Here is a 92,264-nt window from a genome sequence, read left to right as displayed (position 1 = left end):
GGGGGGGGGGGGGGGGGGGGGGGGGGGGGGGGGGGGGGGGGCGCCGGGGGGGGGGGGGGGGGGGGGGCCGCGCGGGGGGGTGTCCGTCCTCGGAACGGCGCGATGGGGTTGCGTACCGACTCACTGTTCGTCGACGCGCCAACCGCTGCGGGCGGACACCCCCCGGCACGGCCCCTTCCGTGCGTCGGCGGGTGCGGGTCGTGTCTGCTGCCGCCCGGCAACCCTGCACGGCGTCGTGGCCCGCAGTGGGGGCGGGCCACAACACCCCGTGCGGGTCAGGAGCAGCGGGGGCGGATGTATCCGTCGCTGCCCGTGTTCACATAGGCGTCCGAGACGTACTGGCCGCTGGCGATGTTGTCCCAGATGTTGGTCGTGCCGTACGGGCCCGTCACCCACGTGCCGGGTGTCTGGCAGTTGATGGCGACCCTGGATCCCGCGGGCAGGACCTTGACGATCGGGTAGCCCGTGCCCGGGCCGCTGCGGACGTTGAGGCTGACGCCGGGTGCGGTCGGATACGTCGTGACCGCCGCGGCCAGCGTGCTGACCTGCGGCATGGCCGCTCCGGCCCCCTCCTCGGGCTGCTCGGTGCGCTCGATCTCGACAGGCTCCACTGACATTGCTGTACCTCCCCCGTTGACCCCATGTCTGCCATGGGGTCCCGTTGATTCCCTTGAATCAAGGCCTCAAACACCTGTGCGCAAATTGCCGGTGGAGGCTAGCAAGCCTCCTCTGTCCCGTACGAGTCATCGACTAGGCTCCGTGCGTCGCGCGGGCGGACGAACAGCACGGGGGTGGTCCCATGGCGCCACAGCGGAACGCCGGAGCGGGCCCGGAAGCGGAACTTCCTGAATACGCCGGTCACTACCGTCTGGAGTCCTGTCTGGGCTCGGGCGGCATGGGTGTGGTGCATCTGGCCCGCAGCACCTCCGGGATGAAGCTCGCCGTGAAGGTCGTGCACGCGGAGTTCGCCAAGGACCCCGAGTTCAGAGGACGTTTCCGGCAGGAGGTGGGGGCCGCCCGGCGGGTCAGCGGGGCCTTCACCGCGCCGGTCGTCGATGCCGATCCCGAGGCCGGGCGGCCCTGGATGGCCACGCTGTTCATCCCGGGTCCGACGCTGGCCCAGGAGGTGAAGCGGAACGGGCCGCTGGCGCCTGCGCAGTTGCGCCGGCTGATGGCCGGGCTCGCCGAGGCCCTGCGGGACATCCACCGTGTCGGGGTCGTGCACCGGGATCTGAAGCCGAGCAACGTGCTGCTCGCCGAGGACGGGCCGAAGGTCATCGACTTCGGCATCTCGCGGCCCGCGGACAGTGAGTTGCGGACCGAGACCGGCAAGCTCATCGGTACGCCGCCCTTCATGGCGCCCGAGCAGTTCCGGCGGCCGAGGGAAGTCGGGCCCGCCGCCGACGTGTTCGCCCTGGGGTCCGTCATGGTGCACGCGGCGACCGGGCGGGGGCCGTTCGACTCCGACAGCCCGTACGTGGTCGCCTACCAGGTGGTGCACGACGAGCCCGAGCTGACCGGCGTGCCGGAGGAGCTGGCGCCGCTCGTGCTGCGGTGTCTGGCCAAGGAGCCCGAGGACCGGCCCTCGCCTGACGAGTTGATGCGCGAACTGCGCTCGGTGGCCGCCTCGTACGACACGCAGGCCTTCATACCGCAGCAGCGTGGGGAGGGAGGGGTGGAGCGGTCCGAGCCGGGGGTCTCCGGGCCGGGGGTGTCCGGTGCGGTGGTCCGCGGCGACGAGTGCGGTTCCGGCGGGGCGCCGGAGGCGTCCGGGGCGTCGGCCGAGCGGCGGTTCGGCCGGCGGGCCGGTGTGCTCACCGGTGCGTTCGGGCTGGTCGCCGTCGCGGCGCTGGTGTCGGTGTCCCTGCTCGGAGGCGGGAGCCCGACGCCCGGGGGCGATGCGCCGCGGACCACGGCCGCCGCGTTCTCGTCGTGGGAGGCCGAAGCCTCGGACCGGGACGGCACGCCGCAATGCTCCTGGGCGGAGGCCGGGTTGCTGTGTGCGCAGAACGGGCTGGTGTTCGCCCTCGACCCCGCCGACGGGCGGGCGCTGTGGCGGTACCCGCTGGAGGGGTCTGCCGCGAGCGGGCCGCCGAGCGGGGCTCCGGTGATGTCGGGGGGCCTGGTGCTGGCCGGGCTCGGGCAGCAACGGCGGGTGGCCGCGCTGGATCCCGCGTCGGGCAAGGTGGTCCGGCACGAGGACCTGCCCGCGACCGGGGGGTTGCGGGCCGTGGGCGGCATGGTGCTGCTCACCGCCTCCGACGGCACGGTCAGCGGTGTGGAGAGCGCCTCGGGCGAGGTGCGGTGGAGCCACCGGATCCCGGGTCAGGAGGTGCCGTACTTCGTCTCGTTCCCCGGTGATCCGCTGGCGTACGCGGCGACCGTGTCCGGCGACGGCGCCGCCACGCGGGTCACGGCGGTGGATCCGCGCACCGGCGACGTGCGGTGGGACGCCGAGCTGGAGGGGGCGTTGCAGCCTCTCGGCTCGATGGACGGGTCGGTCGTCTTCGCCGCCGGCGACCCCGTACGGCAGGACACGCGGGCCGTGGTGCGCTACCGCCCCGGGAGCCGTACGACCACGCGCGTGCCGCTGCCCGTCCCCCTGCAGCAGGTCCAGGGCAGTGTGCGCGGGGACGTCGTCCACCTGATGGCGGCGGGCGGGTCACTGGTCGCCGTCGGTCTGGAGGAGCGGAAGCAGCTCTGGCGGCTGGAGACGGGGGTCGTGCGGGGGTCCACGCCGGTCGCCGGTGAGCGGTATGTGTACGTCACCGCTCCGGACGGCCGGCTGCTCGCCGTGGACGCCCGGCGCGGGAAGCTGGCCGGGCAGACGTCCCCCCGGCTGGGCGACCGGTCGGACCGGGTCCCGGCCGCGCTGCCCGAGCCGGTGCTCGTCGGCGACCGGGTCTACGCCGGTGCCCCGGACGGCACGGTCTTCGCCGTGGACGGGAACGATCCCGCGGCCTGGTAGGGGGTCGTGGGTGAGGGCCGCGCACGGTTGCGGGTGGCCCTCCCTTCGTGGGTGTTGTCGTGGCTGAGCGCCGCTTCCGACTGCGGGTCCCTCGGCCCTCCGGGGGGTGGTTGTGGGTGAGCGTCCCCGCCCGGCTGCGGGGGGCGGTGCGGCCCCGACGACTGCGGGAGGCGGCGGCCCCAGGTGGCGAAGCCGCCCCGACCCGACTGCGGGAAGCCGCCCCCGGGCGACGACCAGCCCCGGCTCCGGCAGCCGCCCTCGTGCGGCGGAAGCCCCTACCGATAGCCCTCACCGACAGCGAAAGCCGCCCCCGATTTCCGGAGGCGGCCCTCGGTGTGGAGCAGGGGGTCAGCCGAGCTTGGAGACGTCCCGCACGGCGCCCTTGTCCGCGCTCGTCGCCATCGCCGCGTAGGCGCGCAGCGCGGCCGAGACCTTGCGGTCGCGGTTCTTCGGGGCGTACCGGCCGCCGAGGGCCTGCTCGCGGCGGGCCAGCTCGGCGTCGTCGACCAGGAGGTCGATCGAGCGGTTCGGGATGTCGATGCGGATGCGGTCGCCGTCCTCGACCAGGGCGATGGTGCCGCCCGCCGCCGCCTCGGGCGAGGCATGGCCGATGGACAGGCCCGAGGTGCCGCCGGAGAAGCGGCCGTCGGTGACCAGCGCGCAGGTCTTCCCCAGGCCGCGGCCCTTCAGGTACGAGGTCGGGTAGAGCATCTCCTGCATGCCGGGGCCGCCCTTGGGGCCCTCGTAGCGGATGACGACGACGTCGCCGTCCTTCACCTGCTGGGTGAGGATCTTCTGGACGGCCTCCTCCTGCGACTCGCAGACGACCGCCGGGCCCTCGAAGGTCCAGATGGACTCGTCGACGCCGGCCGTCTTCACGACGCAGCCGTCCACGGCCAGGTTGCCCTTGAGGACGGCGAGGCCGCCGTCCTTGGAGTAGGCGTGCTCGGCGGAGCGGATGCAGCCGCCCTCGGCGTCCTCGTCCAGGGCCTCCCAGCGCTCGGACTGGGAGAAGGCCTCGGCGGAGCGGACGCAGCCGGGGGCCGCGTGCCACAGCTCGACGGCCTCGGCGGACGGGGAGCCGCCGCGCACGTCCCAGGTCTTCAGCCAGTCGGCGAGGGAGGGACTGTGGACGGAGTGCACGTCCTCGTTGAGCAGGCCCGCGCGGTGCAGCTCGCCGAGCAGGGCGGGGATGCCGCCGGCGCGGTGCACGTCCTCCATGTAGTACGTGCGGTCCTTGGCGACGTTCGGGGCGACCTTGGCCAGGCAGGGCACGCGGCGTGAGACCGCGTTGATCTCGTCGAGGCCGAAGGGGACGCCCGCCTCCTGGGCGGCGGCCAGCAGGTGCAGGATCGTGTTGGTGGAGCCGCCCATGGCGATGTCGAGGGCCATGGCGTTCTCGAAGGCGGCGAAGGACGCCACGCTGCGGGGCAGGACCGTGTCGTCGTCCTGCTCGTAGTAGCGGCGGGTGATGTCCATGACGGTCTTCGCCGCGTTGACGTACAGCTGTTTGCGGGCCGTGTGCGTGGCGAGGACCGAGCCGTTGCCCGGCAGGGACAGGCCGATGGCCTCGGTCAGGCAGTTCATCGAGTTGGCGGTGAACATGCCAGAACAGGAGCCGCAGGTCGGGCAGGCGTTCTCCTCGATGCGGAGGATGTCCTCGTCCGAGATCTTGTCGTTCACGGCGTCGGAGATCGCGTCGACCAGGTCGAGCGTGCGGACCGTGCCGTCGACGAGGGTGGCGCGGCCGGACTCCATGGGGCCGCCGGAGACGAACACCGTGGGGATGTTCAGCCGCAGGGCCGCGTTGAGCATGCCCGGGGTGATCTTGTCGCAGTTGGAGATGCAGATCAGGGCGTCGGCGCAGTGGGCCTCGACCATGTACTCCACGCTGTCCGCGATCAGGTCGCGGGAGGGCAGGGAGTAGAGCATGCCGCCGTGGCCCATGGCGATGCCGTCGTCCACGGCGATGGTGTTGAACTCGCGCGGGATGCCGCCGGCCTCCCTCACGGCCTCGCTGACGATCCGGCCGACCGGCGCCAGGTGCGTGTGGCCGGGGACGAACTCGGTGAAGCTGTTGGCGACCGCGATGATCGGCTTGCGGCCGATGTCCGCACCCGGTACACCGGAGGCGCGCATCAGGGCGCGGGCGCCCGCCATGTTGCGGCCGTGGGTGACTGTGCGGGACCTCAGCTCGGGCATCGTCGCTCGCTCCTTCAGAGACTGCGTCAGAGGATTCGGAGATTTCTGACTGCTACCGAGCGTACGCCGGTCATCCAGTGGGCGGGACGGAGTGTCCGGAATACGGGATACCTGTCTCGCCCGGCCGCCTCCTGAAGGGTCACGGGCCGGTCAGGTGTCCCTGTACGACCGGGGCCAGCCGGGCGATGATCTGCTCCGGGTCCGCCGAGGCCAGCGGCTCGACCTTGATGACGTACCGCAGGACCGCCGTGCCCACGAGCTGCGCGGCGGCCAGCTCGGCCCGCAGTTCCGCGTCGGGCAGGTCCAGCCGGCCGGCGATGCGGCGCAGCACCTGGGTGGCGACGATCCGGCGGAAGACGGCGGCCGCGGTCTCGTTGGTGACGGCGGAGCGGACGATGGCGAGCAGGGGCGCGCGGGTCGCCGGGTTCTCCCAGACGCCGAAGAAGAAGCGGGCCAGCCGCTCCCCCACACCGTCGAGCGGGCCCTCCTCGATGGCCTTCGGGGCCTGCAGGGCCGGTCCGAACGACTGGGTGATCGCCGCCTCGAAGACCTGTTCCTTGGTGCCGAAGTAGTGGTGCACCAGGGCCGAGTCGACACCGGCGGTCTTGGCGATGCCGCGCACGGACGTCTTCTCGTAGCCGCGCTCGGAGAACTCGTCGCGGGCGGCGGTGAGGATGCGGTCGCGGGTGTCGGCCGACTCCGTGCGCGGGGGGCGGCCGCGGCGGCGGGCGGCGGGGCCGGTGCCGGCCGGGGGCCGGTCGGTCATCGGCGCGGCACCTTCGCCGCCGAGGCCAGGTGGAGGCGGGTGAAGGCCAGGGCCTCGGCCAGGTCGGCCTCGCGCTCCGCGCCGGACATGGCGCGGCGGGTGTTGACCTCGATGACGACATGGCCGTCGAAGCCGGTCAGGGCGAGCCGCTCCAGCACCTCGGCGCAGGGCTGGGTGCCGCGGCCGGGCACCAGGTGCTCGTCCTTGGCGGAGCCGCGGCCGTCGGCGAGGTGGACGTGGCCGAGGCGGTCGCCCATGCGGTCGACCATGGCCAGGGCGTCGGAGCGGGCCGTCGCGGTGTGGCTGAGGTCGATCGTGAAGTGGCGGTAGTCGTCCTTGGTGACGTCCCAGTCGGGGGCGTAGGCGAGCATCTCGCGGTCGCGGTAGCGCCAGGGGTACATGTTCTCGACGGCGAAGCGCACGTCCGTCTCGTTCGCCATGCGCCAGATGCCGGCGACGAAGTCCCTCGCGTACTGGCGCTGCCAGCGGAACGGGGGGTGCACCACGACCGTGCTCGCGTCCAGCTTCTCGGCCGCCGCCCGGGCCCGCTGCAGCTTGGTCCAGGGGTCGGTGGACCACACGCGCTGCGTGATGAGCAGGCAGGGGGCGTGCACGGCCAGGATCGGGATGCGGTGGTAGTCGCTGAGTCTGCGCAGGGCCTCGATGTCCTGGCTGACCGGGTCGGTCCAGACCATGACCTCGACTCCGTCGTAGCCGAGGCGCGCGGCGATCTCGAAGGCCGTGGCCGTCGACTCCGGGTAGACCGAGGCCGTCGAGAGGGCGACCTTCGCGTCCGGGATCTTTACGGCTGGCTCTGCCATGCAGGACAGATTACGGGGTGTGGCGGGCAGGTCGTGGGGTGCCTATTCGCCGTTGTGGCGATCGCCACGTGGTGGGCCCGCGCGGCGCGGACCGGCTAGGCGGACTCCATGTGGTCGAGCCGGCGCAGGATCACGCCCTCCCTGAGCGCCCACGGGCAGATCTCCACGCGCTCCACGCCGAACAGGTCCATCGCGGCCTCGGCCACCAGGGCACCGGCCAGCAGCTGGCCCGCCCTGCCCTCCGAGACCCCGGGCAGTTCGGCCCGTTCCCGCTCGGTCATGCCGGACAGCTTCGGGACCCAGCTCTCCACGGACTCCCGCTTGAGTTCGCGCTGGACGTACGGGCCGTCGGCGGAGCGGGCGGCGCCGGCCATGCGGGCCAGCTGCTTGAAGGTCTTGGAGGTGGCGACGACGTGGTCGGGGGCGCCGAGGCGGCTGAACTCGCCGACCGTGCGGGCGATCTCGGTGCGCACGTGGCGGCGCAGGGCGCGGACGTCGTCCGGGGCGGGCGGGTCGCCGGGCAGCCAGCCGGCGGTGAGGCGCCCGGCGCCCAGGGGCAGGGAGGCGGCCGCGTCGGGCTCCTCGTCCATGCCGTAGGCGATCTCCAGGGAGCCGCCGCCGATGTCGAGGACCAGCAGTTTCCCGGCCGACCAGCCGAACCAGCGGCGGGCCGCGAGGAAGGTCAGGCGCGCCTCCTCCTCGCCGGTGAGGACCTGGAGCTCGACGCCGGTCTCGGCGCGCACGCGCGCGAGGACCTCGTCGGCGTTGCGGGCCTCGCGCACGGCGGAGGTGGCGAACGGGAGCATCTCCTCGACGCCCTTGTCCTCGGCGGCCTGGAGCGCCCCGTGGACGACCGAGACCAGCCGGTCCACGCCGGCCGGGCCGATCGCGCCGTCGTCGTCGAGGAGCTGGGCCAGGCGCAGTTCCGCCTTGTGCGAGTGCGCGGGCAGCGGGCACGCGCCGGGGTGCGCGTCCACCACCAGCAGATGCACCGTGTTCGAACCCACGTCCAGGACACCGAGTCTCATGTAGGGCACGCTACTGCCCGCCCGGCCCTCCGCGGTCCTCGGTGCGGGGACCCGGCCCGTACCCTGGAGGCGTGCCAAAGACGAAAAAGGCCAAGCGCGACAAATCACCGGGCGTCGCGGTATCCGACGAGCAGGGCCTCGACTTCGCCCGCGCGTGGGTGGAGTTCCCTGATCCGGCGGACGACGAGCAGGTGTTCCGCTGCGATCTGACATGGCTGACCTCTCGCTGGAACTGCATCTTCGGCAGCGGCTGCCAGGGCATCCAGGCCGGCCGCGCGGACGACGGGTGCTGCACGTTGGGTGCCCACTTCTCCGACGAGGACGACGAGAAGCGCGTCGCCGGGCATGTGGCCAGGCTCACGCCGGACATCTGGCAGCACCACGCCGAGGGCACACGGAACGGCTGGGTCTCCGAGGACGAGGACGGCGACCGGCAGACCCGGCCCTTCCAGGGCTCCTGCATCTTCCAGAACCGGCCGGGCTTCCCCGGCGGCATGGGCTGCTCGCTGCACATCCTCGCCCTCAAGGAGGGCCGCGAGCCGCTGGAGACCAAGCCGGACGTGTGCTGGCAGCTTCCGGTGCGCCGGACGTACGAGTGGATCGACCGGCCCGACGACACCCGTGTGCTGCAGGTGTCGATCGGTGAGTACGACCGCCGCGGCTGGGGCCCGGGCGGGCACGACCTGCACTGGTGGTGCACCTCGGCGACCTCGGCGCACGGCGCGGGCGAGCCCGTCTACGTCTCCTACCGGCCCGAGCTGATCGAGCTGATGGGCAAGGCCGGCTACGACCGGCTGGTCGAGCTGTGCGAGGAGCGCCTGGCCTCGCAACTGCCGCTCCTCGCCCCGCACCCGGCCGACCCGGCGGTCTGAGCGGCCGGTTCCTACGACACGACCGGGCTCGGGTCCCCGCTGTCCGAGGGCGGGGGCGTCGAGCCCGTCGGGTCGGTCGGCTCCGGGTCGCTCGGGGTGGGCGTGGGGTCCGGGTCGGGCGACGGGGGCGGGGTGGTCGGCGTCGGGTCCGGGTCCGGGGCGGAGGTCGTGGGCGTCGGATCGGGCCGGGGCGGCTCGGCCGGGGTGCTGGGGCGCGGGCCGGGGCCGGAGGGGCCGGGCACGCTGCCGTGGCCCTCGATGTGGACGACCGCCCCGACGGGGGCGACCGCGACCTGCGCGTGCCAGGGGCCGGCGGGCTCCCGCAGGTGGTCGACGTACACCTTGATCGTCAACGACTCGCCGGGGCCGAGCGTTCCCGAGGACCGGCTGAGGTAGAGCCAGGCGGCTCCTGTGGTGGCGGACCAGCGGACCGGGGCCGGACCGGTGGCGGTGAGGGTGATCAGGGTGGTGTCGCCGCTGTTGTCCGCCGTGACGTCCAGGGCGGCCTCACGGCCGGCGCCGGCGACGCCGATGACCTCGACGGAGACGTCGGCCTTGCCGTCCTTGCCGAACCGGGGGCCGGGGCGGGTGCCGGCGTTGCCGGTGTTCTCGTAGCCGCCGCCCGTCATCTCGCCGTCCAGGGCGAAGGGGTCGTCCGCCTCGCGCGCGGAGGCCGAGCGGCCGTCCTGTCCCTCGCCGATCGGGGTGCCCCGGTAGGCGGCCCACAGCGCGAGCACGGGGGCGGCGACGACGGTGGCGACGACGGTCGTGGTCACGGCACGCGCGCGCAGCCGGTCCCGGCGGGCGGCGTGGTCCTTGGGATCCATCGGGAAGCCGCGCCGGTCGAAGCGGGGCGCGGCGCTTCGCGCGCGCGGGTGGTGGGCCATCGCGACGTGCAGGGCCGCGCGGGGCGCCGGCAGGACGGGCAGTTCGTCCGGGGTGACGCTGGTGCCGGGCCAGCGGCCCGGGATGGCGCGCTCGGCGGCGCGGCGGCAGCGCGGACAGTCGTCGACGTGCCGGACGAGTTCGCGGCGCAGGGCCGTGCCGAGCACCAGCCGGTCGTCGCCGACGAGGTGGGCCACGCTCGGGCACGCCCCGGTCTCGACGACGGCGAGGGCCGCACGCGTGCGTTCCACCTCGCAGGCGGCGGAGGCGAGCAGGTCCCGGGCGGCGGTGGCCTCCATGCCGAGGACGGCGGCGACCTCGTGGACGGCCAGGTGGTGGCGCACGGCCAGTTCGAGCGCCTCGCGCTGCTCCGGTGTGGTGCCGGCCGCCTCCGGCCAGGCCAGCAGGGCCAGTTCGCGGCGGCGCCGCTCGCGCTCCTCCTCGGAGGGGCCCGGGGCGTCCGGCCGGTCGGTGCGCTGCCGTACGGCGCGGCCCGCCGCGTGGCTGCTCTGACGTTTCTGCTTGGCCTCGGCCAGCTTGCGCAGGCACGCCCAACGGGCCAGCGCGTAGAGCCAGGCCCTGCGGTCGGCGGGCGCGTCGGGCACGTACCGGCCGCGCCGTTCGGCGAGGGCGAGGACGTCGCCCAGGGCGGCGGTCGCGGCGTCGTGGTCGCACAGCACGGACAGGCAGTAGGTGAACAGGCCGTCCAGGTACGGCTCGTAGCGCGCGGGCGGCCGCTGCGCCAGCGTGCGCGCCGCCGCGCGGTCACGCGCTTCCCGGTGCGCCCGATGCGCGCCGGCCGTGCGGGTCGAGCGGGTCGAGATCTCCGGAGAACTGCTCATCATTCGGCGACCGTAGGCGGCCGGAAGGGGCACCTTCCGACGGCTTGAGCACATTTAATCCGTACGGGTGAAACGATCCCTCAATCGGGGACCCCTCCCGCCGGGCCGGGCCCCGGGCGGGGGGTGGCGCACGGGTGGCGCGGCCGACCGGTGCCCGCGTTGTCAGTGGCGGCGGTTACGGTTCGGTCCATGGCTGCCCGTACGAAATCCACCAAGGACCGCCCGTCCTACCGCTGCACGGAGTGCGGCTGGCAGACGGCGAAGTGGCTCGGCCGCTGCCCCGAGTGCCAGGCCTGGGGGACGATCGAGGAGTACGGCACGCCCGCGGTCCGTACGACGGCGCCCGGCCGGGTCACCACCTCCGCGCTGCCCATCGGCCAGGTGGACGGCCGTCAGGCCGCCGCCCGCACCACGGGCGTGCCCGAGCTGGACCGCGTGCTCGGCGGCGGGCTGGTCCCGGGCGCGGTGGTGCTGGTCGCGGGCGAGCCCGGCGTCGGCAAGTCGACGCTGCTGCTGGACGTGGCGGCCAAGTCGGCGAGCGACGAGCACCGCACGCTGTACGTGACGGGCGAGGAGTCGGCGAGCCAGGTCCGGCTGCGCGCCGACCGCATCGGCGCCATCGAGGACCACCTGTACCTGGCGGCGGAGACGGATCTGGCGGCGGTGCTGGGCCATTTGGACGCCGTGAAGCCGTCGCTGCTGATCCTGGACTCGGTGCAGACGGTGGCCTCCCCGGAGATCGACGGCGCCCCCGGCGGCATGGCCCAGGTCCGCGAGGTCGCCGGGGCCCTGATCCGGGCCTCCAAGGAACGCGGCATGTCCACGCTCCTGGTGGGCCACGTCACGAAGGACGGCGCGATCGCGGGCCCGCGCCTGCTGGAGCACCTGGTGGACGTCGTCCTGTCCTTCGAGGGCGACCGGCACGCCCGCCTGCGGCTCGTACGCGGCGTCAAGAACCGCTACGGCACCACCGACGAGGTCGGCTGCTTCGAACTGCACGACGAGGGCATCACGGGCCTCGCCGACCCGAGCGGACTTTTCCTGACACGTCGGGCCGAACCGGTCCCGGGCACCTGCCTGACCGTCACCCTGGAGGGCCGCCGCCCCCTGGTCGCCGAGGTCCAGGCGCTCACGGTCGACTCCCAGATCCCCTCCCCGCGCCGCACCACCTCGGGCCTGGAGACCTCCCGCGTCTCGATGATGCTCGCGGTGCTGGAACAGCGGGGCCGGATCAGCGCCTTGGGCAAAAGGGACATCTACTCCGCGACGGTCGGCGGGGTGAAGCTCTCGGAGCCCGCGGCGGATCTGGCGGTCGCCCTCGCCCTGGCGAGCGCGGCGAGTGACACACCTCTCCCCAAGAACCTGGTCGCGATCGGCGAAGTGGGCCTCGCGGGCGAGGTGAGACGGGTCACGGGCGTGCAGCGCCGCCTGGCCGAAGCCCACCGCCTGGGCTTCACGCACGCCCTGGTACCGGGCGATCCGGGGAAGATCCCGGCGGGCATGAAGGTCCTGGAAGTCGCGGACATAGGGGACGCCCTGCGGGTCCTCCCCCGCTCCCGTCGCAGAGAGGCCCCACGGGACGAGGAGGGTCGCCGGTAGACTTTGCCCTGGTCTCGCCCGTCCGTGCGAACCGAGCGCGCGACACGGGGGCGCCCAGAACCTGCGACCGGAGGAGTGCAGTGGCAGCCAACGACCGGGCATCAGCTCCCGGAAAGTCCGGCGGGAGTGCCGGTACCGATGGCCTGATGCGCGCCTCTTTGAGCGCCGTGGCACCCGGAACCGCCCTCCGCGACGGCCTGGAGCGGGTGCTCCGCGGCAACACCGGCGGTCTCATCGTGCTCGGCTCCGACAAGACGGTCGAGGCGCTGTGCAGCGGCGGCTTCGTGCTGGACGTGGAGTTCACCGCGACCCGGCTGCGCGAGCTGTGCAAGCTGGACGGCGGCATCGTGCTGTCCTCCGACCTGTCGAAGATCCTGCGCGCGGGCGTGCAGCTGGTCCCGGACCCGACGATCCCCACGGAGGAGACGGGCACCCGGCACCGCACGGCGGACCGCGTCAGCAAGCAGGTCGGCTTCCCGGTCGTGTCGGTCTCGCAGTCCATGCGCCTGATCGCCCTGTACGTGGACGGCCAGCGCCGCGTCCTGGAGGACTCGGCGGCGATCCTGTCCCGCGCCAACCAGGCCCTCGCGACCCTGGAGCGCTACAAGCTCCGTCTCGACGAGGTCGCGGGCACGCTGTCGGCGCTGGAGATCGAGGACCTGGTGACCGTCCGGGACGTCTCGGCGGTCGCGCAGCGCCTGGAGATGGTCCGCCGCATCGCCACGGAGATCGCCGAGTACGTGGTGGAGCTCGGCACGGACGGCCGGCTGCTCGCCCTCCAGCTGGACGAGCTGATCGCGGGTGTCGAGCCGGAGCGCGAGCTGGTCGTGCGGGACTACGTCCCCGAGCCCACGGCCAAGCGGTCCCGCACGGTCGACGAGGCCCTCGCCGAACTCGACGCGCTCAGCCACGCCGAGCTGCTCGAACTTCCCACGGTGGCCCGCGCGTTGGGCTACACGGGATCGCCCGAGACGCTGGACTCGGCGGTGTCCCCGCGCGGCTTCCGGCTCCTCGCCAAGGTGCCGCGGCTGCCCGGCGCGATCATCGACCGCCTGGTGGAGCACTTCGGCGGCCTGCAGAAGCTGCTCGCCGCGAGCGTGGACGACCTGCAGACGGTGGACGGCGTGGGCGAGGCCCGGGCGCGCAGCGTGCGGGAAGGGCTGTCGCGGCTGGCGGAGTCGTCGATCCTGGAGCGGTACGTCTGATCGCTTCCACCGGCCGTGAGCGGCTGAGGGCGGTACCCGGTGCCGGGTACCGCCCTCAGCCGCTCACGGCCGTCGCGCTTCAGTCGGCGGACAGCACGAACGACGTCTGCACCTTGGCGAAGCCCGGGGCCTTGGCCTCCACCAGGTAGGTGCCCGTCCCGGCCGAGCCCGCCGGGGGCGTGGCGCACTCGGGCGCGCTGGGCTTGCGGTCCCACTTCACCATGTAGGTGATGTCGCTGCCGGCCGGTACCCGGTACACCTGGCGGGCGGCCGCCTTGGGGCAGTCCTTCGAGGACCAGTAGTCGTCGTCGCTGCTCGCCGGGGTCACGGTGAACACCGCGTTCTTCGGCCCGAGGTCGATCTTGCAGTCGCTGCCGGAGATGTTCCGCGCGGTCAGCAGGAACGTGGGTGTCTGCTCGGGGTCGTAGGAGTTGTGCCGGCTGCGCAGGCTGAACTTGACCACGCTCGCGGTGCAGTTGGGCAGGGTGGAACCGGCCGGGAGCGTGTCGCCCGCGCCGACGCCGCCCACCGTGCTGCCGCCCCCGGAGCCGCCGGCACCGCCCGGCCCGGCGGATCCGCCGGAGCCGCCGTCGCCGGACCCGTCGCCCGAGCCGCCGCCCGCGCCGTCACCGGAACCGCCGCCCGAACCGTCGCCGGAGCCGTCCCCGGACCCGGACGACGAGCCGCCCGAGCCGCTCCCGCCCGACTCGTCGCGGCCACCGGGGGCTTGGCTGATGGCCGGACCCGAACTCGACGGGCCGGGCGTGATGGAGGGCGCGGGATTCTTGCCGTTGGCGCCGTTGCCGCCGTCCTTGCCGCCCCCGCCGCCCATGGTCACGATCCAGGTGATCAGCAGCGCCAACAGGGCGACCACGGACACGAGTACGACCCTCCGACGCCAGTAGATGGAGGAGGGAAGCGGCCCGACCGGATTGCGCAGAGATCCCACGGCGCAAACCTTACGAGAGAACGGCGCGTTCGCTTGTCCCACCCGCCGCTCGGGGCACAACTTTTCCGGATCATCATCCCGGAAAAACGTCACCTCACCCCTGTCTTTCGTCAGGTGCGGGACCCGACGATCGCAGGGTGTGACGGTTTCGGGCCACCGCCTACCGTCCGTGACCATGACCTTCGCCGACACCGCGCTCTACCGCGACATCACCGACTTCGCCCGCGACACCCCGATGTGGGTACGGCAGGGGGCCGGACTGTGGACGGAGGCCGGACTGCTGGTCTTCGTCGCGCTGTTCGCCGCCCTGTGGTGGCGCGCCCGCCGTGACGACCCACGGGCGTTCGCGATCGCGGTCCTTGCACCTCTGGCCACGGCCGCCGCGTACGGGTGCAGTGAGGTGCTCAAGTCCGTTGTGGCCCAGGAGCGTCCGTGCCGCGCGGTCGCCGGTGCCGCCGCGTCCCTGGTGGCGTGCCCGCCGCACGGCGACTGGTCGTTCCCCTCCAACCACGCGACGATCGCAGGCGGATCGGCCGCCGCCCTGGCCCTGGTGCGGCGCGCGCTGCTGTGGCTGACCGCCCCGCTCGCCCTGCTGATGGCCTTCTCCCGGGTCTTCGTCGGCGTGCACTATCCGCACGACGTCCTCGCGGGGCTGGCGCTGGGCGCACTCGTCGCCGTGGCCGCCGTCCGGCTGGGCGCGGGCCCCATGACACGGCTCAGCGGCGCGCTGCGCGGCTCGCCGGCTCCCTGGGTGCGCTGGGTCGTGGGCCCGGGCCGCCCGGTGGCCGCACGGTCGTACGGAACGCCCGCCGGCCGGTGAGCCGGGGCCTACGGCTCCACCAGGCCCGCCTCGTACGCCACGACGGCCGCCTGCACGCGGTTGCGGACCTCCAGCCGGTCGAGGACCGCGCTCACGTAGGCCTTGACGGTGCCCTCGACGAGGTGGAGCCGGGCGGCGATCTCCGGGTTGGACAGGCCCGCGCCGAGCAGGCCGAGCACCTCGCGTTCGCGGGGGCTCAAGCCCGCCACCCGCGCGCGGGCCCCGGCGGCACGGGTGAGCCGGCCACCGCCGAGGCCCTCGTCGATGACGTACCGGGCCACCTTCGGCGACAGGAACGCCGCACCCGCCGCCACCGCCCGTACCCCCGCGATGAGTTCGTACGGGTCACCGGACTTCAGCAGGAACCCGGTGGCGCCGCCGCCCAGGGCGCGCGAGACGTAGGCGCCCTCGGAGAAGGTGGTGAGCATGGCGACGGCCGTGCCGGGCACGGTCCGTACGATCTCCTCCGCCGCTCCGAGGCCGTCCAGGCGCGGCATGCGGATGTCGAGCAGCGCCACGTCCGGGCGGTGGGCGCGGGCCAGTTCGACCGCCTCGCGTCCGTCGCCCGCCTCGGCGACGACCTCCGTGCCGTCGTCGCTGCCCAGGATGGCGCGCACCCCGGCCCGCACCATCGCCTCGTCGTCGGCCAGCAGTACGCGGATCACCGTGCGAACTCCTCGATCTCCTCGCGTCCTTCGCCGGCCGGGCCGACGCGCGGGACGACGTCCTTGGCGACCAGCCGGCCGCCCTCGAAGCACAGTCTGAAGTGGTCGACGGAGACGAAGAGTTCGCCGCTGGCGCGGTAGTAGCGGCAGTCGGCTCCGGCGGGCGGCGCGGGGGCCCGTTCCGAGGGCGGGTCGTGCACCTCGCGCCCGGGCAGCACCCGCGCGACGTCGGCCGCCGGGGCGCCCGTCCGCAGGCGCGCGTACGCGGCGGGGTCCAGGACCGAGTGGGTCTCGGCGTAGGCGTACCAGCCGAAGGCCGCGCCGACCACGACGGCGCCCGCGCCGGCGGCGGTGCCCAGGCCGACGGCGAAGCGGTGGCGGGCGTGCGCGAACGGGGCGGTGGCGGGACGCGGGGCCGTGGCGGGGCCCGGGGGCACGGCGGCGGGCTGCTGCCGGGGGACGTACGCCCGGACCCGGAAGCCGTCCTCGTGCGGGCCCGCCTCGAACTCCCCGCCCGCCGCCCCGACGGCGGCGCGCAGCCCGAGCAGTCCCGTACCGCCCCCGGACGGACGGCAACCGGCCTCGGTGGCGGGGCCGTTGGTGACGGTGACGGAGGTGCCCGCGGCCCGCCCCGACGCCGACACGACCACGGGTGCGCCCGGCGCGTGCCGTGCCGCGTTGGTCAGGGCCTCCCGGACCACGCGGTGCAGCAGCCGCTCGGCGACCGAACCGGGCTCCGGGCCCGGCTCAGGGCCGGCGGGCTCCCAGCGCACGTCCAGCCCCGACTCCTCGGCGCGCGCGACGAGTTGCTCGATGCTCTCGCCGGCCGGGGCGAGCGGCACGGGCTCGTCGTCCTCGCGCAGGACGCCGATGATGCGGTGCAGCCGGTCCGTGGCGTCGGCGGCGGCCGCGCGCAGGTCGGCCGCCGCGCCGCGGTGCGCCGCGCCGAGGCCGGGCGCGACCTGGAGGGCGCCCGCGCGCAGGGCGATCAGGCTCAGCTCGTGGCCGAGGGAGTCGTGCATGTCCTGGGCGATGCGGGCCCGTTCGCGCAGCCGGGCGCGTTCCTCGGCGTGGCGCTGCTCGTCCTCCAGCCGGGCGGCCCGCAGCCAGCCCGCCTCGGCCAGCTCCCGGCTCTGGCGCCAGTAGCGCCCGCCGAGCCAGGGGAAGACGCAGCCGAAGAGCAGCGTGCCCGTCATGACGAGCCACTCGGGGACCGGGTCGGCACCGAGGAGCGCGATACGCGCGGTGCCGGCGCAGCCGAGGGCCGTGAAGCACAGCACGGCGGGACGCGCCCGGGCCGCCCGCAGCCCGAGCAGCAGCGCGAACACGCCGAGGGCGGGGCCGTAGGAGACGGTGAACAGGGCGGGGGCGGCGGCCAGGCTCACACCGGCCGCGAGCGCGAAGGCGGCCAGGGGCGCACGGCGTGCCGACGCGGTCGCGACGGCCAGCGCGGCCACGCCGGCGGCCTGCTGCCACGGCGGCCGCGGCTCGTTCAGCCCGAGCCGGTCCGCGCCGAGCGCGGGCAGGGCGAGGGCGGCCCAGAGCAGGGCGCCCCGGGCGACGGAGGCCGGGCGAGGACGTTCCATGCCGCCGACGCTACAAGCGGCGGACCGGGCGGCACTGCTGCCGATCGTCAGGTACCGGGCTGCCCCGGCGGTGGCGGTGTGCCCGCGACGGCACCTGTGCGTGGCACCATCGGAAGGTCATGACTGCTCCCACGAAGCCCTCGCACCCCGCCCCCGCCGAGACCCCCGCCGCCCCCGCTTCCGGTTCGCCCGGCCGGGACCTGCACTCCCCCGTCATCGACTGGTTCGACGAGAACGCCCGCGACCTGCCCTGGCGGCGCCCCGAGGCCGGGGCGTGGGGCGTGATGGTCAGTGAGTTCATGCTCCAGCAGACGCCGGTGAGCCGCGTGCTGCCCGTCTACGAGCAGTGGCTGGCCCGCTGGCCGCGCCCGGCCGACCTGGCCCGGGAGGCGCCCGGTGAGGCCGTCCGCGCCTGGGGCCGGCTCGGCTACCCGCGCCGCGCGCTGCGGCTGCACGGCGCCGCCGTCGCGATAACGGAACGGCACGGCGGCGACGTACCGGCCGACCACGCCCAGCTGCTGGCGCTGCCCGGTATCGGCGAGTACACGGCCGCGGCCGTCGCCTCCTTCGCCTACGGGCAGCGGCACCCGGTGCTGGACACCAACGTGCGCCGGGTCCTCGCCCGGGCGGTCACCGGCGTGCAGTACCCGCCGAACGCCACCACCGCCGCCGAGCGCAGGCTGGCCCGCGCGCTGCTGCCCGACGACGAGCCGACCGCGGCCCGCTGGGCCGCCGCCTCCATGGAGCTGGGCGCGCTGGTGTGCACGGCGAAGAGCGAGTCGTGCCACCGCTGCCCGATCGCCGCGCAGTGCGCGTGGCGGCTGGCGGGCAAGCCGGCGCACGACGGCCCGCCGCGGCGCGGCCAGACCTACGCGGGCACCGACCGGCAGGTGCGCGGCCGGCTGCTGGCCGTGCTGCGGGACGCGCACGGACCGGTGCCGCAGGCGGCCCTGGACCGGGTGTGGCACGAGCCGGTGCAGCGGGCCCGCGCCCTGGACGGGCTCGTCGCCGACGGTCTGGTGGAGCCGATGGCGGGCGGGCTGTACCGGCTGCCGCTGGCCTGACGCACAGGGACGTCACAGACGCCGTCCTGCCGCCACCGCGCTTCCCTGGTGGACAAATCGCCCCATAACCCTCCCAACTGGCCCAGCGTTTTACCCCGTTCCGACATCCGTTACACAACCGACGGACAGCCGAGCGCTGGCCGCAGGCTGCTTCGGACAGCGCCGTGACAACGCCTCCGTAGGTTCGGATGCGTTCCCGGAAGGACCCGGGACGGCTGAGGACCACAGGCAGTGCACGGGCGGCGGGGAGCCGGCCCGGAACGGGGAAACGGGAGGCGGTTCACCATGGCGCAGGGCGAGGTGCTCGAGTTCGAGGAGTACGTCCGCACCCGGCAGGACGCGTTGCTGCGCAGCGCCCGCCGCCTGGTCCCGGACCCGACGGACGCTCAGGACCTGCTGCAGACGGCGCTGGTGCGCACCTACGGCCGCTGGGAGACCATCGAGGACAAGCGGCTGGCCGACGCCTACCTGCGCCGGGTGATGATCAACACGCGGACGGAGTGGTGGCGGGCCCGCAAGCTGGAGGAGGTCCCCACCGAGCAGCTCCCGGACTGCTCGGTCGACGACTCCACCGAGCAGCACGCGGACCGCGCCCTGCTGATGGACGTGCTGAAGGTGCTCGCCCCCAAGCAGCGCAGTGTCGTGGTGCTGCGACACTGGGAGCAGATGTCCACGGAGGAGACGGCCGCCGCCCTCGGCATGTCGGCCGGAACGGTCAAGAGCACGCTGCACCGGGCGCTCGCCCGGCTCCGCGAGGAGCTGGAGTCCCGCGATCTCGACGCACGCGCGCTGGAGCGTGAGGAGCGGGAGCGGTGCGCGGCCTGACCGGCGAGGGTTCCGCGGGGAACCGGGGCGGTGTCCAGGCGGTGATCACGGCACTGGCCGTGTTCGCCGCCCTCGCCCTTTTCGCGTCCTCGTGCGCCGCGGGCGGCACCGGCGCCCGCGACGAGGGCCCGGCGCACGCCGACTCGGTGGCCGGGGCGGCGGCCGCCACGCCGACCGCGGCGCCGTCGAAGACGCCCGAGGCCGTGAACGCGGTCGCTCTCGTCAAGGACGACCCGGAGGTCGCGCCGGAGGTCAAACGGGAGCTGAAGCCGTGCGTGGCCGACGAGTACCCCGTGGACGTCTCCTACGGCAACCTCACCGGCGGCTCGGCCGACGACGTCGTCGTCAATGTGCTGACCTGCGGTGACGCGGTGGGTGTGGGCAGTTACGTCTACCGCGAGCGGGACGGCTCGTACCAGAATGTGTTCAAGGCCGAGGAGCCCCCGGTCTACGCCGAGATCGACCGCGGCGACCTCGTGGTGACCAAGCAGGTGTACGAGAAGGGCGACCCGGTGTCGAGTCCCTCCGGGGAGAACGTGATCACGTACCGGTGGTCGTCCGGCCGGTTCGACGAGGAGTACCGCACGCACAACGACTACGGGAAGGTCGTCGGCGACAGCGCGTCGCCGGTGCCCGCGAGCTGACGCCGCCGGAAGGCCGCGTGAACCGTTCGGGCGTCTCGGACCGATCACTCGGTGAACGCGGCGCCCGTTCCTCGCGTCCCAGCGAAGAGAACGCACCCCACGGACCACAAAGGACAGAGAGCACCGGGATGGCAGACCAGACCCACGTCCTGTTCGTCGAGGACGACGACGTCATCCGCGAGGCCACGCAGCTCGCCCTGGAACGGGACGGCTTCGTGGTCACCGCCATGCCCGACGGGCTGTCGGGCCTGGAGGCGTTCCGGGCGGACCGCCCCGACATCGCGTTGCTGGACGTGATGGTCCCCGGTCTGGACGGGGTCAGCCTGTGCCGCCGCATCCGGGACGAGTCCACCGTGCCGGTGATCATGCTGTCGGCCCGGGCCGACTCCATCGACGTGGTGCTGGGCCTGGAGGCGGGCGCCGACGACTACGTCACCAAGCCCTTCGACGGTGCCGTGCTGGTCGCCCGGATCCGCGCGGTCCTGCGGCGGTTCGGGCACGCGGGCGGGGGCCGGGGCGAGGAGCCGGCCGCCCCGGCCGACGGCGGGGTGCTGGCCTTCGGGGACCTGGAGGTCGACACCGAGGGCATGGAGGTCCGCCGGGCCGGGCAGCCGGTGGCGCTGACCCCGACCGAGATGCGGCTGCTGCTGGAGTTCTCCTCGGCGCCGGGCACGGTGCTCTCCCGCGACAAGCTGCTGGAGCGGGTGTGGGACTACGGCTGGGGCGGGGACACCCGGGTCGTCGACGTGCACGTGCAGCGGCTGCGGCAGAAGATCGGCCAGGACCGGATCGAGACGGTCCGGGGTTTCGGCTACAAGTTGAAGGCCTGAGCGGGGTATGAGGGGGCATTTCCGGCGCCTGGTCGCCAGGGGTCTGGAGCGCGCGGGGATCCGCACCGGACTGAGATGGAAGCTGAGCGCGGCCATCGCGCTGGTCGGGGCGCTGGTGGCGATCGCGCTGAGCCTGGTCGTGCACAACGCCGCGCGGGTGTCGATGCTGGACAACGCGCGCGACCTCGCCGACGAGCGGATCATGATCGCCCAGCGCAACTTCGAGCTGTCCGGGCGGATGAACTTCCCCAACACCAAGATCGACGACCCGGACCTCCCGGAGGAGCTGCGCGACCGGGTCGAGGCGGGCCAGCGGGCCACCTACGTCGCCGACCGGCCCGGTGACGCGCCGGACATATGGGCCGCGGTGCCGCTGAAGAACGGGCATGTGATGTCCCTGCACTCGGGCTTCACCGACCGCAGCTCGGACATCCTCAAGGATCTCGACCAGGCGCTGGTGATCGGCTCCATCGCCGTCGTCCTCGGCGGCAGCGCGCTCGGGGTGCTCATCGGCGGGCACCTGTCGCGGCGGCTGCGCAAGGCGGCCGTCGCGGCGGGCCAGCTCGCGGGCGGCGAGACGGACGTGCGGGTGCGGGACGCCATGGGCGGGGTCGTGCGGGACGAGACCGACGACCTGGCGAGCGCGGTGGACGCCATGGCGGACGCCCTGCGCCAGCGCATCGAGGCCGAGCGGCGGGTCACCGCCGACATCGCGCACGAGCTGCGCACGCCGGTGACCGGGCTGCTGACCGCCGCCGAGCTGCTGCCGCCGGGCCGCCCGACCGAGCTGGTGCTGGACCGGGCCAAGGCCATGCGCACCCTCGTCGAGGACGTGCTGGAGGTGGCCCGCCTGGACGGCGCCTCGGAACGGGCGGAGCTGCAGGACCTCATGCTGGGCGAGTTCGTCGCCCGGCGGGTGGCGGCCAAGGACCCGGACGTCGAGGTGCGGATCGTGCACGAGTCGGAGGTCACCACCGACCCGCGGCGGCTGGAGCGCGTGCTGTTCAACCTGCTGGCCAACGCGGCCCGGCACGGCAAGCCGCCCGTCGAGGTCACCGTCGAGGGCCGGGTCATCCGGGTCCGCGACCACGGCCCGGGCTTCCCGGAGGACCTGCTCGCCGAGGGCCCGAGCCGCTTCCGCACCGGCAGCAGGGACCGCGCCGGGCACGGCCACGGCCTCGGCCTGACGATCGCGGCCGGGCAGGCCCGGGTGCTGGGCGCCCGGCTGACCTTCCGCAACGTCCGCACGCCGGGTGCGCCCGAGGGCGTACCGGCCGAGGGCGCGGTGGCGGTGCTGTGGCTGCCGGAGCACGCGCCGACGAACACGGGGAGCTACCCGATGCTGCCGGCCTCGTAGACCGCCGCGGTCAGCAGGACCAGTCCTGATCCAGGTCGAGGCCGCCCTCGCGGGGCTGGGTGAACGAGAACCAGTTGCCGGAGTCGTCGCGGAACAGCGCCTCCGTGCCGTACGGGCGCTCCTGCGGCTCCTGGAGGAACTCCACGCCCCGGTCCTTGAGCTTGCGGTAGTCGCCGTGGATGTCGTCGGTGGTCAACACGCCCGCGCCGAGCGCGCCCTTCGTCACCAGCTTCCTGAGCATCTCGGCGGACTCGGGGTCCATCGCGGGGCCGCCGGGCACCATCAGGGTGAACTCGACGTCGGGCTGGTGCGGGGAGCCGACCGTGAGCCAGCGCATGCCGCCCTCGCCCATGGTGATGTCCGTACGGACCTCCAGGCCCAGTTTCTCCGTGTAGAACTCCTTGGCCCGGTCCTGGTCGAGGACCCAGACGGTCGAGATGGCGAGACCCTTGATCATGGCGTGCTCCTGCTGCGTCGCGGCCGGTCGGTGCTTGCCCTGCCACGGTAGGCAGCGGGGGCACCGGCGCGCTTCTCCGGAATTGCGCTGCCGGGCCGAGGCGGGGCCGGGGCGGAGCGGAAGCCGCCGGCCCAGAGCATGGCGTAGCAGCCCGGTATGAGGGCGGCTCCGCGGCCGACGTGCGCGGCGCGGTACTCGGTGGGCGTCAGGCCCGTCCACGCCTTGAAGCGCGTCGTGAACGTGCCGACGCTGCTGAAGCCGACCAGGTGGCAGATCTCCGTCACCGTGAGGTTCGCCGTGCGCAGCAGGTCCTCGGCCCGCTCGATCCTGCGGTGCGTGAGGTACTGGCCGGGGGTCTCGCCGTACGCCTCCTTGAAGGCGCGGAGGAAGTGGTACCGCGAGTACCCGGCGTGCGCGGCGACGGTGTCCAGGTCGAGCCCGGGGTCGGCCCAGTCCCGGTCCATGGCGTCCTTGGCGAGCCGGACCTGCCGCATCTTGTCCATGCGCCCGATGGTGGCACGGGGGTCTGACAACGGCTCGGGGCCGCGGCGGCACCGGCCCCGGGCCGCGGAGGCGGGCAGGGAGCCGGTGCGCGGAGGCGGGCAGGGGCCCCGGGTGCGCGGCGGCGGGCAGGCGCGGAGGCGAGCAGGGGCCTCGGGCCCGCGGAGGCGGGCAGGCGCGGAGGCGAGCACGGGGGCCGGTGCGCGGAGGCGAGCACGGGGGCCGGGTGCGCGGAGGCGGGCAGGGGGCCGGTGCGCGGAGGCGAGCACGGGGGCCGGGTGCGCGGCGGCGGGCAGGCGCGTGGAGGCGAGCAGGGGCCTCGGGCCCGCGAAGGCGGACAGGGACCCCTGGTGCGCGGTGGCATGAGCGGCCGGGGACGGCGAAGCCCCCGGGGCGGAACCCCGGGGGCCTGTGGGCCGGCCGGCACAGCGGCCTGCGGGCCGGCCGCTGTGCCGGCCGGCCGGCGGTCGTCGCACCCGGTGGGCGCCGGTCAGACCGCCTCCACCACCGGCGCCGGGGCCGCCGGGCCGCCGGCCTTGCCGTCCTCCGCCGCCGTGGGGCCCGCGCCCTTGAGCGGCACCTCCTTCACGAAGACCGCCGCCGCCAGGGCGAGGACGGCCACCGCGGCGCCGAGCAGGAACGCCGAGTGCGTGCCGGCGGAGACCGCGTGCTGGTAGGCCTCCCGGGCCGCCTCCGGCAGCTTGGCCAGGCCCGCTTGGTCGAGCTGGGCGGACTGCTCGGTCACCTTGGACCCGAGCGCCCCGGCCCGCTCGGCCATGACGTCCTGGACGCGGTGGTTGAACAGCGCGCCCATGATCGCGACGCCGAAGGAGGAACCGAGCGTGCGGAAGAGCGTCGTGGACGAGGACGCGACGCCCATGTCCTTCATCTCCACGCTGTTCTGCGCGACCAGCATGGTGATCTGCATCAGGCAGCCCATGCCGAGGCCGACCACGGCCATGAAGACGCCGGAGGTGAACCGCGAGGTGCCCGTGTCCATCGTGGACAGCAGGTACAGGCCGACGATCATCAGCGCGCTGCCGAGCACCGGGAAGACCTTGTACCTGCCGGTGTTCGTGGTCACCCGCCCGGCCACCATCGACGTCACGAGCATCGCGCCGAGCATCGGCAGGAGCAGCAGCCCGGAGTTGGTCGCGGACGCGCCCTGAACGGCCTGCTGGTAGAACGGCAGGAACAGCGTGGCGCCGAACATCACGAAGCCCGTGATGAAGCCGATGACCGACATCAGCGTGAAGTTGCGGCTGCGGAAGATGTGCAGCGGCAGGACCGGCTCGGCGGCCCGCGTCTGCCAGAACACGAACCCGACCAGCGCGGCGACGCCGATGCCGATCAGCTCCATGATCCGCGCGGAGGTCCAGGCGTACTCGGTGCCGCCCCACGTGGTCACCAGCACGATCGCGGTGATGCCGACGGTCAGCAGCACGGCGCCCAGGTAGTCGATCCGCGCCTGCGCCCGCTTCTTCGGCAGGTGCAGCACGGCACTGACGGCCACCAGCGCGACGACGCCGAGCGGCAGGTTGATGTAGAAGGCCCAGCGCCAGCCCCAGTTGTCGGTGATCGTGCCGCCGACCAGCGGGCCGCCGATCATCGCCAGCGCCATGACGCCGGCCATCATGCCCTGGTACTTGCCGCGCTCCCGGGGCGGGATCAGGTCGCCGATGATCGCCATGACGCCGACCATCAGACCGCCGGCGCCCAGGCCCTGGACCGCGCGGAAGCCGATGAGCTGGCCCATGTCCTGGGCCATGCCGCTGAGCGCCGAGCCGATCAGGAACAGCACGATCGACGACAGGAACGTGCCCTTGCGGCCGTACATGTCGCCGAGCTTGCCCCACAGCGGGGTGGAGGCGGCGGTGGCGAGCGTGTACGAGGTGACCACCCACGAGAGGTGTTCGAGCCCGCCCAGCTCACCGACGATCGTCGGCATCGCCGTACCGATGATCATGTTGTCGAGCATCGCGAGCATCATCGCGATCATCAGCGCGAGGAGCACGACCCGCACGCTCCTGGGCTGTTTCCCCCCGGTGGCGGCGTCGGCCGCCGCTGTTTCATCCGTTGTGTCCGCCATCGCTTCCCACTCCCCCGGCAACCGCTACTTACTTGCCGACCGGCTAGTTACTACACTCGGGAAGCTAGCGGCGAAACTAGCCGGGCGTCAAGTAAGTTTTATGGAAAGCGGGCGGCGTAGGAGGATGGGCGGCACCATGGACGGCACCAGGCAGCGGCGCCGCGGGGACACCCGCCGGCGCATCCAGGACGTGGCCCTCGAACTCTTCGCGGAGCAGGGCTACGAGAAGACGTCCCTGCGGGAGATCGCCGAGCGCCTGGACGTCACCAAGGCGGCGCTCTACTACCACTTCAAGACGAAGGAAGAGATCCTCGTCAGCATCTTCGAGGACCTCACGCAGCCGATCGAGGACCTCATCGACTGGGGCCGGAGCCGGCCGCACACGCTGGAGACGAAGCAGGAGATCATCCGCCGCTACGCCGACGCGCTCGCCCAGGCGGCACCGCTGTTCCGCTTCATGCACGACAACCAGGCGTCGGTGCGGGACCTGCGGATCGGCGAGTCGTTCAAGGCACGCGTCCACAGCCTGCGCGACATCATCGTCGACCCGGACGCGGACCTGGTCGACCAGGTCCGCTGCGCCAGCGCGATCTTCACGCTGCACGCCGGGATGTTCCTGCTCCAGGACGTGGGAGACGACCCCGAGGAACGGCACAGGGCCGTCCTCGAGGTCGCCACGGACCTGGTGACCCAGGCCCACCGAGGAGCCGGGGGCTCCTGAGGGTCCCGGGGAGCGCGGGGCCGGATCAGACCTTGACGCCCTTGGCGCGCAGGAACTTCACCGGGTCGACCGCCGAGCCGTAGTTCGGGGTCGTACGGATCTCGAAGTGCAGGTGCGGACCGCTGGAGTTGCCGGTGTTGCCGGACCGGGCGATCTCCTGGCCGGTCTTGACGACCTGGCCGACGCTGACCTTGACCTTCGACAGGTGGGCGTACTGGGAGTACGTGCCGTTGCCGTGCTTGATCACGACGGCGTTGCCGTACGCGGGGCCGTCACCGGCGCCGTTGCCGCCGGCCTTGACGACGGTGCCGCCGTGGGCGGCGACGACCCGGGTGCCGCTCGGGACGGCGTAGTCCTGACCGCTGTGGGTGGACTGCCACATGCCGCCGTTCTGGGCGAAGCTCGCGGAGAGCTTGTACTTCTTCACCGGGTCGACCCAGGACGGCTTGGCCTTCTTGGCCGCCTTCTGCACGGCCGCCTTCTTCGCAGCGGCCGCCTTGGCGGCCTTCTCTGCCTTCACGGCCTCGGCCTTGGCGGCCTTGGCCTGGGCGGCGGCCTGCGCCTGGACGGCACTGGCGACACCGGATGCGGCCGTGGTGTCGGCGGCGGACGCGACCCCGGCTCCCAGTGCGACCGAGACACCGAGGCCGGCGGCCAGCACGGTCGCACGGGTGCGGAGCTGGGACGTACGGGGGGAACGGGACGTGACGCGCTGGGACATCGAAACCTCATGGGGAAGGGGACGGAGAAAACCACCCGGCGGGCAGTCGCTCGCCGTATGGCCATCCCTTGGTAACCCGCGGTCCGACAAACCCCCAAAAGCGTGATCTACGACAGAAGTTAGTAATTTAGTTCAGTGTTCTACGTCTCTTGACACACCCGCCATTCGGGATGAATCAGGTCATGAGCCTGCACTTCCGCCCCTTTCGCGGGACCGATGTCCGCTTCCTCCCGGCCCGCTCAGCACTATTCCAGGTAGTAACGGACATATCGCCTGTGCGGCATGTCACCGGCGCCCCTCTCCGGTTCTCCCGGAAATGTGGCGCAGGCCTCTAGGCACCTACCGTCCGGTAACCCTACGGTTCCCCTCGCGCCACCCTCGCCCACGAACATGCACACGACATGTTGGCAGCGTCATTGACGTGAGAGGACCCCCACGACATGCAGACCCGACGCCCCTGGCTGCGCCGCGCATCCGTCACCGCCGTCTCGGCGGCCGCCCTGATGGCGATGGCCGCACCGGCCGACGCCGCGACCCCCACCCGCGCCTCCACGGCCGTCGCCGCCACCACGGCCGCCGCCGCGGACGTCGACTACGCCACCTGGCAGAAGGACTGCCAGGCGGTGATGGACCAGGCGCTGCCGTACCTGAAGCAGCGGATCGCGGCCCCGAAGCCGGGCGAGAAGCAGGCCATCGTCCTCGACATCGACAACACGGCGCTGGAGACCGACTTCGGCTTCAGCTACCCGCAGCCGGCCAACAAGCCGGTCCTGGAGGCCGCCAGATACGCCCAGGACCGCGGCGTCGCCGTGTTCTTCGTGACCGCCCGCCCGGGGATCATCTACTCGTTCACCGACTACAACCTGAAGCAGAGCGGCTACCGGGTCTCCGGGCTCTACGTCCGCGGCTTCGTGGACCTCTTCAAGAACGTCGCCGACTACAAGACGGCCCAGCGCGCGGACATCGAGAAGAAGGGCTACACGATCATCGCGAACATCGGCAACAGCGCCACCGACCTCTCCGGCGGCCACGCCGAGCGCACCTACAAGCTGCCGGACTACGACGGGCAGCTGTCCTGACCCACCCGGATCGAGGTCACGCTTTGGGCGGACCGCCGACGCGCACGTCGTGGGGCCGGTACCTTCGAGTGCCGGCCCCACGACGCAGTGCGGGCCGTACGGCCGCGCGGCGGCCGGGACGCGGCTGAAGGGGGCCCCATGAATGCTGCCGACGAGTCACGCATCGACCTCTCGGACGCCGTGCAGAGCGTCCGTGACGAACTGCTGACCGCTGCCCGACGTTCGGCCGGGCACGACATCGTCTTCGAACTCGGCGACATCCAGATGGAGTTCACCGTCGAGATCCGCAAGGAGCGCAAGGCCGGCGCCAAGGTGAGAGCCTGGGTCGTCGACGCGGGGGCGGACGGTACGAGGACCGACAGCCGTACCCACAAGGTCTCCTTCACGTTGCGCGCGCGGGAAGTCCGAACCGGTGCGCCCCTGAAGGTCGGCAACGAGACGGAGGGAAGCGTCGGCGCGTTCGGCAACGGCACCCCCTCAGCCCGGTGATGCTGCGCTCGGCCGTCGAGCGGTCCGTGGTGGTGCTGGCCGGATCGCAGGGCAGCGGAGTCATGCTGTCGCCCCGGCTGGTCCTGACGAGCGCCCATGTGTTGCGTAACAGGGAATGGATCCGCACGGTCCATCCGGAGAGCGAGCAGCCCCTGCCGAGCCGGGCGGTGTGGCAGGACGAGAAGAGCGACGTGGCTCTTCTGCTCACAGGCGAGGAGTTGGTCGATCCGGAGCGGTGGGCGCTCGCCAGGCTGCGCTGGGGAGTCGTCGGCTCGCCCGATCCGCTCCCCGGCTGCCAGGTCGTCGGGTTTCCCGCCGTCCAGCGCTTCGGTCCGGACGACCAGCTGGAGTACGACCAGCTCACCGGCACGGTCCTGCCGATGGCGGGACGGATCAGGACGATGCTGGTGTGCGAGTTCGACCGGGCTCCGGTCACCGCCCCCCAGCCTGGTGAGTCTCCCTTCGCGGGACTGTCCGGCGCCCCGGTGTTCGCCGGTTCGGTGCTGATCGGCGTGGTCACCCAGGTCCCGCAGGGGCGAGATCACCGACGGGTCGAGGCGGTCCCGGTGCAGCGCATTCTGGAAGCCCCGGGATTCCCGCGCCACGTGATGGGCGCGGATCAGGGCCATGTGCCACCGGTGCTGGAGACCGTCGTGCCCGGACATCACCTGGAGGACGAACGGTTCGAGCAGCACTACGCGCGCGCCCTGAAGACCCGGTACCGCAAGATCGAGATCTTCGGGATCGACGAACTGGGCACCACCGAGACGAACTGGGACCTCGACACCGCCTACCTGAGCCTGGAGGCCATCTCCGTCCCGGCAGGTCGGGAGGACGTGCCGGTGTCCAGAGCCGTCTCCGTTCCCCGCAGGATCAACGAGCTGCTGGCCGACCGGCCCCGAACGGTGCTGCGGGGCGAGGCCGGCGCGGGCAAGACCACACTGGTGTGGTGGCTCGCGTCACACGCGGCATGCGGCGCTCTCGATCACGAACTCGCAGAGCTGAACGACCTGGTTCCCTTCGTCATCCCCATGCGCAGCCTGCTGTCCCGGGCCATGTCCTTCCCGCGACCGCAGGAGTTGGCCACCGTCGCCGAGCTCCAGATCGACGAGGCACCGCAGGGCTGGGCCCGCCGTGTCATGGAGGCCGGACGGGCCTTGTTCCTGGTCGACGGCATGGACGAGGTACCGCCCGCAGACCGGGAGGACGCCCGGCGCCGCCTGGCCGATCTGCTGGCGATGTATCCGCACAACCGCTGCCTGGTCACCGTACGGCCCCTTGCCGTGGCCGCCGACTGGCTCAGCTCCGAGAACTTCGAGGAACTCCGGCTCCTGCCCATGCGGGACGAGGACATCCTGGCCTTTTCCAGGGCGTGGCACGCAGCCGCCCGCCTGGAGTGCGCGGGATTCCGCGATGCGCACCGGGCCGCCGCCGAGGACAAGAACCTCCGTGTGCTGGAGGCTGCTCTGGGAGAGGAGCTCGGGCGCAATCCCACCCTGCTCAATCTCTCCCGCACCCCGCTGCTGGCGGCGGTGGTCTGTGCACTGCACCGGCGCCGCAGGGGCTTCCTCCCGGAAACCCGCTGGTCGCTGTACAACGCGGCCCTCACCATGCTGCTGGGCAGCAGGGACACCCTGCGCCGGGTCGGCACGCCGGAGGGGATCGCCCTCGGTGTCGAGGAGCACCAGCAACTGCTTCAGCGGATCGCGGCCTGGCTGGCCCGCGGCGGGTACGCCGAGTTCAACCACCAGCAGGCGCAGCATCAGATCGACCTCGCCATGCGGGGCATGCCCCAGGTACGGCAGCAGGGTTCGGCCGCTGCTGTCCTGACTCATCTGCTCAACCGCAGCGGCCTGCTGCAGGAACGCAACGAGACCACCATCCAGTTCATCCACCGCACCTTCCAGGACTACCTCGCGGCAAAGGAGCTCCAGGAGAGCGACGGCTTGGGCGAGTTGCTGAGCCATGCGGCCGACGAGGAATGGCAGGACATCGTCCTGCTGGCCGTGGGGCACTGCCACCGGGGCGAGGTCCGCCGACTCGTCGAAGGGCTGATCAAGAAGGGCGACGAAACGCAGGATCCCCAGGTCCGCGGCGACATCCATCTGCTGGCCGCCCGGTGCGCGCTCAGCGCCGTGGTACTGAACGAGGAAGTTCGCGAACGGATCGCGGACCGCATCCGCGCCCTGATCCCGCCGCGAGACGCCACCAGCACAGCCAAACTGACCTCCCTCGGCTCCTATGTGCTGCCGCTGGTGCCCGACCCCCGGGACCTCGACGCCGACGAGGCCCAGTCGGTCATCCACATGATCCGTGACATCGGGGGCCCGGCTTCACTGCCCCTGCTCCGGCGGTTCGCCGGGCACCCTTCACCCGAGGTGCGCGGGGCGCTGATCGCGACCTGGCCGCGTTACCCGGCGGAAGACTACGCCCGCCAGGTCCTCGCCCATGTGCCGCTGGAGGATGCCGAGGTCACCGTCATCAACGCCGCCATGGTCTCCGCCCTGCGCTTCTGCGGCCCTGTCGGACGCGTCTTCATCGACATGCCGATCACCGGAGCGGACCTTGCCGTGGCGCTACCGGACGACGGCATCCGCAGGCTCGACATCCGTGAGAACCCACTGCTGAACGATCTCTCGTTCGTGCGCAAGCTGTCCGGGCTGACATCCCTGTCGCTCAGCGGCTGTCCACGGGCGAGGAAGCTGTCCGCCCTCGGAGGACTGCCGCTCGACTCCCTGTGCCTGGAGCTCCACGAGATGCAGAAATCGGACCTCGCCCCCCTGCGGGACCTCGCACAGCTGACCCGCTTGTCGCTGGTCGGGACGTTGCTCGACAGCAAGATCCCGCTGCCGGCGGGTCATCCGACGGTGCAGAGGCTCCACGTCAGCAGTCAGACCACCATGATGATCAACGACCTCACACAGTGGCCGGCCCTCAGGAGCCTCGTCGTACGGGGCGACTGCCACGCGTACGCCCTCCTCCTGGCGGCCTCCCGTGCCCCGGCGCTCACCGAGCTGGACTTCTCGATCAACTCGCTGAAGCTGCCGCGCCAGGTCGCCCCGCCGCCCCTGAACGATGAGGAGGCGGGCCGGCGGCGTCGCCCCCGGGAGCTGGAGCCGCTGCCGGCCATCCGCACCCTCACGGTCAGAGGCGTCACTCACGGCGGGTCGGCCGGGGATCTGGCGCGAGTGTTCCCGTCCCTCACCCGGCTCCGCATCGAGTGCGACGAGAACGCCCCCCTCGACCTGACCCCGCTGCACGGTCACCCCGGACTGGTGATCCGCGTCAACAGACGGGTGATGCCGTCGGCCGGCCGGGCCTGATCTCCGAGCGGGGCACGGGCCGCCCGGCCCGAGGGCACGCGAAAAGGACCGGCGCTCCGGAGAGCACCGGTCCTTCGTGGCCTGGTGGCCGTGACGCTTACGCGTCCTTGCTCAGGTTCGGACCCGTGCCGCCGGCCGCCTGCTCGATCGGCGGGACGTCCGGCAGGGCCGACTTCTCCTCGCCGCGGAAGGTGAAGGTCTTGGCCTCGCCCTCGCCCTCCGTGTCCACGACCACGATGTGGCCGGGGCGGAGCTCGCCGAAGAGGATCTTCTCCGACAGCGAGTCCTCGATCTCGCGCTGGATGGTGCGGCGCAGCGGACGCGCACCCAGCACGGGGTCGTAGCCCTTCTTGGACAGCAGCTCCTTGGCGGACTGGGAGAGCTCGATGCCCATGTCCCGGTCCTTCAGGCGCTCGTCCACCTTGCCGATCATCAGGTCGACGATCTGGAGGATGTCGTCCTGGCTGAGCTGCGGGAAGACGACCACGTCGTCGACGCGGTTGAGGAACTCGGGCCGGAAGTGCTGCTTGAGCTCGTCCTGGACCTTGTTCTTCATGCGCTCGTAGTTGGTCTTCGTGTCGCCCGAGGCCGCGAAGCCCAGGTTGAAGCCCTTGGAGATGTCCCGGGTGCCGAGGTTGGTCGTCATGATGATGACCGTGTTCTTGAAGTCCACGACCCGGCCCTGGGAGTCGGTCAGGCGACCGTCCTCCAGGATCTGCAGCAGCGAGTTGAAGATGTCCGGGTGGGCCTTCTCGACCTCGTCGAAGAGGACGACCGAGAACGGCTTGCGGCGGACCTTCTCCGTCAGCTGGCCGCCCTCCTCGTAGCCCACGTAGCCGGGGGGCGAACCGAAGAGGCGCGAGACCGTGTGCTTCTCGCTGAACTCCGACATGTCGAGGGAGATCAGCGCGTCCTCGTCGCCGAACAGGAACTCGGCGAGCGCCTTGGACAGCTCGGTCTTACCGACACCGGACGGGCCGGCGAAGATGAACGAGCCACCGGGGCGCTTGGGGTCCTTCAGACCGGCACGCGTACGGCGGATCGCCTTCGACAGCGCCTTGACGGCGTCGTTCTGGCCGATGACCCGCTTGTGGAGCTCCTCCTCCATGCGCAGCAGGCGGGAGGACTCCTCCTCGGTCAGCTTGAAGACCGGGATACCGGTGGCGGTCGCGAGGACCTCGGCGATCAGCTCGCCGTCGACCTCGGCGACGACGTCCATGTCGCCGGCCTTCCACTCCTTCTCCCGCTTGGCCTTGGCGGCGAGGAGCTGCTTCTCCTTGTCGCGCAGGGAGGCGGCCTTCTCGAAGTCCTGCGAGTCGATCGCGGACTCCTTGTCCCGGCGGACACCGGCGATCTTCTCGTCGAACTCGCGCAGGTCCGGCGGCGCGGTCATCCGGCGGATGCGCATCCGGGAACCGGCCTCGTCGATCAGGTCGATCGCCTTGTCCGGCAGGAAGCGGTCCGAGATGTACCGGTCGGCCAGGGTGGCGGCCTGGACCAGCGCCTCGTCGGTGATGGAGACGCGGTGGTGGGCCTCGTAGCGGTCACGCAGACCCTTGAGGATCTCGATCGTGTGCGGCAGGGACGGCTCCGCGACCTGGATGGGCTGGAAGCGGCGCTCCAGGGCCGCGTCCTTCTCCAGGTGCTTGCGGTACTCGTCGAGCGTGGTCGCACCGATGGTCTGCAGCTCACCGCGGGCCAGCATCGGCTTCAGGATCGAGGCCGCGTCGATGGCGCCCTCGGCGGCACCCGCACCGACCAGCGTGTGGAGCTCGTCGATGAACAGGATGATGTCGCCGCGGGTGCGGATCTCCTTGAGCACCTTCTTCAGGCGCTCCTCGAAGTCACCGCGGTAGCGGGAGCCGGCGACCAGCGCGCCGAGGTCCAGGGTGTAGAGGTGCTTGTCCTTGAGGGTCTCGGGCACCTCGCCCTTGACGATGGCCTGGGCGAGGCCCTCGACGACGGCGGTCTTGCCGACGCCGGGCTCACCGATCAGCACCGGGTTGTTCTTGGTACGGCGGGACAGCACCTGCATGACCCGCTCGATCTCCTTCTCGCGCCCGATGACCGGGTCGAGCTTGGACTCACGAGCGGCCTGGGTGAGGTTCCGGCCGAACTGGTCGAGGACCAGGGACGTGGAGGGCGTGCCCTCCGCAGGACCACCGGCGGTGGCGGTCTCCTTGCCCTGGTAACCGGAGAGCAGCTGGATGACCTGCTGCCGCACACGGTTCAGATCTGCGCCCAGCTTGACCAGGACCTGGGCGGCGACGCCCTCGCCCTCGCGGATCAGGCCGAGCAGGATGTGCTCCGTGCCGATGTAGTTGTGGCCCAGCTGAAGGGCCTCGCGGAGCGACAGCTCCAGGACCTTCTTGGCACGGGGGGTGAAGGGGATGTGCCCGGACGGGGCCTGCTGGCCCTGGCCGATGATCTCCTCCACCTGCTGGCGGACCGCCTCGAGCGAAATCCCGAGGCTCTCAAGGGCCTTGGCGGCGACACCTTCACCCTCGTGGATCAGGCCCAGGAGGATGTGTTCAGTGCCGATGTAGTTGTGGTTGAGCATCCGGGCTTCTTCCTGAGCCAGGACGACAACCCGCCGCGCGCGGTCGGTGAACCTCTCGAACATCGTTAATCGCTCCTCAGAGCGGTCAGGCAGTGGGGGGAACTTCCCCTCCCTGTCCTTCCGCAGCTTAGTCCCGCAAGCGGGGACCGCTCATTCCAACTGCCGACACCGTCCTTGGCCTCCTGACCCCGAACGCCGACATCTGCTCCAACCCGATGGTGCGAGACGATGTTCCCGCAGGCCAGGCAGATACCCCACTCGCCAGTACGCCGATGGCGAACGTGAGACGGCCTTTCCTGCGTGTCGCCCCCTCCCACTAGGGATGTCTTACCCGTGGGGACCGACAGTCCATGCCGAGCGCCCCCGTTCCCTCCGCTACGGGCGAACAACCTTGCGCCTCCCCGCACCCCCCGCACGCCCCCGTTTCGCCACGCAGTGCGCTCACATCAGCACACAAAGTCAACCCAGCGTAACCCGCACGCCCCCTCGGCGGTTGCACGTGGCATGTCCGGCGCCCACCCCTCCGTGACCGCCCGTACACCCGCCGTGGTCCCGCCCCCCGGCCGCTGCCCGGTCCGGCGGTGGTACGAGGACGAGCTGGGCTGGCCGACGGCGCCCGGGGCCCCCGTGTCGCTGGTGCTCGGGGTGCGTTTCGACGTCCTGGAGGTACCGGCGGAGGCGGGACCGGCCGCGCTGCGGCGCCTGGGGCCGCGCACTCCGGTGGCCACCCGGGGCGACCGCCTGCAGTTGCTGGTGGCCGCGGGCAGCGCGGAGGAACTGCCGGGGCTGCTGGAGTGGCTGGACTGGGGCGCGCTGCCGCTGGGACTGAGGGCACTCGGCTCGGGCGCGGTCATGGAGGCGCCGCCGCAGCCCGCGTCCGCTTCGGCGTCACCGGCTGTCGAGGAGACGGGCGCACGGTCACCCGCCGGCGCGTCTCCGGCGCGTTCCCCGGATACGGGTCCGCCGCAGCCCGTGCGGGCGCATGCCCCGTCGTCCCCCGCCCCTACGGGCGTGCCGTCGCCGCGACTGCCCGGCCCGGGTGCCGGCCGGCCGCTTCCCCTGGGCCGGCCCGGTTCCCAGGGGGCCGCCGTGTGGCTGCGGCCCCCCGAGCCGGGATGCGAGGTCGAGGCCTCGCTGCCGACGCTGTCGGCGTTGGGGGGCGGTGGAGACGCCCCCGATCTCGTGCGGCTGGTGGACACGGTGGCCACGCAGTGCCTCCGGGCCCGGCTGGGGCGCGCGTGCGCCCGGCCGCCGGCCTTGCGTGCGCAGGGTCGGTAGTGCCGCCGTTCAGCCGTTGGCCTTCTCGTAGGCCTCGCGGATGGTCGCCGGAACGCGGCCGCGGTCGTTGACCTCGTAACCGTTCTCCTTCGCCCAGGCGCGGATCGCCGCGGTGTCCTGGCTGCCGCCCGAAGCTGCGCGCGTCTTTCCACGCCCGCCCGAAGCACGGCCTCCGGTACGACGACCGCCCTTCACGTAAGGCTCGAGAAGGCCGCGGAGCTTGTCCGCATTGGCGGTGGTGAGATCGATCTCGTACGTCTTGCCGTCCAGCGCGAACGTCACGGTCTCGTCCGCCTCGCCGCCGTCGAGGTCGTCGACAAGAAGGACCTGAACCTTCTGTGCCACCGGATTTCCTTTCATCGATATCTTCAGGGCCGGGGTGTGCCGGCGTCCGCCGTATCGCCGTCCCCTGTTATATGCAGTACTGCAGTACCTCGGAAAGCAAACCGCTTTTGCCGGAAAAACACAAACCCTCGGCAGAGACCGGTAGCCCCGGTCCCGACCGGAAACGTGCGCGTTTCGGACATAGGGCACCGGGGCAGGGGCGGCGGCGCTGAATATGCCTTGCCGAACGGGGCGGGCCCAGTTGTGGCCGGTCTGTTGTCGGCCTCGGCGATCACAGATGCAGAAGCATCCGGCTGTTGCCCAAGGTGTTCGGTTTCACTCGTTCGAGACCGAGGAACTCCGCGACGCCCTCGTCATAGGAACGCAGCAGCTCCGCGTAGACATCCGTGTCGACCGGGGTCTCGCCGATCTCCACGAAGCCGTGCTTGGCGAAGAAGTCGACTTCGAAGGTCAGACAGAAAACCCGGCGAACGCCGAGCCAGCGGGCGGTCTGCAGCAACTTCTCCAGCACCCGGTGCCCGACGCCCGCGCCCTTCAGGCCCGGCTTCACCGCGAGAGTGCGCACTTCCGCGAGGTCTTCCCACATCACGTGCAGGGCGCCGCAGCCGACGACCTCGGCGTTGTCGTCGCGTTCCGCGACCCAGAACTCCTGGATGTCCTCGTAAAGGGTCACCGTTGCTTTGTCGAGGAGGATGCCCCCGCGGACGTAGGCGTCAAGCAGACGGCGCACGGCCGGGACATCGCTGGTGCGGGCCCGTCGGACGGTGATGGCTTTTGCGGGGACATCGGGGCTCTTCGCGGACATGAACGGACGCTATCGCCCGCCGGGCCCCTGAGCGGAGGCGGGGTTCTCCGGGGAGCCTTGCACGGGGTCCGCCTGTTCCGGCTGTTCCGCCTGTTCCGTCTCGGTCGCGGGTTCCCGGGCCGGCGCGGATTCCGACGGTTCGGTCGGTTCCTGGGTTTCCGGACCCTGGACGATCCGTACGGCATCGCTGAGAGACTGCCGCTGTTCCTCGCTCATCATGCCGAAGAAGGCGACGAGAGCGGCGGCGGGGTTGTCGCTCTGCGACCAGGCGTCGTTCATCAGGGCGGCGGCGTAGGCGGCGCGGGTGGAGACCGCCTCATATCGATAGGCGCGGCCTTCCGCCTCGCGGCGCACCCAGCCCTTCTGGTGGAGATTGTCCAAAACGGTCATCACCGTGGTGTAGGCGATGGACCGCTCCTTCTGAAGATCTTCCAGGACTTCTCGAACGGTCACCGGGCGGTTCCACTTCCACACCCGCGACATGACCGCGTCTTCGAGTTCTCCCAATGGGCGAGGCACACCTCAGAACAATAGTGGGAGATCCCCGTAATGGCGTGCGGACGTGCGCTTCACCGGCGAACGGGAACAAAAAGGGCGTACGACTCGAATGTGCGGGCGCCGTGCGGCGGCCCCGCGGAGTCGTACGCCGGGGGGAGGGGTGGGGTCAGGCGTCGGCGGCCGGGCCGGGCGCGGAGGGCTGCCGGGCACCCTCCACACGCGAGAGGGCGGCGTCGACGGCCGCGTCCTCCTTGGCCTTGTTGGCGCCGCCCTGTGTCTTCACGATCACCCGGATCACGCCGATGAAGAAGACGGCCATGACGACCGGGGGCAGGAGCGCGGAGACGTAGTCCATGGATCCAGGGTAGCCACGTCAGCCCGCGGCGAGCTGCTGGGGGTTCGACGGGGGTGGCGGGGCGGGCTTGCGGCGCGGGAAGACCTCGCCCGGGGTGGGGATGGGGCGGGAGGGCTTCGGCGCGCCGGGGGCCGGGGCCGGGGCGGGCCGGGGGGCGGGCTTGGGCTCCGGCGGCTTCCGGGCGGGTTTCTTCTCGGGCTGCCCGGCGGCCCCGCCCGGCAGGGCCAGGAGCCGGGTGCGGGCGGCGGGGACGGTGCGGTGGGCGTCCGGGTGCGCGGGGCCGCTCGTGGTGACGAGGGTGACCGTGCAGCGGTCCAGCAGGGCCGCTGCGGCGGGGTTGCCGCGCAGGGCGCGCAGAGCGGTGAGGTCGTCGGGGCGGGGGCGGTAGCCGGCGGCCAGGGCCTCGTCCAGGAGCGTGAGGTAACCGGCGGCGGTGCCGGGGAGGGCGGCGCGGTACCGGCCCAGGTCGGCCACCAGGAAGGCGCGCAGCCTCGCTCCCTCCCGCATCGCCTCGTCGAGCGACTCTGCGAGGCGGAGGCAGTCCTGGACGTCGTCGGACGAGGCGGACGTGGGGTGGAGGGCGAGGGCGAGAGCGCGTCGGAGCACACGCAGCTCCTCCACGCCGAACGCCATGCCGCCGCGGGATCCGTAGGGCGTGGGCATGCGGCGACGATACGCGCTAATCAGACAATTTCGACATAGGGGGCGGGTGTGGCGCGGGGGACCACTCGGGTGGGCGGGGTGCCCCGCGAGGGGCCGGGGCGGACGGGCCGCCCCGGCGGCTCACATGCGCGACACGTTCCGCTCGTACACCAGACGCAGCCCGATCAGGGTCAGCCACGGCTCGTGTTCGTCGATGACGGACGACTCGCCGAGGACCATCGGCGCGAGCCCGCCCGTGGCGATGACGGTGACGTCGTCGGGGTCATCCGCCAGCTCGCGGGCCACCCGGTTGACGACCCCGTCGACCTGGCCGGCGAAGCCGTAGATGATGCCGGACTGCATCGCCTCCACCGTGTTCTTGCCGATCACGCTGCGGGGGCGGGCCACCTCGATCTTGCGGAGCTGGGCGCCGCGGACGCCGAGGGCCTCGACGGAGATCTCGATGCCGGGGGCGATGACGCCGCCGACGTACTCGCCGCGCGCGCTGACCGCGTCGAACGTCGTCGCCGTGCCGAAGTCGACGACGATCGCGGGGCCGCCGTAGAGCTCGACGGCCGCGACCGCGTTGATGATGCGGTCCGCGCCGACCTCCTTGGGGTTGTCCATGAGGATCGGCACGCCGGTCTTGACGCCCGGTTCGACGAGGATGGCGGGCACGTCGCCGTAGTAGCGGCGCGTGACCTCGCGGAGTTCGTGCAGCACCGAGGGGACGGTCGCGCAGATGGCGATGCCGTCGATGCCGTCGCCCAGCTCGTCGCCGAGCAGCGGGTGCATGCCCATCAGGCCCTGGAGCAGGACCGCCAGCTCGTCGGCGGTGCGGCGCGCGTCCGTGGAGATGCGCCAGTGCTCGACGATCTCCTCACCGTCGAACAGGCCGAGGACCGTGTGGGTGTTTCCTACGTCGATGGTCAGCAGCATGGCCCGTACCCGCTCCCCTACTCCGCCGGCCGCAGGTCCAGGCCGATGTCCAGGATCGGCGAGGAGTGGGTGAGGGCCCCGACGGCCAGGTAGTCGACGCCGGTGTCGGCGTAGGCCTTGGCGTTGTCGAGGGTGAGGCGGCCGGAGGCCTCCAGGGCGGCGCGGCCCCGGACGATCGCGACGGCCTCCGCGCACTCGGCGGGCGTGAAGTTGTCCAGCAGGATCAGGTCGGCTCCGGCGTCCAGGACCTCGCGGAGCTGGTGCAGGGTGTCGACCTCGACCTCGACGGGGACGTCGGGGAAGCGCTCGCGGACCGCCTGGAAGGCCTGGGCGACGCCGCCCGCCGCGACCACGTGGTTGTCCTTGACCAGCGCCGCGTCCGAGAGGGACATGCGGTGGTTGACGCCGCCGCCGCAGCGGACCGCGTACTTCTCCAGGCTGCGCAGGCCGGGGGTGGTCTTGCGGGTGTCGCGGACCTTGGCCTTGGTGCCCTCCAGGACGTCCGCCCACGCGCGCGTGGCCGTGGCGATGCCCGACAGGCGGCACAGGATGTTCAGCGCGCTGCGCTCGGCGGTGAGCAGGTCGCGGGTGCGGGTGGTGACCGACAGGAGCTTCTGGCCGGCCTCGACGCGGTCGCCGTCCTCGGCGTGGCGCTCGATCTCCAGCTCCTCCTCGCAGACGACCGAGATGACGGCCTCGGCGATGCGCAGTCCGGCCACGACGCCCGCCTCGCGGGCGGTGAAGTCGGCCGTGGCGACCGCGTCCTCGGGGATGGTCGCGACCGTGGTCACGTCCACGCCGTGCGCCAGGTCCTCCTGGACGGCCACGTTGGCGATGTCCTCGACCTCGACGGGGTCGAGGCCGGCGTCGGCCAGGAGCTGGGCGAGCGCGGGGTCGAGGCCGCACTCCAGGTACGTCTCCTCGCCGGCGCCGCAGGCACAGCCGTCGCCGCAGCCTCCGGACGGGACGAGGGGAAGGTCGGGGGTGGTCACGTCGGTCACTGCTCCTGGAGGGCGGGGGGCGGGAAGGTCGCGGGGAAGTCTGTCGTGTCCGTGGTGTGCACGGCCAGGCTCCGGTCGGGGTTCAGGCGTACGACGATGTGGCGGCGCCAGGCCGCGTCGTCGCGTTCGGGGTGGTCCTCACGCCAGTGGCAGCCCCGGGTCTCCTCGCGCAGCCGGGCGGCGGCGACCAGGACGCGGGCCACGCACAGCAGGTTGGTGGCCTCCCAGGTGTCGACGCCGGGCTCGGCCGTCTTGCCGTGCTCGGCGAGGGCCTCCCGCGCGTCGGTGTGCAGGCGCTGCAGCTGGTCGGCGGCCTTGGTGAGGGACTCCGCCGAGCGCAGGACGCCGGCCCCGCCGGTCATGATCCGCTGGATGGTGAAGCGGGCCTCGGCGGTCTGCAGGGGGTGCTCGGGGATCACGGGGTGGGGCAGCGGCTGCGGCACGCGCGCGTGCAGGCCCCTCGCCGCGATGTCGGCCGCGATCCGCTCGGCGTAGACGAGCCCTTCGAGGAGCGAGTTGGAGGCCAGGCGGTTGGCGCCGTGCACACCGGTGCAGGCGACCTCGCCGCACGCGTACAGGCCGGGGACGGTCGTACGGCCGCGGGAGTCGGTGCGGACGCCGCCGGAGGCGTAGTGGGCGGCCGGGGCGACCGGGACGGGCTCGGTGACCGGGTCGATGCCGTGGGCGCGGCAGGCGGCCAGGATCGTCGGGAAGCGGTGCTCCCACATCTCGGCGCCGAAGTGGCGGGCGTCCAGGTACATGTGCTCGGCGCCCTGTTCCTGCATGCGGCGCATGATGCCCTTGGCGACGATGTCCCGGGGGGCGAGTTCGGCGAGTTCGTGCTGTCCGGCCATGAAGCGCACGCCGTCGGCGTCCACCAGGTGGGCGCCCTCGCCGCGTACCGCCTCGGAGACCAGGGGCTGCTGGCCCTCGGCGTCCGGGCCGAGGAACAGGACGGTCGGGTGGAACTGGACGAACTCCAGGTCGCTGACCTCGGCGCCCGCGCGCAGGGCCAGGGCCACGCCGTCGCCGGTCGACACCGAGGGGTTGGTCGTGGCGGAGAAGACCTGGCCCATGCCGCCGGTGGCGAGGACCACGGCGGGGGCGTGGACCGCCCCGACCCCGTCGTGCTGGCCCTCGCCCATGACGTGCAGGGTGACGCCGGCCGTGCGGCCCTCGGCGTCCGTGAGGAGGTCCAGCACGAGCGCGTTCTCGACGGTGCGCACACCGCGGTCGCGGACCGCCTCGACCAGGGCGCGGGAGATCTCGGCGCCGGTGGCGTCGCCGCCGGCGTGGGCGATGCGGCGGCGGTGGTGACCGCCCTCGCGGGTGAGTTCGAGTCCGCCCGCGGAGGTCTCGTCGAACCGGGCGCCGGTGCCGATGAGACGGCGAACGGCGTCGGGCCCCTCGGTGACGAGGATGCGGACCGCCTCCTCGTCGCACAGGCCCGCTCCGGCGACCAGGGTGTCGTCGAGGTGCTGCTCGGGGGTGTCGCCCTCGCCGAGGGCCGCGGCGATGCCGCCCTGGGCCCAGCGGGTGGAGCCGTCGTCGAGCCGGGCCTTGGTGACGACCACGGTGCTCAGGCCCGCGGCCTCGCAGCGCAGGGCCGCGGTCAGCCCGGCGACGCCGGAGCCGACGACGACCACGTCCGCGGCGATGGACCACCCGGGGGCGGGCGCGTGCAGTCGTATGCCTGTGGTGGTCACGAGGCGGCTCCGAAGGATCCGAAGGTGAGGGGGATGTTGTCGATCAGCCGGGTCGTCCCGACCCGGGCGGCGACGGCCAGGACCGCCTCGCCGGTGAAGTCGTCGCCGATCTCGGTGAAGTCGGACGGGTCGACCAGGGCGAGGTAGTCCAGCTTGAGCGGCGGTTCCAGGCGGGCGGCCTCGTCGAGGACCTGGCGGGCCGCCGCGCGGACGGCGGCGGGGCCGCCCGGGACGGCCGTGGCCACGGCGTGCGCGTCGGCCGCCGCGCGGGACTCGCCGATGGCGCTGAGGGCCTCGGCACGCGCGCGCGTGGCGGGCACTTCGCGGGCCCGGGCCCGCAGCGCCTCCTGCGCGGCGTGCCGGTCCTGGCCGGCGAACAGCGCCCGGGACAGGGCGAGGGCGGTGCGCCGCTCGGGGGCCGAGAGGTAGCGGTTGCGGCTGGACAGGGCCAGGCCGTCCTCCTCGCGGACGGTGGGGACGCCGACGATCTCCACGCCGAAGTTCAGGTCCCGCACCATGCGGCGGATCAGCGCGAGCTGCTGGGCGTCCTTCTGCCCGTACAGGGCGACGTCGGGGCGGGTGAGGTGCAGCAGCTTGGCGACGACCGTGAGCATGCCGTCGAAGTGCCCGGGGCGGGAGGCGCCCTCCAGGCGCTCGCCCATGGGGCCGGCGGTCACGCGGACCTGGGGTTCGCCGCCGGGGTAGACCTCGTCCACGGAGGGGGCGAACACGACGTCGGCGCCCGCCTGCCCGGCGAGCTCGACGTCGGCGTCCAGGGTGCGCGGGTAGCGGTCGAGGTCCTCACCCGCGCCGAACTGCAGCGGGTTGACGAAGACGGTGACGACGACCTCGCCCTCGGGGCCGGCGATGCCGCGGGCCGTGCGCACCAGCGTGGCGTGGCCCTCGTGCAGGGCGCCCATGGTCATCACCACGGCGCGGCGGCCCGTACGCGCGCGTGCGTGCAGTTCACCGGCGGTGCGCAGCAGGGTGGTGGTCATCGGGCGTCCCCTCCGGTGCCTCGGGTCCCGTCGGTCCCGTCGGCGAGTACCCCGAGGAGGTCCTCGGCGAGCTCGGGCTTCAGCAGGCCGTGCGCCAGGGCCCGGTCGGCGGTGGCGCGGGCCATGGCCAGGTACCCGGCGACGGTCTGCGGGGCGTGCCGGCGCAGCTCGGTGACGTGCGCGGCGACCGTGCCCGCGTCGCCGCGCGCCACCGGGCCGGTCAGGGCCGCGTCGCCGGAGCGCAGGGCGTTGTCCAGGGCCGCGCCGAGCAGCGGGCCCAGCATCCGGTCGGGGGCGGCCACCCCGGCCGCGCTCAGCAGCTCCATCGACTGCGCGACCAGCGTGACCAGGTGGTTGGCGCCCAGGGCGAGGGCGGCGTGGTAGAGCGGCCGGTTCTCCTCGGCGACCCACTCCGGCTCGCCGCCCATCTCGATGACCAGGGCCTCGGCGGCCAGGCGCAGCTCCTCGGGCGCGGTGACGCCGAAGGAGCAGCCGGCCAGGCGCTGGACGTCCACGGGTGTGCCCGTGAAGGTCATCGCCGGGTGCAGGGCCAGCGGCAGCGCGCCCGCGCGCAGGGCGGGGTCGAGCACGCCCACGCCGTACCGGCCGGAGGTGTGGACGAGCAGTTGCCCCGGCCGTACGGAACCGGTGTCGGCGAGGCCCGCGACCAGCTTCGGCAGGGCGTCGTCCGGGACGGTCAGCAGGACCAGGTCGGCCCGGTCGAGGACCTCCTCGGATGGCATCACCGGCACGTCGGGCAGCAGCTGCGCGGCCCGGCGCCGGGAGGCGTCGGAGACCGCCGACACGGCGACCGGGCGGTGCCCGGCGAGCTGCAGGGACGCGGCCAGTGCGGGTCCCACGCGGCCGGCGCCGACGACGCCGACGGCGAGCCGCGCGGGGCGGTCCCTGGGGTCTGGCTGTGGGGTTGTGTTCACTCGACGGCGGCCTTCCCGTTCCAGTCCGCTCCGGGTACCGGACGATTTCTCGTCATGTTAACGCGATCGGTTCCGGGGGCGTCCGGCCGTCCACAGCCAGTGCGTTCCGGTGGACGGGGCGCGGGCGGACGTGCGGGCCCGGCTCCCGCACCGAAATGCGGGTGCCGGGCCGCCCGCGCGCGGGGGAGGATCCGGGGCATGACTGACACGGCGGAACAGGACGAGCGGGTGCGGGACGAGGATGCCGGGGCACAGCTGCGGCAGCGGCGGCTGGCCGCCCACCGGCGCGCCCACCGGGTGCTGGCGCGCTTCGGCTTCCACCAGACGCTCCGCGAGCGGCTGGCCCGGCTGGACGGCGCGCAGGACGTGTACGACCTCGACGAGCTGTCCGACGTGTACGGGGACGGCGTCGTCGAGGCCCTGGAGCGGAAGGTCGCCGGGCTGCTCGGCACGGAGGCCGCCGCCTTCTTCCCGACCGGCACGATGGCCCAGCAGGTGGCGCTGCGCTGCTGGGCGGGCCGCACCGGCGACCGGACCGTCGCCCTGCACGCCCTCGGCCACCCCGAGGTGCACGAGCGGAACGCGTTCAGCGAGGTCGCCGGCCTGCGCCCGGTGCGGGTGACGAGCGAGCCGCGGCTGCCGACCGCCGCCGAGGTCCGCGACTTCGAGGAGCCGTTCGGCGCGCTGATGCTGGAACTGCCGCTGCGGGACGCCGGTTTCGTGCTGCCCTCCTGGGAGGAGCTCACCGAGGTCGTCGCGGCCGCGCGGGAGCGGGACGCGGTGGTGCACTTCGACGGGGCCCGGCTGTGGGAGTCCACCGTGCACCTCGGCCGGTCCCTGGAGGAGATCGCCGGCCTGGCCGACAGCGTCTACGTGTCGTTCTACAAGTCCCTGGAGGCGTTCGGCGGGGCGGCCCTCGCCGGCCCGGCGGAGTTCGTCGCCGAGGCGAAGGCCTGGCGGCACCGGTACGGCGGCCTGGTCTTCCAGCAGTTCCCCACCGCCCTGTCGGCGCTGATCGGCCTGGAGCGGGAACTGCCCCGGCTGCCGGAGTACGTGGCGCACGCGCGCGTGGTGGCCGTGGCCCTGCGGGAGGGGTTCGCCGCGGCCGGGACGCCGTGGGCACGCGTGTACCCGCGGGTGCCGCACACCCACGACTTCCAGGTCTGGCTGCCGTACGACTCCGGCGTCCTCGCCGAGGCGGCGGTCCGCACGGCCGAGGAGACGGGCGTCGTCCTGTTCGGCGGCTCCTGGGACCGGCGCGGCCCGGACCTGGCGCTCACGGAGGTGCACGTGCGCTCGGCCGCACTGGAGTGGACGGCCGAGGACGTGAAGGCCGCGGTCGGGGAGTTCGTGGCCCGGCTGCCGGAGCAGGTCAGGTAGGGCGCCGCCGCCAGCGGCCGAGGGCCGCCCGGAACCGGTGGCGGACGGGACGGTCGGCCGGGACCGGGCGGCCCGCAAGGACGGCCCGGAACCGCCGTCCGTCGCGCCGTGCCCGCACGACCCGCCACGCGTGGGTGCCCGGCTCGGGCGGTGGGGCCTCGCCCAGGGACCGGGCGCGGTGGGTGTCGAGGAGGTACTGCTGCGTGATGCTCATGGTGGATGGCCTCCGCGGGACGGGAGAGGGAGGCCGCAGGGGGAGGTCCGAAGGCTCCGCGGCGGCCCCGGTCGTTCCACCGTGCGCCCGTGCCGTGCGGGACGTCGCGCCGATTGACGGCCCCCGTCAATCGACGGGGCGTTGTCGGTGGCCGGGTGCACCATGAGGTCATGAGCGTGCGCATCGACATCACGGGGCTGCGGCAGGAGAGGATCGCCGTCGTCCCCTCCCCCCTGGCCGAGCTCGGCATGGCGCTGCACGCGCTGTCCGAGCCGGCGCACCATCCGGGCCTGCAGGGCTGGGTGACGGGCGTGACGGCCCGCCTCGACCCGCATCTGGCCGACCGGATGTGCGAGGCGGACTTCCTGTGGCGCACGACGTTCTCCGACCTGTTCCTGCCCTGCGCGGGCCTGCCGGACCGCAGGACGCTGCCGGGCGGCACGCTCGCCGAGGAGCTGGACCTGCTCGACAAGCTGTCGGACGAGCAGTTCGTCGACGCCGCGCTGGAGTTCACCTGCGCCACCGGGTACGGCGAGTGCGCGCCCACGGCCCTGACCGACCCGGAGGTGCGCCGCCGCGCCCTGGAGCTGGCCGCCGCGCGCGGGCCCCGGCAGCTGCGGTTCAGCGAGCGGCTGCTGGCCGACCCGCCCCGGATCCGGGGCTGGCTGCGGCAGTTCCTCCGGGACTGCGACGAGGCGTTCTTCGCGGAGGCCTGGTCCCGGCTGCGCCACCAGCTCGCGGCGGACACCCGGCACAAGACGGACCTGCTGCGCCGCAAGGGCCTGGCCGAGGCGCTGGCCGCGGTGTCCCCGGCGGTGACGCTCGACGAACCGGCCGCGGTGATCTCGGTCGACAAGCTGGGCGACGGCCGGACGGCCACCGGCGACGGCGGCCTGCTGCTCGTCCCGACGAGCCTGGGCTGGCCGCACCTGATGGTCCTGCACCGCCACGGCTGGCAGCCCGTGCTGCACTACCCGGTCGGCTCCCCCGAGCTCGCCGCCCCGCCCACGCTGGAGCAGCTGGCGCTGCGCATGACCGCGCTGGCCCACCCCGTCCGCATGCGCATGTGCCGCCATCTGGCCCGCACCGCCTACAGCACCGGCGAGCTGGCGCAGGTGCACGGCATGACGGCCCCGGAGATCTCCCGGCACCTGGCCGTGCTGAAGAAGGCGGGCCTGGTCACCACCCGCCGCCGCGGGCGCTACGTCCTGCACCAGCTGGACGTGACGGTGGTGGCCCGGCTGGGCAGCGAGTTCCTGGAGGGGATCCTGCGCTAGGTCGCGTCCGGGCCGGGCGTCCGGGTCAGCCGTGGCCGCCGGCCCTCACCAGTCCGGTCTCGTAGGCCAGCACCACGACCTGCACCCGGTCCCGCAGCCCCAGCTTGGTCAGGATGCGGCCCACGTGGGTCTTCACGGTCGCCTCCGACAGCACCAGCCGGGCCGCGATCTCGCCGTTGGACAGGCCCTGCGCGACCAGCACCATGACCTCGCGCTCGCGCTCGGTGAGCCGCTCCAGCTCCTTGTGCTGGGGCTGCTGCGTGCCCGGCAGCATCGGCGCGAAGCGGTCCAGCAGGCGCCGGGTGGTGGAGGGCGCGACGACCGCGTCCCCGCTGTGCACGGCCCGGATGGCGGCGAGCAGCTCACCGGGCGGCACGTCCTTGAGCATGAAACCGGAGGCACCCGCCTTCAGCCCGGAGAAGGCGTACTCGTCGAGGTCGAAGGTGGTCAGGATGAGCACCTTCGGCGGGTCGGTGTCCGCGCAGATCCGGCGGGTCGCCTCCACCCCGTCGAGCTTGGGCATGCGGACGTCCATCAGCACGACGTCGACCTCGGTCGCGCGCAGCGCCTGGATGGCCTCGACGCCGTCGCCCGCCTCGGCCACGACCTCCATGTCCGGCTGGGCGGCGAGCACCATCCGGAACCCGGTGCGCAGCAGCACCTGGTCGTCGACGAGCATCACGCGGATCGTCATCGGGGCCTCTTCCATGGGTCTGTTACAGGTGTCAGCGAGGGGGCGTGTCGACGTCAGTGCGCGGGTTTGAGCGGCAGCAGGGCGCTGATGCGGAATCCTCCGCCCGGGCGCGGTCCGGCGTCCAGCGTGCCGCCGACCATACCGACCCGTTCCCGCATGCCGATCAGGCCGTGGCCCTGTCCGTCGAACCCGCCCTCCTCGTACAGCTCGTGCGGGGCGCCCTTGCCGTCGTCCTCGACGAGCAGGCCGAGGCCGTCGTCGAAGTAGACCAGGCGCACGCTGGCGCCCGCGTTGGGGCCGCCGTGCTTGCGGGTGTTGGTGAGCGCCTCCTGCACGATGCGGTAGGCGGTGAGTTCGACGCCGCTGGGCAGCGGGCGCGGGGTGCCCTCGACCTTGAAGTCGACGGGCAGTCCGGAGCCCCGGCACTGCTCGACGAGGTCCTCGATCTGCTGCACGTCGGGCTGCGGCACGTACTCGCCGGCCTCCTGGTGCTCCCCGGTGCGCAGCACGCCGAGCAGGCGGCGCATCTCGGCGAGGGCCTGGCGGCCGGTGGAGGAGATGGTCTCCAGGGCCTTCTTCGCCTGGTCGGGCGCGGCGTCCAGCACGTAGGCGGCGCCGTCGGCCTGCACCACCATCACCGACACGTTGTGGGCGACGACGTCGTGCAACTCACGGGCGATGCGGGCGCGTTCGGCGGCGACCGCGACCTTGGACTGCGCCTCGCGCTCCCGCTCCAGACGGGCGGCCCGCTCCTCCAGTTGCGCGAAGTAGGCGCGGCGGGTGCGGATCGAGTCGCCCAGCACCCAGGCGAGCGCGAAGGGCACCGTCATGAAGACGGTCAGGGCGATGTTGCCCGCGAGGTTCGTCTCGTCGCTCGGCCAGCGCACATGGGCCACGGGCGCGGCGCACAGACCGGCCCCCAGCGCGAAGCGGGAGGCCCAGCGGGCGCCCTCCGCCGCGACCGTGTAGACGATCACCAGCATGGCGAAGTCGGCCGGGCCGATCTCCACGTCGGTGATCAGCTGGGCCACGCCGGCGGCCGTCGCGAGCAGCAGCATCTGCTCCGGCATCCGGCGGCGCAGCGCGACGACCAGGCAGAGCATCAGCGTGATCGGCACGGCGGCGGCCGGGGAGCCGTAGCCGCCCGCCACTCCGCCCACCAGCGAGATCCCGAGGAGGACGACGGCCCAGGCGGTGTCGACCCACGTCGGGTGCCTGCGGAGGAAGTCATAGAGGCGCTGCACGTAACCCAGCGTAGGGAAGCGGATAGGTGCATGGGTCAACCGGAGGACCGATCCGCGTCCGGCGCGCGTACTCCGCAAGGTGGAGTTGCGTTCGTTGTGTGCGCATAGCCTGGCGCCGTGACTGCGGGTGCGAGGGACGAGTGGCGTGGGTGGCTGAGCGCGGCGCGGGAGGCGCTGTACGGGCCGCGCGGGTTCTACCGCCGGGCCGAGGGGCCCAGCGCGCACTTCCGTACGTCCGTACACGCGTCCCCGCTGTTCGCGGGGGCCGTGGCCCGGCTGCTGTGCCGGGTCGACGAGGCGCTGGGACGCCCCGCGGTGCTGGACTTCGTCGACATGGCGGCCGGGCGGGGCGAGCTGGCCGCCGGGGTGCTCGCCGCGCTGCCCGCGCAGGTGGCGGACCGCACGCGCGTGCACGCCGTGGAACTCGCCGGGCGGCCCCCGGGCCTCGATCACCGGATCGAGTGGCTGTCCGCGCCCCCGCCGGGGACGACGGGGCTGCTGTTCGCCAACGAGTGGCTGGACAACGTGCCCGTGGAGGTCGCGGAGGTGGACGCCGCGGGCGTCGCACGGCTGGTGCTGGTGCGCGACGACGGTGCCGAGCGGCTCGGGGAGCCGGTGGCCGGGCCGTCGGCGCGGTGGCTCGAACGGTGGTGGCCGCTGACCGGCGAGCCGGGGCTGCGGGCCGAGATCGGGCTGCCCCGCGACCAGGCCTGGGCCGCGGCCGTCGCGACGGTCGGCCGGGGCCTGGCCGTCGCGGTGGACTACGCGCACACGGCCGCCGCGCGCCCGCCGTTCGGGACGCTCACCGGCTTCCGGGAGGGCCGGGAGACCGCCCCCGTGCCGGACGGCTCCTGCGACATCACGGCCCATGTCGCCCTGGACGCGTGCGCGCTGCCCGGCGGGCGCGTGCTCCCCCAGCGCGAGGCGCTGCACGCCCTCGGCGTGACCGGCGCACGCCCCCCGCTCACGCTCGCCTCCACCGACCCGGCCGCCTACGTGCGCGCTCTCGCCGGCGCCGGGGAGGCCGCCGAACTGACGGCGGCGGGCGGGCTCGGCGACTTCGGGTGGCTGGTGCAGCCGGTCGGAATCGAGGACCCGCTGCCACGCTGAGCCGCTGCTGGCCGGGGCCCCGGCCGCTTGCCGGGTTCCGGCTCCTTGCCGGGGTTCCGGACGCTTGCCGGGGTTCCGGCTCCTTGCCGGGTTCCCGGACGCTTGCCGAGGCCCCGGCTGCTCGCCGGGTTCCCGGACGCTTGTCGAGGCCCCGGCTGCTCGCCGAGTTCCCTGCCGCTTGTCGAGGCCCCGGCTGCTCGCCGAGTTCCCTGCCGCTTGTCGTGGCCCCGGCTGCTCGTCGAGGCGCCGGACGCTTGCCGAGGCCCGGCCGCTCGTCGAGGCGCCGGACGCTTGCCGAAGCCCGGCCGCTCGCCAAGATCCCGGACGCTCGCCGAGGCCCCGGCTGCTCGTCGAGGCGCCGGACGCTTGCCGAGGCCCGGCCGCTCGCCAAGATCCCGGCCGCTCGTCGAGGCCCGGCCGCTCGCCGAGGTCCCGGCCGCTCGCCGAGGTCCCCGCTACTTGTCGATGTCCCCGACCACGAAGAACATCGACCCGAGGATCGCCACCATGTCCGCGACCAGCGTTCCCGGCAGCAGCTCGGTCAGCGCCTGGATGTTGTTGTACGAGGCGGAGCGCAGCTTCAGCCGGTACGGGGTCTTCTCGCCCTTGCTGACCAGGTAGTAGCCGTTGATCCCGAGGGGGTTCTCGGTCCAGGCGTAGGTGTGCCCCTCGGGCGCCTTGAGGACCTTCGGGAGCCGCTGGTTGACCGGCCCGGGCGGCAGCTCCGCGAGGCGGTCGAGGCAGGCGTCGGCCAGGTCGAGCGCGTTGTGCGTCTGCTCCAGGAGGCACTCGAAGCGGGCGAGGCAGTCGCCCTCCTGCCGCGTCACCACCCGCAGGGTGTCCTGGAGCTCGCCGTAGGCGAGGTACGGCTCGTCGCGGCGCAGGTCGAAGTCGACGCCCGAGGCGCGCCCGATCGGCCCGCTGACGCCGTAGGCGTGGACGGCCCGCGGGCTGAGGACGCCGACGCCGCGGGTGCGGCCGCGGAAGATCTCGTTGCCCAGCACCAGGTCGTCGAAGCGGTCCATGCGGGAGCGCACGTCGGCGACGGCGGTGCGCGCGCGGCCGGTCCAGCCGGCCGGCAGGTCCTCCTTGAGGCCGCCCACCCGGTTGAACATGTAGTGCATCCGCCCGCCGGAGAGCTCCTCCATGACGTGCTGGAGCTCCTCGCGCTCCCGGAAGGCGTAGAAGATCGGGGTGATCCCGCCCAGCTCCAGCGGGTAGGAGCCGAGGAACATCAGGTGGTTGAGCACCCGGTTCAGCTCGGCGAGCAGCGTGCGCAGCCACACCGCGCGCTCGGGCACCTCCATGCCGAGCATCCGCTCCACGGCGAGGACCACGCCCAGCTCGTTGGAGAACGCCGACAGCCAGTCGTGGCGGTTGGCGAGCATGATGATCTGGCGGTAGTCGCGCGCCTCGAACAGCTTCTCCGCGCCACGGTGCATGTAGCCGATCACCGGCTCGGCGTGCGTGATGCGCTCACCGTCCAGGACCAGCTTCAGCCGCAGCACGCCGTGCGTGGACGGGTGCTGCGGCCCGATGTTGAGCACCATGTCGGTGCTCTCCGCGGCGCCGCCGATTCCGACCATGGTCTCCGTCGTAGGAGTCATGCGCACAGTCTCCCCTACGTACCCTGACCTCATGGAGACGGGGAGCCCGCACGAGGCGGGGGCGACGGGGGCCGGCAGCGCGACGGGGCCCGAGGGCGAGGCCGCCGGTTCCGGGCCGACGCGAGCGGACGACACCGCCGAAGGCACCACGCCGGTGGCGACGGACGAGCGGGCCGGGGCGGGCGAGCGGGCCGGGGCGGGCGAGCCCGTCTGGATCGCGCTGCCCCCCGGTCTGCTCAGGATGCGGCGGCTGCTGCTCGTCTTCTGGCTCGGGCTGATCACGCTGGCCGCCGGGCTCCTGCCGGGACTGCTGGCGGGGCCCGCCTGGGCCCTGTTCGCGCTGCCGCCGCTGGCGCTGACGGTCTGGGGCTGGGTGATGATCGAGCGCAACTGGCGTTCCTGGCGCTACGCCGAGCGGGCCGACGACCTGCTGATCAGCCGCGGCGTGCTGTGGCGCGAGGAGACGGTCGTGCCGTACGGGCGGATGCAGCTCGTGGAGGTGACCTCCGGGCCCGTCGAGCGGCACTTCGGGCTGGCCAGCGTGCAGTTGCACACGGCCGCCGCGGCGACCGACGCGACCATCCCCGGCCTCGACCCGGCCGAGGCGGAACGGCTGCGCGACCGGCTCACCGAGCTGGGCGAGGCCCGATCGGCGGGGCTGTGACCACCCCCGGGGACACCGAGGCCGCCGGGACCGCCGGAACCGGGACCGGGACCGGCGTCATCGAGCGGCGGCTGCACCCCGTCACACCGCTCCGGCGGGCCTGGGCCCCCGTCGCCGTCGTCATCGGCTGGGCCGTGCACGACCCCGACGGCGCGCAGCGCCACCTGACCCGCCTGACCACGACCACCCTGCTCATCGGTCTCGCCGTGATCGTCCCGGCCGCCGCCCTCTACGGCTTCTGCTCCTGGTGGTTCACCCACTTCGCGGTGACCGGTACCGAGCTGCGCATCCGCACCGGCCTGGTCTTCCGCCGCACCGCCCACATCCGCCTGGAGCGCATCCAGGCCATCGACGTCACCCAGCCGCTGCTCGCCCGGGTCGCGGGCGTCGCCAAGCTACGGCTGGACGTCATAGGCACCGACAAGAAGGACGAACTGGCCTTCCTCGGCGCCGACGAGGCCCGGTCCCTGCGCGCCGAACTGCTCGCCCGGGCCGCCGGTTTCGCCCCCGAGACCGCGCACGAGGTCGGCGAGGCACCCTCCCGGCAGCTGCTCCGGGTGCCACCGGGCGTGCTCGCGACGTCGCTGGCGCTGACCGGCGCGACCTGGGGATCGCTGGCCGCCGCGCTCGTCGTGCCGCCGGTGCTGTGGCTGGCCACCCACAGCCTGTGGACGGTCCTCGCGGTCGCCCTGCCGCTGCTGGGCGCGGCCGGCGCGAGCAGCGTGGGCCGGTTCGTCACCGAGTACGACTGGACGGTCGGCGAGTCGCCCGACGGACTGCGCATCGACCACGGCCTGCTGGACCGCGCCCACGAGACGGTGCCGCCGGGGCGCGTGCAGACCGTGCGGATCGTGGAGCCGCTGCTGTGGCGGCGGCGCGGCTGGGTGCGCGTGGAGCTGGACGTCGCCGGTTCGTCCAACTCCGTGCTGCTGCCGGTCGCCCCGCGCGAGATCGCCGAGGACGTCGTCGCCCGGGTGCTGCCCGGGGTGACCGTGCCGGCGCGCACGGCCCTGTCGCCCTCCCCGCGGCGCGCCCGCTGGTGCGTGCCGGTGTGGTGGCGGGGCTACGGACTCGCCGTGACGGACGCGGTGTTCGCGGCCCGTACCGGGCTGCTGCGGCGGACCCTGGCGCTGGTGCCGCACGCCAAGGTGCAGAGCGTACGGATGACGCAGGGGCCGTGGGAACGGGCCCGGGGCCTGGCCGACGTGTCGGTGGACACCGGCGCGAACAAGACGGTGACCGCGCGGCTGCGCGACGCCGCCGAGGCACGCGCCCTGCTGGCCGCCCAGGCGGAACGATCCCGCACCGGGCGCCGGGACGCGCGCCCCGACCGCTGGATGGCGTGAGCCCGCCGCACACGGACCGCTGGATGGCGTGAGCCCGCCGCACACGGACCGCTGGGTGGCGTGAGCCCGCCGCACACGGACCGCTGGGTGGCGTGAGCCCGCCGCACACTGACCGCTGGACGGCCCGCACCCGCCACACGCCCCGACCGCTGGATGGCGTGAGCCCGCCACGCGCCCGAGGACGGCGCAGGCCCCCGGTCACGACCGGGGGCCTGCGTGCACGAGGGCGTCGGTGGGCGGTCAGGACACCGCGCTCCGCAGCCCCTGCAGGTCGATCTGCTCCGTCTCGTCGTGCGCCGTCAGGTCGATGACCTGGCCGATGCCGCGCGACTCCTCGTCGGCCGGCTTGTAGCGGGCCTCGGTCTCGGCCTTGTGCAGGGCGAGCGCCTCCTGGCCGACGACATCGGCGAGGTCCTCGTTCTGCACGGCCTCCAGGGCCGCCCGCGAGGTGCCCTTCTTGGTGCCGAAGAAGTCGAACCCGCCCTCGGTCAGCGGGCGTCGCACCGGCTGCTGCGGCGCCACGGCCACGGCGGTCGGCACCGTGTAGTGGCCGGTCACCGACTGCGTGGCCCGGGCGGGCTCGGGCAGTCGCCCGGCACCGGTGCGGGCGGCGCCGGTGGCGGCGGTCGTGTGCTCGTGCCCGTCGGCCGCCTCGGACCGGCCGGCCGGCCCGTCCTCGCGGGACGGCTCGCGCTGCTCCGCCTGCTCCTGCCGCGGCTCCTGCGCGGGCTCGGCGGCGTCATCGCCCTCCGGCACGCCGTCGCCGTCCCCGCCGCCGTCCGGGTCCGGGACCCGCTCGCCGTCGAACCGGGCGAGCGCGGCGGCGGCCCGCAGGAACAGCCGGGAGCCCTCCGGCGAGAACACCGCCGGAACCGCGGTCCCCGCCTCGACGGCGAGCGGCGCGGCGGCCTTCTGCGCCGGCTCCGCCGGGGCCGTGTCCGCGGCGGCCGCCGCACCCGTGGCACCCGCCGGCAGGGCCGCCCGCACCGGAGCCGTCGCCTCGATCTCCAGGACCCGGCGCTCCTCCAGCACGCTCGCGCGCTCGGTCTCCGACGTGGCGTACCGGCGCAGCAGCGCGGCGTGTTCGTTGCGCAGCCCGGCCAGTTCGGTGCGCTTGGCGCGCAGCCGCTGTTCCAGCTTGGCGCGCAGCTCGCGGGACTCCTCGAGATCGGCCTCCAGTTCGGCGACGCGCTCCTCGAAGCGCCACTCGTCACTGGCCCGCGCGCGCGTGAGGTCGGCGACGCGCTTGCCCGCCTGCGTGTCCCAACGGCGCAGCACGACCGCGCCGATGACCGCCGTCGCCGCGGCGGCCGCGGCCAGCACGCGGAGCACCGTCGGCTCCGTGAACACCCAGGGCCCCAGGGCGCAGACGAGGGAGACGCCCGCGATCGCCGACGGGGGCAGCAGCCTGTGCAGGGGCGGGGAATGGCGATGACGTCCACGTGGCATGGCCAGAAACTTACCGCGCGTAGGCGAATCGTGGTGAGCCACCCCGCAAAAACAAAGCCATATCAAGAGAGTCACGCCGCATCAGAACTCGGAAAGAACCGGAATCGGCAGTTCACCCAATTCGCAAGATCATTTCCAGGGCCCCGCAGCCGCGTGTTCACCCCCGCGCCAGCCGCTCGCTCATCCACTCCAGCGTCGCCGGAATCTCCCGCCGCCAGGTGTTGAAGTTGTGCCCGCCGCTTTCCAGGACGATCGAGGAGATCCGCGTCCGCCCGGTGTCCTTCACCCGCCCTATGAACCGCAGCGTGTCCCGGTAGTTGCTCTCGCCCTTCCTGCTGCTGGTGACCAGCAGGGAGGTGTCGGGCGCGGGCAGGTGCGCCAGGCACCACCACAGATCGGCGCGCCGGCGCAGGTCCTCGTCGCCCTGGAAGAGATCGCCCGTCGTCGCGTCGATCGGCGCCTTGTAGTAGGCGGACAGGCCGGCCCCGGCGGCGTACACACCGGGATGGTGCATCGCGATCTTCAACGCGCAGTAGCCTCCCGTGGAGTTGCCGATGATGCCGAGGCCGCCGGGCTTTTCCGTCACCCGGTAGTGGGAACGCAACGCGTCGGGCAGATCCTTCGCGAAGAACGACTCGGTCCGCGGACCGTCCGGGATGTCGACGCACTCCGTGTCCCGGGGCGGTGCCACCGTCGGCCGCAGCATGACGAGGATCATCGGCCGCATCCGGCCCGAGCGCGCCAGTTCCATTGCCGTGCGCGGATAGTGGAGCTTGTCCACCAGCGCCGAGGCCGTGCCCGGATATCCGGTCAGCACCACCGCCGCCGGGAACCGGTGGGTGCGGTAGCGCGGCTGGAAGTACTCCGGCGGCAGATAGACGTACGCGGGCGTGGCGATACGGGTCGTCCGGCCCACCATCTCCACCTGCTGGATCCGGCCGCCGGCCGCCGGGCGCACCCCGCCCGCTCCCGGCACGCGTTGCGAGCCCACCACCTCCAACGGGCCCCGGCCCGGCGTGTGGTCGACGACCACGCCCTGGTCCTTCTCCTGCCCGAACAGGTCCGCCCAGCTCGCGTAGAACCCGAAGGCCTGGTTGGCGGCCAGGCCCACCGCGGCGAACAGCGCCAGCTGCGTGCCCAGCAGCAGGCCGACCCGCCCGCACACCGCCGGCAGACCGCGCCGGGCCAGCCGCGGCCACAGCCAGACCGTGCCGGTGAACAGCAGCACGGCGGTCAGCACCGCCAGCGCCAGCACCTCGTCACTCGTGAGACCCATGGATCGGTTACCTGTCCGCGCTCTCCGCCCGGCCCGCCCCGCGACCTTCGCGAGGGCTTGTCCCGGGCTTTCCTCCGCCTTTGAAGCGGCTTTGACCTGGGGAGTGAACCTCTCCCCCCGAGACACCGTCCTAGAGGGCGCAATGTCGCCGGATGCCCGAATCGGTACCGGATCCAAGGTCTCTCGCAGAACTACGGGATGCGATGTCTGTCAGGACAGATGAGGAAATGTCGGGTGGGGTTCCGCGCCGCCGCGGCGGTGCGGCCGGCACGGGCCGGACGGGTCGGCTGCTGCGCGGGCCACGCCCCGAGGCCGTGCCCCTCCTCGTCGGCAGAGCCTGCGCCCTCGTGGGCGCGCTGGACGTCGCCGCCGGTGTCTTCCCCCGCTTCCGGCACAGCCGGATGCACGCCGTCGCCGAGGTGCTGCCCGGCGCCCTGGGCCCCTTCGCGGCCGCCCTCTCGCTGAGCACCGGCGTGCTGTTGCTGCTGCTCGCCCACGGCCTCAAGCGCGGCAAGCGCCGGGCCTGGCGGGCCGCCGTCGCCCTGCTCCCGGCCGGGGCCGTCGCGCAGTTCAGCTACCGCCACTCGATCGCCGGCGTGCTCATCTCCCTGGCCCTGCTGGCGCCCCTGCTGCGCCACCGCGACCAGTTCGACGCCCTGCCCGACCCGCGCAGCCGCTGGCGTGCGCTCGCCAACTTCGTGCTGATGAGCGCCGGTTCGCTCCTGCTGGGGCTGATCGTCGTCAGCGTGCACGGCGACCGCATGCTCGGCGACCCCAGCCTGGCCGACCGCATCACCCACGTCGTCTACGGCCTCTTCGGCTTCGAGGGCCCGGTCGACTACCAGGGCACCACCTCCTGGACCGTCGCCTTCTCGCTCGGCGCCCTCGGGCTGCTCACCGCCGTCACCACCCTCTACCTGGCCCTCCGCCCCGAGCACCCGGCCGCCCGGCTCACCGAGGAGGACGAGGCGAGGCTGCGCGCCCTGCTGGACCGGCACGGCGGCCGCGACTCCCTCGGCCACTTCGCGCTGCGCCGCGACAAGGCCGTGGTCTTCTCCCCCAGCGGCAAGGCGGCCGTCACCTACCGCGTGGTCTCCGGCGTGATGCTCGCCAGCGGCGACCCGATCGGCGACGTGGAGGCCTGGCCGGGCGCCATCGAGCGGTTCATGGACGAGGCCCGGGCCCACTCCTGGACCCCCGCCGTCATGGGCTGCTCCGAGACCGGCGGCGAGGTGTGGACCCGCGAGACCGGGCTCGACGCCCTCGAACTCGGCGACGAGGCGGTGGTGGACGTCAAGGATTTCTCCCTGGCCGGCCGTGCGATGCGCAACGTGCGCCAGATGGTCAAGCGCATCGAGCGCGCCGGTTACGAGACCCGGGTACGACGTGTCCGTGACCTCGGCGAGGCCGAGCTGGAGCGGGTCCGGCGCGCCGCCGACGACTGGCGCGGCACCGACACCGAGCGCGGCTTCTCCATGGCCCTCGGCCGGATCGGCGACGCCGCCGACGGCGACTGCCTCATCGCCACCGCGCACAAGCAGGACGACGAGCCCGGCCCGCACGGCGACCTCAAGGCCGTCCTGCACTTCGTGCCCTGGGGCACCGACGGCGCCTCGCTCGACCTCATGCGCCGCGACCGCTCCGCCGACCCGGGCATGAACGAGCTGCTCATCGTGGCCGCCCTCCAGGCCGCCCCGCGGTTCGGCATCGCGCGGGTCTCCCTCAACTTCGCGATGTTCCGCTCGGCCCTGGCGCGCGGCGAGAAGATCGGCGCGGGGCCGGTGCTGCGCGCCTGGCGGGGGCTGCTGGTCTTCCTCTCCCGCTGGTTCCAGATCGAGTCCCTGTACAAGTTCAACGCCAAGTTCCAGCCGCGCTGGGAGCCCCGCTTCGTCGTCTACCGGGCGTCCGCGGACCTGCCCCGCATCGGCTTCGCCGCCATGCAGGCGGAAGGTTTCGTCACACTCGCCCCGCCCCTGCCCCGCTTCCTGCGCCGCCGCCGCGCCACGGCCCGCCGCCCCTGCGCCCACGGCACCGCCTCCGAACGCACCGTGCGAGCGGCCTGACCCGGACGCCCGAACGCACCGTGCGAGCGGCCTGACCCGTCACGCCCGCACGGAGCCCTCGCCCGGGCCGCAGCGCCGGACGCCCCCCGCCGGGGCCTACGCTGAACATATGAGCAACCAGAGCGGACGCGGGCGCGTGGCGGGCCTACCGGAATGGGACCGCTGCGCGGTCATGGGAGTCGTGAACGTCACCCCCGACTCCTTCTCCGACGGCGGCCGCTTCTTCGACACCACGGCCGCCGTCAAACACGGCCTCGACCTCGTCACCGAGGGCGCCGACCTGGTCGACGTCGGCGGCGAGTCCACCCGCCCCGGCGCCACCCGGGTGGACGAGGCCGAGGAGCTGCGCCGCGTCATCCCCGTCGTCCGCGGCCTGGCCTCCGAAGGTGTCACCGTCTCCGTCGACACCATGCGCGCCTCCGTCGCCGAGCGGGCCCTGGCGGCCGGCGCCGTCCTCGTCAACGACGTCAGCGGCGGCCTCGCCGACCCGCGCATGATCCCCGCCGTCGCCGGCGCCGGCGCCCCCTTCGTCGTCATGCACTGGCGCGGCTTCCTCCAGGGCGGCAACGTCAGGGGTGTCTACGCCGACGTCGTCACCGAGGTCGTGGACGAGCTGCACGCGCGCGTGGAGGCCGTCCTCGCCGGCGGCATCGCCCCCGACCGCGTCATCGTCGACCCCGGCCTCGGCTTCTCCAAGGACGCCGAGCACGACCTGGCGCTCCTCGCGGGCCTCGACCGGGTCCTCCGCCTGGGCCACCCCCTCCTGGTCGCCGCCTCCCGCAAGCGGTTCCTCGGCCGGGTCCTGGCCGGACCCGACGCCCCGCCCCCGCCCGCCCGGGAGCGCGACGCGGCCACCGCCGCCGTCTCCGCCCTCGCGGCGCACGCCGGCGCGTGGGCCGTCCGCGTGCACGAGGTACGCGCCACGGCGGACGCCGTACGCGTCGCCCGCGCCCTCGAAGGGGCACGCCCCGGCGCGGAAGGAACCCGGTGAGCGCCCCCCACACCGACGTCGAGCAGGTCGAGGCCGCCAACACCGCCTTCTACGAGGCACTGGAACAGGGCGACTTCGAGGAACTCGCGTCGCTCTGGCTCACCCCCGCCGACCTGGGCGTCGACGAGACCTACCACGACCCGGCCGACACCGGCGTGGTCTCCTGCGTGCACCCCGGCTGGCCCGTGCTCACCGGCCGCGGCGAGGTCCTGCGCTCCTACGCCCTGATCATGGCCAACACCGACTACATCCAGTTCTTCCTCACCGACGTGCACGTCTCCGTCACCGGCGACACCGCCCTGGTGACCTGCACGGAGAACATCCTCAGCGGCGGCCCCGCCCCCGAGGGCGAGGGCGAGGAGCTCGGCCCGCTCGTCGGACAGCTCGTGGTGGCCACCAATGTGTTCCGGCGCACGCCCCAGGGGTGGAAACTGTGGGCGCACCACGCTTCCCCCGTCCTGGCCGAAACCGACGAGGACGAGCAGGACGACACCCCCACCTGAGTGGGTAGTCGCCAGGTAGTGGTTGGAATCACCGAGCCGCGGGTATGGGCGGCTACCAACCCGTGAGCCGCCGGATTCCCCAGGGGAAACGCTGGATGAATCCTGCCGGGCCCGACCGGCCCCCACCCCCGCGGCCCGGCCCCGCCCGTGCTCGCAGGTAGATTCGACCGAGGCCGGTGTGCCGCCCGCACACGGCACGGACCGGCCCTGACCGACGATTGCAGGAGTGATTCGCGTGGATCGTGTCGCGCTGCGCGGCCTGAAGGCCCGCGGGTACCACGGTGTGTTCCCGAGGGAACGCGAGGAGGGCCAGACCTTCATCGTGGACCTCGTCCTCGGCCTGGACACCCGGCCGGCCGCCGCCGACGACGACCTGGCGAAGACCGTGCACTACGGCATCGTGGCGGAGGAGGTCGTGGCCGTCGTCCAGGGCGAGCCCGTCGACCTCGTCGAGACACTCGCCGAGCGCATCGCCCAGGTGTGTCTGAAGCACGAAGCGGTTCAGCAGGTCGAGGTCTGCGTCCACAAGCCGGACGCCCCGATCACGGTGCCCTTCGACGACGTGACCGTCACCATCACCCGGAGCCGAGTATGACCGCGCCCTTCCTCAAGGGTCCGAGCGACCCGACCGTACAGCCGGTGCCCGCCTCCGTCGTCGACAAGGTCGACGCCGCCGACACGACCCTGTCCAACCCGAAACGGGCCGTGGTCGCCCTCGGCTCCAACCTCGGCAACCGCCTGGAGACGCTCCAGGGGGCCATCGACGCCCTGGAGGACACGCCCGGCGTCCGGGTGAAGGCCGTCTCCCCCGTCTACGAGACCGAGCCCTGGGGCGTGGACCCCGGCAGCCAGCCCTCCTACTTCAACGCGGTCGTGGTCCTCAAGACCACCCTTCCGCCCTCCTCGCTGCTGGAGCGCGCGCACGCCGTCGAGGAGGCCTTCCACCGCGTCCGCGACGAGCGCTGGGGCCCGCGCACCCTCGACGTCGACATCGTGTCCTACGCCGACGTCGTCTCCGACGACCCGCGGCTCACCCTCCCCCACCCCCGCGCCCACGAGCGCGCCTTCGTCCTGGCCCCCTGGCACGACCTGGACCCCGAGGCGCAGCTGCCCGGCCGCGGCCCGGTCGCCGGCCTGCTGGACGCCGTCACCCGGGAAGGTGTCGCGCCCCGCGCGGACCTGGAACTCCGGCTGCCCGAGTAGCCGTTAAGGTCGAGACGGCCGCGAACGGGGCCGGAGCCGGGGGAACCGAAGGGACACCGTGAAAGAGCTGCGCATCAGGTTGCTGGCCGGCGTCTTCGTCGTGGCCGGAGTCCTGTCCTGGGCGGGCGCCCGCCTGTGGAACTCGATCGGCACGCTCCCCAGCGTCCCCCTGGCCGCCCCCATCGTCCTGGCCCTGATCGCCGTGGTCCTGCTGGCCACGGCGCTCTCGCTGCGCGCCCGCCTCAAGGCCCAGCGCGAACGGCAGCCCGGCGCCAAGGGCGTCGACCCGATGATGGCGGCCCGCGCGGTCGTCTTCGGTCACGCCAGTGCCCTGGTCGCCGCCCTGGTCTCCGGCATGTACGGCGGGACCGGCGTCTTCCTGCTGGAGTCCCTCGACATCCCCGCCCGCCGCGACCAGGCCATCTACGCCGGCTTCTCGGTCCTCGCGGGCATCGGCGTGATAGCGGCGGCGATCTTCCTGGAGCGCGTCTGCAAGCTCCCGGAGGACGACGAGCACGACGGCGCGGGGACGGCGCCCTCGGTGTGAGGCGGGGCCTCAGCGCGCCATGATCAGGCTCATCGCCTCGTTACGGGTCGCCGGGTCGCGCAGCTGCCCCCGCACCGCCGAGGTGATGGTCTTGGCGCCCACCTTGCGCACCCCGCGCATGGACATGCACATGTGCTCGCACTCGACGACGACGATCACGCCACGCGGTTCCAGGATCTCCATCAGGGAGTCGGCGATCTGCGTGGTGAGTCGTTCCTGCACCTGTGGGCGCCGGGCATAGACGTCCACCAGCCGGGCGAGCTTCGACAGGCCGGTGATCTTGCCTTCGACGGACGGGATGTAGCCCACGTGGGCCACGCCGACGAACGGCACCAGATGGTGCTCGCAGGAGCTCAGGACCTCGATGTCCTTCACCAGGACCATCTCGTCGTGCCCCAGGTCGAACGTCGTCGTCAGCACGTCCTCGGGCTTCTGCCACAGCCCCGCGAATATCTCCCGGTACGCCCGCGCCACGCGCGCCGGCGTCTCCTTGAGGCCCTCGCGGTCCGGGTCCTCGCCGACCGCGATCAGCAGTTCGCGTACGGCGTTCTCGGCGCGCTTCTCGTCGAACTCGCCGATCTGGCCCTCGCCGTCCAGCGTCACGGGGTCGGTCATCTGGTGCCTCGTTCCTGTGTCCATCACGGGGCGGCCTGCACAAATGGCGGAAAGCCGCGCCCCCCAGGCTAAAACCTGGGGGGCGCGGCATCCATTCCGGGCCCGGTGGTCCACCGGGAGAGCCCGCTCAGCTCTCGGGGCGGTCCTCAGGGGTCCGCTCGGGCGCCGGGGCGGGCTCCGCCACGGTGCTCTTCGCGGTGCTGATGGCCGGCGTCGCGCCGTTCGCACCGTTCGTCAGGGCCAGCTCCTTGGGGGAGAGGACCGGCGGACGGGTCGACGGCGTACGGCGGGAGGAGCCGGTCCAGGCGGGCCGGGGCGGGCGCTTGACGATGGGGGCGAAGATCTCGGCGATCTCCTCCTTGCCCAGCGTCTCCTTCTCCAGCAGCTGCAGCACGAGGTTGTCGAGGACGTCGCGGTTCTCGACCAGGATCTCCCAGGCCTCGTTGTGCGCGGTCTCGATGAGCTTCTTGACCTCTTCGTCGACCAGCGCGGCGACCTCTTCCGAGTAGTCCCGCTGGTGAGACATCTCACGTCCCAGGAACGGCTCGGTGTTGTCCCCGCCGAACTTGATCGCGCCGAGACGCTCGGTCATGCCGTACTGCGTGACCATCGCGCGGGCCAGACCCGTGGCCTTCTCGATGTCGTTGGCGGCACCCGTGGTCGGGTCGTGGAAGACGAGCTCCTCGGCCGCGCGGCCGCCCAGCATGTAGGCGAGCTGGTCGAGCATCTCGTTGCGCGTGGTCGAGTACTTGTCCTCGTCCGGCAGGACCATCGTGTAGCCGAGGGCACGGCCACGCGACAGGATCGTGATCTTGTGAACCGGGTCGGAGTTCGGTGAGGCCGCCGCGACCAGGGCGTGTCCGCCCTCGTGGTACGCGGTGATCTTCTTCTCCTTGTCCGACATGATCCGGGTCCGCTTCTGCGGGCCCGCGACCACACGGTCGATCGCCTCGTCCAGCATGTGGTTGTCGATCAGCTTCTGGTCGCTGCGGGCCGTCAGCAGGGCGGCCTCGTTCAGCACGTTGGCGAGATCGGCACCGGTCATGCCGGGCGTACGGCGGGCGACGGCCGACAGGTCGACGTCCGGGGCGACCGGCTTGCCCTTCTGGTGGACCTTGAGGATCTCCAGACGGCCCTGCATGTCCGGGCGGTCGACGGCGATCTGCCGGTCGAAGCGGCCGGGGCGCAGCAGCGCCGGGTCGAGGATGTCGGGCCGGTTCGTCGCGGCGATGAGGATCACGCCGCCCTTGACGTCGAAGCCGTCCATCTCGACGAGCAGCTGGTTCAGGGTCTGCTCGCGCTCGTCGTGACCACCGCCGAGGCCGGCGCCGCGGTGGCGGCCGACCGCGTCGATCTCGTCGACGAAGACGATCGCCGGGGCGTTCGCCTTGGCCTGCTCGAACAGGTCACGGACCCGGGAGGCACCGACACCGACGAACATCTCGACGAAGTCGGAACCGGAGATCGAGTAGAACGGCACGCCCGCCTCGCCCGCGACGGCGCGCGCGAGCAGGGTCTTGCCGGTTCCGGGCGGGCCGTAGAGCAGCACGCCCTTGGGGATCTTGGCGCCGACGGCCTGGAACTTGGCCGGCTCCTGGAGGAACTCCTTGATCTCGTGGAGCTCCTCCACGGCCTCGTCCGAACCGGCGACGTCGGCGAACGTCGTCTTGGGGGTGTCCTTGGTGATGAGCTTGGCCTTGGACTTCCCGAAGTTCATGACGCGGGAGCCGCCGCCCTGCATCTGGTTCATCAGGAACAGGAAGACGACCACGATCAGGACGAAGGGAAGCAGCGAGAGCAGAATTCCGACGAAGGGGTTCTGCTTGGACGGCGAAACCGTGTAGCCGTCCGGGATCTGCTTGTCCTGATACTTGTTCTGCAGCGTGTTGGCGATGGCCACACCCTGGTCGCCGATGTAGCTCGCCTGGATCTTCGAGCTGCCCTCGACCTTTTCGTCGCCCTTGAGCGTGACCTTGATGATCTGCTCGTCACCGGTGGTCAGCTTGGCCGACTCGACCTTGTTCTGGTTGATCGCCTGGACGACCTGGCCGGTGTCCACCGTCTTGTAGCCGCCGGACGAGCCGACGACCTGCATCAACACGACCACGGCAAGGACGGCCAGCACGATCCACATGACCGGCCCACGGAAGTATCGCTTCACGTCCATCCACACGGAGCGGTGCCGCCCCGTCCCTCCTGCCATAGTGAGTTTGATAAAGACTGTTCTTCGGACGGTACCCCAGCATTGTCACCTGAAGCTGCGCGGTGCGGCTGGCGATCCGTCCACGCCTGCTCCAACGGCGGGAAACCCGCTGGGGTTCCCGATCACCGCCACGGCCCCCCGGGACGGGGGTTCAGCCGCCGTAGACGTGGGGCGCGAGCGTACCGACGAACGGGAGGTTGCGGTACTTCTCGGCGTAGTCCAGGCCGTAGCCGACGACGAACTCGTTGGGGATGTCGAAGCCGACCCATTCCACGTCGATGGCCACCTTCGCGGCCTCGGGCTTGCGCAGCAGCGTGCACACCTTCAGGGAGGCGGGCTCGCGCGAGCCGAGGTTGGAGAGCAGCCACGACAGGGTCAGGCCGGAGTCGATGATGTCCTCGACGATGAGGACGTGCTTGCCCTTGATGTCGGTGTCGAGGTCCTTGAGGATCCGCACCACACCGGAGGACTGGGTGCCCGCCCCGTACGAGGATACGGCCATCCAGTCCATGGTGACGGGGGTGGACAGCGCCCGCGCGAGGTCGGCCATGACCATCACCGCGCCCTTGAGGACTCCGACGATCAGCAGGTCCTTGCCCGCGTACTCCGCGTCGATCTTCGCCGCCAGCTCTGCCAGCTTGGCGTCGATCTCTTCCTTGGTGATGAGTACCTGCTGGAGGTCGGCACCCATGTCTTTCGCGTCCACCCGCATCACTTTCGGTCGTCCCACCGGCCGGTCGGACCCTGCTCCGACTGCTCGGAGGGGTCGGATTCAGCCTTGCCGAATCACCAGTCTGCCACCCTGGCGCCGTGCCACGACCTTGCCGGGGAGGTTGATGGCCCCCTGACCGCGCCAGCCGGTGATCAGCCGGTCGACTTCCTCGATGTGGCGGGCGAACAGCGAGCCCGCGGGGGCACCGGCCGCGATGACGGCGCGGCGCAGGACGCGCCGGCGCACGGCGGGCGGCAGGGCGTAGAGCCTGGCGCACTCCAGCAGTCCGGCGTCGTCCCGCACGGTGGCCTCGGCCTGGGCGGCCCAGGAGTCGAGGGCGTCGGCGTCGTCGCGGGAGAGCCGGGCCGTCCGGGCGAGGGCCTCGACGACGCCCTTGCCGAGGGCTTTCTCCAGGGCGGGCAGGCCCTCGTGGCGCAGCCGGGAACGGGTGTAGGCCGGGTCGGCGTTGTGGGGGTCGTCCCAGACGGGCAGGGACTGGACCATGCAGGCCTTGCGGGCGGTCTGGCGGTCGAGTCCCAGGAAGGGGCGGCGGTAACGGCCGCCGGCCCCCGAGACCGCGGCCATTCCGGACAGGGAGCGGATGCCCGAGCCGCGGGCGAGACCGAGCAGGACCGTCTCGGCCTGGTCGTCGCGGGTGTGGCCGAGCAGGACGGCGGCGGCGCCGTGGCGTTCGGCCGCGGTGTCGAGCGCGGCGTAGCGGGCGTCGCGGGCGGCGGCCTCGGGCCCGCCGGCCCGGCCCACGGTGACGGCGACGGAGTCGACCGGGTCGAGGCCGAGTTCACGCAGGCGCTGGACGACTTCGGCGGCCCGCAGGTCGGAGCCGGGCTGCAGGCCGTGGTCGACGGTCACACCGCCGGCCCTGATGCCGAGCTTGGGGGACTCGAAGGCGAGGGCGGAGGCGAGGGCCATGGAGTCGGCGCCGCCGGAGCAGGCCACGAGCACGAGCGGCGGGGGCGGGGCGAACGCCGTGCCCGGGGCAGGCTCGTGCGGCAGGGCATGCGCGGGGGCGTGCGGGACCGCGGCGGGGGCGCGGTGGTGTTCGGTGAGGAGGTCGTGGAGGACGCGGCGTACCGCCAGGCGTATCGCCGCGACCGCAGGATGGGGACCCATGTCCGGTTCCCTTCATGAAGTTTTCGGGGGGTGAGCCCGCGTGTCGGTCACGCAGAGTGTGTAGATGGTGACAGAACCGGGCCGTTCCCCGAGCATTGCACGCCTACCCCTGGCTCACGGTCCCTCGGACGGGTGATTGGAGGGGCGTTCGCCTGCCGTCGGCCGGTTTCCTTTCACGACCTCCCCGCGATGTTCACTACTCGGCCCTGCGGTGCACCCGCGCGACCCAGTCCGCCGGTTTGGCGATCTCCGACTTGGTGGGGAGGGTGTTGGGCGAGGTCCACACGCGGTTGAAGCCGTCCATGCCGACCTCGTCGACGACGGCCCGGACGAACCGCTCGCCGTCGCGGTACTGGCGGAGCTTGGCGTCCAGGCCGAGGAGCTTGCGCAGGGCCAGGTCCAGCCGGGAGGCGCCCTTGGCGCGGCGTTGCTGGAACTTCTCGCGGATCTCCCCGACGGACGGCACGACGGCCGGGCCGACGCCGTCCATGACGAAGTCGGCGTGGCCCTCCAGCAGGGACATCACGGCCGTGAGGCGGCCGAGGATCTCGCGCTGGGCGGGGGTCTGGACGATCTCGACCAGGGAGCGGCCGCCGTCGTCCTCCTCGGCCTCGGGGCGGCCCCCGGCCAGGCTCTGGGCGGCTTCGCGGACGCGTTCCAGGACGGTCATGGGGTCGACGTCGGTCTCCGCCAGGAACGACTGGATCTCGCCCTCCAGGTGGTCCCGCAGCCAGGGCACGGCGGTGAACTGCGTGCGGTGCGTCTCCTCGTGCAGGCACACCCAGAGGCGGAAGTCGTGCGGGTCGACGTCGAGTTCGCGCTCGACGTGGACGATGTTGGGCGCGACCAGCAGGAGCCGGCCGCCGCCGTTCCCGCCGGCGGGCAGTTCGCGGGTGGCGGGGGCGAAGGTCTCGTACTGGCCGAGGACGCGGGAGGCCAGGAAGGACAGCAGCATGCCGAGTTCGACGCCGGTGACCTTGCCGCCGACGGCGTTCATCATCGCGCCGCCCGGGCTGCTGCCGCGCCGCTCCTGCATCTTGTCGAGCAGGGGCCTGAGGATCTCCCGGAAGCCGGCGACGTTCGCCCGGATCCAGCCCGGGCGGTCGACGACGAGGACGGGGGTGTCGTGACCCTCCTCGGTGCCGAGCCCCGTGAAGCCGCGGACGTGTTCCTCCGAGGCCTTGGCGTGCCGGCGCAGCTCCGCGACGACGGCCCTCGCCTCGTCGCGGCTGACCTCGGGGCCCGGGCGCACGAGCCGGGTCGCGGTCGCCACCGCGAGATTCCAGTCGACCATGCCGGTTGAAGCACCACCGATGCTCGTCATGCGTCAACCGTACGTGAGGGCCCGCCGCTGGGGCAGGGCGGCGAGCGCCGGGGTGCGCGCGGGGGCCCCGTCCGGGGCCCGGGCGCCGGCGGATCGCGTGCCGCGCCCCTGGACGCCCGCCTCGCCGCCGCCTGCTCCCCCGCCTACCGGCAGCCGCACGCCGCGAGCGTGGTGGCCACCCTGTCCAGGGCCTTCTGCGTCGACGCCGGGGCGATGCGGTCGGTGCCGGCGGTCATGAACGCGAAGGCCAGCAGGCGGCCGTCGCGGTCGACCAGGGTGCCCGCGAGGGTGTGGACACCGGTGAGGGTGCCGGTCTTGGCGCGGATCACGCCGGCTGCTCCGTCCGTGTAGCGGCTGGTCAGGGTGCCGGTGAAGCCGGCGACGGGCAGCCCGGTGAGGGCCGGGCGCAGTTCGGGGTGGGAGGGGTCGGCGGCCTTCGCCACCAGGGCGGTGAGGAGGCCGGGCGTCAGGCGGTCGGCGCGGTCCAGGCCGCTGCCGTCCTTGAAGGCGGTGCCCTTGAGCGGCAGGCCGAGGTCACGCAGCCGGGCGCCGATGGCCCGGCCCGCGCCGGCGAAGTCGGCCCGTTCGCCGGTGGCGATCGCGGTCTGGCGGGCGAGCGCCTCGGCGATGTCGTTGTCGCTGTTGGTCAGCATGCGCTCGACGAGGGCCGACAGCGGGGGCGAGGAGACCGCCGCGAGGGTCTCGGCGCGAGTCGTGGCCTTGGACGGGCCGGGGGCCGTGGTCTTGATGCCGTGGGAGGAGAGCAGGTCCCGGAACTGCCGCGCCGCGTCCCCGGCCGGGTCCTCCACCCGGGCGACGGGGCCGCTCGTGGAGTCGTCCGTGCGCCCCTCGTCGGCCATCAGGGGGCTGACCAGGGCCAGATTGGGGTTCTTCCCGATCGGGTGCTTCGGGGAGCCCGCGTACCGGGTCGTGTCGTAGGACAGGGTCACCTCGCGCACGCCCCGCTCGGCGAGGGCGGCGGCCGTCTCGGCGGCGAGGGTGCGCAGGCTCGCCGCGTCGCCTGACTTCTGCTCGTGCGCCGTGAGGGTGGGGTCGCCGCCGCCGACGAGGACTACTTCCTTCGTGTCGGGTTCCAGCGCGGCCCGGGTGGTCAGGCGGTGGTCGGGGCCCATCGCGGACAGCGCGGCCACGGCCGTGGCGATCTTCGTGGTCGAGGCGGGCGTGAGCGAGGCGTCCGCGTGGGCGCCGTACAGGCGCCGGCCGGTGGTGACGTCGACGACGGCCGCCGCGGGCCGGGAGCCGAGGGCGGGGTCCTTCAGCAGGGGCGCGAGGGTCTTCGCGAGGGCCTTGCCGTCCGGGGCGGACTTCACGGTGCTGACGCCGCCGAGGCCGGTCAGCACGGGCCCGGCGCTCGGGGCGGGCCGGGGCCGGGCGGGCGTGCCGGGGGCCCCGCCGTGATCTGCGCCACCCGTGCGGCCCAAGGCCGCGGCCCGGTCGCGCTCGGCCGTACGCTGACCCGAGGAGTCCCAGGGACCGGCGGCGGTCACCACGCCCGCGGCCAGCGCCAGACCGGCGGTGGCGGCACCCGCCGTGTACTGCCAGGCCTTCGGCCGCGCGACCTGCGGTTTCCCGGCCCTCACGAGCCGCGTGACCCGCGGTTTCGCAGCCGCTGCGGCCCGGGCCAGGCGCGGTCGTACGGCAGCCGCGACGCGCACCACGTGCGGTCTCGCGGCCCGCCAAGGCCTCAGCTCTGGCACGACCACCAGCCCCTTTCGCGATCACACACCTGCGTGAGGGACACTTAACCACCAGAACTGTGTGTTGATCATGGAGGAGCCACCGGTGGAGTTCGACGTCACGATCGAGATTCCGAAGGGTTCGCGCAACAAGTACGAGGTGGACCACGAGACCGGTCGGATCCGCCTGGACCGTCGCCTCTTCACCTCGACCAGCTACCCGGCCGACTACGGCTTCGTCGAGAACACCCTCGGCGAGGACGGTGACCCGCTGGACGCCCTGGTCATCCTGGACGAGCCGACCTTCCCGGGCTGCCTCATCCAGTGCCGGGCGATCGGCATGTTCCGGATGACGGACGAGGCCGGCGGCGACGACAAGCTGCTGTGCGTCCCCGCGCACGACCCGCGCGTGGAGCACCTGCGCGACATCCACCACGTGTCCGAGTTCGACCGCCTGGAGATCCAGCACTTCTTCGAGGTCTACAAGGACCTGGAGCCCGGCAAGTCGGTCGAGGGCGCCAACTGGGTGGGCCGCACGGACGCCGAGGCCGAGATCGAGCGCTCCTACAAGCGCTTCAAGGAGCAGGGCGGTCACTGACCCCTCGCCCCGACGCCCCCGGGCCGCACGCCTGCGTCGCGTGCGGCCCGTTCGTCCGTCTGTGCGCATACTGAGCCTGTGGGGGGTACGAGGCTGACGTGTCGTACAGGGAGCGCCAGGCAGTGACGGACGCGGAGGACCGCAAGCCCAGGTCGGACGAGGCGAGGAGTGCCTTCGCACCCCCGTCCGGGGCCGCCGTCGACGGGGACATGTCGACGACGTCGGAGTTCGCGATCCCCGAAGGACTGGCCGTCCCGCGCGCGACCGGAGCGGAGTCCGAGACCACGTCCGAGTTCGCCCTGCCACGGGGTCTGGACGTGCCGCACGCGCCGGGGGCCGAGCCGGAGGGGTCGGCGTTCACGCCGCCGAGCACGTACAGCGCCCGGCAGGCCCCGACGGCCTTCACGCCGCCGAACGGGATCCCGCAGGTCAGTCTGACCAAGGACGTGCCCTGGCAGGACCGGATGCGCACGATGCTGCGCATGCCGGTGGCCGAGCGTCCGGCGCCCGAGCCCGTGCAGCGCAGCGGTGACGAGGCCGGTCCCGCGGTGCCGCGCGTGCTCGACCTGACGCTGCGTATCGGCGAGTTGCTGCTGGCGGGCGGCGAGGGCGCCGAGGACGTGGAGGCGGCGATGTTCGCCGTCTGCCGGTCGTACGGTCTCGACCGCTGCGAGCCGAACGTCACCTTCACGCTGCTGGCGATCTCCTACCAGCCCTCCCTCGTCGACGACCCGGTCACCGCGTCGCGGACCGTGCGGCGCCGGGGCACCGACTACACGCGGCTGGCGGCCGTGTACCAGCTGGTGGACGACCTCAGCGACGACGAGACGGCCGTCTCCCTGGAGGAGGCCTACCGGCGGCTGGCGGAGATCCGCCGCAACCGGCACCCGTATCCGGGCTGGGCGCTGACCGGGGCGAGCGGGCTGCTGGCCGGTGCCGCCTCGGTGCTGGTGGGCGGCGACCTGATCGTGTTCGTCGCGGCGGCGCTGGGCGCGATGCTCGGTGACCGGCTGGCGTGGCTGTGCGCGGGGCGCGGGCTGCCGGAGTTCTACCAGTTCACGGTCGCCGCGATGCCGCCGGCCGCGATCGGGGTCGCGCTGACGCTGGGCCATGTCGAGGTGAAGGCCTCCGCGGTCATCACCGGTGGGCTCTTCGCGCTGCTGCCCGGGCGGGCGCTGGTGGCGGGCGTGCAGGACGGGCTGACCGGCTTCTACATCACCGCCTCCGCGCGGCTGCTGGAGGTCCTGTACTTCTTCGTGGGCATCGTCGCGGGTGTGCTGACGGTGCTGTACTTCGGCGTGCAGCTGGGGGCGCGGCTGAACCCGGACGCGGCGCTCGGGGTGTCCGACCAGCCGGTGGCGCTGATCGGGGCGTCGATGCTGCTGTCGCTGGCGTTCGCGGTGCTGCTCCAGCAGGAACGTTCCACTGTGGTGTGGGTGACGCTGAACGGCGGTGTCGCCTGGGTCGTGTACGGGGCCATGCACTACGCGGGCGGCATCTCGCCGGTGGCGTCCACGGCGGCGGCCGCGGGACTGGTCGGGCTGTTCGGGCAGTTGCTGTCCCGCTACCAGTTCGCTTCCGCGCTGCCCTACACGACCGCGGCGATCGGGCCCCTGCTGCCGGGTTCCGCGACGTACTTCGGGCTGCTGGCCATCGCGCAGAACGAGATCGACGAGGGGCTGGTGTCGCTGTCCAAGGCGGTGGCGCTCGCCATGGCCATCGCCATCGGGGTGAACCTGGGCTCCGAGATCTCGCGGATGTTCCTGCGGATCGGGTCCGCGGAGAAGCGGCGGGCCGCGAAGCGCACGCGCGGGTTCTAGCGCGGTCTTCGCGGCCCGGGAGAAGCCGGATCGGTATCCGGTCAGTACCCGTTGTTGTACGGGCCCTGCTGCTGCGTGCCGTACGGCTGCTGCCGCTGGCCGTAGCCGGGCGCCTGGGGGTACTGGCCGTAGTACTGCTGGTCGCTGTACTGCTGGTCGCCGTACTGCTGACCGCCGTACCCCTGGTCGCTGTACTGCTGGTCCCTGTGCTGCTGGTCGCCGTGGCCGTTGCGGTCGCCGTGCGGCTGCTGGTGCGGGGGGCGGCCGTCGGGGGTGATGCGGCGGAGCTGGGTCGTCGCGTCGTCCATGACCGGGGCCGGGGACTGCCCGGCCGCGGGGGCCTGCGCCGCCTCGCGCTTCTTCTTCGAGCGGTCCCGCAGGTACTCGATGATGATCGGGACGACCGAGAGCAGCACGATGAGGATGAGGATCGACTCGACGTTCTTCTTGATGAAGTCGATCTGGCCCAGCCAGTAGCCGGCGAGGGTGACGCCGGTGCCCCAGGCGATGCCGCCGATGACGTTGTACGTGAGGAACGTGCGGTACTTCATGCGGCCGGCGCCGGCGACGATGGGGGCGAAGGTGCGCACGATCGGGACGAAGCGGGCCAGGACGATCGCCTTGGGGCCGTACTTCTCCATGAACTCGTGGGCCTTGTCCAGGTTCTCCTGCTTGAACAGCTTGGAGTTGGGACGGTTGAAGAGCTTCGGGCCCAGGAACTTGCCGATCATGTAGCCCACTTGGTCGCCGATGACGGCGGCGAGCACGATCAGCGTGCAGACCAGCCACAGCGGCTGGGTGATGTACGTGCCCTCGGCGACGAACAGGCCCGCCGTGAACAGCAGGGAGTCGCCGGGCAGGAACGCGAAGAGTCCGGACTCGGCGAAGACGATGAGCAGGATGCCGGGCAGGCTGAACGTCGAGATCAGGTAGTCCGGGCTGAGCCACTCGGGGCCGAGCGCAAGCGTGGTCACGGGGATGTGGCTCCTGCTGCTGTGGGGTACGGGCTGGGGGCTGGCTGCCTCAAAGTATCAACGCAGCCGTCGCGACCCAGGTTCCATGGGGGGTATCAGGATGCACTGTGGCCCGTCCCGGGCAAAGCTGTGGACATGGGCATCGACGAATACGGCGGCGGACAGGGCCCTGAGCCCGACGTCCTCGTCGTCACCACGAACGACGTACCCGGCTACCGCGTGCAGGAGGTGCTCGGCGAGGTCTTCGGCCTGACCGTGCGCTCCCGGCACCTGGGGAGCCAGATCGGCGCCGGGCTGAAGTCGATGGTCGGCGGCGAGCTGCGCGGTCTGACCAAGACGCTCGTGCAGACCCGCAACCAGGCCATGGAACGGCTCGTCGAGCAGGCACGCGCGCGGGGAGCCAACGGTGTGCTCGCGTTCCGCTTCGACGTGACGGAGGCGGCGGACGTGGGCACCGAGGTGTGCGCGTACGGCACGGCGGTGGTGCTGGCCCGGGAGTAGCCCCCCGGGCCGGGGATCACGAGGTGTGGCGGTCGGCGTTCGCGCCGATCGCCTCTTTGAGGTGCTCGGCGAGGCCCGGGCGCATCGAGTCGTAGAACGACCTGAACCGCTCGTCGGCGACGTACATCTCGCCGAGGCCGCGGTGGAGTTCGTACGGGCACTCGTAGTACCAGGTGCAGATGTGCTGCCGGTGCTCCTCCGCCAGGGCCATGGCCGCCTCGCCGGTGGGCGGTTCGCCGGCGTTCATCAGGGCGTCGTAGCGGCGCCCCCAGTCGGCGGTCTCGTCCTGGATCCGCTGCCAGTCCTCCTTGGTGTACCGGGCGACCCGGCGCTGCGACTCGGCGTACTGCGCGGTGCCGCCCCAGCGGGCCTCCGCCTCGTCGGCGTACTGCTCCGGGTCCTTGTCCCCGAAGACCTCGAACTTCTCCTCGGGCGTGAGGTTGATGCCCATCGTGCGTGCCTCCATGGCGTGCTCCACGGCCGCCGCCATCTTCCGCAGCTTCTCGATCCGGGCGGTCAGCAGCTCGTGCTGGCGGCGCAGGTGCGCGCGCGGGTCCGCCGCCGGGTCGTCGAGCAGGACGGCGACCTCGTCGAGCGGGAAGCCGAGCTCCCGGTAGAACAGGATCTGCTGCAGCCGGTCGAGGTCGGCGTCGGTGTAGCGCCGGTGGCCCGCGCGGCTGCGCTCGCCGGGCACGAGCAGACCGATCTCGTCGTAGTGGTGCAGCGTGCGCACCGTGACGCCGGCGAAGCCCGCGACCTGTCCCACGGAATAGCTCACTTCCGCTCCCTTCTTCTTCCGTGCTCCACGGTCGGTCCTCACGCCGCGTGAGGTGCAAGCGTGTTTCCGTTTTGCTCCGGTTGATCCGCTTATCGTGTGCCCGTGGTCCAGGACACCGAGCGGCGAGCGCCCTCCGTCACCCCCGCGACCCCGGCGCGCGTGCTGCTGCCCTCGATCGTGCCCGCGGCGGCCGTGGGCGTGCTCTGCAGCCTGGTCCTGGTGGGCGTGAGCGCCGCCGCCGAGGAGCTGCAGAAGGTGCTGTGGGGTCCGCTGCCGGACGCGCTGGGCGTCGGCCGGTACTCCGTGCTGTGGATGGTTGTGATGCTCGTCGGGACGGGGGTGGCGGTCGGTCTCGTGGTGTGGCGGATGCCGGGACACGCGGGACCCGATCCGGCCACCGTCGGCCTGGACGCCCCCGTCCTGCCGCCCGTCGTGCTGCCGGGGCTGCTGCTGGCGACCGCGCTGATGCTGGCCGGCGGGCCCAGTCTCGGCCCGGAGAACCCGATCATCATGGTGAACGTCGCCCTGGCCGCCTGGCTGGGCGCCCGGGCCCTGCCCCGGGTGCCGGGCCGGATCTGGCCGGCGCTGGCGGAGGCGGCGACCATCGGCGCCCTGTTCGGCACGCCGGTGGCGGCGGCCCTGGTGATCTCCGAGGCGCTGGCCCGCCAGGAGACCAGGGGACTGCTGTGGGACAACGTCTTCGCACCGCTGACCGCGGGCACGGCCGGTGCCCTGACCGCCACCCTGATCGACCATCCGAGCTTCGACCTGGACCTGCCGTCCTTCGGCCGGCCGGGCTGGAGCGACCTGCTGGCGGCGCTCGTGGTCGCCTCGGCGGGCGCGCTGCTCGGCATGGCCGCCGTACGGGCCTTCCCGTACGTCCACCGGGCCTTCCGCCGGCTGCGGCACCCGATGCTGATGCTCCCGGCGGGCGGGCTGGTGCTGGGCGGCCTCGCGGCCCTGGGCGGCCATCTGACGCTCTTCAAGGGGCTGGACGAGATCGCCGAGCTGGCCCGCGACCCGGACGGCAGACCGGCCGGGGAGTACGCCCTGCTGACGGTGGTGAAGCTGGCCGCGCTGCTCGTCGCCGCGTCCTGCGGCTTCCGCGGCGGGCGCATCTTCCCGGCCGTGTTCGTCGGCACCGCCCTCGGGCTGTGCGCCCACGCCCTGGTGTCCGGGGTGCATCCGGCGGTCGGGGTGTCGGCGGGCGTGCTCGGGATCCTGCTGGCGATCACCCGGCAGGGCTGGGTCAGCCTCTTCGTCGCCGCGGTGCTGGTCGCCTCGCCGGAGATCATCGCCCTGCTCTGCGTCGCCTCGCTGCCCGCCTGGCTGCTGGTGACGGGCCGCCCCCAGATGCAGCTGCACGAGGACGGCACCCCGGTCCGCTGACCCCCCCCTTCCGCCGATCCCCCTGGAGGCACCCATGCCGCTCGACGACGGCACCCACCGCTCCGGCGACCGCCGACTGTCCGTCAACCCCTTCTACGGCCCCGCCAATCCGGTCGGCGACATGGCCGAGGCGCCGCCCACGCACCGGCTCCCGGACCAGCCCATGGCCCCGGCGACCGCCCACCAGCTGGTCCGCGACGAGCTGATGCTCGACGGCAACGCCCGGCTGAACCTCGCCACCTTCGTCACCACCTGGATGGAGCCGGAGGCCGGGGTGCTGATGGCGGAGTGCCGGGACAAGAACATGATCGACAAGGACGAGTACCCGCGCACGGCCGAACTGGAGCGGCGCTGCGTGGCGATGCTCGCCGACCTGTGGCACGCGCCCGACCCGGCCGCCGCCGTGGGGTGTTCGACGACCGGGTCGAGCGAGGCGTGCATGCTCGCCGGGATGGCCCTGAAGCGGCGCTGGGCCAAACGCAACGCCGACCGCTACCCGGGCGCCCGGCCCAACCTGGTGATGGGCGTCAACGTGCAGGTCTGCTGGGAGAAGTTCTGCACCTTCTGGGAGGTGGAGGCACGGCTGGTCCCCATGGAGGGCGAGCGCTACCACCTCGACCCGCGGGCCGCGGCCGAGCTGTGCGACGAGAACACCATCGGGGTCGTCGGGATCCTGGGCTCCACGTTCGACGGCTCCTACGAGCCGATCGCCGAGCTGTGCGCCGAGCTGGACGCGCTGCGGGAGCGCACCGGGCTCGACATCCCCGTGCACGTCGACGGGGCGTCCGGCGCGATGGTCGCGCCGTTCCTCGACGAGGACCTGGTGTGGGACTTCCGGCTGCCGAGGGTGGCGTCCATCAACACCTCGGGCCACAAGTACGGGCTGGTCTACCCGGGCGTCGGCTGGGCGCTGTGGCGGGACGCGGACGCGCTGCCCGAGGAGCTGGTGTTCCGGGTGAACTACCTGGGCGGCGACATGCCGACGTTCGCGCTGAACTTCTCGCGGCCGGGCGCCCAGGTGGTGGCGCAGTACTACACGTTCCTCAGGCTGGGCCGGGACGGCTACCGGGCCGTGCAGCAGGCCGCGCGGGACGTGGCCACGGGTCTGGCCGCGCGGATCGGGGCGCTCGGCGACTTCCGGCTGCTGACCCGGGGCGACCAGCTGCCGGTGTTCGCCTTCACGACCGCGCCCGAGGTGACGGCGTACGACGTCTTCGACGTCTCCAGGCGGCTGCGGGAGCACGGCTGGCTGGTGCCGGCCTACACGTTCCCGGCGCACCGCGAGGACCTGTCCGTGCTGCGGGTGGTGTGCCGCAACGGCTTCTCCGCCGACCTCGCCGACCTGCTCGCGCAGGACCTGGAACGGCTGCTGCCGGAGCTGCGCCGGCAGCCGGGCCCGCTCACCCGGGACAAGGCCGCGGCGACCGGCTTCCACCACTAGGCCGGCCTCTAGCGGCTCAGCCGCGCGAACCTCCTGACCGCCAGCGGGAAGAACACCGCGAGCAGGGCCAGGGGCCAGACGACCGCCCACCACACGTGCCCGGACTCCGTGCCGGGCACGCCGAACAGGTCCCGTACGGCCGTGGCGGTGTGGGACATGGGGTTCCACTCCACGGCCGTGCCGAGCCAGCCGGGCATCGAGTCGGGGGTCGCGAAGGCGTTGGACAGGAAGCCGACCGGCCAGACCAGGATCTGCACCGCCTGGACCAGCTCGGGCCTGCCCGCCACGAGTGCCAGGTGGATGCCGATCCACAGCATCGCGAAGCGGAACAGGAGCAGCAGGCCCAGGGCGCCCAGGAGGGCGGCCGGGCCGCCGCCGGGGCGCCAGCCGAGGGCGGCGCCCACCCCGACGAGCACCAGCAGGGTCAGCGCCGACTGGAGCATGTCGGCGGCGGAACGGCCCACCAGTACCGCCCCGTCGGCCATGGGCATCGAGCGGAAGCGGTCGATGACGCCCTTGTCGAGGTCCTGGGTGACGGCGATCATCGTGCCCTCCAGGCCGAAGGCCATGGTGAGCGCGAGCATGCCCGGGATGAGGTAGTCGCGGTAGTCCCCGGCCACGCCGCGGCCACCGCCGACCAGGTAGCCGAACATCAGCAGCAGCATCACGGGGAAGACCAGGCCGACGGCCAGCTGGACCGGCTGCCGCTGCCAGCGGGCGAGCTCCCGGCGGGTCATGGTCCAGGAGTCGGTCAGTGCGTGGGCGGTCACGCGGCCTCCTTCACTCGGCGGTCGTCCCGCTCGTCCCCGGTGAGGTGCAGGAACACCTCGTCCAGCGTCGGGCGGCGCAGGGCCACGTCCTCCGCCTCGATCCCGGCCCCCTCCAGGGCCCGTACCACCCCGGACAGCGCCGCCATGCGGTCGGTCACCGGGGCGCTCAGCAGCCGGCGGTCCGGGTCCACGGTGACCCCGGCGAGCGGCAGCAGGGCGGCGGCCTCGCCCAGACGGCCCGCGTCGCGCAGGACCACGTCGATGCGGTCGCCGCCGGTCGCGGCCTTCAGCTCGTCCGGCGTTCCGTCGGCGATCACCCGGCCCGCGTCGACGACCGAGACGCGGTCGGCGAGCTGGTCGGCCTCCTCCAGGTACTGGGTGGTGAGCAGCACCGTGGTGCCGCCGCCGACCAGGGAGCGGACGGAGTTCCACACCTCGGCGCGGCCGCGCGGGTCGAGACCGGTGGTCGGCTCGTCCAGGAAGAGCACCTCCGGCTCGGTGATCAGGGATGCCGCGAGGTCCAGGCGGCGCCGCATGCCGCCGCTGTACTGCCGGACCGCCTTGCGGCCGGTGCCGGCCAGGCCGAAGCGCTCCAGGAGCTCCCCCGCACGCGCGCGTGCCCGCCGCGCGCCCAGGTGGTGCAGCCGGCCGAAGAGCTCCAGGTTCTGCATGCCGCCGAGCTCCTCGTCGAGCGCGGCGTGCTGGCCGAGCAGGCCGATGCGCAGCCGGACGGCGTAGGCCTCGCGCACCACGTCGTGGCCTGCGACCTCGATCCGGCCCGCGTCGGGCCGCAGCAGCGTGGACAGGACCCTGACCAAGGTGGTCTTGCCCGCGCCGTTCGGGCCGAGCACCCCGTGCACCGTGCCGCGCGCGACCGTGAGGTCGAGCCCGTCCAGCGCCTTCTTCGCGCCGTACCTCTTCTCCGCGCCTTCGACGGTGATCGCCGCGTCGGCCACTGAGCCTCCCTCGCTAGTCAAACTTGACTACATGGAGAAAGTAACGCGGCCGACGCCAGTCGTCAAATTTGATTAGAGGACATCCCCGGGATGCCGCTCCCCCGTCGCGTACGGGTTCTCCTCGCCCTCGGCCAGGATCCCCACGAACGGGTCGCCCTCGTCGGCGAAGGTGTAGGCGCCGCCCTCGATGCGCTCGATCAGGCCGCGGGTCCACTCGGCCTCGGAGTCGGCCGTGTGGACCCACATGTTCATGATCTCCCCGATGTGGCCGAGCTGCTCGGGCCCCTCCTCCGGCACGTAGTGCTCCAGGACGGAGGCCCGCCACTGCTCGATCCGCAGGGTGCGCTCCTTGAGCAGTGCGACCGCCTCCGCCCGCGGCAGGTCGACGACGAACCCGACCGCGGCCGTCTTCACGTCCCCGCGCTGGTCATAGGTGACCAGCGCCTCCCGCAGCAGCCGGAAGTACTCCTCGGTGCCCGGCCCGGTGATCTCGTACTCCGTGCGCGGCGGGCCGCCGGCCGTGGACGGGGCGATCTCGTGCGCGTGCAACAGCCCCTGCTTCGCCATCTGCTTCAGGGCGTGGTAGATCGAACCGGGCTTGGCGTTCGACCATTCGTGCGCCCCCCAGTACTCCAGGTCGTTGCGCACCTGGTAGCCGTGGGCGCGGCCGTGCATGCGGACCGCGCCGAGCACGAGGAGACGGATCGCTGACATGCGGTCCAGGTTAGGACCCGGCTGCCACCTGCTGTTCCGCGGCCACCAGCTCGAAGGCCGTCCGGCCGTCCAGCGACTCGCGGATGATGTCGGCGTGCCCCGCGTGCCGGGCCGTCTCGCGGATCAGGTGCAGGCAGAGCCAGCGCATCGACAGCTGCTCGTCCTTCGGGTTCCAGGACGTCGCGGGCAGCTCGAAGGTGTCGTCGAGACTGGGCACCGCGCGGATGAACGCCTCCGTCTCGGCGGCCACCTTCTCGTAGTACGCGAGCTGTGACTCCACGGTCTCGTCCCCCGCCAGCACGAAGCACTCGTGCCAGTTCGACTCGTCCCGCTGGACGGCCGGCGGCTCGCCCTTGGCCCGGGCGATCCAGCCCTGCTCCACCTCCGCGACGTGCTTCAGCAGCCCGGCCAGGGACAGCTCGCTGGCACTCGGCGTGGACGACGCCTGCTCCGCCGTCAGGCCCAGCAGCGCCCTGCGGATGCCGCCGCGCTGCTCGGCGATGAAGGACAGGAGCGCTCCGCGCTCGTCACCGGGTGCCTCGGGTCCCACGTGCGTCACCATGAACGGCCGCCTTTCGTCTGCGTCCCTGCTGTCTGACAACGACGAAACTACGGGCCCTTGCGGTCAGCTTCTGTCCGCAAGGACCCGCCGGGCCGCCCGGGATCAGAACGGGAAGCGGCTCCGGCCGTGCTGCACCGAGATCCACTTGGTCGTCGTGAAGGCGTCCAGCATCGTCTCGCCGTTGAGCCGGCCGAGCCCCGAGTGCTTCTCGCCGCCGAAGGGGACGATGGGCTCGTCGTGGACCGTGCCGTCGTTCACGTGGAACATGCCCGTGTCGATCTGCTTGGCGAAGTTCACGCCGCGCTCGATGTTCCGGGTGTGCACGGCGCCGCTCAGCCCGTACGGGGTGTCGTTGACGAGGCGGACGGCCTCCTCCTCGCCGTCGAACGGCACCAGGAAGGCGACCGGCCCGAAGACCTCCTGGCGCAGCAGCGCCGAGTCGGCGGGGACACCGGTCAGCACGGACGGCTCGACGAGGTTGTCCGTGCGGCCGCCGCGCACCAGGGCCGTGGCGCCCTCGGTCAGGGCCTGTTCGACCACGCCCGAGACCGCGTCGGCCTGCTGGGAGTTGATCACCGGGCCGATGACGGTCTCCGGGTCGCGCGGGTCGCCCGTCTTGAGGGACTTCACCTTGGCGACGAACTTCCCGGTGAACTCGTCGGCCACCGACCGGTCGACCAGGACGCGGTTGGCGGCCATGCAGACCTGGCCCTGGTGGACGTACCGGCTGAAGACGGCCGCGTCGACCGCGTAGTCGACGTCGGCGTCGTCGAGGACCACCAGCGCGCTGTTGCCGCCCAGTTCGAGCACCGCGCGCTTGAACTGCCGGGCGCAGACCGTCGCCACGTGCCGGCCGACCTGGTCGGAGCCGGTGAAGGAGATGACCTTGGGCACCGGGTGCTCGATGAAGGCGTCGCCGATCTCGGCGATGTCCGTGATGACGACGTTGAGCAGACCGCCGGGCAGCCCCGCGTCCTCGAAGATCTTCGCCACCAGGGCACCGCCGACGATCGGGGTGTTCTGGTGCGGCTTGAGCACCACGGCGTTGCCGAGGGCGAGCGCCGGGGCGACCGACTTGATCGACAGCAGGAAGGGGAAGTTGAACGGGCTGATCACGCCCACGACCCCGACCGGCACGCGGTAGACGCGGTTCTCCTTGCCGTCCACCGGGGAGGGGATGATCCGGCCCTCGGGGGCCAGCGCCAGATGGACCGCCTCGCGCAGGAACTCCTTGGCGAGGTGCAGCTCGAAGGCGGCCTTCAGGCGCGTGCCGCCGAGCTCGGCGATGATGGCCTCGGAGATCTCCGCCTCGCGCTCCTCGACCAGGCTCAGGGCCTTCTCGAAGACGGCACGGCGGGCGTAGGGGTTGGTCGCGGCCCACTGCTTCTGGGCCCGGGCGGCCGCCCGGTACGCCTGATCGACCTCGTCGACCGTGGCTATGGTGATCGACGCCAGCTTCTCGTCGTCGTACGGGTTGAAGTCGATGATGTCCCAGGAGCCGGTACCCGGGCGCCACTCACCGTCGATGTACTGCTGTGCAAGGTCGGTGAAGCAGGACGACGACATGTGTGATCCCTCGATCCCTGGCAGACCCTCGATCGCGCCTTCACGATCTGATCACACGTCATCGTACTGGTGTATCAGGAGAGTTGGAGGAGACCCCGGAGAAGATCCCGGCTCTCGGAGGGGCCCGGGCTCTCGCTCTGCAGCTCCTTGAGCGCCTTCTCGTACTGGGCGACGTCCTCGGCCTTGTCCAGGTACAGGGCGCTGGTGAGCTGCTCCAGGTAGACGACGTCCGAGAGGTCGGACTCCGGGAAGCTGAGGATCGTGAACGCGCCACTTTCGCCGGAGTGGCCGCCGAGGCTGAACGGCACCACCTGCAGGCGCACATTGGGCCGCTCGGAGATCTCGATCAGGTGCTGGAGCTGGCCGCGCATGACCTCGCGGTCGCCGTACGGGCGGCGCAGGGCGGCCTCGTCCAGGATGATGTGGAAGTCGGGCGCCCGCTCGTCGACCAGGTACTTCTGCCGCTCCAGGCGCAGCGCCACCCGCCGCTCGACGTCGGCCTCGCTGGCCCCCTGCATGCCCCGCCGCACCACCGCGTGCGCGTACGCCTCGGTCTGCAGCAGGCCGTGCACGAACTGCACCTCGTAGGCCCGGATCAGGGAGGCGGCGCCCTCCAGGCCGACGTAGGTCGGGAACCAGCTGGGCAGCACGTCCGAGTAACTGTGCCACCAGCCCGCGACGTTGGCCTCCTTGGCGAGGCCGAGCAGGGAGGCGCGCTCCTGCTCGTCCGTGATGCCGTACAGCGTCAGCAGGTCCTCGACGTCTCTGGTCTTGAAGCTCACCCGGCCCAGCTCCATGCGGCTGATCTTCGACTCGGAGGCGCGGATCGAGTAGCCCGCCGCCTCGCGCGTGATGCCCCGCGCCTCACGCAGTCGCCTGAGTTGTGATCCGAGCAGCATGCGCCGCACCACCGATCCCGGCTCTCCCGCGCTCACGTTCGCCAGCCTCCCCAACGTCTTCAGGGGCCGAAGTCTGCCACTAAAACACTCCGAGCAGTACTCGTCCGGTTACGGAAACGGAATCGAGACAGTCGGCGCACGCGCAGGTGTTCAAGAGGACGGCAAGTGAACGGCCAGAAGGGGACGTCAAGATGACGGAAAAATTGACCAAGAAGCGGTACGGGACGGCTCATTCCGGTCACCTGCACGTGCATCTGCCCTTGCATCTGCTGTACGCATCCGAAACCATGGTCCCGCACCACCGCCGCATCGCACCGACCGCGAATTCCCGGGAGTGCCTCGCATGGGGACGAATGGATCGACCATGCTCGAGCCGTTACGGCAGGGCCTTCCGCCGCTCGACCCCGCGGCCGTGTCCGACGCCGCCTCCTGTGCCCTTCCCGCCCGCTTCGAAGCGGTGCGCGAGGCACGGAGGTTCACCCGCAGAACCCTCGACCAGTGGGACACGGGCGAGCGCTTCGACGACGTCTGTCTCGTCGTCTCGGAACTCGTCACCAACGCCCTGCGGCACGGCCTGACGGCGGACACCCCCTGCGCCGGCCCCCACGAGCCGCCCGTGCGGCTGCACCTGATGCGGTGGACCGAGCGGCTGGTGTGCGCGGTGCGCGATCCCAGTCACGAGAGCCCCGTCACCCGGGAGACCGACGACTTCTCGGCCGAGTCGGGCCGCGGGCTGTTCCTCGTCGACTCCTTCAGCGACAGCTGGGGCTGGCACCCGATGGCCGGCTCGCTCAGCGGCAAGGTGGTCTGGGCGCTGTTCCGGCTGCCCCGGGCCGGGTCCCGGCCGCACGCGGAATGAGAAACCGCGGCGCATCCTCGCGCCGCGGTTCTACGCGCGTCACGGCGCGTCCGTCACCCGTCACCCTCGGTGGCCGTACGGGGTCGCCGTCACTGGTCCCCCGTCAGCCGACCAGGTGATCGAACTCGCCGTCCTTCACACCCAGCAGCATCGCCTCGATCTCCGCACGGGTGTAGACCAGCGCCGGACCGTCGGGGAAGCGGGAGTTGCGCACGGCCACGTCCCCGCCCGGCAGCCGGGCGAACTCCACGCACGAGCCCTGCGAGTTGCTGTGCCGGCTCTTCTGCCAGGCCACACCGTGCAGCCCGGCGGCCGCCATACCGTTGTACACGTCGTGGTCCACAGGTCGCTCCCCGGTGGTGCACTGGCTGGTGTGGCCATTGATGCATCGGTCAACTGACCCGGATCATAACTCTGTTCAAGTGCAGTTGCATGGGCAGATGCACGTGCACGGCGGGTGGTCCTCCGGTTACAGCTCTGGCGGCCGCTCGGCCGAAGCACTTGCCTGGTTGGACGCCCCCGCCCCGTCGCGCGTTCCCCGTGGACGGCGGGGAAGTCGGCGGGTTCGGCGGAGGTCCCGTGGAGGCGGAGCATCCGCTCGGCCCGCGGGCGGGCGGCTGTGCGGCCCCTCAGGGGCCGGACGGACGCCATGCGGAAGCGGCGGGCCCCGGTGGGGAGCAGGCGGAAAGGGGCCGTTCGCAGGAGGGGGCGGTCCTCCGGCGGGCCGATGCCGCGCTCGGACGATCGCCCGATCCCCGCGCGGCGCGCGGTACCCGGCGCCCCGGAGGAGGTGTCCCGCCGGCGGTCCCCCGGGCGGACGGCCCGTGGCGGCCGACCGGGCACGCAGCCGGTCCGGGGAGGTTCCGGCAGGGGGTGCGCGGACCGGCCCGTTCACGGGAAGGAGGTCCCCCTCGCGTCAAGCGTGGGGAACCTCACCCTGATCCGGCCGCGCGCTCAGCGGTCGGAGTACGGCAGCAGCGCCATCTCGCGCGCGTTCTTGATCGCCCGGGCCAGTTGCCGCTGCTGCTGGGCCGACACCCGGGTGACCCGGCGGCTGCGGATCTTGCCGCGGTCCGAGACGAACTTCCGCAGCAGGTCGGTGTCCTTGTAGTCGATGTACTCGATCCCGGCCTGGTCCAGCGGGTTGGGGCGGTTCCTGACCGGCTTGCGGTCGGTCTTGCGGGGCATCTCGGGTCAGACCTCCAGGAGGGTGTCGAAGGCGTGCGGCAGCCGCTGCCAGGCGTCGCGCCCGGCGGCGTACTCGGCGTCGGTCAGCAGGCAGGACTCCAGCAGCCGCGCCAGACCGTCCCGGTCCAGGCCGGGCGAGGTGAAGACCAGGTGCTGGCAGCGGTCGCCGTGCTCGGGGTGCCAGTCGAGCGCGGCGGCGGCGCGGCGCACCGGCGGGACCATCTCCCAGGCCGCGTCCGGCAGGGAGGCCAGCCACGGACCCGCGCTCTCCACGCACAGGGCGCCGCCCGCGGCGTCCCAGTGGAAGAGCGTGTCGGGCTTGTCGGCGAGCCAGAACCGGCCCCGGCTGCGGGCCGCCGCGCAGGTCAGGTCCTCCAGGGCGGCGTAGAGACGCTCCGGGTGGAAGGGGCGGTGGCTGCTCCAGACCAGGGTGGAGACGCCGTGCGCGTCGGCCTCGGCGGGCAGCAGGGCGCAGGCGGGGTGCTGGGCGGCGGCGGCCGCCTCGACGTCGAAGCCCGCGAAGGCCGCCCGGGCCAGCGGGGAGAGCGGGACGAGCGGAGGAAGCGGGGAGGGCGGGGACAGGCGCGGTGCGGGCGGCGTCGGTCCGTCGCCGCCCGGGGCGGCCGCCGGGCCCTGCTGCCCGATGGGCACCTGCCGGGCCGTCGGGTGCAGCTGCGCGAGCAGTTCCCGGTCCTCGTCGTCGGCCTCCGGGGAGTCGGCGACCGCGAGGACGGGGGCGTACTCCAGCTGGCGCGCGAAGGTGTCGGCGACGGTGCGCTGGTCCGTGGCCGCGGCGGCGAGACCGCCGTCGGCCAGGTCGTCGCCGTTGGCCAGGTAGGGCAGGACCAGGGCGGGATCGACGGCGGTGATCACACCCGTGACGGTGAGCCCGCCGGCGGCGACGACCTCGGCCATGGCCTTGGGCTCGACGGAGTCCCACAGCTCGACGACGGCGAGCCGGGTGGCACCGGCGTCCCGGAGCCGCTCCAGCTCCGGGACCAGGTCCTCGCGCAGGGCGCAGCACGCGCAGTCGTTGACCAGCGGCGCCTCCCCCGCGTCGAGGATGCCGCCGGCGTCCCGGACGGTTCGTACGACCGTGCCGGCGGCCGCCGTCGCCAGGTCGTGGTGGAGGACGACGCTGCCCGGCACGTCGGCGAGCAGCCGGGCCACGGCCGCCCTGCGGGCGTCGGCGTGCAGCCCGCCGACGATGACGACGGGGAGCCCGGAAGGGACGGCCACGGGGTCAGCCCTTCTTTCCGTACCGGCGCTCGAAGCGCTCGACGCGGCCGGCGGTGTCCAGGACGCGCGCGGTGCCGGTGTAGAAGGGGTGGCTGACGTCGGAGATCTCGACGTCGACCACGGGGTAGGTGTTGCCGTCCTCCCACTCGATCGTCTTCTGGCTCGTCATGGTCGAGCGGGTGAGGAAGGCGTAGTCCGCGGCACGGTCACGGAAGACGACGGGCCCGTACTCCGGGTGGATTCCCTGACGCATGGTCAGCGCTCCTCTCGGAAGTCGACGTGGCGGCCGGCGACCGGATCGAACTTGCGCAGGGTCAGCCGGTCCGGGTCGTTGCGGCGGTTCTTGCGGGTGACGTAGGTGAAGCCGGTCCCGGCGGTGGACCGGAGCTTGATGACCGGACGGAGTTCGTTGCGTGCCATGCCGCTATGATACTGAAAACGAATTCCATTTGCATCAACGGAGACAGAGAGGTACGTCACCACCCATGTCCGCGCACTGCATGCTCACCGGCGCACAACCGGGCTTCGGCAACCGCATCTCGCACTCCCACCGGCGCACGTCCCGCCGGTTCGACCCCAACATCCAGTCCAAGCGCTACTGGCTGCCGAGCGAGGGGCGGCACGTCCGGCTCCGGCTGAGCGCCCGGGGCATCAAGACCGTCGACACCATCGGGATCGAGGCGGCCGTGGCCCGGATCCGCGCGCGGGGAGGGAAGGTCTGATGGCGAAGAAGAGCAAGATCGCGAAGAACGAGAAGCGGCAGGAGATCGTCGCGCGGTACGCCGCCCGGCGGGCCGAGCTGAAGGAGATCGTCCGGCGGCCCTCCTCGAGCGACGCCGAACGCCTGGCGGCGCAGGCGGAACTGCGCCGCCAGCCCCGGGACGCGAGCGCCACGCGGGTGCGCAACCGCGACCAGGTGGACGGGCGGCCGCGCGGCTACTTCCGGGCGTTCGGGCTGTCGCGGGTGAGCCTGCGGGAGCAGGCACACGCGGGGTATCTGCCCGGTGTGCGGAAATCGTCCTGGTAGGAGGGCCCGGGACACCGTCCCGAAGCCCCTTGACGGGCCCGGGTGGCTTGCTGCGATCGTTGCGGCCAACGAGGCCGACCGGTGCTGTTCCGGGCCGGCCGGCCGGCTACAGCTTGGGGGCTTGCAGTGACTTCGGTGACCTTCTGGCGCCGCTGCGGCGCGGTGCGCGTCGCGGCGGCCGCCGCGGGACTGGCGGGCGCGCTCGTGCTGACCGGGTGCAGCGGCGACGGCGACTCCGGGGACGACCCGGCGTCGGGCCCGGCCCCCTCGGCCACGGCCTCCACCGAGACCGGCGGCCCCGGGGCCGAGCCGGATGCCGGCGGTGCGGGCTCCGGTGAGCTGGCGGGCAGCTGGCTCGCGACGACCGACGGCAAGGCCGTGGCCCTGGTGATCACCGGAAAGCAGGCCGCGCTGTTCGCGACCGGCGGCAGCATCTGCAGCGGTACCGCGCAGGAGGAGTCCGGGACGCGGACGATCCGCCTGAAGTGCACGGACGGCAGCAAGAACCGGGCCACCGGCACGGTCGGCTCCGTGACCGGCTCCAGCATGAAGGTCACCTGGGAGGGCGGCCTCGGCGAGGAGACGTACACGAAGGCGGAGGGCGGCAAGCTGCCGACGGGCCTGCCGACGGCGAGCCTCGGCACGCAGTAGGGGCGGGTGGCGGCGGAATCCGGGGCCGCACGCCCCAGGGGTACCGCCCGGCCCTCCGGGAACACAGCCCCCGGTCCTCCCGGGAAGCCCCCGGCGGTTGCGGCTGCCGCCCCCGAGGACTCCGCCCAGGCGGTTGCGGCCGGCGCCTCCGGGGACTCCGCACCCGGCGGCCGGGGGCGGTGTTCACGGGACGCCCGGCGGTACCCCTGGGACTGCCGGGGCACGGTACTCGGCGGCCCGCCGCGCGCAGTGCTCCCGGGACCGCCGGGGGCAATGCTCCTGGGGCCGCCGGGCGCAGGGCTTCTGGGGCCGCCGGGCACAGGGCTCCTGGGGCCGCCGGGCACAGGGCTCCTGGGGCCGCCGGGCGCGGGGCTCCCGAAGCGATCGCGCACGAAGCCATCGGTGACTGCCGCGGCACCGCACCGGGCCGCCGGGCACCACTAGTCCCAGGACCGCCGCACACAATGCTTCCGGAACGACTGCGCACAGTGCTCCCGTAACGACGCGCACGAAGCCACCGGCGACTGCCGGGGCACGGCACTTCCCGGGCCGCCGGGCACACACTCCCGGGACCGCCGGGCGCAGGGCTCCCCGAACGACCGCGCACGAAGCCACCGGCGACTGCCGCGGCACCGCACTTCCCGGGCCGCCGGGCACACACTCCCGGGACCGCCGGGCGCAGGGCTTGCGGAACGACCGCGCACGATCCCACCGGCGACTGCCCGCGCACAGCACTCCCCCGGGCCGCCGGGCGGGGTGCTCCCCAGGTCGGCCGGGCGTGTGCTGCCCGGACCGTCGTACGCCGTCCTCCTCAGCGCCGGGCGCGGTGTTCTGCGGTCTCCGTCCGGCGTTCGGGGGATTCGCAGGGGGTGCGTGGCCGTCGGGTCGCCGGGTGCGTGATGATCCTGGGGCCCGAAGCCGCTCCTGTTCATCACGCCCAGAGGACCTCATGCGCACCTTGCCCACGACCCTGACCGCCGCCCTCGCCGCGACGCTGCTGCTGACCGGCTGCGGCAGCGGCGACACCGGCGACGACGACGCGAAGAACGCGGACCCCGCGATCGACTCCGCCTGCGCGCTCGGCGAGCTGGGAGTGGAGGTCGGGGCCGGCGCCGCCCCGGCCGCCGGGGACACCGGCACCGTCACCGTCACGCTGACCAACCAGGGCGCGGAGTGCACCCTGAAGGGCTTCCCCGCCGTGGACCTGCTGGCCGACGGCGGCACGACGTCCGTCTCCGCGGAGCAGTCCGCGCAGGCCCGTCCGCTCACCCTCGGCAAGGGCGCGACGACGTCCTTCACCATCACCTACGTCCGCGGCGAGGCGGGCTCCGCCCAGAGCCTGGCCGTGCGCAAGGCGTCCTTCACCCTGCCCGGATCCACCGCGGACGCGCACGAACTGCCGTGGTCCTACGGCGAGGTCGCCCGGAAGGACGGCGGCGCGGCGCAGGCCTCGGTCAGCGGCTTCGAGTCCGCCGGCGACTGACGGCGGCTCAGCGCAGCGGCGGCCGGTGCTCGACCCGGGCCCGGTCCGCCGCCTGCGCGCCCTCCGTCCAGCCCGCCGCGTCGCTCACCCCGCGCAGCCGGGTGGTGGTCGTCTCCGGGAACATGCGGTCCAGCCGGCCGGTGACGGCGACGTCCCGGGAGGCCAGGACCGGGAGCAGGTCGTCGGACACCTGGGCCTCGGCGGCCTCCGCCAGGCGCGTGCCGATGCGGTGGGCGTAGGCCGCGAGGAACGACTGGCGGAACGTCCTGGTGCGCTTGCGGCCAGCGGCCCGCTGCGCGGCCTCCGCCTTGGTCATCGCGGTCGTGGCCTGCACCAGGAGTGAGGTGTGGAGGAGTTCGACCGCCTTCAGGTCGGTCTCGAAGCCGACGACGGTGGAGAAGCCGAGCGGCTCGTTCCACACCGCCCGGCAGTGGTTGGCCGTGGCGACGGCGTCCAGCAGCACCGCCTTGGCCTGTTCGTACGGCGGCTCGACCCCGATCCGGCACGCCCCGGGGGTGTCGGGTGAGGGCGCCCGGGCCGCGAGCAGGGCCTCGTCGACGCTGTGCCGGGCCATGAGTTCCTGCGCCTTGGCGCTGAGCGCCTCCGCCTCCTCCGGGAAACCGGTCGCCTCCGCCTTGGCGAGCAGGGCGCGGATGCGGGTGAGCATGCGGGACTCGGGCCTGGCCCCGCCCGGCGCCTCGTCCAGGGCTTCGAGGGCGGGCAGGCGCAGCAGCAGCCGGTAGAGCTCCAGCACGGCCGTGGCGTGCGAGAAGCGGTCGGTGCGGGGCGCGGTGCCGGCGGGCAGCTCCGCGAGCTGTGCGCTCCAGCGGCGGCCGCGCGGGACGTCGTCGGGGGCCTGAGCGCGGATCAGGGCGGCCACGAGGAGCACATGACGGTCGTCCAGCTCGCGCCGGACGATCCGTACGACGTCGGCCGGCTGCCAGCCGCGCCGCCAGGCCGCCGCGACGAACTCCCGCCCGCGCCGGTCGAGTTCCGCGTCCGCGGCCTGGTCGGAGGCGAGCAGGGACGCGCCGGTGTCGAGGCCGGTCTCGCCGGTCTCGTACAGGGCGGCTTCGAACGCGCGGTCGACGGTGCTGGGCGTACTCACGGGCCGATGGTGCCACGCCGCGCCGCCCGGCCCCTCGCGGGTGGTCGCACGCCGGGCCGCGGCCGGCGTCCCCGAGCAGCGGCCAACTGTCAACTCGCGGTTGACACCCCTCGGGGCGCAACCTACGGTTGACAGCATGACGACGAACCCCGGCATCACGTCAACCGTCCGTCTCGACGACCTGATCGCGGCGATCAAGAAGGTGCATCAGGAACCGCTGGAGCAGCTCCAGGACGCGGTGATCGCAGCGGATCACCTCGGTGAGGTGGCCGACCACCTCATCGGCCACTTCGTGGACCAGGCCCGGCGCTCCGGCGCCTCCTGGACCGACATCGGCAGGAGCATGGGCGTCACCCGCCAGGCCGCGCAGAAGCGCTTCGTGCCCAAGGAGTCGGCCGACCTCGACCCGAACCAGGGCTTCAACCGGTACACGCCCCGCGCCCGCAACACCGTGATGGCCGCGCACAACGCCTCCAAGGCCGCGCACAACGCCGAGGGCCTGCCCGAGCACCTCGTCCTCGGCCTGCTGGCCGAACCCGACGGCCTCGCCGCGAAGGCGATCGTCGAGCAGGGCGTCTCCCTCGACGCGGTTCGCGAGGCGGCGACCGCGGCCCTTCCGCCGGCCGTGGACGACGCCCCCGAGCTCGTGCCCTACGGCCAGGCCGCCAAGAAGGTCCTGGAGCTCACCTTCCGCGAGGCCCTGCGCCTCGGTCACAACTACATCGGCACCGAGCACATCCTGCTCGCCCTGCTGGAGCACGAGAACGGCGACGGCGTCCTCAGCGGCCTCGGCATCGGCAAGGAGCGGACCGAGCAGTACGTCGCCACGGTGCTGGAGAAGATCGCGCGGGCCCAGGAGAACGTGCTGGGCGAGTCCTGACGGCGCGTGGCGGCGCGGGGGCGTTGTCAGACCCCCCTGTCACACTCGCAGCATGTCCGACCGGTGGGCGCTCGCTCCGGCCGAGGACGGCGGCGTCGACGTCGCCCCCCTCGGCCCGGACGGGCTGCCCGCCGGACCGGTGCGGCGCGAGGCGGACCCCGCCGAGGCCGTCCGGAGCCGTCCCGGCGTCACGCGGTGGGTGTGGCCCTCCACCGCCGAGGTCTACCCGCGCCTGCTCGCCACGGGGGTGCGAGTCGAGCGGTGCTACGACATCGAGGCCGCCGAGACGCTCCTCCTCGGCCACGAGGGGCGGTACGGCGAACCGCGCTCGGCCGCGGCCGCCCTGGCCCGGCTGCGCGGCTCCGCCGTACCGCCCGATCCGCCGCTGCGCTCCGCCGAGCCGGGCGCGCAGTCCTCCCTGTTCGAGCCGCAGGGCATCAAGCTGCCCCTGCCGGACCTCCTCGCCGTCTACGCCGAGCAGCAGCGGCGGCACGAGCGGGCCGAGCACCCCGACCGCATGCGGCTGCTGACCGCCGCCGAGTCGGCGGGCATGCTGGTGGCCGCCGAGATGAACCGGGCGGGGCTGCCCTGGAGCGCCGAGGTGCACCGCGCGGTCCTGCACGACCTGCTCGGCGAGCGGTACGCGGGCGGCGGCGAGCCCCGCCGCCTGGCCGAGCTGGCCGACGAGGTGTCCGCCGCGTTCGGCCGCAGGGTCCGCCCCGATCTGCCGGCCGACGTGGTCAAGGCCTTCGCGCAGGCCGGGATCAGGATCTCCTCGACGCGCCGCTGGGCGCTCGAGTCCGTCGACCACCCGGCCGTGAAGCCGCTGATCGAGTACAAGAAGCTGTACCGCATCTGGGTCGCCCACGGCTGGTCCTGGCTCCAGGACTGGGTGCGCGAGGGCCGCTTCAGACCCGAATTCCTCGCGGGCGGGACGGTGACCGGGCGCTGGGTCACCAACGGCGGGGGCGGGCTGCAGATCCCCAAGGTGATCCGGCGGGCCGTGGTCGCCGACCCCGGCTGGCGGCTCGTCGTCGCCGACGCCGACCAGATGGAGCCGCGCGTCCTCGCCGCGATCTCCCGCGACCCCGGGCTGATGGAGGTGGCCGGCCGGGAGAGCGACCTGTACCAGGCCGTCTCCGACCGCGCCTTCTCCGGCGACCGCGACCAGGCCAAGATCGCCGTGCTCGGCGCGGTGTACGGGCAGACCTCCGGCGACGGCCTGAAGAACCTCGCCGCGCTGCGCCGCCGCTTCCCCCGCGCGGTCGCGTACGTCGACGAGGCGGCGCGGGCCGGGGAGGAGGGCCGGCTGGTGCGGACCTGGCTGGGCCGCACCTGTCCCCCGGCGGCCCGGGCGGCCGACGAGGGCGCCGAGGAGGCGGGCATCCCCCTCTCCGAGGACGACCCGCGGCAGTGGGTGCCCGGCTACGCCTCCACCGACGCCCGGGCCCGCGGCCGCTTCGCCCGCAACTTCGTCGTCCAGGGCAGCGCGGCCGACTGGGCCCTGCTGCTGCTCGCCGCGCTGCGCCGGGCCTGCGCCGACCTCGCGGCCGAGCTCGTCTTCTTCCAGCACGACGAGGTGATCGTGCACTGCCCCGAGGAGGAGACGGAGAGGGTGGTGGCGGCGATCCGCGAGGCGGCGGACCTGGCCGGACGGCTCACCTTCGGACAGACGCCGGTGCGGTTCCCGTTCACCACGGCGGTGGTGCGGTGCTACGCGGACGCCAAGTGATCAGCGTCTCAAGGCCAAGTGATCAGCGTCCGGACGCCGAGTGTCAGCGTCCGGAGCGGGTTGCGGCCTCTTCGAGCACTTCCGCCTCGGTGCGGCGTCCGCGGCTACGCGCGTAGGGGAGCGTGAGCCGGACGAGCGTGGAGACGAGGCCCGCCCGCTCGCCGCGCGGGTCGCCCGCGTGCCGCCGCACCAGGGTGACGATGTTCGCCAGTTCCCGGTCCACCCAGGCGCGGGCCTCCTCGGGGGTGGCGAAGGAGGCGGTCACGGGGGTGGCGGAGTCGGTGGGCGCCGGATGGTCGCCGGGCCGGCACACGGCGGGGCGGCAGCGGTGGGCCAGGGCCGGGTCGGGGCCGGGAGCCCGGGCGGCGGCCAGTGCGCGGTCGGCCTCGGCGGCGTACCAGCGCAGGGCCGTGTCGACGGGGGTGAGGAGGGCGGGGGTGACGTCCGGGTCGGGGGCGCGGGTGGCGGCAGTGGTGCCGTCCTCCGGGGCCCGTCCGTGGGCGACGGCG

At 72.9% G+C, this 92,264-nt stretch carries 89 protein-coding genes and 1 pseudogene; 38 read left to right on the top strand and 52 right to left on the bottom strand.

The features are described 5' to 3' along the window. Positions 1-275: 275 nt before the first annotated feature. Entirely contained in the window at positions 276-617 is a 342-nt protein-coding gene (locus tag ACPXCS_RS06890; protein ID WP_425943497.1) for an SH3 domain-containing protein, read from the bottom strand. Between the two features lie 182 nt (positions 618-799). Between ACPXCS_RS06890 and ACPXCS_RS06885 the strand changes: the two genes are divergently transcribed. Then, entirely contained in the window at positions 800-2,968 is a 2,169-nt protein-coding gene (locus tag ACPXCS_RS06885; protein ID WP_425943499.1) for a serine/threonine-protein kinase, read from the top strand. A 348-nt stretch (positions 2,969-3,316) separates the two neighbouring features. On the opposite strand, the gene ilvD is transcribed toward ACPXCS_RS06885, so the two are convergent. The 4 genes from ilvD to ACPXCS_RS06865 all read right to left on the bottom strand — a co-directional run bounded on the left by ilvD (position 3,317) and on the right by ACPXCS_RS06865 (position 7,785). Beyond that, a complete protein-coding gene (ilvD, locus tag ACPXCS_RS06880; protein ID WP_425943501.1) occupies positions 3,317-5,170 on the bottom strand; it encodes a dihydroxy-acid dehydratase in 1,854 nt (617 codons plus the stop codon). A gap of 139 nt (positions 5,171-5,309) precedes the next feature. Beyond that, complete coding sequence (locus ACPXCS_RS06875) at positions 5,310-5,936, bottom strand: TetR family transcriptional regulator (protein WP_425943503.1); 627 nt, start codon at positions 5,934-5,936, stop codon at positions 5,310-5,312. Further along, positions 5,933-6,757, bottom strand: a complete 825-nt coding sequence (locus ACPXCS_RS06870) for a sugar phosphate isomerase/epimerase family protein (RefSeq protein ID WP_425943505.1) — start codon at positions 6,755-6,757, stop codon at positions 5,933-5,935. Before ACPXCS_RS06870 ends, ACPXCS_RS06875 begins: the two co-directional genes overlap by 4 nt. Positions 6,758-6,852: 95 nt before the next feature. Further along, the gene (locus ACPXCS_RS06865) at positions 6,853-7,785 is read right to left on the bottom strand and encodes a Ppx/GppA family phosphatase (protein WP_425943507.1); all 933 of its coding nucleotides are present in this window, start codon (positions 7,783-7,785) and stop codon (positions 6,853-6,855) included. A 71-nt stretch (positions 7,786-7,856) separates the two neighbouring features. On the opposite strand from ACPXCS_RS06865, the gene ACPXCS_RS06860 reads away from it, so the two are divergent. Continuing rightward, positions 7,857-8,657 (top strand): hypothetical protein, encoded by an 801-nt coding sequence (locus ACPXCS_RS06860; protein WP_425943509.1) that lies wholly within the window; start codon positions 7,857-7,859, stop codon positions 8,655-8,657. 11 nt (positions 8,658-8,668) lie between these two features. On the opposite strand, the gene ACPXCS_RS06855 is transcribed toward ACPXCS_RS06860, so the two are convergent. Then, positions 8,669-10,387 (bottom strand): BACON domain-containing protein, encoded by a 1,719-nt coding sequence (locus ACPXCS_RS06855; protein ID WP_425943511.1) that lies wholly within the window; start codon positions 10,385-10,387, stop codon positions 8,669-8,671. Between the two features lie 186 nt (positions 10,388-10,573). Between ACPXCS_RS06855 and radA the strand changes: the two genes are divergently transcribed. Further along, positions 10,574-11,983, top strand: a complete 1,410-nt coding sequence (radA, locus tag ACPXCS_RS06850; protein ID WP_425943513.1) for a DNA repair protein RadA — start codon at positions 10,574-10,576, stop codon at positions 11,981-11,983. Positions 11,984-12,063: 80 nt separating this feature from the next. Then, positions 12,064-13,188 carry a DNA integrity scanning diadenylate cyclase DisA gene (disA, locus tag ACPXCS_RS06845; protein ID WP_311689073.1) on the top strand — a complete coding sequence of 375 codons (1,125 nt, stop codon included), beginning with the start codon at positions 12,064-12,066 and terminating at the stop codon, positions 13,186-13,188. Positions 13,189-13,267: 79 nt separating this feature from the next. Here the strand turns inward: disA and ACPXCS_RS06840 are convergent, their stop codons facing one another. Further along, a complete protein-coding gene (locus ACPXCS_RS06840; protein WP_425943515.1) occupies positions 13,268-14,137 on the bottom strand; it encodes a hypothetical protein in 870 nt (289 codons plus the stop codon). 175 nt (positions 14,138-14,312) lie between these two features. On the opposite strand from ACPXCS_RS06840, the gene ACPXCS_RS06835 reads away from it, so the two are divergent. Beyond that, positions 14,313-14,957 (top strand): phosphatase PAP2 family protein, encoded by a 645-nt coding sequence (locus ACPXCS_RS06835; protein ID WP_425943517.1) that lies wholly within the window; start codon positions 14,313-14,315, stop codon positions 14,955-14,957. Between the two features lie 8 nt (positions 14,958-14,965). On the opposite strand, the gene ACPXCS_RS06830 is transcribed toward ACPXCS_RS06835, so the two are convergent. Beyond that, a complete protein-coding gene (locus ACPXCS_RS06830; RefSeq protein ID WP_425943519.1) occupies positions 14,966-15,622 on the bottom strand; it encodes a response regulator in 657 nt (218 codons plus the stop codon). Next, complete coding sequence (locus ACPXCS_RS06825) at positions 15,619-17,208, bottom strand: sensor histidine kinase (protein WP_425943521.1); 1,590 nt, start codon at positions 17,206-17,208, stop codon at positions 15,619-15,621. Before ACPXCS_RS06825 ends, ACPXCS_RS06830 begins: the two co-directional genes overlap by 4 nt. Before the next feature lie 119 nt (positions 17,209-17,327). On the opposite strand from ACPXCS_RS06825, the gene ACPXCS_RS06820 reads away from it, so the two are divergent. The 5 genes from ACPXCS_RS06820 to cseC all read left to right on the top strand — a co-directional run bounded on the left by ACPXCS_RS06820 (position 17,328) and on the right by cseC (position 21,928). Beyond that, complete coding sequence (locus ACPXCS_RS06820; protein ID WP_425943523.1) at positions 17,328-18,272, top strand: A/G-specific adenine glycosylase; 945 nt, start codon at positions 17,328-17,330, stop codon at positions 18,270-18,272. A 285-nt stretch (positions 18,273-18,557) separates the two neighbouring features. Then, on the top strand, positions 18,558-19,097 hold the full coding sequence (locus ACPXCS_RS06815; RefSeq protein WP_425943525.1) for a SigE family RNA polymerase sigma factor: 540 nt from the start codon (positions 18,558-18,560) through the stop codon (positions 19,095-19,097). After that, positions 19,085-19,741, top strand: a complete 657-nt coding sequence (locus tag ACPXCS_RS06810) for a hypothetical protein (RefSeq protein WP_425943527.1) — start codon at positions 19,085-19,087, stop codon at positions 19,739-19,741. The genes ACPXCS_RS06815 and ACPXCS_RS06810 overlap by 13 nt, the downstream gene beginning before the upstream one ends. A gap of 128 nt (positions 19,742-19,869) precedes the next feature. Next, on the top strand, positions 19,870-20,571 hold the full coding sequence (gene cseB / locus ACPXCS_RS06805) for a two-component system response regulator CseB (protein WP_425943529.1): 702 nt from the start codon (positions 19,870-19,872) through the stop codon (positions 20,569-20,571). A gap of 7 nt (positions 20,572-20,578) precedes the next feature. Beyond that, the gene (gene cseC / locus ACPXCS_RS06800; RefSeq protein ID WP_425943531.1) at positions 20,579-21,928 is read left to right on the top strand and encodes a two-component system sensor histidine kinase CseC; all 1,350 of its coding nucleotides are present in this window, start codon (positions 20,579-20,581) and stop codon (positions 21,926-21,928) included. A 10-nt stretch (positions 21,929-21,938) separates the two neighbouring features. Here cseC and ACPXCS_RS06795 read toward each other — a convergent pair whose 3' ends face one another. From ACPXCS_RS06795 to ACPXCS_RS06785, 3 genes are all read right to left on the bottom strand, one after another. Continuing rightward, positions 21,939-22,385, bottom strand: a complete 447-nt coding sequence (locus ACPXCS_RS06795) for a VOC family protein (RefSeq protein WP_425943533.1) — start codon at positions 22,383-22,385, stop codon at positions 21,939-21,941. Continuing rightward, positions 22,382-22,879: a helix-turn-helix transcriptional regulator gene (locus tag ACPXCS_RS06790; RefSeq protein WP_425944515.1), complete on the bottom strand. Its 498-nt coding sequence runs from the start codon at positions 22,877-22,879 to the stop codon at positions 22,382-22,384. The genes ACPXCS_RS06795 and ACPXCS_RS06790 overlap by 4 nt, the downstream gene beginning before the upstream one ends. Before the next feature lie 497 nt (positions 22,880-23,376). Then, positions 23,377-24,975 carry an MDR family MFS transporter gene (locus ACPXCS_RS06785; protein WP_425943535.1) on the bottom strand — a complete coding sequence of 533 codons (1,599 nt, stop codon included), beginning with the start codon at positions 24,973-24,975 and terminating at the stop codon, positions 23,377-23,379. A 124-nt stretch (positions 24,976-25,099) separates the two neighbouring features. Here ACPXCS_RS06785 and ACPXCS_RS06780 point away from each other — a divergent pair, with 124 nt between their 5' ends. Beyond that, positions 25,100-25,696 (top strand): TetR/AcrR family transcriptional regulator, encoded by a 597-nt coding sequence (locus tag ACPXCS_RS06780; RefSeq protein ID WP_425943537.1) that lies wholly within the window; start codon positions 25,100-25,102, stop codon positions 25,694-25,696. Between the two features lie 25 nt (positions 25,697-25,721). On the opposite strand, the gene ACPXCS_RS06775 is transcribed toward ACPXCS_RS06780, so the two are convergent. Continuing rightward, positions 25,722-26,417, bottom strand: coding sequence for a M23 family metallopeptidase (locus ACPXCS_RS06775; protein ID WP_425943539.1), 696 nt, complete (start codon positions 26,415-26,417; stop codon positions 25,722-25,724). A gap of 440 nt (positions 26,418-26,857) precedes the next feature. Here ACPXCS_RS06775 and ACPXCS_RS06770 point away from each other — a divergent pair, with 440 nt between their 5' ends. From ACPXCS_RS06770 to ACPXCS_RS06760, 3 genes are all read left to right on the top strand, one after another. Further along, positions 26,858-27,496 carry an HAD family acid phosphatase gene (locus tag ACPXCS_RS06770; RefSeq protein ID WP_425943541.1) on the top strand — a complete coding sequence of 213 codons (639 nt, stop codon included), beginning with the start codon at positions 26,858-26,860 and terminating at the stop codon, positions 27,494-27,496. A gap of 138 nt (positions 27,497-27,634) precedes the next feature. Then, positions 27,635-27,985 carry a trypco2 family protein gene (locus ACPXCS_RS06765; protein WP_425943543.1) on the top strand — a complete coding sequence of 117 codons (351 nt, stop codon included), beginning with the start codon at positions 27,635-27,637 and terminating at the stop codon, positions 27,983-27,985. Next, a complete protein-coding gene (locus ACPXCS_RS06760; RefSeq protein WP_425944516.1) occupies positions 27,985-31,308 on the top strand; it encodes an NACHT domain-containing protein in 3,324 nt (1,107 codons plus the stop codon). Before ACPXCS_RS06765 ends, ACPXCS_RS06760 begins: the two co-directional genes overlap by 1 nt. Before the next feature lie 97 nt (positions 31,309-31,405). On the opposite strand, the gene ACPXCS_RS06755 is transcribed toward ACPXCS_RS06760, so the two are convergent. Then, on the bottom strand, positions 31,406-33,931 hold the full coding sequence (locus tag ACPXCS_RS06755; RefSeq protein ID WP_114254583.1) for an ATP-dependent Clp protease ATP-binding subunit: 2,526 nt from the start codon (positions 33,929-33,931) through the stop codon (positions 31,406-31,408). A gap of 441 nt (positions 33,932-34,372) precedes the next feature. Here ACPXCS_RS06755 and ACPXCS_RS06750 point away from each other — a divergent pair, with 441 nt between their 5' ends. Continuing rightward, positions 34,373-35,146, top strand: coding sequence for an SCO3374 family protein (locus ACPXCS_RS06750; protein WP_425943546.1), 774 nt, complete (start codon positions 34,373-34,375; stop codon positions 35,144-35,146). Between the two features lie 9 nt (positions 35,147-35,155). On the opposite strand, the gene ACPXCS_RS06745 is transcribed toward ACPXCS_RS06750, so the two are convergent. From ACPXCS_RS06745 to ACPXCS_RS06700, 10 genes are all read right to left on the bottom strand, one after another. Beyond that, entirely contained in the window at positions 35,156-35,491 is a 336-nt protein-coding gene (locus tag ACPXCS_RS06745; RefSeq protein ID WP_351354936.1) for a histone-like nucleoid-structuring protein Lsr2, read from the bottom strand. Positions 35,492-35,762: 271 nt separating this feature from the next. Beyond that, positions 35,763-36,296 (bottom strand): amino-acid N-acetyltransferase, encoded by a 534-nt coding sequence (locus ACPXCS_RS06740; RefSeq protein WP_425943548.1) that lies wholly within the window; start codon positions 36,294-36,296, stop codon positions 35,763-35,765. Between the two features lie 9 nt (positions 36,297-36,305). Next, positions 36,306-36,779: a BlaI/MecI/CopY family transcriptional regulator gene (locus tag ACPXCS_RS06735; RefSeq protein ID WP_425944517.1), complete on the bottom strand. Its 474-nt coding sequence runs from the start codon at positions 36,777-36,779 to the stop codon at positions 36,306-36,308. A 181-nt stretch (positions 36,780-36,960) separates the two neighbouring features. Next, the gene (locus tag ACPXCS_RS06730) at positions 36,961-37,149 is read right to left on the bottom strand and encodes a hypothetical protein (RefSeq protein ID WP_425943550.1); all 189 of its coding nucleotides are present in this window, start codon (positions 37,147-37,149) and stop codon (positions 36,961-36,963) included. 18 nt (positions 37,150-37,167) lie between these two features. Continuing rightward, positions 37,168-37,782: a hypothetical protein gene (locus ACPXCS_RS06725; RefSeq protein WP_425944518.1), complete on the bottom strand. Its 615-nt coding sequence runs from the start codon at positions 37,780-37,782 to the stop codon at positions 37,168-37,170. A 150-nt stretch (positions 37,783-37,932) separates the two neighbouring features. Beyond that, positions 37,933-38,730, bottom strand: a complete 798-nt coding sequence (locus tag ACPXCS_RS06720; RefSeq protein ID WP_425943552.1) for a type III pantothenate kinase — start codon at positions 38,728-38,730, stop codon at positions 37,933-37,935. A 17-nt stretch (positions 38,731-38,747) separates the two neighbouring features. Then, positions 38,748-39,722: a carboxylating nicotinate-nucleotide diphosphorylase gene (gene nadC, locus ACPXCS_RS06715; RefSeq protein ID WP_425943554.1), complete on the bottom strand. Its 975-nt coding sequence runs from the start codon at positions 39,720-39,722 to the stop codon at positions 38,748-38,750. A gap of 5 nt (positions 39,723-39,727) precedes the next feature. Then, positions 39,728-41,437, bottom strand: coding sequence for an L-aspartate oxidase (locus ACPXCS_RS06710; RefSeq protein WP_425943556.1), 1,710 nt, complete (start codon positions 41,435-41,437; stop codon positions 39,728-39,730). Continuing rightward, a complete protein-coding gene (panC, locus tag ACPXCS_RS06705) occupies positions 41,434-42,435 on the bottom strand; it encodes a pantoate--beta-alanine ligase (protein ID WP_425943558.1) in 1,002 nt (333 codons plus the stop codon). Before panC ends, ACPXCS_RS06710 begins: the two co-directional genes overlap by 4 nt. Further along, on the bottom strand, positions 42,432-43,370 hold the full coding sequence (locus ACPXCS_RS06700; protein ID WP_425943560.1) for a Rossmann-like and DUF2520 domain-containing protein: 939 nt from the start codon (positions 43,368-43,370) through the stop codon (positions 42,432-42,434). Before ACPXCS_RS06700 ends, panC begins: the two co-directional genes overlap by 4 nt. Before the next feature lie 198 nt (positions 43,371-43,568). Between ACPXCS_RS06700 and ACPXCS_RS06695 the strand changes: the two genes are divergently transcribed. Beyond that, entirely contained in the window at positions 43,569-44,750 is a 1,182-nt protein-coding gene (locus tag ACPXCS_RS06695; RefSeq protein ID WP_425943562.1) for a threonine aldolase family protein, read from the top strand. On the opposite strand, the gene ACPXCS_RS06690 is transcribed toward ACPXCS_RS06695, so the two are convergent. Further along, positions 44,743-44,964 (bottom strand): hypothetical protein, encoded by a 222-nt coding sequence (locus tag ACPXCS_RS06690; RefSeq protein ID WP_425943564.1) that lies wholly within the window; start codon positions 44,962-44,964, stop codon positions 44,743-44,745. The genes ACPXCS_RS06695 and ACPXCS_RS06690 overlap by 8 nt on opposite strands. A gap of 170 nt (positions 44,965-45,134) precedes the next feature. Between ACPXCS_RS06690 and ACPXCS_RS06685 the strand changes: the two genes are divergently transcribed. Next, a complete protein-coding gene (locus tag ACPXCS_RS06685) occupies positions 45,135-46,241 on the top strand; it encodes a DUF5937 family protein (protein ID WP_425943566.1) in 1,107 nt (368 codons plus the stop codon). A 25-nt stretch (positions 46,242-46,266) separates the two neighbouring features. On the opposite strand, the gene ACPXCS_RS06680 is transcribed toward ACPXCS_RS06685, so the two are convergent. Together ACPXCS_RS06680 and ACPXCS_RS06675 are read right to left on the bottom strand one after the other, a co-directional pair. After that, positions 46,267-46,935: a response regulator gene (locus tag ACPXCS_RS06680; protein WP_425943568.1), complete on the bottom strand. Its 669-nt coding sequence runs from the start codon at positions 46,933-46,935 to the stop codon at positions 46,267-46,269. A 53-nt stretch (positions 46,936-46,988) separates the two neighbouring features. After that, positions 46,989-48,179 carry a sensor histidine kinase gene (locus ACPXCS_RS06675; protein WP_425943570.1) on the bottom strand — a complete coding sequence of 397 codons (1,191 nt, stop codon included), beginning with the start codon at positions 48,177-48,179 and terminating at the stop codon, positions 46,989-46,991. 117 nt (positions 48,180-48,296) lie between these two features. Here ACPXCS_RS06675 and ACPXCS_RS06670 point away from each other — a divergent pair, with 117 nt between their 5' ends. Next, positions 48,297-49,289 (top strand): SAM-dependent methyltransferase, encoded by a 993-nt coding sequence (locus tag ACPXCS_RS06670; RefSeq protein ID WP_425943572.1) that lies wholly within the window; start codon positions 48,297-48,299, stop codon positions 49,287-49,289. Between the two features lie 455 nt (positions 49,290-49,744). Here the strand turns inward: ACPXCS_RS06670 and ACPXCS_RS06665 are convergent, their stop codons facing one another. Then, a complete protein-coding gene (locus ACPXCS_RS06665) occupies positions 49,745-50,896 on the bottom strand; it encodes an NADH-quinone oxidoreductase subunit D (protein ID WP_425943574.1) in 1,152 nt (383 codons plus the stop codon). A 31-nt stretch (positions 50,897-50,927) separates the two neighbouring features. Between ACPXCS_RS06665 and ACPXCS_RS06660 the strand changes: the two genes are divergently transcribed. Together ACPXCS_RS06660 and ACPXCS_RS06655 are read left to right on the top strand one after the other, a co-directional pair. Further along, entirely contained in the window at positions 50,928-51,560 is a 633-nt protein-coding gene (locus tag ACPXCS_RS06660; RefSeq protein WP_425943576.1) for a PH domain-containing protein, read from the top strand. Then, entirely contained in the window at positions 51,557-52,906 is a 1,350-nt protein-coding gene (locus ACPXCS_RS06655) for a PH domain-containing protein (RefSeq protein ID WP_425943578.1), read from the top strand. Before ACPXCS_RS06660 ends, ACPXCS_RS06655 begins: the two co-directional genes overlap by 4 nt. A gap of 240 nt (positions 52,907-53,146) precedes the next feature. Here ACPXCS_RS06655 and ACPXCS_RS06650 read toward each other — a convergent pair whose 3' ends face one another. Together ACPXCS_RS06650 and ACPXCS_RS06645 are read right to left on the bottom strand one after the other, a co-directional pair. Beyond that, the gene (locus ACPXCS_RS06650) at positions 53,147-54,355 is read right to left on the bottom strand and encodes a hypothetical protein (protein WP_425943580.1); all 1,209 of its coding nucleotides are present in this window, start codon (positions 54,353-54,355) and stop codon (positions 53,147-53,149) included. A 157-nt stretch (positions 54,356-54,512) separates the two neighbouring features. Continuing rightward, positions 54,513-55,631 (bottom strand): alpha/beta hydrolase, encoded by a 1,119-nt coding sequence (locus ACPXCS_RS06645; protein ID WP_425943582.1) that lies wholly within the window; start codon positions 55,629-55,631, stop codon positions 54,513-54,515. Positions 55,632-55,858: 227 nt separating this feature from the next. On the opposite strand from ACPXCS_RS06645, the gene ACPXCS_RS06640 reads away from it, so the two are divergent. The 6 genes from ACPXCS_RS06640 to ACPXCS_RS06615 all read left to right on the top strand — a co-directional run bounded on the left by ACPXCS_RS06640 (position 55,859) and on the right by ACPXCS_RS06615 (position 60,938). Beyond that, complete coding sequence (locus ACPXCS_RS06640; RefSeq protein WP_425943584.1) at positions 55,859-57,694, top strand: phosphatidylglycerol lysyltransferase domain-containing protein; 1,836 nt, start codon at positions 55,859-55,861, stop codon at positions 57,692-57,694. Positions 57,695-57,803: 109 nt separating this feature from the next. Beyond that, positions 57,804-58,685: a dihydropteroate synthase gene (gene folP / locus ACPXCS_RS06635; RefSeq protein ID WP_425943586.1), complete on the top strand. Its 882-nt coding sequence runs from the start codon at positions 57,804-57,806 to the stop codon at positions 58,683-58,685. Beyond that, on the top strand, positions 58,682-59,188 hold the full coding sequence (locus ACPXCS_RS06630) for a nuclear transport factor 2 family protein (protein WP_425943588.1): 507 nt from the start codon (positions 58,682-58,684) through the stop codon (positions 59,186-59,188). Before folP ends, ACPXCS_RS06630 begins: the two co-directional genes overlap by 4 nt. Positions 59,189-59,423: 235 nt before the next feature. After that, on the top strand, positions 59,424-59,783 hold the full coding sequence (gene folB / locus ACPXCS_RS06625) for a dihydroneopterin aldolase (protein ID WP_425943590.1): 360 nt from the start codon (positions 59,424-59,426) through the stop codon (positions 59,781-59,783). Next, positions 59,780-60,391: a 2-amino-4-hydroxy-6-hydroxymethyldihydropteridine diphosphokinase gene (gene folK / locus ACPXCS_RS06620; protein WP_425943592.1), complete on the top strand. Its 612-nt coding sequence runs from the start codon at positions 59,780-59,782 to the stop codon at positions 60,389-60,391. The genes folB and folK overlap by 4 nt, the downstream gene beginning before the upstream one ends. 58 nt (positions 60,392-60,449) lie before the next feature. Next, positions 60,450-60,938, top strand: a complete 489-nt coding sequence (locus tag ACPXCS_RS06615; protein ID WP_425943594.1) for a DUF3180 domain-containing protein — start codon at positions 60,450-60,452, stop codon at positions 60,936-60,938. Between the two features lie 9 nt (positions 60,939-60,947). Here ACPXCS_RS06615 and folE read toward each other — a convergent pair whose 3' ends face one another. The 7 genes from folE to dacB form a co-directional block, all read right to left on the bottom strand. After that, positions 60,948-61,553, bottom strand: a complete 606-nt coding sequence (gene folE / locus ACPXCS_RS06610; RefSeq protein ID WP_425943596.1) for a GTP cyclohydrolase I FolE — start codon at positions 61,551-61,553, stop codon at positions 60,948-60,950. Positions 61,554-61,680: 127 nt separating this feature from the next. Continuing rightward, on the bottom strand, positions 61,681-63,720 hold the full coding sequence (ftsH, locus tag ACPXCS_RS06605) for an ATP-dependent zinc metalloprotease FtsH (RefSeq protein WP_425944519.1): 2,040 nt from the start codon (positions 63,718-63,720) through the stop codon (positions 61,681-61,683). A gap of 187 nt (positions 63,721-63,907) precedes the next feature. Beyond that, positions 63,908-64,468, bottom strand: a complete 561-nt coding sequence (gene hpt, locus ACPXCS_RS06600; protein WP_094057060.1) for a hypoxanthine phosphoribosyltransferase — start codon at positions 64,466-64,468, stop codon at positions 63,908-63,910. A 60-nt stretch (positions 64,469-64,528) separates the two neighbouring features. Then, positions 64,529-65,599, bottom strand: coding sequence for a tRNA lysidine(34) synthetase TilS (tilS, locus tag ACPXCS_RS06595; protein ID WP_425943598.1), 1,071 nt, complete (start codon positions 65,597-65,599; stop codon positions 64,529-64,531). Positions 65,600-65,795: 196 nt separating this feature from the next. Further along, the gene (locus ACPXCS_RS06590; RefSeq protein WP_425943600.1) at positions 65,796-66,923 is read right to left on the bottom strand and encodes a zinc-dependent metalloprotease; all 1,128 of its coding nucleotides are present in this window, start codon (positions 66,921-66,923) and stop codon (positions 65,796-65,798) included. A gap of 3 nt (positions 66,924-66,926) precedes the next feature. Next, the gene (locus ACPXCS_RS06585; RefSeq protein WP_425943602.1) at positions 66,927-67,082 is read right to left on the bottom strand and encodes a hypothetical protein; all 156 of its coding nucleotides are present in this window, start codon (positions 67,080-67,082) and stop codon (positions 66,927-66,929) included. Beyond that, positions 67,067-68,647, bottom strand: a complete 1,581-nt coding sequence (gene dacB, locus ACPXCS_RS06580) for a D-alanyl-D-alanine carboxypeptidase/D-alanyl-D-alanine endopeptidase (RefSeq protein ID WP_425943604.1) — start codon at positions 68,645-68,647, stop codon at positions 67,067-67,069. The genes ACPXCS_RS06585 and dacB overlap by 16 nt, the downstream gene beginning before the upstream one ends. 79 nt (positions 68,648-68,726) lie before the next feature. Between dacB and ACPXCS_RS06575 the strand changes: the two genes are divergently transcribed. Both ACPXCS_RS06575 and ACPXCS_RS06570 read left to right on the top strand, forming a co-directional pair. Continuing rightward, complete coding sequence (locus ACPXCS_RS06575; protein WP_003991985.1) at positions 68,727-69,218, top strand: inorganic diphosphatase; 492 nt, start codon at positions 68,727-68,729, stop codon at positions 69,216-69,218. A gap of 122 nt (positions 69,219-69,340) precedes the next feature. After that, positions 69,341-71,038 carry a threonine/serine ThrE exporter family protein gene (locus ACPXCS_RS06570; RefSeq protein WP_425943606.1) on the top strand — a complete coding sequence of 566 codons (1,698 nt, stop codon included), beginning with the start codon at positions 69,341-69,343 and terminating at the stop codon, positions 71,036-71,038. 41 nt (positions 71,039-71,079) lie between these two features. On the opposite strand, the gene ACPXCS_RS06565 is transcribed toward ACPXCS_RS06570, so the two are convergent. Continuing rightward, entirely contained in the window at positions 71,080-72,012 is a 933-nt protein-coding gene (locus ACPXCS_RS06565) for a VTT domain-containing protein (protein ID WP_425943608.1), read from the bottom strand. Positions 72,013-72,147: 135 nt separating this feature from the next. Here ACPXCS_RS06565 and ACPXCS_RS06560 point away from each other — a divergent pair, with 135 nt between their 5' ends. Further along, entirely contained in the window at positions 72,148-72,513 is a 366-nt protein-coding gene (locus ACPXCS_RS06560) for a YbjQ family protein (RefSeq protein WP_425943610.1), read from the top strand. Positions 72,514-72,529: 16 nt separating this feature from the next. Here the strand turns inward: ACPXCS_RS06560 and ACPXCS_RS06555 are convergent, their stop codons facing one another. Beyond that, positions 72,530-73,291: a MerR family transcriptional regulator gene (locus ACPXCS_RS06555; RefSeq protein WP_425943612.1), complete on the bottom strand. Its 762-nt coding sequence runs from the start codon at positions 73,289-73,291 to the stop codon at positions 72,530-72,532. A 102-nt stretch (positions 73,292-73,393) separates the two neighbouring features. Between ACPXCS_RS06555 and ACPXCS_RS06550 the strand changes: the two genes are divergently transcribed. Both ACPXCS_RS06550 and ACPXCS_RS06545 read left to right on the top strand, forming a co-directional pair. Further along, complete coding sequence (locus ACPXCS_RS06550; protein WP_425943614.1) at positions 73,394-74,680, top strand: ion channel protein; 1,287 nt, start codon at positions 73,394-73,396, stop codon at positions 74,678-74,680. Between the two features lie 34 nt (positions 74,681-74,714). Continuing rightward, positions 74,715-76,121, top strand: coding sequence for a glutamate decarboxylase (locus ACPXCS_RS06545; RefSeq protein ID WP_425943616.1), 1,407 nt, complete (start codon positions 74,715-74,717; stop codon positions 76,119-76,121). A gap of 8 nt (positions 76,122-76,129) precedes the next feature. On the opposite strand, the gene ACPXCS_RS06540 is transcribed toward ACPXCS_RS06545, so the two are convergent. The 6 genes from ACPXCS_RS06540 to ACPXCS_RS06515 all read right to left on the bottom strand — a co-directional run bounded on the left by ACPXCS_RS06540 (position 76,130) and on the right by ACPXCS_RS06515 (position 81,588). Continuing rightward, positions 76,130-76,891, bottom strand: a complete 762-nt coding sequence (locus ACPXCS_RS06540) for an ABC transporter permease (protein ID WP_425943618.1) — start codon at positions 76,889-76,891, stop codon at positions 76,130-76,132. Continuing rightward, positions 76,888-77,847, bottom strand: coding sequence for an ATP-binding cassette domain-containing protein (locus ACPXCS_RS06535; RefSeq protein ID WP_425943620.1), 960 nt, complete (start codon positions 77,845-77,847; stop codon positions 76,888-76,890). The genes ACPXCS_RS06540 and ACPXCS_RS06535 overlap by 4 nt, the downstream gene beginning before the upstream one ends. A gap of 72 nt (positions 77,848-77,919) precedes the next feature. Further along, complete coding sequence (locus tag ACPXCS_RS06530; RefSeq protein WP_425943623.1) at positions 77,920-78,561, bottom strand: PadR family transcriptional regulator; 642 nt, start codon at positions 78,559-78,561, stop codon at positions 77,920-77,922. 10 nt (positions 78,562-78,571) lie between these two features. Then, positions 78,572-79,123: a DinB family protein gene (locus ACPXCS_RS06525; protein WP_425943625.1), complete on the bottom strand. Its 552-nt coding sequence runs from the start codon at positions 79,121-79,123 to the stop codon at positions 78,572-78,574. Positions 79,124-79,225: 102 nt separating this feature from the next. Further along, a complete protein-coding gene (locus tag ACPXCS_RS06520; RefSeq protein ID WP_425943627.1) occupies positions 79,226-80,689 on the bottom strand; it encodes an aldehyde dehydrogenase family protein in 1,464 nt (487 codons plus the stop codon). Positions 80,690-80,763: 74 nt separating this feature from the next. Next, positions 80,764-81,588 carry a helix-turn-helix domain-containing protein gene (locus tag ACPXCS_RS06515; protein ID WP_425944520.1) on the bottom strand — a complete coding sequence of 275 codons (825 nt, stop codon included), beginning with the start codon at positions 81,586-81,588 and terminating at the stop codon, positions 80,764-80,766. Positions 81,589-81,931: 343 nt separating this feature from the next. Between ACPXCS_RS06515 and ACPXCS_RS06510 the strand changes: the two genes are divergently transcribed. Beyond that, positions 81,932-82,447, top strand: a complete 516-nt coding sequence (locus tag ACPXCS_RS06510) for an ATP-binding protein (protein WP_425943629.1) — start codon at positions 81,932-81,934, stop codon at positions 82,445-82,447. Between the two features lie 103 nt (positions 82,448-82,550). On the opposite strand, the gene ACPXCS_RS06505 is transcribed toward ACPXCS_RS06510, so the two are convergent. The 5 genes from ACPXCS_RS06505 to rpmG form a co-directional block, all read right to left on the bottom strand. Continuing rightward, positions 82,551-82,766 carry a DUF397 domain-containing protein gene (locus ACPXCS_RS06505; RefSeq protein ID WP_283968392.1) on the bottom strand — a complete coding sequence of 72 codons (216 nt, stop codon included), beginning with the start codon at positions 82,764-82,766 and terminating at the stop codon, positions 82,551-82,553. Positions 82,767-83,401: 635 nt separating this feature from the next. Continuing rightward, positions 83,402-83,635 (bottom strand): 30S ribosomal protein S18, encoded by a 234-nt coding sequence (rpsR, locus tag ACPXCS_RS06500; protein ID WP_425943631.1) that lies wholly within the window; start codon positions 83,633-83,635, stop codon positions 83,402-83,404. Between the two features lie 6 nt (positions 83,636-83,641). Continuing rightward, positions 83,642-84,874, bottom strand: a complete 1,233-nt coding sequence (locus tag ACPXCS_RS06495) for a CobW family GTP-binding protein (protein ID WP_425943633.1) — start codon at positions 84,872-84,874, stop codon at positions 83,642-83,644. Positions 84,875-84,878: 4 nt separating this feature from the next. After that, positions 84,879-85,127 carry a type B 50S ribosomal protein L31 gene (locus ACPXCS_RS06490; RefSeq protein ID WP_425943635.1) on the bottom strand — a complete coding sequence of 83 codons (249 nt, stop codon included), beginning with the start codon at positions 85,125-85,127 and terminating at the stop codon, positions 84,879-84,881. A gap of 2 nt (positions 85,128-85,129) precedes the next feature. Further along, on the bottom strand, positions 85,130-85,294 hold the full coding sequence (gene rpmG / locus ACPXCS_RS06485; RefSeq protein ID WP_003991959.1) for a 50S ribosomal protein L33: 165 nt from the start codon (positions 85,292-85,294) through the stop codon (positions 85,130-85,132). A 65-nt stretch (positions 85,295-85,359) separates the two neighbouring features. On the opposite strand from rpmG, the gene rpmB reads away from it, so the two are divergent. The 4 genes from rpmB to ACPXCS_RS06465 all read left to right on the top strand — a co-directional run bounded on the left by rpmB (position 85,360) and on the right by ACPXCS_RS06465 (position 88,035). Beyond that, the gene (gene rpmB / locus ACPXCS_RS06480) at positions 85,360-85,596 is read left to right on the top strand and encodes a 50S ribosomal protein L28 (RefSeq protein WP_309096561.1); all 237 of its coding nucleotides are present in this window, start codon (positions 85,360-85,362) and stop codon (positions 85,594-85,596) included. Beyond that, positions 85,596-85,901 (top strand): 30S ribosomal protein S14, encoded by a 306-nt coding sequence (gene rpsN, locus ACPXCS_RS06475; RefSeq protein ID WP_425943638.1) that lies wholly within the window; start codon positions 85,596-85,598, stop codon positions 85,899-85,901. Before rpmB ends, rpsN begins: the two co-directional genes overlap by 1 nt. 135 nt (positions 85,902-86,036) lie before the next feature. Continuing rightward, positions 86,037-86,552, top strand: a complete 516-nt coding sequence (locus ACPXCS_RS06470) for a hypothetical protein (RefSeq protein WP_425943640.1) — start codon at positions 86,037-86,039, stop codon at positions 86,550-86,552. Between the two features lie 949 nt (positions 86,553-87,501). Continuing rightward, complete coding sequence (locus tag ACPXCS_RS06465) at positions 87,502-88,035, top strand: DUF4232 domain-containing protein (RefSeq protein ID WP_425943642.1); 534 nt, start codon at positions 87,502-87,504, stop codon at positions 88,033-88,035. 7 nt (positions 88,036-88,042) lie between these two features. On the opposite strand, the gene ACPXCS_RS06460 is transcribed toward ACPXCS_RS06465, so the two are convergent. Continuing rightward, on the bottom strand, positions 88,043-89,143 hold the full coding sequence (locus tag ACPXCS_RS06460) for a DUF2786 domain-containing protein (RefSeq protein ID WP_425943644.1): 1,101 nt from the start codon (positions 89,141-89,143) through the stop codon (positions 88,043-88,045). 136 nt (positions 89,144-89,279) lie between these two features. Here ACPXCS_RS06460 and ACPXCS_RS06455 point away from each other — a divergent pair, with 136 nt between their 5' ends. Next, on the top strand, positions 89,280-90,023 hold the full coding sequence (locus ACPXCS_RS06455) for a Clp protease N-terminal domain-containing protein (protein WP_425943646.1): 744 nt from the start codon (positions 89,280-89,282) through the stop codon (positions 90,021-90,023). Positions 90,024-90,075: 52 nt separating this feature from the next. Continuing rightward, the gene (locus ACPXCS_RS06450; RefSeq protein WP_425943648.1) at positions 90,076-91,755 is read left to right on the top strand and encodes a bifunctional 3'-5' exonuclease/DNA polymerase; all 1,680 of its coding nucleotides are present in this window, start codon (positions 90,076-90,078) and stop codon (positions 91,753-91,755) included. A 43-nt stretch (positions 91,756-91,798) separates the two neighbouring features. On the opposite strand, the pseudogene ACPXCS_RS06445 reads toward ACPXCS_RS06450, so the two are convergent. Next, positions 91,799-92,264, bottom strand: a pseudogene (locus ACPXCS_RS06445) (transcriptional regulator); the annotation flags it as partial.

Source organism: Streptomyces sp. DT190 (assembly GCF_049846985.1).
Taxonomy (GTDB): Bacteria; Actinomycetota; Actinomycetes; order Streptomycetales; family Streptomycetaceae; genus Streptomyces.
Note: the sequence above shows the minus strand (reverse complement) of the source record. Positions and strands in the feature narration are given on the sequence as shown.

Excerpts from the sequence above, each read along its gene's own strand:
- ACPXCS_RS06890 (WP_425943497.1), bottom strand. The coding sequence starts at position 617 with ATGTCAGTGGAGCCTGTCGAGATCGAGCGCACCGAGCAGCCCGAGGAG.
- ACPXCS_RS06885 (WP_425943499.1), top strand. The coding sequence starts at position 800 with ATGGCGCCACAGCGGAACGCCGGAGCGGGCCCGGAAGCGGAACTTCCT.
- ilvD (WP_425943501.1), bottom strand. The coding sequence starts at position 5,170 with ATGCCCGAGCTGAGGTCCCGCACAGTCACCCACGGCCGCAACATGGCG.
- ACPXCS_RS06875 (WP_425943503.1), bottom strand. The coding sequence starts at position 5,936 with ATGACCGACCGGCCCCCGGCCGGCACCGGCCCCGCCGCCCGCCGCCGC.
- ACPXCS_RS06870 (WP_425943505.1), bottom strand. The coding sequence starts at position 6,757 with ATGGCAGAGCCAGCCGTAAAGATCCCGGACGCGAAGGTCGCCCTCTCG.
- ACPXCS_RS06865 (WP_425943507.1), bottom strand. The coding sequence starts at position 7,785 with ATGAGACTCGGTGTCCTGGACGTGGGTTCGAACACGGTGCATCTGCTG.
- ACPXCS_RS06855 (WP_425943511.1), bottom strand. The coding sequence starts at position 10,387 with ATGATGAGCAGTTCTCCGGAGATCTCGACCCGCTCGACCCGCACGGCC.
- radA (WP_425943513.1), top strand. The coding sequence starts at position 10,574 with ATGGCTGCCCGTACGAAATCCACCAAGGACCGCCCGTCCTACCGCTGC.
- ACPXCS_RS06835 (WP_425943517.1), top strand. The coding sequence starts at position 14,313 with ATGACCTTCGCCGACACCGCGCTCTACCGCGACATCACCGACTTCGCC.
- ACPXCS_RS06825 (WP_425943521.1), bottom strand. The coding sequence starts at position 17,208 with ATGGAACGTCCTCGCCCGGCCTCCGTCGCCCGGGGCGCCCTGCTCTGG.
- ACPXCS_RS06820 (WP_425943523.1), top strand. The coding sequence starts at position 17,328 with ATGACTGCTCCCACGAAGCCCTCGCACCCCGCCCCCGCCGAGACCCCC.
- ACPXCS_RS06815 (WP_425943525.1), top strand. The coding sequence starts at position 18,558 with ATGGCGCAGGGCGAGGTGCTCGAGTTCGAGGAGTACGTCCGCACCCGG.
- cseB (WP_425943529.1), top strand. The coding sequence starts at position 19,870 with ATGGCAGACCAGACCCACGTCCTGTTCGTCGAGGACGACGACGTCATC.
- cseC (WP_425943531.1), top strand. The coding sequence starts at position 20,579 with ATGAGGGGGCATTTCCGGCGCCTGGTCGCCAGGGGTCTGGAGCGCGCG.
- ACPXCS_RS06795 (WP_425943533.1), bottom strand. The coding sequence starts at position 22,385 with ATGATCAAGGGTCTCGCCATCTCGACCGTCTGGGTCCTCGACCAGGAC.
- ACPXCS_RS06790 (WP_425944515.1), bottom strand. The coding sequence starts at position 22,879 with ATGCGGCAGGTCCGGCTCGCCAAGGACGCCATGGACCGGGACTGGGCC.
- ACPXCS_RS06785 (WP_425943535.1), bottom strand. The coding sequence starts at position 24,975 with ATGGCGGACACAACGGATGAAACAGCGGCGGCCGACGCCGCCACCGGG.
- ACPXCS_RS06780 (WP_425943537.1), top strand. The coding sequence starts at position 25,100 with ATGGGCGGCACCATGGACGGCACCAGGCAGCGGCGCCGCGGGGACACC.
- ACPXCS_RS06775 (WP_425943539.1), bottom strand. The coding sequence starts at position 26,417 with ATGTCCCAGCGCGTCACGTCCCGTTCCCCCCGTACGTCCCAGCTCCGC.
- ACPXCS_RS06770 (WP_425943541.1), top strand. The coding sequence starts at position 26,858 with ATGCAGACCCGACGCCCCTGGCTGCGCCGCGCATCCGTCACCGCCGTC.
- ACPXCS_RS06765 (WP_425943543.1), top strand. The coding sequence starts at position 27,635 with ATGAATGCTGCCGACGAGTCACGCATCGACCTCTCGGACGCCGTGCAG.
- ACPXCS_RS06760 (WP_425944516.1), top strand. The coding sequence starts at position 27,985 with ATGCTGCGCTCGGCCGTCGAGCGGTCCGTGGTGGTGCTGGCCGGATCG.
- ACPXCS_RS06755 (WP_114254583.1), bottom strand. The coding sequence starts at position 33,931 with ATGTTCGAGAGGTTCACCGACCGCGCGCGGCGGGTTGTCGTCCTGGCT.
- ACPXCS_RS06750 (WP_425943546.1), top strand. The coding sequence starts at position 34,373 with ATGTCCGGCGCCCACCCCTCCGTGACCGCCCGTACACCCGCCGTGGTC.
- ACPXCS_RS06740 (WP_425943548.1), bottom strand. The coding sequence starts at position 36,296 with ATGTCCGCGAAGAGCCCCGATGTCCCCGCAAAAGCCATCACCGTCCGA.
- ACPXCS_RS06735 (WP_425944517.1), bottom strand. The coding sequence starts at position 36,779 with ATGTCGCGGGTGTGGAAGTGGAACCGCCCGGTGACCGTTCGAGAAGTC.
- ACPXCS_RS06730 (WP_425943550.1), bottom strand. The coding sequence starts at position 37,149 with ATGGACTACGTCTCCGCGCTCCTGCCCCCGGTCGTCATGGCCGTCTTC.
- ACPXCS_RS06725 (WP_425944518.1), bottom strand. The coding sequence starts at position 37,782 with ATGGCGTTCGGCGTGGAGGAGCTGCGTGTGCTCCGACGCGCTCTCGCC.
- ACPXCS_RS06720 (WP_425943552.1), bottom strand. The coding sequence starts at position 38,730 with ATGCTGCTGACCATCGACGTAGGAAACACCCACACGGTCCTCGGCCTG.
- panC (WP_425943558.1), bottom strand. The coding sequence starts at position 42,435 with ATGACCACCACCCTGCTGCGCACCGCCGGTGAACTGCACGCACGCGCG.
- ACPXCS_RS06695 (WP_425943562.1), top strand. The coding sequence starts at position 43,569 with ATGACTGACACGGCGGAACAGGACGAGCGGGTGCGGGACGAGGATGCC.
- ACPXCS_RS06690 (WP_425943564.1), bottom strand. The coding sequence starts at position 44,964 with ATGAGCATCACGCAGCAGTACCTCCTCGACACCCACCGCGCCCGGTCC.
- ACPXCS_RS06685 (WP_425943566.1), top strand. The coding sequence starts at position 45,135 with ATGAGCGTGCGCATCGACATCACGGGGCTGCGGCAGGAGAGGATCGCC.
- ACPXCS_RS06680 (WP_425943568.1), bottom strand. The coding sequence starts at position 46,935 with ATGACGATCCGCGTGATGCTCGTCGACGACCAGGTGCTGCTGCGCACC.
- ACPXCS_RS06665 (WP_425943574.1), bottom strand. The coding sequence starts at position 50,896 with ATGACTCCTACGACGGAGACCATGGTCGGAATCGGCGGCGCCGCGGAG.
- ACPXCS_RS06660 (WP_425943576.1), top strand. The coding sequence starts at position 50,928 with ATGGAGACGGGGAGCCCGCACGAGGCGGGGGCGACGGGGGCCGGCAGC.
- ACPXCS_RS06650 (WP_425943580.1), bottom strand. The coding sequence starts at position 54,355 with ATGCCACGTGGACGTCATCGCCATTCCCCGCCCCTGCACAGGCTGCTG.
- ACPXCS_RS06645 (WP_425943582.1), bottom strand. The coding sequence starts at position 55,631 with ATGGGTCTCACGAGTGACGAGGTGCTGGCGCTGGCGGTGCTGACCGCC.
- ACPXCS_RS06640 (WP_425943584.1), top strand. The coding sequence starts at position 55,859 with ATGTCGGGTGGGGTTCCGCGCCGCCGCGGCGGTGCGGCCGGCACGGGC.
- folP (WP_425943586.1), top strand. The coding sequence starts at position 57,804 with ATGAGCAACCAGAGCGGACGCGGGCGCGTGGCGGGCCTACCGGAATGG.
- folK (WP_425943592.1), top strand. The coding sequence starts at position 59,780 with ATGACCGCGCCCTTCCTCAAGGGTCCGAGCGACCCGACCGTACAGCCG.
- folE (WP_425943596.1), bottom strand. The coding sequence starts at position 61,553 with ATGACCGACCCCGTGACGCTGGACGGCGAGGGCCAGATCGGCGAGTTC.
- ftsH (WP_425944519.1), bottom strand. The coding sequence starts at position 63,720 with ATGGACGTGAAGCGATACTTCCGTGGGCCGGTCATGTGGATCGTGCTG.
- hpt (WP_094057060.1), bottom strand. The coding sequence starts at position 64,468 with ATGCGGGTGGACGCGAAAGACATGGGTGCCGACCTCCAGCAGGTACTC.
- tilS (WP_425943598.1), bottom strand. The coding sequence starts at position 65,599 with ATGGGTCCCCATCCTGCGGTCGCGGCGATACGCCTGGCGGTACGCCGC.
- ACPXCS_RS06590 (WP_425943600.1), bottom strand. The coding sequence starts at position 66,923 with ATGACGAGCATCGGTGGTGCTTCAACCGGCATGGTCGACTGGAATCTC.
- ACPXCS_RS06560 (WP_425943610.1), top strand. The coding sequence starts at position 72,148 with ATGGGCATCGACGAATACGGCGGCGGACAGGGCCCTGAGCCCGACGTC.
- ACPXCS_RS06545 (WP_425943616.1), top strand. The coding sequence starts at position 74,715 with ATGCCGCTCGACGACGGCACCCACCGCTCCGGCGACCGCCGACTGTCC.
- ACPXCS_RS06530 (WP_425943623.1), bottom strand. The coding sequence starts at position 78,561 with ATGTCAGCGATCCGTCTCCTCGTGCTCGGCGCGGTCCGCATGCACGGC.
- ACPXCS_RS06525 (WP_425943625.1), bottom strand. The coding sequence starts at position 79,123 with ATGGTGACGCACGTGGGACCCGAGGCACCCGGTGACGAGCGCGGAGCG.
- ACPXCS_RS06520 (WP_425943627.1), bottom strand. The coding sequence starts at position 80,689 with ATGTCGTCGTCCTGCTTCACCGACCTTGCACAGCAGTACATCGACGGT.
- ACPXCS_RS06515 (WP_425944520.1), bottom strand. The coding sequence starts at position 81,588 with ATGCTGCTCGGATCACAACTCAGGCGACTGCGTGAGGCGCGGGGCATC.
- ACPXCS_RS06510 (WP_425943629.1), top strand. The coding sequence starts at position 81,932 with ATGGGGACGAATGGATCGACCATGCTCGAGCCGTTACGGCAGGGCCTT.
- ACPXCS_RS06505 (WP_283968392.1), bottom strand. The coding sequence starts at position 82,766 with ATGGCGGCCGCCGGGCTGCACGGTGTGGCCTGGCAGAAGAGCCGGCAC.
- rpsR (WP_425943631.1), bottom strand. The coding sequence starts at position 83,635 with ATGCCCCGCAAGACCGACCGCAAGCCGGTCAGGAACCGCCCCAACCCG.
- ACPXCS_RS06490 (WP_425943635.1), bottom strand. The coding sequence starts at position 85,127 with ATGCGTCAGGGAATCCACCCGGAGTACGGGCCCGTCGTCTTCCGTGAC.
- rpmG (WP_003991959.1), bottom strand. The coding sequence starts at position 85,294 with ATGGCACGCAACGAACTCCGTCCGGTCATCAAGCTCCGGTCCACCGCC.
- rpmB (WP_309096561.1), top strand. The coding sequence starts at position 85,360 with ATGTCCGCGCACTGCATGCTCACCGGCGCACAACCGGGCTTCGGCAAC.
- rpsN (WP_425943638.1), top strand. The coding sequence starts at position 85,596 with ATGGCGAAGAAGAGCAAGATCGCGAAGAACGAGAAGCGGCAGGAGATC.
- ACPXCS_RS06465 (WP_425943642.1), top strand. The coding sequence starts at position 87,502 with ATGCGCACCTTGCCCACGACCCTGACCGCCGCCCTCGCCGCGACGCTG.
- ACPXCS_RS06455 (WP_425943646.1), top strand. The coding sequence starts at position 89,280 with ATGACGACGAACCCCGGCATCACGTCAACCGTCCGTCTCGACGACCTG.
- ACPXCS_RS06450 (WP_425943648.1), top strand. The coding sequence starts at position 90,076 with ATGTCCGACCGGTGGGCGCTCGCTCCGGCCGAGGACGGCGGCGTCGAC.